Origin of the sequence: Reyranella sp. (assembly GCF_965279465.1) — a bacterium.
Classification (GTDB): domain Bacteria; phylum Pseudomonadota; class Alphaproteobacteria; order Reyranellales; family Reyranellaceae; genus Reyranella.
Genome location: NZ_OZ257242.1, coordinates 5,975,901 through 6,090,641, shown reverse-complemented (window position 1 = coordinate 6,090,641; position 114,741 = coordinate 5,975,901). Strand labels below are relative to the sequence as shown.

Sequence of the window (114,741 nt, the reverse complement as noted above, 5' to 3'; positions counted from 1 at the left end):
TACGGTGCGCTGTTCTCGGCGGTCGCGCTTTACGGCATGATTTCCAAGGTCGCGGCCGGTGGCGGCGCGATGGCGTTGACGGCCTTCGCGATCGGCATGTCGCTGCGGCACGGCATCCTGGTCGCCGCGCTGGCCTTCGTCGGCGGCTTCGCCAGCCCCGCCATCATCGGCAGCGACACGCCCAACACACCGGTGCTGTTCGGCTATCTGTTCGCGATCGCCGCTGGCACGCTGGCAGTGATCCGCCATCGCGGATGGTGGCCGCTCGGCTGGGGTGTGCTGGGCGGCAGCGCGTTGTGGACCATCGTCTGGATGGCCGCCGACGTCGAGGGCCTGCCCTGGGTATGCCTGTTCCTCGTCGCAGTCGCCGGCCTGTTCGTCTGGACGACCTGGCGGCGCCTCGGCGAGAGCGAGAATCCGCCGGTCGATGTCGCCGCGCTGGTCTGGACGGCGCTGGCGGCGACCGGCGCCCTGCTCGGGGCGGTCATTTTCCGCGACGACGGCCAGCAGAATGCGGGCTGGCTGGCGCTCGCCCTGCATGGCATCGGCCTCTATGCGCTCGGCCGCTGGACGCCGCGCTTCCAGTACGTCGCGGGGCTGGCGCCGGCCCTGTCGCTGGCGACGCTCGGCCTGTGGTGGTTCGACAATGCGGGCGAGGGGGTCGACACTGCGCGCTTCGCCTGGCTAGCGATCGCCTACGGCGGCCTCTATGCCGCTGGCGCCTTCGCGCTGATGTGGAACGCGGCGCGGCCTGGCTTCTGGGCGGCGCTGTCCGTCTCGTCCGCCCTCGCGCATTTCCTGCTCTGCTGGTGGGTCCTACGCAACGTCGCGCCCGGCACGCCGTGGGGCCTGATCAGCATCGGACTCGCCGCGCCGTTCCTGGTCGCGGCCGAGCGGCTGGCGCATTGGCGGACGCGCATGACCGGCGCCACCGAGGCGCTGGGGTTCCTCGCGGCGGGCGTGACGTTCTTCATCGCCGCGGCGATCCCGATGGAGTTGAGCCGCGAATGGATCACCGTGGCCTATGCGATCGAACTCGCGGCCGTCGCCTACATCGCCGCATCACTCGATCTCGTGGCGATGCGCCAGCTCTGTTGGCCGCTTCTCGCCGTCGTGCTCATCCGATTCGTGCTCAATCCGGAGGTGTTGCAGTACGGCCGCGTCTTCTGGGGTTACGCGATCTCAATCGCGGCTCTAGTCGTGGCGACGAGATTCCTTGCCGACGACCGGCTGCGGCGTGCCGTCCAGGCGGGCGCCGCGCTGCTCACCTTCGTGATGGTCACGCTCGAAGTGCGTGTCCTGTTCCGGCCCGGCGACATGGATGCGCCCGACGCCGCGTTCCTCGAGCGCTCGGTCTATGTCGCCGTGTGGGGGGCCTTCGCGCTGGCCGCTCTATGGATCGCGCGGCTGCGTCACGATCCCGTCGCCCTCTGGGCATGGCGGTTGAGCGGCGGCCTTGCCGTCGCGACGGTGCTGGTCATCCAGGTGCTGATCGCGAATCCGGTTTTCGAGCGGGCCGATGTCGGCGCCCTGCCGATCGCCAATGGCCTGCTGCTCGCCTACGCGTTGCCTGCCGTGCTGGCCTTCGCCGCGCGGCGCTGGACAGATATCGAGCGCAGCCAGGTCGTCAACTTGCTCGCGGAGGTCAGCGCCGCGGTGCTGGTCTTCGTTTACGTCTCGCTCGAGGTCCGGCATCTCTTCGATCCCTTCTTCGAGCGGCGCGGCCTCGGTGCCGAGGGGCTGGAACTGTACACCTATTCGATCGTCTGGCTGCTGTTCGGCGTGGCGTTGCTGGCGCTCGGCTTCTGGCACGACGTGGCGGCGTTGCGCCATGCCGGCATGGCGCTCGTGTGCCTGGTGGTGGCCAAGGTCTTCCTGATCGACATGGCGGGGCTGAAGGGACTGCTGCGCGTGTTCTCGTTCCTCGGCCTCGGTGCGGCGCTGCTCGGCCTCGGTTATGCCTACCGGCGCTTCGGATTAAGTCCAAATCAGCAGCAGAAGTAGGCCATGTTTCCCGAGTTCGATCTGTCGCTCGACGCCTTGCGCACCCTGCAGCTCATGCGCCTCAAGGAGGCGCTGCGCCACGCCTACGATCATCAGGCGCCGTATCGTGCCAAGTGCGAGGCGGCGGGCGTGCATCCCGGCGATCTCCTCGCGCTCGACGACTTGAAGCGTTTTCCCTTCACCGCCAAGAGCGACCTGCGCGACGCCTATCCGTTCGGCATGTTCGCCATCCCGCGCGAGCAATGCGTACGGGTCCATGCTTCGAGCGGCACGACCGGCCGGCCGACGGTGGTCGGTTATTCAGCGAAGGACATCGCCACCTGGGCCGAGCTGATGGCGCGCTCGCTCTTTGCCGGCGGTGCCCGGCCGGGCGACATCATCCACAATGCCTACGGCTACGGTCTGTTCACCGGCGGGCTGGGCGCGCACTACGGCGCCGAGCAGCTCGGCTGCACGGTGGTGCCGATGTCGGGCGGCTTCGGCGAGCGGCAGGTCCAGCTGATCCGCGAGTTCGGCGCGCGGGTCGTGCTGATGACGCCGTCCTACATGCTGGCGATCGCCGACGAGTTCGAGCGCCAGGGCATCGACCCGCGCGACACCGCGATGCGCATCGGCATCTTCGGCGCCGAGCCATGGACCGAGGGCATGCGGCTGGAGATCGAGCGGCGGCTCGGGATCGACGCGGCGGACATCTATGGCCTCAGCGAAGTCATGGGTCCCGGCGTGGCCTGCGAGTTCGTCGAGACCAAGGACGGGCCGACGGTGTGGGAGGACCACTTCTATCCCGAAATAGTCGATCCCGAGACCGGTGCGCCGGTGCCTGACGGCGCGCCGGGCGAGCTGGTCTTCACCTCGCTCACCAAGGAGGCGATGCCGGTCATCCGCTATCGCACGCGCGACCTGACGCGGCTGATGCCGGGCTCGCGCACCGTGATGCGCCGCATGGCCAAGATCACCGGCCGGAGCGACGACATGCTGATCGTGCGCGGCGTGAATCTGTTCCCCAGCCAGGTCGAGGAGCAGATCCTGCGCGACCCGGCGCTGAGCGGCCATTACGTGATCGAGCTGAGCCGCAGCGGCGCGCTCGACGACCTGCTTGTGCGCGTCGAGGCGAGGCTGGAGGCCGTGCATGAAGCGCGCACGACATCGGCAGGTGCGCTCGGCGAACGTTTGAAGGGGATGTGTGGCCTTTCGGCAACAGTCGAAGTGGTCGAGCCCGGCGGCATCGAACGCTCGATGGGCAAGGCGCGCCGTGTGATCGACAAGCGCCCGAAGGGCTGACGCCCAGCTCATGCGCGCCGCCCAAGCGGTACAGGTGCCGTTAGTCCAATAGTGCGTGGGGTGTGTCCCGAGAGCGTCAGTCCCGTGGTCGAGGGTAGTGCCGACGCATCACTGCGTCGAGCCGATCGACCGGGATATTGAGGACGGCGGCGAACCTATAGCGCGCCTTGTCGCGCTGTTCCGCCGAGGGACGCTCGCCGCGCGCCGGTGGGGGAACGGTCTCGGCGGCACGGCGAAGTCGATCGGCCGTGACGCCGAGTTCGTCGGCCATCTTCTGGATCGCCTGCTCGGTCGGCGGTCCCGGCGGCGGGCCGTGATGGCCATGAGAGACGAGAGCGGCGGTGAAGGTGAGGCCGCAGGCCGTGATCACCAGCAGATCGACCCAGTTGAGGCCGAAGAGGCTTTTCCGCACGACGTTGAATTACCGGCCGGTGAGCGCCAGCCCTATTCTCGCCTTGATCATGCCCGCCCGGTCGTCGATCTGGGCGTCCTGCGCGGGAAGCTCGGAGGCAGGAATGATGCTCGACGCACCTTGAGCGCGTGCGGCGTAGCTGCCGTTGAGCGCCAGAACGCCGACGAAAACCAGGGCGGTTGCCGCCATGACGAGATAGTCGACCCAATTCAGGGCCGCCCGACGGGGACGATAGGGGGCGGCGGTCTTGGTCTGGGGGCTGGTCACGATCGCCTCATAACGCTGCTACTGAGAATATTACGGGGGAACCTCGTGCCCCATCCCCCGATCTTCTCGGCTCAAACGTAGGCGATTCTAAGGATATTCGTGGCCCCTGGTGTGCCGAATGGCACGCCGGCGGTGATGACCAGCCGCTCGCCGGATTTGGCGAGTTTCTGTTGACGGGCGACGCGAACGGCCCGGGCGACCATGTCGGCGAAGTTGTGGGCGTCCTCGGTCCGCACCGGGTGGACGCCCCAGGCCAGCGTCATGCGCCGCGCCGTATCGAGGTTGGGCGTCAGGCAGAGGATGCGCACGTCCGGCCGCTCGCGCGCGGCGCGCAGCGTGGTCGAGCCGGTGTTGGTGTAGGTGACGATCGCCGCGGCGCTGAGCGTATGGGCGCATTGGCGGGCTGCGGCGCTGATCGCGTCGGCGGTGGTCGCCTCGGGCTCGCGGCGGCTGGCATCCATCAGGCGACGGTAGAGCGGGTCGGCCTCCACGCTCTTGATGATGCGATCCATGATAGTGACTGCCTCGATCGGATAATCGCCTGACGCCGACTCGGCCGAGAGCATCACGGCGTCGGTCCCATCGTAGACCGCGGTCGCCACGTCCGAGGCTTCGGCGCGAGTCGGCGTCGGCGAATGGACCATCGATTCCAGCATCTGCGTCGCGACGATCGCCGGGCGGCCCAGCACGCGGCAGGCGGCGAGAATGCGCTTCTGCAACGGTGGCACGGCCTCGGGCGGCATCTCGACGCCGAGATCGCCGCGCGCGACCATAATGCCGTCGCTCTGCTCGATGATCTCGTCGAGATGCTCGATCGCGGCGGGCTTTTCGAGCTTGGCCATCACCGCGGCGCGGCCGGCGACCAGCTTCTTGAGCTCGGCGATGTCGTGCGCATGCTGCACGAAAGAGAGCGCCACCCAGTCGACGCCGAGCGACAGGCCGTAGTCGAGATCCTTGCGGTCCTTCGCCGTCATCGGCGACAGCGGCAGCACAAGGTTGGGCAGGTTGACGCCCTTGCGGTCGCTGATCGTGCCGGCGACCTCGACCACGGTGTCGATCGTGTCGCGGGTGTGCGAGACGACGCGCAGCCGCACCTTGCCGTCGTCGATCAGCAGCAGGCCGTCGGGCTTGGCTGCTTGGAAGATCTCGGGATGGGGCAGCGGCACGCGCCTGATGGTGCCCGGCGCGTTGTCCATGTCGAGCGTGAGAGACTGGCCCTTCTTCAGCTCGATCGGGCCCTTCGCCATGGCACCCAGCCGCAGCTTGGGGCCCTGCAGGTCCATCAGGATGGCGATCGGGTGCTTGTACTGCTTCTCCAGCGCACGCAGCAGCTCGACCCGCTGCTTGTGATCGTCCGGCGTGCCGTGGCTGAAATTCAGGCGGAAGACATCGGCGCCCGCCTCGAACAGCTCTTTCAGCCGCTCCGGGCGGGAGGTGGCCGGTCCGAGCGTGGCCACGATCTTGGTGAAGCGCTGGCGGAACATGGCGCCAGTCTAGCCCAGACTAGCGCTTGGGGGATGATACTTTGAAGTCGCCCGCCTGTTCATAGACCTTGACGACAGCAGCATCGTCGAGCTTACCCCAACCGGCACCCGCCGCGGCGAGGAACAGCTGGTGCGCGGCGGCGGCGAGAGGGAGCGGCAGCCGCAGCTCGTGGCCGGTGTTCAGCACAAGCCCGAGATCCTTGACGAAGATCTCGACCGCCGACAGCGGCGAGTAGTCGTCGTCCAGCATGTGCGGTACGCGGTTGCCGAACATCCACGAATTGCCGGCGCTGGCCGAGATCACCTCGTAGACCACGCGCGTGTCGGCGCCGGCCTTGGCCGCGAGCGCGACCGCTTCCGCGGCCGTCGCGATATGCACGCCGGCGAGGAGCTGGTTCACCGTCTTGACCAGCGAGCCGATGCCGGGCGCATCGCCGAGGCGAAACACCTTGGCCGACGTGGCGGCGAGGATGCTCTCGGCCGCCGCGAAGCTCGCCGCTGCCCCCGAAGCCATGAAGGTGAGCTCGCCCGATTCGGCACGTGCGCGGCCGCCCGACATCGGCGCATCGAGCAGCGCATGGCCGGTTCTTCCCAGCCGCTCGGCCAGCGCCCGCGAGAAAGCGGCCGGTACGGTCGCGCATTGCATGACCACGCCGTCCTTGCGCAGCGCGGATACCGCACCGTTGTCGCCGAACAGCACCGCCTCGACCTGCTTGTCGTTGACGACGGCGACGATCACGACATCGGCCGTGCCCGCGGCTTCCGCCGGGTTCGCCGCAACCGTGCCGCCCGCCTCGGCGAAGGACTTGCGCGCCGCCTCGCTCGGATCGACTCCGACCACCTTGTGGCCATGCTTCAGTAGGTTCTTCGCCATGCCGAGGCCCATCGAGCCGAGGCCGATGAAGGCGACGGCGGGAGTGTTCTTGTCGCTCATGGATGGATCCCGTACCGCTTTGCCCAGCCGAGGCCGGCGACGGTCGTCGTCCTGGGCTTGTATTCCAGGCCGACATAGCCCTCGTAGCCGAGCCGGTCGAGCACATCGAGCAGGTAGAGGTGATTGGCCTCGCCGATGTCCGGCTCGTTGCGGTCCGGGTTGCCGGCGATCTGGACATGCGCGGTGATCGGGAACAGCCGCTCGGTGCGCTTCTGGAGGTCGCCCTCGGTGACCTGCAGGTGATAGAGGTCGAGCTGCAGCTTGAGATGCGGCGCGCCCACCTCCTCGATGACCTGCTTCACCTGGCTGGTCGTATTGGTGAAGTAGCCGGGAATGTCGCGATGGTTGATCGGCTCGAGCACGATCGTGAGGTCGCTCTTTGCCGTGCGGTCGCAGACCATCTTGAGGTTCGACACGAAGGTCTTATGCATCGCTTTCGTATCGGCACCTGGCGCGATCATGCCCGACATGACGTGCAAGGTGCGGCACTCGAGAACCTTGGCGTAATCGAGCGCCTTGTCGAGCGCCGCCGCAAACTCGGCCTCGCGGCCGGGGAGGGCAGCCAGCCCGCGCTCGCCCCTGCTCCAGTCGCCCGGCGGAAGGTTGAACAGCGCCTGCGTGAGCTTGTGCTTCTTGAGCTCGGCGGCGATCTCCGCCGCCGGCGCTTCGTAGGGGAACAGGATTTCGACGGCCTTGAACCCGTTGGCGGCGGCGGCGCCGAAGCGCTGCAGGAACGGCACCTCCTGATAGATCCAGGAGAGGTTGGCGGCGAGCTTTGGCATGGCTGATCCTAGGAGGGAAACGCTTCCTCGATCTCGCGGACCTGGAAGTCGGACAAGGTGCGGGTCTTGAGGCCTTGAAGGAGCAGGTGCAGCTTGGCAGTCTCCTCGAGTTCCTCGATCGACGCCGATGCAGCCGACAGCGACGTGCCGGCGACGACCGGGCCATGGTTCGCCAGCAGCACGGCGCGATGGCCCTTGGCGTATTCGCGAATCGCGTCGGCAAGCTTGGGATCGCCCGGCTTGAAGTAGGGCACCAGCGGCAGCTTGCCGACACGCATCACGAAGTAGGGCGTGATCGGCGGCAAGGTCGTCTCGGCATTGTGGTGGCAAGACGGGTCGAGGCAGGAGATCGCCACCGCGTGGGTAGAATGGAGATGCACGATCGCACCGTCCTTCGGCCGCACGTCGTAGACCGAGCGGTGCAGCAGCGCTTCCTTGGTCGGCGGATCGCCGCCGACATGCTTGCCTTTCGCATCGAGCTTGGAGAGTTGCGCCGGATCGAGCTCGCCCAGCGAGGAGTTGGTCGGCGTCATCAGCCAGCCCTCGGCGATGCGCATGCTGATGTTGCCCGAGGTGCCGGGGCAGAGGCCGCGCGCGGCGAGCTTGGCGCCGAGCGCACACATCGCCTCGCGCGATTTGGCTTCGGTGCTCATAGCCTGTCGAATGCCTTGGTGAAGAAGTCGGGGGCGCCAAAGTTGCCGGACTTCAGCGCCAGCAGCAGCGGCTTGGCGCCGACCGACGCAGTCCACGGCACGCCGGGATCGATCTCCGGCCCGATGCGCAGCGCCGTGACATCGAGCGCGCCGACCACGGCGCCCGAGGTCTCGCCGCCCGCGACGACGAGGCGGCCGACGCCCGCTGCGACCAGGCCCTTGGCCAGCGTCGCCATCGTGGTCTCGATCGCGTGGCTCGATTTCTCGATGCCATACCTGGTTTGCAGCGCCTTGACCGCTTCCGGCTTGTCGCTGGCCGAGATCAGGACCGGCCCGTTGCCGAGCTTGCCCTTGGCCCAGGCCAGTGCCTTTTCGCCGACCGGCTCACCGCGGCAGATCGCGTCGGTATCGAGGGCGAGGTGTGCGCCCTTGAAGTTGGCGATCTGGCCGAGCGTCGCGGCCGAGCAGGAACCCGCGAGGACGGCCGCCGCGCCGCCCACCTTCGGCAGGCTGTCGGCACCCGACTTGTGCTGCATCAGCCCGCGCCGGCGATAGGCGGCAGGCAGGCCGAGTGCCACGCCCGAGCCGCCGGTGACCAGCAGGTCGTCGCCGACCGCCTCGCCGATGATGCCGAGATCGGTGTCGGCCACGGCATCGACGATCACGTGTCGCACGCCGTCGGCTGCAAGCTTGTCGAGGGCGGCACGCAGGCTGGCCGAACCCGCCTGCACCTGCTTGAGGGGCACCAGCCCGACCTTGTGCCTGGTCTGCCGCGCGAGCACGCGCACCAGGCTCGAATCGGTCATCGGATTGAGCGGATGGTGGCGCATGTGGGTGTCGGACAGCAGGAGCTCGCCGACGAACAGATGGCCGAAGAAGATGGTGCGGCCGTTCTCGGGGAAGGCCGGGCAGTAGATCGCCTGTTTGCCACCCAGCGCATCGAGCAGCGCGTCGCCGACCGGGCCTATGTTGCCCTGGTCTGTCGAGTCGAAGGTCGAGCAGTACTTGAAGAAGAACCGGACGCAGCCCGCGGACTGCAAGGCCTTCAGCGCCTCTCGCGATTGCGCGATCGCATCCTGCGCCGCGATCGAGCGCGTCTTGAGCGCGACGACCACGGCATCGACGTCGTCGGGGATCGTGCCTTGCGCCGGCACGCCGATGGTCTGGATGGTGCGCATGCCGCCCTTGACCAGCATGCCCGCGATGTCGGTCGCACCGGTGAAGTCGTCGGCGATGATTCCGAGAATGGCCATGGCGGACGTTAGGCGATCAGCGTCGCCGGCATCCAGAACTTTCGCCGCCGGCTGCGGCGGTGCTGCTCGTCTTCGCCGTCATAGACATGCAGCGGCGGCGCCGGATCGAAGCTGTCGCGGATATCGAGCGCATTGACGTTGAGGGTGGCGATCAGGCGGCCGTCGTCCTCCATGACTGCGCCGACATAGGCGCCGCACCTGCTGCACACCAGGTAATCGGTGATGCCGAGGCCGAAGCGATACTTCGACAGTGCGCCGGGCGCGGCGCGGTATTCGACCGACCCTTCGGGGTCTCCCATGGTGCGCGCCCCGTGGCGCCGGCAGAAGGTGCAGGAGCAGCGCCCGGGCCGCATCGCGGCCGGCTCTTTCGGCGTCTGGTATTTGATCTGGATGGCGCCGCAATGGCAGGAGCCGGGATAGGTGGTCATGTCATCATTCTTCCGCTGGGAGCGCGGCTCTCCAGAGCCGCTCTTCTTCGGTTTGTCACACCCCGGCTCTGGAGAGCCGCGCTCCCAGCGGAAGACAGACGTGCGTCCATCACGGCACTACGAGCGTCGCACGGAAGTCGTTGACGTTGGTGCGCGTCGGGCCGGTGACGAGACTGTCGCCCAGCATCTCGAAGAAGCCGTGCCCGTCATTGTCGTCGAGCATCGCCTGCGGGTCGCGACCCTTGACGCGGGCGCGCACGAGCGTGTCCGGTGTGAAAATCGCACCGGCGATGTCCTCCGCGCCGTCAACGCCGTCGGTGTCGGCCGACAGGCCCCAGATGCCGGCGGCGCCGTTGGCAGCGATCGCCTCGGCCAGGAGGTATTCGACATTGCGTCCGCCGCGGCCGTTGCCGCGCACCGTCACCGTCGTCTCGCCGCCGGACAGTATGACCGTCGGCTTTCGGCTGCGTTGTGCCGTCTCGATCGCCATGCTCGCGTGCTCGGCTCCCAGGGCGCGGGCCTCTCCTTCGAGATTGTCGCCCAGCATGACGACCTCCAGCCCCTTGCTCCGCGCGACGGTCGCCGCCGCTTCGAGCGAGCGCCGCGGCGTCGCGACCATCACCGTCTCGACCTGCGCGAGACGAGGATCTCCGGGCTTCGGTGTCTCCTCGATCCTGCCGGCGGCACCGGCCTCGAGGTGGGCGCGCACCGCGGGCGGCGGATCGATCCTGAACTTGACCAGTACTGCGAGCGCATCGGCGAAGGTCGTCGCGTCGGCGACCGTCGGGCCCGAGCCGATCACGCCCGGATCGTCGTTGGGGACGTCCGAGATCAGCCACGACAGCACGCGCGCCGGCTGGGCGGCGATCGCGAGCCGGCCGCCCTTGATCGCAGAGAGGTGCTTGCGGACGGTGTTCATCTCGCCGATGTGCGCGCCCGACCTCAGCAAGGCCCGATTGACCTCCTGCTTGTCGGCGAGCGTCAAACCGGGCGCGGGCAGGGCGAGCAGGGCAGACGCGCCGCCGGAGATCAGGCAGAGCAACAGGTCGTCAGCCGACAACCCTTTGACCTTTTCGAGCATGCGGCCGGCGGCGGCGCGGCCCTTCTCGTCGGGCACGGGATGGGCGGCTTCGACGATCTCGATCTGCTTGCAGGTCTCGCCGTAGCCGTAGCGCGTGACGACCAGCCCTTCGACCGGATGCTGCCAGCGATCCTCCAGCGCGCACGCCATCGCGGCACTCGCCTTGCCGGCGCCGATCACGATCGTCCTGCCTTTCGGCGGCTGGAGCCTGTCGATATAGGGGGCTAGGCAGGTAGCGGGACGAGCGGCGGACAGGGCAGCGTCGAACAGGTCGCGCAGCAAGGCGCGGGCGGCGGCATCTTTCATTTGCACCATCTTCCCACTATAGGGGCGCGATGCAATCCCTCCTCGGGCCGGGTGACCCGCCGCCTTTCACCGTCCACAACGCGACGGGCAAGGCGCCGTTGCTGCTGCTCTGTGACCATGCGAGCAAGGCCATCCCGAAGGCGCTGGGCGATCTCGGCATCACCGAGGAGGAGCTGTCGCGCCATGTCGGCTGGGACATCGGCGGCCTCGACGCCGCGATTGAGCTGTCGAATATCCTCGACGCCCCCTTGGTCTCGTCCGGCTACTCGCGCCTGGTGATCGACTGCAATCGCTGGCCGGGCGGCGAGGGCTCGACGCCCGAGATCAGCGACACCGTCGTCGTGCCGGCCAACAAGGGCCTGTCCAAGGAGCAGGTCGACGCTCGCGCCCATGCCTGCTTCTGGCCCTATCATCACGAGGTCGATCGCCAGCTCGAGCGCATGACGGCCGGCGATCGCAAGGTCTGCCTGCTGGTGGTGCACAGCTTCACGCCGGAGATGAAAGGCTTCAAACGGCCGTGGCACGTCGGCGTTCTTTGGAGGGACGATCCGCGCCTGCCCGAGCCGCTGCTCGCCGAACTGCGCAGGGACGCGTCACTGGTGGTCGGGGATAACGAGCCGTACTCGGCGCGCGATCCCTACGAATACACCCTGGGTGCACACGCTGGCCCGAGGGCGTTGCCGCATTGCTCGCTGGAGGTCCGGCAGGACCTGATGGGCACGCCCGACGACGCCCGGAAGTGGGGCCGCAAGCTCGCCGACCCGATCCGGGCCGCCGTTGCGGCAGCGCTGGCCTGAGCCTATATCCGGCGAAAGGAGATCGTCCCATGGATGACAAGACCCGCACTGAACTCGAGGCCGCTGCCTTCCGCCGCCTGGTCGAGCATCTCCAGGAACGCACGGACGTCCAGAACATCGACCTGATGAACCTGGCCGGCTTTTGCCGCAACTGCCTGTCGCGCTGGTACCGCGAGGAGGCCGGCAAGCAGGGCATCGAGATCCCCGATCCCAAGGCGCGCGAGGTCGTCTACGGCATGCCGTATGACCAGTGGAAGGCCAAGTACCAGAAGGAAGCCTCGGGCGACCAGAAGAAGGCGTTCGACGCGGCCGGCCACAAGCACTGACCTTGCCCCCGGCACAAGAGCCGCAACACCAAGCTCGCTCCCCGTTATCCCCGTCATTCTTCGCCTCTCGTCATTGAGTGGACACACCGCTCGCTCCTATGGTCCGGACCAACGCGATCAAGGAGTGTTGGACATGCCGGACGGAAGCGCTGTTTCGAAGAAGGTCAAGGCGGGTCCTATCTCGGCCGACCGGCTGAAGAGCTTCGTGGAGCGCATCGAGAAGCTCGAGGAGGAGCGCAAGGCGATCGGCGGCGACATCCGCGACGTCTACAGCGAGGCCAAGGGCGTCGGCTACGACGTCAAGACGATGCGCAAGATCATCTCGATCCGCAAGCAGGACGCTGCCGAGCGCGACGAGCAGGAACAGCTCCTCGACGTCTACAAGCACGCGCTGGGCATGGTCTGAGCGGCGCGCTAGGTTTCTCCAAGCGGAGGAAATCAATGCGCAGAACGATCTTGGCAGGGCTTTTCGCACTCGCGGCCAGCATCACCGGCGCTGCGGCGCAGACCTATCCATCCCAGCCGGTCCACATCGTCGTGCCGTTCCCGCCGGGCGGCGGCACCGACGCGCTCGCACGCGCGATCCAGGAACCGTTCCAGAAGGCGATCGGCCAGACGGTGATCATCGACAACCGCGGCGGCGGGGGCGGCAGCATCGGCCACGAGATCGTCGCGAAGGCGGCACCCGACGGCTACACCGTCGGATTCAGCAGCAACAACCAGATGCTGCTGCCCTATCTCATCGCCCGGCTGAGCTTCGATCCCGCCACCTTCGCGCCGATCGGCTTCGTGGCCAAGCAGGAGTCGGTGTTCGTCGGCAGTGCCGATGCACCCTGGAAGGATCTCGCGGCGATCACCGAGGCGGCGCGCAAGGCGCCGGGCGACGTACAGTACGGCACCGCCGGCATCAGCACGCCGATGCATCTGTCGACCGAGCGTTACGCGATCCTGAACAAGATCAAGCTGACGCACGTGCCGTTCCGCGGCACCGGCCCGTTGGTCACCGACCTGCTGGGCGGTCATGTAAAGCTCGGGATGTCGAGCCTCACTTCCGTCGCGCAACACCTCCAGAACGGCAAGCTCAAGGCTTACGGCATGGCCTCACCCGAGCGCGCGCAATCGGCGCCCGACATCCCGACATTCAAGGAGCTGGGCTTCGGCGATGTCGACGGCACCATCGTCTACACCCTGATCGCCCCGCCCGGCACGCCGCCGGCCATAGTCGCCAAGCTCAATGCGGCGCTCAACGCTTCGGTGGCGACGACCGAGATGCGGGAGGAATTGCGCAAGCGCGGCTTCGTTGCGATGGGCGGCACACCCGAGGAACTCGGCAAGTGGACGGCGGTGCAGGCGCCGATCTGGGGGCCGGTGCTGCAGGCAGCCGGCGTGAAGCCCGAGTAGCGACTACTCCTGTCCGGCTCGCGCTCGATTTGGTGGCTGCGATCGGCTTGCTGGGAGCGCGGCTCTCCAGAGCCGCTCATGGGATGTCGCATCCGAAGAAGAGCGGCTCTGGAGAGCCGCGCTCCGAGCGGACGAGGATAGTGAGAGCCGTTCATGTGGTCAGAACCATATGTTCATCGGCAGGCCGTGGCGATCCCGTTCGTCAGCAGGTCCGAGTCGGGTCGCGGTGCCGTCGGCGATCAGCGTGGCCGTGCGGCAGACGGCGATTGCATCGAGGATGTCGTCGCGGGCTGCACCCGATAGGCGCTCGACCTTCGTCCTGAAGCCGTGCCTGGCCAGCAGCTTGCGCCGTTCCGTATAGCCGTCGGGCTGGTGCTTCTTGCTTAGCACCGGCTGGCCGCCATTCATACGCGCGAAAGCGAGCTCGGGATGGGCTTCGTAAACGATGCGGTGAAGCCGGCGATTGCCGCGCATCAGCGCATCGACCTCGCGCATCTTGGGGAAGAGATGGAAGGTCTGCCGGTTGATGCCGACGCCCATCGTCCTGCTGAGCGCATTGGCCTCGGCGTGCGTCGTGCAGGCGAGGGCCGGACGGCAGGGCGTCGGGAAGACCGAGCTTGCCTTGCCCGGCAGGAGCTTGCGCGCCTCGACCTCGCAGGCGCGTGGCGGACGAGGGTGGTCGACGAAGCCGATCGGCATGTCGACAGCCAAAATGGAAAGACCCTCGCAGGCTTCCTCGAGGGTCTTCACGACTCTGATATCGAGCGTGCCGGAGGGGTCGCGCCGGCAGACGACCCAGCCGGTGCGGCAGCCGTCGGCACCTCCGACGATCAAGCGGTAGCTACCACGTGGCCATCCTGGCCTTGAGGTTGGCGTCGAGCGTGTCGAGGAAGTCCTGGGTGTTCAGGTACGGCTGCGTCGGATCGATCAGGATCGCGAGATCCTTGGTCATCTTGCCGCTCTCCACCGTCTCGACGCAGACCTTCTCGAGCGCATCGGCGAACTTCACGACGTCGGGCGTGCCGTCGAACTGGCCGCGATATTTGAGACCCTGCGTCCAGGCGAAGATCGAGGCGATCGGGTTGGTCGAGGTCGGCTTGCCCTTCTGGTGCTCGCGATAGTGGCGCGTCACCGTGCCGTGTGCGGCTTCGGCTTCGACCGTCTTGCCGTCCGGCGTCATCAGCACCGAGGTCATCAGGCCCAGCGAGCCGAAGCCCTGCGCCACCGTGTCGGATTGCACGTCGCCGTCGTAGTTCTTGCAGGCCCACACGAATTCGCCGTGCCACTTCAGCGCCGAGGCGACCATGTCGTCGATCAGGCGGTGCTCGTAGACGATGCCCTTGGCCTTGAACTTGTCGGCGAACTCCTCGTCGAACACCTTCTGGAACAGGTCCTTGAAGCGGCCGTCATAGCGCTTGAGGATGGTGTTCTTGGTCGACAGGTAGACCGGCCAGCCGCGGTTGAGGCCGTAGAGGAACGAGCTGCGGGCGAAGCCGATGATCGAGTCGTCGAGGTTGTACATCGCCATCGCGATGCCGCTACCGGGGAAGTCGTAGACGTCGTGCTCGATCACCTTGCCGTCGACGCCTTCGAACTTGATGGTGAGCTTGCCCTTGCCGGGAACGACGAAGTCGGTGGCGCGATACTGGTCGCCGAAGGCATGGCGGCCCATGACGATCGGATGGGTCCAGCCCGGCACCAGCCGCGGGACGTTCCTGCACACAATCGGCTCGCGGAAGATGGTGCCGCCGATGATGTTGCGGATCGTGCCGTTGGGCGAACGCCACATCTCCTTGAGCTTGAACTCCTTCACGCGGGCCTCGTCCGGCGTGATGGTCGCGCACTTCACGGCGACGCCGTACTGCTGCGTCGCCTTGGCTGAATCGATCGTCACCTGGTCGTTGGTCCGGTCACGATATTCGATGCCGAGATCGTAGTACTTCAGGTCGATATCGAGATACGGAAGGATCAGCTTGTCCTTGATGAACTTCCAGATGATGCGGGTCATCTCGTCGCCGTCCATCTCGACGACGGGGTTCTTGACCTTGATCTTCGGCATCTCGATTCCTCATGAACCCCAGAATTCAACGCGCGCGGGGTTTCGGCGAGCCGCCCCGGGTAACCCGGGGCGGTTCCAGCCAATGCTGCGTCAAAGCGCGGCGAGCGCTGTGTTCAACGTCGCACTCGGCCGCATCCCTGCCGATGTCTTGGCCGGATCGGGCAGATAATAACCGCCCGTGTCCACCGGCTTGCCCTGCGCGGCGATCAGCTCGGCATTGATCTTGGCTTCATTGGCCTTCAAGGCTTCTGCCAGCGGCTTGAACCGGGCCGACAGAGGCGTGCTGTTGTCGCGCCGCGCCAGTGCTTCAGCCCAATACTTTGCCAGGTAGAAATGGCTGCCGCGATTATCCAGTTCGCCGACCTTGCGTGCAGGCGAACGGTTGTCCTCGAGGATCTTGCCGTTGGCCTCATCGAGCGTCTCGGCCAAGACCTTCACGTCCTCATTCCCGGTTGTCTGTGCCAGATGTTCCAGCGAAGCGCCGAGCGCCAGGAATTCGCCCAGCGAATCCCAGCGCAGGTACCCTTCGTGCTGGAACTGCTCGACATGCTTGGGTGCCGAACCGCCGGCCCCGGTCTCAAACAACCCGCCGCCTGCCAGCAACGGAACGATCGAGAGCATCTTGGCCGACGTGCCCAGCTCCATGATCGGGAAAAGATCGGTCAGGTAGTCGCGCAGCACATTGCCCGTGACGGAGATGGTGTCGAGCCCCTGGCGAATGCGATCGAGCGAGAATTTGATGGCCTCGACCGGCGCCAGGATGCGGATGTCCAGACCCGAGGTGTCCTCGTTCTTCAGATATTTCTCGACCTTGGCGATCAACTGCGCGTCGTGCGCGCGTTTGGCGTCGAGCCAGAACACCGCCGGGGCGCCGGTCAGGCGCGCGCGGCGCACCCCGAGTTTGACCCAGTCCTGGATCGGCTCGTCCTTGACCTGGCACATCCGGAAAACGTCACCGGCCTCGACCGGTTGTGACAGCAGAACAGTGCCGTCATCGGCGACCACGCGCACCGTTCCAGCCGTGGCGATCTCGAACGTCTTGTCGTGCGAGCCATACTCCTCGGCTTGCTGCGCCATCAACCCGACGTTCGGAACCGAGCCCATCGTCTTCGGGTCGAAGGCGCCATGCGCCTTGCAGTCGTCGATGACGGCCTGGAACAAGGTCGAGTAGCAACGATCGGGGATCGCCGCGATCACGTCGTGCAGCTTGCCGTCGGGCCCCCACATCTTCCCCGACTCGCGGATCATTGCCGGCATCGACGCGTCGATGATCACGTCGCTCGGCACGTGCAGGTTGGTGATTCCCTTGTCGGAATTGACCATGGCCAAGCCGGGCCGCTTCGCGTAGGTGGCCTGGATATCGGCCTTGATCGCCGCCTTCTCGGCCTCGGGTAGCGTCTCGATCCGGGTCAGCATGTCGCCCACACCGTTGTCTGGATCGACGCCCAGGCGCTTGAGCGTGGCGCCGTGCTTCTCGAACACATCGGCGAAGAACACGGACACGCAATGACCGAACAGGATGGGATCGGAGATCTTCATCATGGTCGTCTTGACGTGGAGCGAGAACAGGACCCCGTCCTTCTTCGCGGCGTCGATCTGCGCGGCAAAGAAGGCGCGCAATGCCTTGGCGCTCATTACCGACGCATCGATGATCTCGCCCGCCTTGAGCGGCGTCTTCGCCTTGAGCACCGTGACCGCGCCATCGCTGCCGGCCAACTCGATACGGACGTTGGTCGGCGCCGCAACGGTCGTCGCGACCTCCGAGCCGTAAAAATCGCTGCCCGACATGGTCGCCACGCGCGTTTTCGAGTCCTTGCTCCAGGCGCCCATCTTGTGCGGATGGCTGCGCGCGTATTGCTTCACGGCGCCGGCGGCGCGACGGTCGGAATTGCCCTCGCGAAGCACCGGATTGACGGCACTGCCCAGCACCTTGCCGTAGCGGGCGCGGATTTCCTTGTCGGCCGGCGTCGCGTCGCTGTCCGGATAGTTCGGCACGTCGTAACCCTTGCCCTGCAGCTCCTTGATCGCGGCCTTCAGCTGCGGGATCGACGCGGAGATGTTGGGCAGCTTGATGATGTTGGCCTCGGGGCGCAGCGTGAGCTTGCCGAGCTCGGCGAGCTCGTCGTTGATCTTCTGCTCGGGCTTCAGCTTGTCAGGGAAGTTGGCGATGATGCGGCCGGGCAGCGAAATGTCCTTCAGCTTCATCTTCACGCCGGCCGTCCCGACGAAGGCCTCGACGATCGGCAGCAGGGAAAACGTCGCAAGCCCGGGCGCTTCATCGACCTTCGTCCAGACGATTTCGAGATCTGACATACCTGCACCTCCGTGCGCCGCTTTGGCTTCGGCCGAGTTGATCTGTTGCTGATTATGGCCCGTCTTGTTGCACCGCCGCGAGGGAAAGGCAATCTCCGGCACGGCGACGCGACCAGGGCGCTCGCGCCATCCTTTTCCAAGCATCGAGCCTCGAACCGTTGTCGGTGGCAACAGGACTTTCGAGGACCGGCATGGTCCTGCCGCGGCACAGGCGGGGCTTTGCATATATCACGACGTTGCTGTGAGCACGCGATCGCGCTCGCCGGCCTGCCGGCCGCGCGCCCGTGACAGCGGCTCAGAGCCGATCCAGCTCCTTTTCCGCCATGGTGGCGTGCGGCATCGCCGCCAGCGTGGGCAGGAGCTGGTCGAGGTTATCGATGAAGGCCACGACGTCGAGGTGCGTGCGTTCTGCGAAGCCACCTTCCACGCAGGACCGCAACAGGGCTGCCAACGGCTGCCAATAGCCGCCGAGATCGACGATCACGATCGGCTTGGCATGCAGGCCGAGCGTGCGCCACGACAGGACCTCGAAGAACTCCTCGAGCGTGCCGAGGCCGCCGGGCAGCACCACGATCGCGTCGCACCGATCGAACATCTGGAGCTTGCGCTGGTGCATGTTCTCCACGATGACCGTTTCGGTCAGCGCGGGATGGCCGGCCTCGCGCTCGAGCAGGAACCGCGGAATCACGCCGACGGCTTTGCCGCCGGCCTTCAGGGTTGCATTGGCGAGCACGCCCATCAGGCCGACGCCGCCGCCGCCGTAGACTAGGGTCATTTTCTCGCGGGCCAGCAATTCACCCAAGCCCGCGGCCAGTTCCCGGCTACCGGGGGCGATACCGAACCGGGCGCCGCAGAAGACGCAGACCGAGGAGGGAAGGGGGGCGGAAACGGCTTCGGGCACGGGCACACGCTGATTTAAAGGCTGTTAAAGGTCGATCGACACCTTTCCGCAGCGGAAGGTCATGGTATCATTTCGCGGAGACGGAGCGCGACGCCAAGAGTGGTGGGTCGTCGCACCAGCGGGAGATTCATGTCACGTACGGTTCTGGTGTTGGTGGCAGTCGGCGCGGCGGTGATCGCCGGAGCCGTCGGCGTGGCCTGGCGCGTCAAGAAAGACGACCAGGCGGCGATTGCCGCTATTCCTGCAGCAGGCGCGACCCCGGCGACCGTGTCGGCAACACCCCATCCGGCCCAATCGGCAGAGCCGGCAAGGAAGCAGGCGGCTGCTTCGGCTCCGGCACTCACCGCGGCTCCTGCCATTCCGGCCGCACCCGCCGCTTCTGCCGCCGCCGCTCCGGCGGCGACACCGGCTCGGACTTCGCCCGCGCCGGCAGCGGCGGTGATGGCGCCGAGCTTCGATGTCGCGCGCATCGGGGCGGATGGCCGGGCCGTGATTGCGGGCCGCGCGGCGCCCAACGCCAGGGTCGTCCTGCTCGACGGTGGCAAGGAAATCGCGCGCGGCGAGGCCGATGCGCGCGGCGAATGGGTGATCCTGCTGCAGGATCCGCCGCTGGCGTCCGGCCAGCATGAGCTACGGGCCGTCCACCACATCGAAGGGCGCGCCCCGGTCACCTCCGAGCAGGTCGTCGTTGCCGTCGTGCCCGCGCCGGTCCCCGCAGGGCGCCCAAAGGATGCCACGACATCGGGAGCGCCCGCCGCGCCCGACACCAGGAGGGAGGACACGATGGTCCTGCTCGTGCCGCCGTCCGGCGCGGCGACCCTGATGCAGTCGCCCTCGCGGGCGGGCGTGCCGAGATCGTCCGATTTGCAGGTCTCGACGATGGGCTACGACCAGCACGGTCAGACCACGATCACCGGCCAGGCTACGCCCGGCGCCACCGTGCGAGCCTATCTCGACGACAAGGTGGTGGCCGAGGGCACGGCCGGCCCCGATGGCCGCTGGAAGATGGCGCCCGCTCAGCCGATCGGGCCGGGACAGCATACACTCAGACTCGATCGACTCGCCCCGGACGGCAAGCCGACCGCCCGCCTCGAGTTGCCGTTCGCGCGTCTCGACGTTGCCGCAGTCGCCGGCGATAACACCCGCCGGCTGTACGTGGTGCGCGGCGACAATCTCTGGAACATCGCGCGCGCCCATTACGGCGAGGGCTGGCGTCACACCATGATCTTCGAAGCCAACAAGGACCAGATCCGCAATCCGCACCTGATCTATCCGGGCCAAGTATTCAGCCTGCCCAAGGTCAACTGATGCTGGCGAATTTCTTGGTCCCCATCCTGCAGGATGGCTGGCGCTTTATCGCGATCTTTGCCGGCGTGACGTTCCTTGCCGCCCTGACCGGCGCGGCGTGGCTGTTCTGGCCGCTTTTCCTCCTGACCCTGTGGTCGATCTACTTCTTCCGCGATCCCTCGCGCGGCGTGCCGCAGGACGACGGCCTGCTGATCGCGCCGGCCGACGGGCTGGTCCAGATGGTGATCCAGGCAACCCCTCCGTCCGAGCTCGGGCTGGGCGAGCAGCCGTTGACCCGGGTGTCGATTTTCCTCAGCGTGTTCGACGTCCATATCAACCGGACGCCCTGCGCCGGGACCGTCGACATCGTGGCCTATCGGCCCGGCAAGTTCCTGAACGCCGCCGCCGACAAGGCGAGCGACGAGAACGAACGCATGGCGATCGCGCTGCGCCGCAATGACGGGGTGACGATCGGCTTCGTGCAGATCGCCGGCTGGGTAGCGCGCCGCATCGTCTGCTACGTCAAGCCGGGCCAGACAGTGGTGGCGGGTGAGCGCTTCGGTCATATCCGTTTCGGTAGCCGCACCGATCTCTATCTGCCGGCCGGCGCGCGTCTGTTGGTGGCGCCGGGCCAGCGGATGATCGGTGGCGAGACGGTCATCGCCGAACTCAATGCCCGGGACGCAACCGCGCGCGGGGCGGTCGAGTTCTAAAGCATTCTCGGGAAGAGGACATCTGTCATGGATGATGACTTCCGCAAGCGGCGCGGGTTGCGAGGCTTTTCGATCAACCGGTTGATCCCGAACGTGATCACCCTGGCGGCGCTCTGTTCAGGCCTGACCGCGATCCGTTTCGCTCTTCAGGGACAATTCCGCCTCGCGGTCATCGCCATCATCGTCGCCGCGATCTTCGATGCGCTCGACGGCCGCGTTGCCCGTCGGCTCGGAGTCACCAGCCAATTCGGCGCCGAGTTGGATTCGCTGTCGGATTTCCTCTGCTTCGGCGTCACGCCGGCCCTCGTCCTCTACCTTGCGTCCCTGAAGGACGGTGGTGCGCTGGGCTGGGTGGTCACGCTGATGTTCCCGATCTGCTCGGCGCTGCGCCTAGCCCGCTTCAATACAGCGCTTTTGTCCGACACGCCGCCACCCCCTTGGACGAGTTCCTATTTTACCGGCGTTCCGGCGCCGGCCGGAGCCCTCCTGGCGCTGATTCCCCTGGTCCTCAGCTTCGAGGCCGAGGCTGCTTGGCCGCGTCATCCCGTCGTGGTCGGGGCGGTGCTGGTGCTGGCCGGCGGTCTCATGGTGAGCCGTATCCCGACCTTCTCCTTCAAGAAGGGCCGCATCCCGCGCCATCTGGTGCTTCCGTCGCTGCTGGTGGCGGCGCTGATTATGGGGGTGATCGCGAGTTCGCCCTGGATCGGAGTGTCGCTGCTGGGGCTGATCTATCTAGCCCTGGTGCCCTACAGCTGGCTGACCTACCGCCGGCAGGCGGCGCGCGATCACCAGGCGCCAACAAGTGAGGTCGTGCCTTTGCGAACTGTACCGAACGGCCATTGACCTTAGTTTCGACATTAAGTACGCTCCTTAAGTCCCGGAAAAACAAGGAAAGTCGGATGTAGCCGACTGAACGTACTAATGGAGATACCCCATGCTGTCGATCTTCCGTCGCTTGGCCAAGGACGTACGTGGCGCCAGCGCCATTGAATATACTCTCGTCGCATCGTTGATCGCGGTGGCCGCCATCGCCTCAATGCGCAGCGTCGGCTCCAAGGTCAATAACGTACTGGCCAACGCGGCAGGCGCGCTGACCTGAACAATCTTCACGTCATCAAAATCCGGGCGGCCCAGCAATGGGCCGCCCGTTGCTTTGGGGAAATGAGTGAGAATTTGTTTTTGATATTAAGATATTAGAGTCGTATTCTGATGTTTCACTATAGCTATTATCAATAGTCTTCGTTTGATGTTCGGATGTCGCCAGTCGCGGTTCTCCAAGTCGCCTGCCTTGCGCTCCTGACCGTGCTGCTGGTGGCGGCAGCGGTGCAGGATGTGCGCACCCTGCAGATCGACAACGGTTTCCCGCTTGCCATCGTCGGCCTGTTCGCGGTCTCGGCGGCCGCCGGGCTGGTGTCAGGCCGGCTCCCGGCCTCCGCGATCGGCTTGGCTGTGGCGGGCGGAGCGCTTGTCTTTGCGGCTGGTGCGGCGGCCTTCGCGGTGGGGGCGCTGGGCGGAGGCGACGTCAAGTTGCTGGCGGCGGTCAGCCTGTTCGCCGGCTCGGGCCGGCTTCTCGATTTCCTGGCGATCACCGTCCTGGTGGGCGGAGGTCTCGGCATCGCAGTCGTGGCCGGTGTGCCGTCCGGCCGGTCGGCGGCCACCGGCACGGTCCCATTGAAGGCGCGTCTGCACGGCGACCTGCCCCTTGGGCCGGCGATCGCCGCGGGCGGCCTTTGGGTCGCCCTGTCGGCCGGATCGGGCTGAGCCTTCGCGGCCGCCCCGATCAGGCGAGCGAGGAGTACCCGCCGTCCACCGCGATCGCCGCGCCGGTGACGAAATCAGAGGCAGGCGCCGCCAGGAAAACCGCGATGCCCGCAAAGTCGTCGGGCACACCCCAGCGCGCGGCCGGCGTGCGCTTCAGTACAGATTCGTGCAGACCATCGACCTGCTCGCGCGCGCGCCGGGTCAGGGCGGTATCGATCCAGCCCGGCAGGATGGCGTTGACCTGGATGCCGTCCTTGGCCCAGGCGGTCGCCAGCGACTTGGTCATCTGCACCATGCCGCCCTTGCTCGCCGCATAGGCGGTCGCAAAGGGCGCACCGAAGATCGACATCATCGAGCCGATGTTGATGATCTTGCCGGCGCCGCCCTTCTTCATCGCGGGATAGGCGGCCTGGCTGCACAGGAAGGCGCTGGTCAGGTTGCTGTCGAGTACGGTGTGCCATTCGGCGAGCGTGTAGTCCTCGGGCTGTTTGCGGATGCTCATGCCCGCGTTGTTGACCAGAATGTCCAATCGTCCATGCGACTTCATCGTGTCGGCGACCAGGGCGCGGCAGGATTGCTCCTGGAGGACGTCGACGGGGATCGCGCTCGCCTTGCCGCCGCCTGAAAGGATCTCGTTGACGGCGGCTGTATTCTTCGCTGCATCGCGGCCGGCGACGACGATCGTCGCCCCGGCTGCGGCCATGCCCTTGGCCATGCCCAGGCCAATTCCGCCGTTGCCGCCGGTGATGACGGCGACCCGCCCGGAAAGATCAAAAAGCTGCATGTGCGTTCCCCTGATTTGCCGCCTGTATAGCGGAGGGGGAGGGAACCTCAAGCCGCATGGCCCGTTGGTTCCTCGAAGGCGCTGCAGGCCGGCCGGGCTGACTGGCAGGCGGCGAACCGGGAATGGCGGCAACCGCAAGGTTGCCGCCATTCTTTCGTGTGACTTCAGCCAAGAAGTAATTCGGGCCGCGCGCGGACGCACGCGAACATTGTATCGCGGCAACGCTGCTTCGGGAGCAGCGTCTCGAGAAACAGAGTTACTCTTCGCCGGGAGGCTTATCCTTCTTGCTGCCGGCGTCGTTTTCAATCAGGTTGATCAGATCGTCGGGCAGAGGTTCGGCCGCGATCTCGTCGTACATCGCATGCAACTGCTTATGCAGCCACATGTCGAACGGCCGTTCAGCCGGCGCCTTCATGTTTTTCTCCCGGGCCGGAGGGTCAGCCCGATCCTTTTGAGACTTGTTGTCATCAGCCATGGCGTACTGCCCGCGGAACGAGGAAGATCCCGCGGCACCCTGTCCGAGGCATTGGTCTCTCCCCGTGAGAATGCCTGTGTCCATTTTACTCATCCACGAGGATTGATCGAGACATATCAACGATCGTGCGCGGGGAGGGCCGACGGTGCAGCGTCGGCGCGGGCCGGGCGGTGATCGTTCCGCGTCGCACGTGCCTGGGTATCGCCTTTCACATCGCCTTCGAGCAACAGCCGCTCGAGCGTGTCGCGTGCGCGCGAGATACGGCTCTTGACCGTGCCGACTGAAACGCCGGTATGGGCGGCGATCACCTCGTAGGACTGGCCTTCCAGTACGGCGAGGAGCAGGGCCTCACGCTGGGTCGATGCCAGCTTTCCGAAGGCCGACATGAACTCGCGCATGACGAGCCGGCTCTCCTGGTGTGGCTGATGCGACAGGGACTCGGCGATCGCGGTATCGACCGGCACCGTAGGACGCAGGCGACGCAAACCTGAAATGAACTCATTGCGCTGGATGCGGAAGACCCAGGCTGAGAGATTGGTTCCGGGCTGGAAGCTCTCGCGGCCGGTCAGGGCTTTGATGACGGTGTCGTGCACCAGATCTTCCGCCGCATCGCGATCACGCGTCAAGGACAGCGCGTAGACGCGAAGGCGGGGCAATATTGCCTTGAGCTGCTCGTGGAAATCGTTGATCTCGTTGCGATCGGTCTTGGTCGTCGTCTTCTCGGCGGCGAGGGCCATGTTTGTCTCCGGCAGCGGGGTAAGCAAGTGTCTCGCACAACCAATGCCGGCAACTTCAAAAGGTTACATTCCGCGAATTAAATTTGTAACGCATTGGTGCATCGACGTTTTAGCGCAGCTGCTCGGACAGGAGCTTTCGTGCACGCGAAACGCGCGCCTTCAGCGTGCCGACCGAGCAGTCGCATAGCTGCGCTGCCTCTTCATACGAAAAGCCACCCGCGCCGACGAGGATCAGAGCCTCGCGCGACTGCGGGCTGAGTTTCCATAGAGCAGCTGAGAGCTCCTTGAGCTGGAGCGCCGCATCGGGATTGTCCACCGCTGCCACGGGCACTGTTTCGACATCCTCAAGCGTGGTCGGTCGCCGCCGCTGCGCGCGCAGATCCGAATAGAACCGGTTGCGCATGATCGTGAACAGCCAGCCCTTCAGGTTGGTGCCCGCTTCGAACTGGATCTGCTTGTCGAGTGCCGAAAGGACGGTGTTCTGCACGAGGTCGTCGGCTGCTTCGCGCTCGCGGCACATGAAGCGCGCAAAGGCGCGAAGATCCGGCAGCAACGCGACGATATCGTCCTTCAACATCGAAACGACTGCTCCGGAAACGCTAGCGGTGATGCGGTGAGGTTACGTTGTATGTGGGCGTTCGCTGCATGGCCGCAAAGGAAATTCGAATAGGCAACCGGCCCGACAGCTCCGCGTTGAACCCGACAGCTCCGCGTTGAAACGACTATTAGGTCTCATTACGCAGCATGAAAGGAGCGCACATGAATTGGGATCGCGTCGAAGGAAACTGGAAGCAGTTCACCGGCAAAGTGAAAGAGCAGTGGGGCAAGCTCACCGAGGACGACATCACCGTCATCGGCGGCAAGCAGGAACAGCTCGTCGGCCGGATCCAGGAACGCTACGGCATCGCCAAGGACGAGGCCGAGAAGCAGGTCAAGACCTGGGCCGGCGGTCTTTAGTCTCACGATACGGAGCTTCCTTCCCGTTTGACTGAGGACGAAGCTCCCCACGGGAACCGAATAGGGGCTTCAACGTTAGCTCGGGGGCTTGATAGGGAGTAAGCATATGGGGCGCGCCGCCGTCTTGTGGCTTCTAGGGGTTCCGATCCCCGTGCTTCTGCTGATGTGGGCGCTAGGTTGGCTGCACTAGGTTTGGCAAACAGGAGACGAGCAATGTCGTTCAAGAATTTCGCGCCTGTGGCGGCGCTGGTCGGTCTGGGCGTTCTGACGGCGGCCTGTGGAAACAATCCGACGGACAGAGCGCTAACCGGTGGCGCGATCGGCGCGGGTACTGGTGCGGTTGTCGGTTCCACCGTGGGAGCGCCGATTGGCGGCGCACTCGTTGGCGGCGCGGCGGGCGCAGTCATTGGCGCGGCGACGACGCCGGAGCGGCGCTACTAAGCGAGCGCAAGGCGAGACGTACAAAGAGAGTCTGTGAATCCTTCGGCTCCCGGCCCCGTGCGGGCCGGGAGTTCGATTCACAGATTGGCGTGATGTAGGGTCAGCCGCATTGGGCGGCGAGCGAGTAGAGAGGGGGCAGCTGTGTCAAACGGGCCGGCAACCAAGAAGCTTTCCGAGGCAATCACCAAGACGCTGCCGTTCCTGCGTCGCTATGCGCGTGCGGTCACCGGATCGCAGCAGCGTGGCGACGAGTGGGTCCGGCTGTGCGCCGAAGTCGCCGTGACCCAGCCCGACCTCATCGAGGATGTGGAAGACACCAAGCTGGGTATCTTCACGCTGTTTCATCGACTTCAGCAACCCTTTGGCAGCCTCGATCAGCAGCCGGAGAGCGCGGGCGTGAGCGGGCGCCTCAAGGAATCCCTGACCGAGATGGCGCCGCTGCAGCGTCAGGTCCTTCTGCTGACCGTGCTCGAAGGCTTTACGGTGTCGGACGCGGCGCAGATCCTGGGAATCGATGTCGAGAAGGCCGAGCGCAGCCTGCTCGAGGCGCGGCGCGAGCTGCAGCGTGTGGCGTCGGTGCGTGTACTGGTGATCGAGGACGAGGCGGTGATTGCGCTCGACGTCGCCGATATCGTGCGCAACGCGGGACATGAGGTCGTCGGCATCGCCGCGACCGAGAAGGCCGCGGTCGACCTGGCCAAGAAGCATTCTCCCCACCTCGTGCTGGCCGACATCCAGCTGCGCGGTTCCGATAGCGGCATTTCGGCGGTCAAGGCGATCATGCAGGCGATGGCCGTGCCGGTGATCTTCGTCACCGGCTATCCCGAACGGTTGCTGACCGGCACCCAGCTCGAGCCCGCCTTCGTCATCTCCAAGCCGTTCGATCCGGACCTGCTGCGTGCGGCGATCGCCCAGGCGCTGGATACGGTCTCGATCTAGCGGCGACGGCGTCTTCATCACCATGACGCGCTGGTCGCTGCGCACCAAGCTGGTCGCGGTCACGGCGCTGGCACTTCTACCGGTGGCAGCCATCTCCGGATGGCGCGCGTTTGACGACGCGCGCCAGGCGCAAATGCGCCATGCGGAGGCCGTCTCCGCCGTCTCCGGCCTCGCCGAGAGCCGGTACCGTGAGTTGATGGAAGGGTCGCGCCGGCTCCTGATCGCCGCCTGCGCGGATGAAGCCGTGCAACGCGCGCTCGCGCCGGCCGCCACGCCGGAGGATGTCCAGCGCTGCGAAACCTACCTGTCTCAGCTGTTGCATAAATTCCCGTCCGACTATTCGGCCGCGATCGCGGTCGACGATCGCGGCATCGCCCGCTGCGGCAGCATGCCCAGGGCGCGCGGCATGAATTTCTCGGATCGCGAGGTCTTCCGCCTCGTCCAGCAGTCGCGCACGCCTGTCGTGGGCGCCAACGTCGCGAGCCGACTGACACAGCAGACGGTGATCCCGATCGCTGTGCCGGTCGTTCGCGACGGCCAGTTTGGCGGCATGTGCGCGCTCGGCCTGTCGATGCGCAGCCTGGCCGAGCAGGTAGGGTCTCCGCAGTCGGCGGGTTCGGCAGGCGTCGCCCTGGTCGATAGTGCCGGCGGTCTGCTGGGCGGCGATACGCGGGCGACGGCGGCGTTGCCGGTCGCGTCGCGGATCGCTGCGATGATCGAGTCGCGGCAGTCCTCCTTTGCCGAATACGGCCAGAATGGTGCGACCTACGATTTTCACGTTCGCCCCCTGGTCGGCGAAACGCTCTACGCCATCGCCGCCATTCCGTCCGATCGCAGCTTCACGGCGCTGCTGCTCGACTGGGGCGAATTCGCGCTCATCCTCCTGGCCATGCTCGTCGTCATGACGGCAATCTGGCTGGGCGCGGACCGCTGGTGCGTGCGGCCTCTGCGTTACATCCAGGACTTCGCCGGCCGGGTCGCGCGGGGCGAAAGCGTAACACTCTCGCCATTGCAGCCCTGGACGCCGGAGATGGCCTCGGTCGGCGCCAGGGTCAGCGAGATGGCGGCCGCGATCGCCAGCCGGGAGCAGGAGCTGAAGGCAGGACTCGAGCAGCGCGACCACATGCTGCGCGAGATCCATCACCGAGTGAAGAACAACCTGCAGATGATCTCGAGCCTGCTCAACCTGCAGGCCGGCGAGATCCGCTCGCCGCGTATCCGGCGCTTCTTCGGCGACGCGCAGAATCGCGTGCTCACCTTGTCGATCCTGCATCGCCATCTGTACGAGCGGTCGAGCTGGTCGCTGGTCGACTTCCAGCAGTTCATCAGCGACCTGGTGCGCCAGATCTCGGTCGCGCGGCCCGGAATCGAGCGGCCGACGCCGCGCTACCAGATCCGCGCCCCGATCATGGCAGTCGGGCCGGACACCGCGATCCCCGTCGGCTTGATCGTGACGGAGGCGGTCGGCCGCGCCCTCAATCACGACTTCAGCGGCGTCGCTGTGCCCGAGATTCGCATCGAGGCCGTCGAGAAGGCGGACGGGGAGGCCGAGCTCGTGATCGAGGACAACGGCGCGGAGACGTCCCGTGCCGTGGTCGGCAACAGCGCGCGTGGCAGCTTCGGCCTGACGCTGATGAGCGGCCTGGCCATGCAGCTTGGCGGCGAGGCGAAGATTTCGCCGCGGGAGGGAGGCGGCACGCGGGTCGTCGTGACCTTCCCGTTGCCGCGCGACGAGGCGGGTCACGCGTAGGATGCGTGGCGCTCGTTCGATCGGCCTGGTCGTCGGATTGACTATTGCCGTGCTGGTTGCGACCGGCGCAGCACTGACGTTCGTGCACTACAATTCAGCCGCCAAGCAGCAGCGCCTGGTTTCCAACAACTACGAGACGATCTCGCTGATGCGCCAGGCGCTGATCGTGCTGCAGGACGCGGAGATCGGCCAGCGCGCCTACCTGCTCACTGGCGATATCGCCAATCTCGAGCCCTATGAGCGCGCCCGGCTGCGGTTCGACCCGATCGTGCGCCAGCTCGAAGCGGCGTCGGCCGACGATTCCGGCGCGTTGCGCCAGATCGCCGAGTTTCGCTCGGCCACCACGGAGAAGCTCGGCGAACTCAACGCCACCATCGTCGCCTATCAGCTCTACGGGCGCGACGCCACGCTGCCGCGCAACGCCGGACGGCCCACGAGCGACCATATCCGGCAGGTCGCCGACGCCTTCATCGAAGGGCAGACGTTGCTGCTGTCGAGCCGGCTTGCCGCGTTGCGGTCCGAGCAGGAGCAAGCCGACTTGGCCGGACTGCTGGTGCTGGGCGGCGCCTTCATATGCCTGATCGTCGGCATGTTCCTGATCGTGCGCGGCAGCTCGCGTCTCGAGACGGCGCAAGCCGAGCTTTCCGCGCGCACCCGGTTGCTGCAGACCACGCTGGAAACCCTGCACGACCCGATCTTCGTGCTCAATGCTACGGGCAGCGTGGTTGCCTGGAACGAGGCCTTTGCGAGCCTGGCGTCGTGGAATCCGGCGCGCGAGGCGCCGCCGACCCGGGATAAGCTGCTGTCGGAGCGCTTTCCGGCAATCCGGGCGCTGCTGCAGCCGTTGCAACTGGGCGAGCCGCAGAAGGAGAAGCAGGCCACGGCGCGCGTTTCCTACGAGGGCCGCGACTACGAAGTTTCGCGCGGCGAGATGTCGGGCGGCGGCGCCGTCGTACGCTGCGTCGACGTCACTGAAAAGCTGCGCGACGACGCGGCCCTGCGGCAGGGCCAGAAGATGGAAGCTGTCGGCCAGCTCACCGGCGGCATGGCGCACGACTTCAACAACATCCTGCAGGTCATCCAGGCCAACCTCGACCTGATCAAAACGGGCGTGGAAAACAGCCCCGAGACGCTCGGGCGCCTGCACAGCGCCTCGGCCGCGGCCGATCGCGGCGCTCGACTGACACAGCAGCTTCTCGCATTCGCCCGCCGCCAGCCGCTCGCGCCGCAGCCGATCAGCATCGCCCGCCTGGTAACGGACCTGGGCGAGCTGCTGCGCCACGCACTGGGCGAGCGTGTGGTGCTCGATTTCGCCATCGCGCACGATGCATGGAACGCCAAAATCGATCCCGGCCAGCTGGAGAACGCCATCCTGAACCTGGCGCTCAATGCGCGCGATGCGATGCCCGACGGCGGCTCGGTGCGGATCGAGGTGTCGAACGCCATCCTCGACCGGCGCTATGCCGCGCTGCACCCGGAAGTAACGCCCGGCCCCTATGTGCTGGTTGCGGTGGCCGATACCGGGACGGGCATGCCGGCGGACGTGGTCGCCCATGCCTTCGATCCTTTCTTCACGACCAAGCTCGAAGGTCGCGGGACGGGGCTGGGCCTCAGCATGGTCTACGGCTTCGTGCGCCAGTCCAACGGCCACATTCGCATCGACAGCGCGATCGGACAGGGCACCAGCGTGAAGCTCTATCTGCCGCGCACCCTCGATCCGGTGCCTGAGTCAGGAGCGGAGGCGCCGCATCCCGCTTCGGGCAACGAGCGGATACTGGTGGTGGAGGATAACGACGAGGTCCGCCGCGCGGTGGTCGACATGCTGGAGGGCTGGGGCTACCGCGTCGTCGCGGTGGATAATCCGGACATAGCGGCCGGTGTGCTCGAGAAGGATCCGGCCTTCGACCTGCTGTTCACCGACATCGTCATGCCGGGTGTGATCTCCGCCGTGCAACTGACGAAGATCGCCCAGGAGCGGCGGCCGGGGATCGGCGTGCTGCTGACCTCGGGCTACGCCCGCGACCTGATCCCCAAGCATGACGGGTCGGAATTCCCCTTGATCGTGAAGCCCTATCGCAGCGACGAGCTGGCGGGGCGGGTAAGGGCGGTCCTCGCGGGGCGGCGTCGGCCCGCCGCCGTCGCGACGGAGCGGACGCCGCCGCCACCGCCGCCGTCGAGGGCCGACAATCCACGGCGGGTGCTGTTCGTAGAAGACGAAGTGGTGTTGCGCATGTCGACGGTAGACATGCTGGAGCATCTCGGCTGCGTGGTCGTGGCCGTCGGCAGCGGCGAGCAGGCGCTGGAAATCCTCGACAAGGGCCGCGATTTCGATCTGCTCCTCACCGATCTCGGCCTTCCCGGAATGACCGGGGAGCAACTTGCGGCCGAGGTGCAACGGCGGTTTCCCAGCCTCGCGGTGATCATCGCCAGCGGTTACGGCAAGAGCAACGCCGAGCCGGGGGGCCTGCGCTCTATCGGCAAGCCCTATTCCTCGATCGACCTCCAGCAGGCCCTCGAAGAAGTTACCCGCAAGGCAGGAGCCTCCTAAACGCCACATTTCGTGCAACCGATTGTGTCGCTGCGGCGTTCCTTCTGCACCGGATCGAACACAGGGGCGCCATCATCATGATCAGCTCTCGCGCGATCGCTTCACCTCGGCAGGACGAGTCGCAGACCGTCGGCAGCGCCGGCACTATCCAGGCCCAGTCGGTGCGCCAGGATGACCAGGGCCCGCTCGACAGGGAATTGCTCGATCTCTATGTCGCGATCCTGATCGCCGTACCGCTCGGGTGCTTCCTCAAGTTCTTGTGGTCCTAGAGTGGACTTGCTTCTCCTGCCTGTCCGCCTCGTGACGATGAGCGGGGCGTGAAGGCCGGCGGGACGAGAAGTCGGCAACCTTGATGGTCTGCATCCGTTGATCCACAACGCCCGCTGTCGGGCCAAATAACGGAGGTTCGATGCGTTCCATCGCCATTCTGGCCGCTTGCGCGGCCGTATCCTTTGCCGCCCTGCCGCTCGCCGCGCACGCCCAGTCGAGCACCAGCACGACCACCGTGACGAGCGACGCTGCCCCGATCTGGGAAAAGATCAAGGGCAGCTGGACCCAGACGAAGGGCGCTGTGAAGGAGCAATGGGGCAAGCTTACTGACGACGATCTCATGGAGATCCAGGGGCGCCGCGACCAGCTCGTCGGCAAGATTCAGACGCGCTATGGCATCAGCCACGAGCAAGCCGAGGCGCAGGTGAGCGGCTGGGAGCACAAGTACAAGTCGATGTAGGCGGAGGCGGCGATGAAGTCCCTGCGCTTCACTGCCCATGCCATGTGAAGTGCCTACCCATGGCGCCCTTGTGAAACACGCTCGATCCGCACGAAAGGGCCGGTCCCCCGCGACCGGCCCTTTTCGTTTGGGCCCGAACAACGCTACGGTGGTCCTTTCCCGGGAGAGGATGGCGTAATGAGTAAACTGGGGCGGCGGACGACGTTGGCCGGCGGCGCGGCATTGGCGGCAGCGTCTCTCTTGAGGCCCCGCGAGGCGCGTGCGGCCAAGGGCTTGACGGTGGTGCTCGAATCGGAGGTCACGATCCTCGATCCGCACTACATCACGGCGACCATCACGCGCACCTTCGGACTGCATGTCTTCGACATGCTGTTCGCCATGAACGAGAAGGGCGAGATCAAGCCGCAGATGGTCGACAGCTTCCAGACCAGCGCCGACAAGCTGACCTGGACCTTCGTGCTGCGCGACGGCCTCAAGTTCCACGACGGCAGCCCGGTCACGGCAGCCGACTGCGTGGCCTCGCTGAAGCGCTGGTCGGTGCGCGACGTCCTGGGCAAGATGCTGATGGCCGACACCGCTTCGCTGGAAGCCAAGGACGCGCGGACGTTCGAGTTCGTAATGAAGCAGCCCTTCCCGCTGATGCTGGACGTGCTCGGCAAGCCCAACGCGCCCCTGCCCGTCATCATGCCGGCGCGCATCGCCGCCACGCCGGCCGATCAGCGTATCCCCGAGCCGATCGGCTCGGGCCCGTTCCGCTTCGTCAAGGACCAGTGGCGGCCGGGCAACACGATGCTGCTCGAGCGCAATCCCGACTACAAGCCGCGCGACGAGCCGCCCGACTTCCTGGCGGGTGGCAAGAAGGTTAAGATCGACCAGCTAACCCTGCGCGTCATGCCCGACCAGTCGACCGGCGCCAATGCGCTGATCGCGGGCGAGATCGATTACATGCAGTACCTGCCGTTCGACATGCTGCCGATCCTCGAGGCGGAGAAGAGCGTGAAGTTGATGGGGTTGGGCGGCATCCACCAGTTCCAGGGCAATTTCCGGCTCAACCACGCCTTTCCGCCATTCGACAACCCGGCCGTCCGCAAGGTTCTATGGAAGCTCGTCGACCAGGACGCCACGCTGACTGCGATCGGCGTGCCCGACCAGTATCGCACCAAGTCATGCGCCTCGTTCTGGATGTGCGGCACTCCGCTCACGACCGATGCTGGCGCCGCGGGCAACACGTTCGACATGGCGGCGGCCAAGGCCGAGCTCAAGGCATCAGGTTACAAGGGTGAGCCGGTGATCATCCTCGAGGTCGCGGGCTCGATCAGCCAGACGGCGTCGCGCGTCTTCGTGCAGAACATGCGCGATGCGGGATTCACCGTGGAGCAGCAGCCGCGCGACTGGCCGACCGTGCTGGCGCGCCGCGCCAAGAAGGATGGCTGGTCGATGTTTCCGGTCTATTCCAATGGCACCGACATGTACTCGCCGCTGACGCATTTCTATGTCGCGGCGACCTGCAACGATTTTCCCGGCTGGTCGTGCGACAACCGCATCCCGGCGTTGCTCAAGGCCTATGCTCAGGCGGCCACGCTGGAGGATCGCCGGCGTATAGCGGCGGAGATCCAGGTCGCGTCCTACGATCTCACGCCGGCGATCATGTGGGGCCAGTTCACCATCCCGTCAGGCTATCGCGCCGAGCTGAAGGGCCTGATCCAGTCGTCGTATCCGATGTTCTGGGAAGTCGACCGGTAGGAGGGCTCGATCATGTCCGTGACGCACAACGCGGCGCTCAGCCGCTACGAGATGAAGACCGATCATGGGCTTGCCCTCGCGGTCTACCGCCAGCAGGGCGACAGCCTGGTCTTCACCCATACCGAAGTTCCGCCGGCCGACGAGGGCAAGGGCCATGCGTCGGCCCTGGTGAAGGAAGCGCTCGACGACACGCGCCGGCGCGGTTTCAGGATCATGCCGGCCTGCAGCTTCGTGGTGGCCTATGTGCGGCGTCATCCCGAATATCGGGACTGATTACGCGGTCGCGCAACACCAGGAACGCGGCGGAGGTGACTATCGCCGTCGCCGCGGCCCGCGTGATATCGAGCACGGAAAGCATCAGTGAGGGCGCATCGCGCCGCCGCTGCCCTTCCTGAGCACGCGTTTTGCTCCGGACAGGCAGACCTGTCCGCGGCGCAGCAGCGACATCAGGGCTCGCCGCGTCTGCATGTCGGTGAAGCCTCGATCCTCGAGACGCAGCTCCAGATCTTTGATGGGTACCTCAGGGCCTTCGCTGCGGGCGAGAATCGCGATCTCGTCCAGCAACGCCCCCTCGGCGTCCGATAACTTGTGACCGGTTGAGCTCATGCCAACGCTACTCGCTGAATAAGAGACGGGGAGGGCCGCTCGCTACGGTTGAACGAACAAGGCCCACGCCAAGCCCAAGGCGATGACTGCGCCGGCGAACGACGAGATCAGGACGAGGAAGATCCGGCCGCTGACGACGCCGCTGCGTGACTCGGTAGGGGTAAGTTCGCGTTGCATTGGAGGAGCCTCCGTTGGTCGTTCAAGGGGGCCTTAGCAGTGGAGAACGCCGGACCATCTTTTCGGTTGCCGGGGGCCAGTACGCTTTTCGTGAGGGTCCGTCGTCCGTCCATCTGCTGGCGCAGGCCTAACGATCATTCGACACATCTAGTTGCCCCGGAACCGCGCGCCCGAAGCGCGCGTTAAGGGCGCGCAAAACGAACCCCCCCTCTCTGGAGGCCAAGATGTTGTACTGGGCGTTGATGTTCCTCGTCGTCGCGCTCGTCGCAGCGGTCTTCGGTTTCGGCGGTATCGCCTCGACCGCTACCGGTATCGCACAGGTGCTGTTCGTCATCGCCATCATCATGTTCGCCGTAAGCTTGTTTGCCGGTTTCATGCGGCGTAATCGCTGAACAGCGCGGCGGAATTCGTGACTTCCCCCGTCTGCGGAAGAAGTCGTGCACAAGACCAAGACTACGATTCGAAATGGCAGCGCAGACGCTCGCGCGCGGCGTTCCCTGCCGCACGATCCCAGCAGTTGACGATCGCGACCCGGAAGCCGCCTGGAGGCATGGCGTGTCGGTCGGGCGCCAGGTCTTCGTGAAAGGTGATCTGCAGGCTCGAGACGCCCGGCATCGCGGCGATTTCGTCCTGCAACGACCGCGGCGGATGCCGGTAGCGCTGCCCATGCGGCGAAAACAGCACCACGCTGTAGCCGGTTCGCCGCTCGCGGTCGTCGAACGACCACCCGCCCCCGGCATAAAGACGAACTAGCGCCTCGACCCAGGGATCGCCGCCATAGAGATCGGGCCATTGGTCGGCGAATCGCAGGTGACCTTCGATGATTCTGGCGCCGATCGTCTCCAGATTGACCATACCGGTGTAGCCGCGCAGGTGCTTGCGGCACCAGGTGCCGGTCCAGTCCTCGATCGCCGGCTCTGCTCGCGAACTGACCTCCCAGTAGTCGAAAGTGCCCTCGACGCCGGTTTTGCCGCGCGCGTGCCTGCACCATTTCGGCTCGCCGTCAATTACCGCCAGGTCACTGCTGACATGGTCGCCGTCGAGCAGGGTCGACCAGAAATGACCAGGTTGATATGCGGCACCGTAATCCGCCTCCGAGAGCAGTCGCCGGCTGCCCACGCCCATGCCCTTCAAATTGTAGATCGGCTTGGAGAAGACCGGATAGTGCGACGGGCTGACACCGTGCGGGGCGGCCTCCAGGCCCTGGCTCGCCGCGACGGCAAGCTTGTCGTAGATCCACCGGTGAGTGGGATTCCACAACCATGCGTCGCTGTCTTCAGTCGGTATGAAGACCTCGGCGGGGCAGGGGACACGGGCAAAATATTGCATGCGCCACGGATCGATTTCGCAAACCGGCACTTGTTTCTCTCCCGGACGAATTGGACGGTAACATACTTCCGGCAACCGGTTATCCTCGACCGGCGTTAGGAGCGATGCGGAGGTGTCGTGTCGAAACTGATAGCGCGTAACGTGCCGGTAGACGCCCTCCCGCTGGTCGACCGTTTCCTCACGGTCCGCCAATTGTCCGAGACGCTTGCCCGGCCGCTCTCGCCGGAAGACCAGACCGTGCAGTCGATGCCGGATGCCAGTCCGACGAAGTGGCATCTTGCGCATACCACGTGGTTCTTCGAAACCTTCGTACTGCGCCCGCATCTGCCGGATTATCGATCGTTCGATCCCGCCTACGAATATCTCTTCAATTCCTACTATGAAGCGGTCGGCCCACGTCATCCGCGGCCGCAGCGCGGGATGATCACGCGGCCGGGGGTCGAGGAGATCATGATCTATCGCCGGCACGTATCGAACGCGATGGCGGAGCTGATCGCAACCGGCAGCGGCGACTGGGCGGCGCTCGTCGAGCTGGGGCTGCATCACGAGCAGCAACATCAGGAGCTGATCCTGATGGACGCCAAGCACATGCTGTCGATGAACCCGCTATCGCCGGTCTATGCGCCGGAGAACGCGGCGCCCGGCAGCGGCGTCACGCCGCTCGGCTGGATCGATTTCGAGGGCGGCCTGGTCGAGATGGGGCATGCCGCCAACGGCTTTGCGTTCGACAACGAGGGCCCGCGTCATCGCACCTGGGTCGATCCCTTTGCGCTTGCGACGCGGCTGGTCACCTGCGGCGAGTATGCGGCCTTCATCGATGATGGCGGCTACCGCCGCCCGGAGTTCTGGCTGTCGGCAGGATGGGACTGCGTGAAGCAGCGCGACTGGCAGGCACCGCTGTACTGGCACCGCGACGGCGATCACTGGAACGTGTTCACGCTGTCGGGCCTGCATGCCATGCGCGCGGCCGAGCCGGTCTGTCATGTCAGCCTCTATGAAGCGGCGGCCTTCGCCAAATGGGCGGGCAAGCGCTTGCCGCGCGAAGCCGAGTGGGAACTCGCCTCGGCCGATGTCACGCTTGCCGGCAACATGCTGGAGGACGCCCGGCTTCATCCTGTCGCCGCGCCCCAAGGCGACGGGCTTGTGCAGATGATTGGCGATGTTTGGGAATGGACTGCCAGCCCCTACGTCGCCTATCCGGGCTATCGCGAGCCGCCGGGTGCGATCGGCGAATACAATGGCAAGTTCATGGCCAACCAGATGGTGCTGCGCGGCGGTTGCGCCGCGACGCCGCGTGACCATATCCGCACGACTTATCGCAACTTCTTTCCGCCCGATGCGCGCTGGATGTTCGGCGGCATTCGTCTCGCAGAGGATCTCCGATGAACGGCTCCGTGCTCACACTCGACTTCGCCGAGACTGCCGACCGCGAGGAATTCCGTCGTGCCGTGGTCGCAGGACTTTCCGGCTCTCCGCGCGCCATCCCCGCCAGGTTCCTCTACGACGCACGCGGCTCGGCGCTGTTCGACGAGATCTGCGAGCTGCCGGAATATTACCTGACGCGCACGGAGACGATGATCCTGCAGCAGCGCGCCGGCGAGATCGGTCGGCGCGCCGGACCGGGCTGCGCATTGGTCGAGTTCGGCAGCGGCTCGAGCGTAAAATCCCGCCTGCTGATCGACGCGTTGCCGGCCCTCGCGCTCTATGCACCGATCGATATCTCGCGCGAGCATCTCGATGCCACCGCCGCGCGGCTGCGGCGCGATTATCCTGGGCTTCGAGTCGAGCCGGTCTGTGCCGATTTCATGGGACCGGTGCCGCCGATCGATCATGCCGCACGTCGCCTGGGTTTCTTCCCCGGCTCCACCATCGGCAACCTCGAGCCCGCGGAAGCGACCGCCTTCCTGCGGAATGCCCGGCAGCTCCTGGGCGATGACGGCGCCTTGGTGCTCGGTGTCGATCTCAAGAAGAATCCGCAGCGGTTGCACGACGCCTACAACGATTCGGCGGGCGTGACCGCTGCCTTCACCCTGAATCTGTTGCGCCGCATGAACCGCGAGCTGCACGCCACGTTCGACCTCGCAGGGTTTGCGCACGAGGCGTTCTACAACCCGGTCGAGGGTCGGATCGAAATCTACTTCCGCAGCCTGCGCGATCAGTCGGTGATGGTGGCGGGACGGCGCTTCGATTTCGCCGAAGGCGAGAGGGTCCACACCGAATACTCCTACAAATACGATGCTGCCGGAATCGATGCGTTGGCCAGGAGCGGGGGCTTCTGCATCGCCCGTACCTGGACCGATCCGGCGCGGCTGTTCGCGGTCGTCTACCTCGAGGCCGACCGGCAGTTTTCCGAACCGGAATGATACCCATTCCTCCCTGGCGCAGCCGGGGAGGTGCGGCCCCATGCCTGGCTGCGGCCAGTACGAGCTTGGATCGAGCAGTCAGTGCCGGACTCTCGCCGGGTTCGCGCTCGCCGCAGTAGCGCTCAACTGGATCACCACCGGGGATCATCTCGCGCGCAGCCTTACCCATCGCCATTTGTGGGCGGTGGCAGGCATGGACCTGCTGTTGCTGACGGGGCCGGCGCTGGCGGCACTCGGCCTCCGGCGACGTCGAGCGAGGGAAATCGCCGTGGCTACGGTGTCATACCCGTCATCAGGCACCCGCCCTCGACTTTAGTCGAGGGCGGGTGAGATGACCAGGTGGGGAGGGAGGCGCCGCTGAGCGGGGGGCAGGGGCGACGCCAGATTGAACCCGGCCACGCCGAGACAACGAACCGCCCTCGGAAATAGTTGCGGGGATTCTTTGAAGTTCGGACGATTTGCTTTTCCTCTAGGTTCTTCAACCACTTAGATCGGATGCCACCACTTCCCGGCCAGCACTACGCCGGCCGATAGCAGGCGCCGGTCGCCCACCATGTGTTCGCCGATTGAGTCGGCATAGTCGAACTTGCCGCTCACCTGGTCGATCACCGTGGCCTCGCCGACGCTGCCAATCTTGAGGGTACCGAGATCGGGCCGCTTGATGGCGTCAGCGGCGTTCACGGTCGCGAGCTTCAGCACCGTCGGCAGGTCGACGCCGAGGCAGAGGAACTTCGACATGGTGGTCAGGAGATCGAACGCGGGCCCCTCGATCGAGATCACATGGACGTCGGACGAGATTACGTCGGGCAGGAAGCCCGCGGCCAGCATTGCGCGCGTCGTGCCGAAGCCAAACGACCCGCCGCCGTGACCGATGTCGAAGATCACGCCGCGCGCGCGGGCGGCGATGATCTCGTCGCGCACCTTGCCGTCGGCGCGCACCGGCGCGTTGGGGAAGGGGCGAAAGCAGTGGGTCAGGATGTCGCCCGGCCGCAGGCGGCTCACCACGTCGTGGCGCGACGGCGGCGGCATGTCGAGATGGGCCATCAGCGGCAGGCCGCATTCCTCGGCGACGTCCAGGGCGATCTCCATCGGCATGATGCCCGAATCGCCGCTCGCCGACTTGCCGACCCTGACCTTGATGCCGAGCACGAGGTCCTTGTGCTCACGCGCGATGCGCACCGCCTCGCGCGCGTCGATCAGGCGCATGTCGTCGTTCTCGCCGACCATCACCGTCTTCGAGAAGGCGAAGATGCCGGGGAAGGAGATGTTGAGGTATGGCAGGATACGCACCGGCGACGGCTCGATCACGTGCTTGCGGAAGCCGTGGAAATTGCCGGGCCCGGCGCTGCCGGCATCGATGAAGGTGGTAACGCCGCCGGTGCGAGCAAGGAGCTCGGCCTCGACGCCCAGCGAGGTGCCGCCCCAGTAGACGTGAGTGTGCAGGTCGATCAGGCCCGGCGAGACGATCTTGCCCGTCACATCGCGCGTGTCCACGCCCGACAACCCGTCGCCGATCGCCGCGACCTTGCCGCCGGCGAAGGCGATGTCGGCCACTCTGTCCAGTCCCTGTGACGGATCGACCACACGGCCATTCTTCAATACCAGATCGTTCATCGTCCTTTTCCTTTCACCACCGTCTCGAGCCCGAGCCAGTCGGCCATCAGGCGAAGTTCTTCGTCCAGGGCTGCCGCGACTTCCTGGCGGTCGACACCCTTCTCGAAATGAATGGCATGCGCCAGCAGCCTGCCGTTGGCGCGGTCCGACTTGAGGTCGACCCGGCCCACCAGCCTGTCCCCGAGCAGGAAGGGCAGGACGTAATAGCCGTACGTGCGCTTGGCGAGCGGCGTGTAGATCTCTATGCGATAGAAGAAGTCGAAGATGCGATGCGTGCGGTCGCGCTCCCAGATCAGCGGATCGAACGGCGCCAGCAGGGCGCGCGCCTCGAGGCTGCGCGGCTGGCGCGCGGCAGGATCGAGGTAGGCGGGCCTGTCCCAGCCCTCGACAGACACCGGCAGCAGGTCTCCCGCCTCGATCAGTTCGGCGAGCCGCGCCTTGGTGTCGGCGACGCCCAGCCGGAAATAGTCGCGCAGGTCGAACTCCGTGGCGACACCGAGGGCGCGCGCGGAGAGCCGCAGCAGCTCGCGCTGCGCCTCCTCGGCCGAGGGTGTCGGGATCGCCTGGATCGCCGCCGGCAGCACGCGCTCGGTGAGGTCGTAGACGCGCTCGAAGGTGCCGCGCCGCGCCGAGGTCGTAAGCTCACCCGCGAAAAACAACCATTCGAGTGCGAGCTTGCCGTCGCTCCAGCCCCACCATGCGCCACGGCCCGGTCCGCCGTTGCTGAGCTCGGAGGCGGCGAGCGGTCCGCGATCCTCGATCTCGCGCCGCACTTCGTCGATGTAGGTCTTCTTCGCGCGGCGGAACATCCGCAGCTTGCCCTTGCCATTCCCGTCATCCTCCGCGGCGCGCTGCATGCGCCAGCGCAGCAGCGGCTGCGTGCCGAGCGGCAGCAGCGATGCCTCGTGCGCCCAGAACTCGAACAGGCGACGCTGGCTCTGGCGGCCCCAGGCGGCGCGGTCGAGCAGGGCGCTGTCGTAGTTGCCGAGCCGCGAGAACAGCGGCAGATAGTGGGCGCGCGTCAGCACGTTCACTGAATCGATCTGTAGCAGGCCGAGCCGGTCGATCGCGCGCTGCACATGGCCGGCATTGGCGGCGTCGGGCCGCGCCACGCCGAAGCCCTGCGCGGCGAGCGCGATACGACGCACCGCCGCGGCGGAGATTTTTTCCCGGCGGGCGATCACCGTGGCGCTCCCTCATGCTCTTCCCGACCGCGAACCTCCGGCTCGCTCATGCGCATGAGCGAGCCGGAGGTTCGCGGTCGGGAAGAGCATGACAGATCAGTACGCATTTTCCCTCATGCCCAGTTACAGTGCCATGATAAAGTAACCCGGCATGTCGTTGGAAAGCGACCTCTATGCGCCGGTCAAGGCGCTGCTCGAAGGCCAAGGATACAGCGTCAAGGGCGAGGTCCGCGGCTGCGACGTGGTTGCCGTGCGCGGCAGTGAGCCGCCGGTGATCGTCGAACTGAAACGCACGTTCGGGATCGGGCTGGTGTTGCAGGCGGTCAACCGTTTGGCGCTCAGCGACGCGGTCTACCTCGCGGTCGGCGCCTGGCCCAAGAACCTGCGCGACGTGAAGAGACTTTGCCGCCGCCTGGGCGTCGGGCTGATGATCGTGATCGAGGAGCGGGTCGATATCCTGCTCGATCCCGCGCCCTACAGGCCGCACAAGAATGCGCGCCGCGTCGGGCGGTTGCTGGGCGAGCACGCTCGCCGGGTCGGCGATCCCAACCGCGGCGGCTCGTCCACCAGGGTGCCGCTGATGACCGCCTACCGCCAGGAGGCGCTGCGCTGCGCGGGCCTGCTGGCGAAGAACGGGCCGATGAAGGTGGCGGCGCTCAAATTGGCGGCCGAGGCGCCCAAGGCGGCGGCGATCCTGAGCCAGGATCACTACGGCTGGTTCGAGCGGGTCGAGCGCGGCATCTACGGACTGACGCCGAAGGGAAGGGCCGGGCTGGAGCAGCACGGCTGGAAAGAGGCCTGAATGCTGATCGCCCAGCTCTCCGATCCGCATGTCCGGCCCGACGGAGTCCTTTATCAGGACGTTGCGCCGTCCAACGCACAGTTCGCAGCGGCGATCGCGGCGCTGAACGCGCTCGATCCGCGGCCCGATCTCGTGCTGCTGAGCGGCGACCTGGTCGACAAGGGCATGCCGGCCGAATACGCAAGGCTGCGCGAGCTGCTGCGCGGGCTCGAGATCCCGCTGCTCGTCATCCCCGGCAATCACGACGATCGAGACGTCTTCCGACGCGCCTTCCGGGACCACGACTACCTCCCGGACAGCGGCCCGATGCACTATGCCGCCGGCACGCACGGGCCGGTGCGCATCGTGGCGCTCGATGTCACGCTGCCCGGCCTGCATCACGGCGTGGTCGACGAGGCGGGCGCGCGCTGGCTCGACGAGACGCTGGCCGAGGAACCCCAGCGGCCGACCATCGTCATGATGCACCAACCGCCGTTCGAGACGGGCGTGCCCTACCTCGACCTTTACGCATGTGGCGAGGACCAGCGGCTTGCCGCTGTGGTATCGCGCCACCGGCAGGTCGAGCGCATCGTCTGCGGACACGTCCATCGCTTCATGCTGCTGCGCTTCGGCGGCACGCTGCTCTGCACCGCGCCCAGCACGACGACGGCGATTGCGCTGCAGCTACGACCTGACGCCCGGCCCGCGTCGCATCTCGAGCCGCCGGCCTTCCTGCTGCACCACTGGCGGCCGGGCGTCGGCCTGATCACGCACTTCCTGCCGATCGGCACGTTTCCCGGGCCGTATCCGTTCGCGTGAGCTGCGGCAGCGGTCGCTGCCATGTGCGCTATCGACCGCGTCGCGCTGCCTTCCATCGCCAGGCCGCCACGACCGTCCAGATTGCTTCCACGACACCGAACGGCCATGCGCCTTGCAGAAAGCCGTAAGCCGACCCCATGGCGCATGCGCCGGCAAAGGCGAGGATGAACCACGGGCTGCGGTTCTCCAGGGCGTAGAAGATCAACATCAGGTTGACAGCCACCAGGCCGAAGATCGTGAGTACGTCCATGCCGTCTTGATGGTCGCATCCGGCGTAGCGACGTTCAATTCACAGTGGGCGCAGTCCGGAAGACCTTTGACATCGTGATGCGATGACGCTGGAGTGCGCCGCGTAAAGCGCGACTCCGGGGGGAAGTCTTTCTGTCTCTTCTTTTGAATTGGCTGATGCGCGGCCTGACGGTGATCGGCGGCATCATCGCCGTCGTGCAGGCCGGACCGATCGCGCGTGCCGCATGGCAGGCCCAATATGCCGATGGGGTCGTCTACAGGCTACGCACCGAGCAGAAGGTCGACACGCGCAGCGTCGTGAATGGCATCGATTCGCTCGGCCGCGCGATCGCCATCGATCCGGTGCCGACGCGCTACCTTGCTCGCTCCGAACTGCTCGGCGCTGCCGCGCTGACGCCCTCCGTCGGCGCCGATGCGGCCACGCGCACCGACTGGGAGAAGCGGGCCCGCGCCGACCTCGTCACCGGACTCGCCGGGGCGCCGGCGCACGGCGTCGACTGGCTGCGGCTCGCGACCTTGCAGTTCCAGCTGGAAGGGCCCTCGCGCTTGGTCGTTGCCATGATCTTCACCTCGATCGAGATGGCCGGCCGCCTGCCCCAGACCTGGCGGCCACGGCTGCGCATCATCCTCGATTGCTGGGCCCTGCTGACCGACCAGCAGAAGGAGCGCCTGCGGTCCCACATCACCATGGTCTGGCGTCAGTCGAGCGGCGATCGCCGGCTGTTCGGCTATGTCACGCATTCGGCCGCCGATCATGCGATCCTGACCTGGTTCCTGCGCGACGTGCCGGGGGCGCCGCAGGAACTCGCCGCCATCATCCAGAAAGTGAGCAAGGAATGAGCCCCCGGTCCACACGGCGGCGCTCCCGTTCGCAGGCGGAAGGGGCGGATGGCCTGCCGGGCAGAAGCTCCCTCGAGCTGGTGTCGCGGATCACGGGCTGGCTGGTGCTGTCGGCCTTCCTGCTGGTGATCTTCGGCTCGCCGCTGCCCTTGGGTTCGAACCGCGAATGGGCCTGGGCGCCGATCCTGATGGTGCTCGGCGTCATCGGCATCCTGTGCGCTCTCGGGCTGGGCGACACCGCGGGCTTCCGGGTCGAGTCGAACGAGCGCTGGCCGCTGCTCGCCCTGGTGATCTGCTTCGTGCTGTTCACCTTCGTCGGCCTGCTGCAGATGTCGACCTATGCACCCGTCACGGGCAGCGGCCCGTTTTATGCCCGCGCGGCGGCGCTGCTCGGTCAGGCACACGCCGTCGTGCCGAGCCTGTCGGTCGATGCGACGCGCAACACGCTGCTGCGCTGCCTCGCCTGCGTACTGGTCTTCGTGATCGCGCGCGCCCTGTTCCGCGAACCGGACCGGGCGCGGCTGCTGGTCTTCACCTTCCTGCTGAGCGCGATTGCGGTGATGGTCTACGCGCTGCTGCAACAGTCCTCGACCGGCGGCTGCTATGTCGGCAGCCTGCTGAAGAAGCAGGGCGAGTACACCAACGACCGCTGCCTGATGTCCGGCACCTTCGCCAACAGCAACTCCTTCGGCTGCTTCGCCGGCATGGCGCTGGCGGCTGCGCTGGCCTGTATGTTCAGGCAGAACCGCGGCAGTCGGGCCGTCGTGGACGATGACGACGGCAGCCACGCTAGCGACGGCGACCGCTTCTTCGGGCGGTTGGACGGCAGCACGATGATACTTGGGGCGATGGCGCTGCTGTTCGTAGGCACCCAGCTCTTCTCTTCGTCACGCGCGGCTTTCGCCGTGACGGTCGTGATGGTGATTGCGATGCTCTATCTGTCGATGCGGGGCCGCTGGCGCTCGCGCGGGCAGGTCGGGCAGGCGGTCGTCATCGGCACGGCGATCGGCGTGCTCGTTCTGGTGATCGCGGGCGGTGCGATGCTGCGCAAGGTGTCGCTGCTGTCGGACTCGAGCAACTTCAACCGGGCCTTCATCTGGGAGGCGTCGTTGCGGGCCGCCCAGGCGTCACCATGGCTGGGCTGGGGTCTCGGCACCTTTCCCGAAATCTATGCCGCCTACCAGCCCGACGAGATCAGCCAAGTCAACGACAAGGCCCATTCGACCCCGATCGAGCTCTATGTCGAGACCGGCGTCCTCGGGACCGTGCCGGGGCTGCTCATGGCCCTGATCCCCTGGGGCGTCTGCCTGTGGGGAGCGCTGCAACGCCGGCGCCAGCGCCACCTTCTGGTCGCGGCCTTTGCCGTGCCCGGTATCGCCATGCTGCATTCCGCGGTCGATTTCAGCCTGCAGATACCGGCCGTAGCCTTCATTTCGGCTGCCTTTCTCGGCATGGGCTGGGCACAGACATTTCATCACGGCCCGGTCCGGCGGCGCGCACGTAGGGAAGTCTTTACGGGTGACGAGGACTGAACTAACCTCATCAAGAGTGTAGTTAGTATGCCAAGGGCTCGGATAGGGGATAAATTGAGGCAAGAGGGCGTATAGCGAGCGGTTACCGTGCTTGACCGGGCGCCGTTGCCCGGCCCGTGCTTGCGTCCCCAACGAATAGGAGTGAACCTTGCGGAGAGCGATCCCGGTGAGGGCGGCAGGGCCTTCCTCCACCGGAGAACAATCGTCCCGCGGCAAGCCGGCCATCAGGTCGGCGCCCGAGCGGTTCTTCGAGACGTGGCTCGACGCCCTCGGCGGCTTCATGTTCTCCGTGCTGCTGCCGATTCCGATCTATGCGACCGGGGAGCCTTTCTCCCAAGGCATCGGTGCGACCGAGCAGACCATCCTGGCGACTGCCGTGGCCTATGTGATCGTGTGGTATTGCGGCCGCCGGCTCGATGCCTTTCCGCGCGCGACCCTGCAGGGCAATGTCCGCTACCTGACACCGATGGCGGCGATCTCCTATGCGGCAATCGCGGTGCTGCTGGTGCTGCTGCGTTCCGACTATTCGCGCGTCCAGCTGTTCGGCTCCGGCATGCTGACAATCTTGTGGATGGCGTTCGTGGCGCAACTGCGTGGCCGCTACCTGATCCGCAACTATGCCGTGGTGCCTTCGGCGCTTATCCCGGCGATGCCCGAGAGGGCGGCCTGCCGCTGGCTGACCTACGAGGATGTCGAGGAGATGGGCATCCGGGTCGATGCCATGGTTGCCGATCTCGGGCCGGACCTGACCGAGGGCCAGGTTACCGCCCTGGCGGGCGCGGCAATCGCCGGGGTTCCAGTGCTCGACCGGCGCTATCTGGTCGAGACCATGACCGGCCGCACGCCGCTCGGCGGCCTGACGCCCAACGAGTTCGGCGCTCTGCTGCCGTCGCGCCAGTACTTGGTGGTCCGTCGCGGGCTCGAGCTGCTGCTGACGCTGCTCGCCCTGCCGGTGCTCGTGCCGATCCTGGCGGCGGTCGCCCTGATGGTGCGGCTCGACAGTCCGGGGCCGATCTTCTTCCAGCAGGAACGGGTCGGGCGGCGTGGGCGCATCTTCCGCATGATCAAGTTCCGCACGATGTATCACGGTGCGAGCGGCCCGAGTTTCACTACGGAGGCCGATCCGCGCGTCACCCGCATCGGCCATATGCTGCGCCGCTTCCGACTGGACGAACTGCCGCAGCTCGTCAACGTGCTGCGCGGCGACATGAGCTGGGTGGGCCCGCGCCCGGAGGCGCTGACGCTCGAACGTCAATATCTGCAGGACATTCCGCACTTCGCGCTACGGGGCATCGTCCGACCAGGCGTCACGGGCTGGGCGCAGATCAACCAGGGCTACGCTCATGAAGCCGACGAAATGCGCTCTAAACTCGAATATGATCTCTATTACCTGAAGCACTGCTCGCTTTGGCTCGATGTCATGATCGTGCTGCGGACCTTCTCCGTGATGTTCGGCGGCACCGGCGCGCGTTAGCTCCTTCCCTTCGCGGAACTGTCACTCCACCATGTGCGGAATAGCCGGCATCTTCGCCTACCTCGACGTCGCCCCCGCGGTGGATCGGGACGAGCTCGCGCGCATGAATGCCCGCATGGCGCCGCGCGGGCCCGACGGTAGCGGCGACTGGTTTTCGGCCGACCGGCGTATCGGCTTCGCCCATCGGCGGCTCGCCATCATCGATCTGTCCGAGCGCGGCGCGCAGCCCATGCACAGCGCCGACGGCACGCTCACCATCACCTTCAACGGCGAGATCTACAATTACCGCAAGCTGAAGGCGGAGCTCGAAGCCAAGGGCCTCAGCTTCCGCTCCGACTCCGACACCGAGGTGTTGCTGCAGCTCTATGCCGACCGCGGCCCCGCGATGGTCGAGGCGCTGCGCGGCATGTTCGCTTTCGCGCTCTGGGATTCGCGCACGCGGAGACTGCTGCTAGTGCGCGATCCGCTGGGCATCAAGCCGCTTTATTATGCCGACGACGGCTGGACGATCCGCTTCGCCTCGCAGGCCAAGGCGCTGCTGGCCGGCGGTGCGGTGTCGCGCGATCCCGATCCGGCCGGCATTGTCGGCTTCCACCTGTTCGGCAGCGTGCCCGATCCCTTCACCGTGTGGCGCGGCATCCGCGCCGTGCCGGCGGGAAGCACCATCCTGGTCGATGCAGCCGGCCCTGAAGCGCCGCGCGTCTACTACAACGTCGCCCATTCCCTCGGGCAGCGGGCGCTCGTCCGCCGGGCCGGTGCCACCAGCATCGGCGCCGCGGACGCCCGCCGGCAGCTCAGCGCCGCGGTGCACGATTCGGTGCGCCATCACCTGGTGGCCGACGTGCCGGTCGCAGTTTTCCTGTCGGCCGGACTGGATTCCGGCACGCTGCTCGGCACCATGGCCGAGCTCGGCGCGCGCGAGACGCTGGCCGTCACCCTGTCATTCGCCGAATTCAAGGGCGACCGGCACGACGAAGCACCGTTGGCTGCGGAGATCGCGGCCCGCTACGGCGCGCGCCATGTCGTGCGCACCGTCGACCGCGCGGAGTTCGAGCGCGACCTGCCGGCGATCCTCGACGCGATGGACATGCCGACGATCGACGGCATCAACACCTGGTTCGTCGCCAAGGCGGCGCACGAGGCGGGGATAAAGGTCGCGCTGAGCGGGCTGGGCGCTGACGAATGTTTCGGCGGCTACCCGTCCTTCGCCGACGTCCCGCGCAGCGTTCATCTGATGCGGTCCTTCCGTTTCATTCCGGGCCTCGGTGCGCTGGTCCGCCGCGTGCTGTCGTCGGCCATTGCCTCCGGCGCGCGGCTGCATCCCAAGTCGGCGGGCGTGCTGCAGTATGGTGGGAACTGGGCGGGAGCCTATCTGCTGCGCCGCAGCGTCTTCATGCCGTGGGAACTCGACGGCCTGCTCGATCCGGTGCTGGTGGCCGAGGGCCTGCGGCGGCTGGCGCCGCTCAGCCACATCGCGGCGGTGCTCCAGTCCGGCCGGCCGCTCGGCGACTTCGATCGCGTGGCGGCGATGGAGACCTCGCTCTACATGCGCAACCAGCTTCTGCGCGACGCGGACTGGGCCGGCATGGCCCACTCGATCGAGATCCGCGTTCCCTACGTCGATCCGTTCTTCCTGGCCGCCTTGCCGCCGGGCGACGTGCTGGCCGCGATCAAGGCGAAGGAGGCGGTGGCCGACGTGCCGCAGCCGCCGCTGCCGGAAGCGAGTCGCAACCGGTCCAAGACCGGCTTCGTCACGCCGGTTGGGCGCTGGATGCGAGACGCCAGCGGCGCTGGCAATGGCGCGACCGGGGACGTCACCTTCTCCAATGCGTCGCGTGCCTGGGCGTTGCGGGTCTGGCAGGCCGGCTGGACCGGTTCGGCCGCAGCGTGATCAGGACATGACCGCACGCATGCTCGCGCTCGTCAGCGATTGCTATGGCATGGGCGGCGGCATCGCGCGCTACAATCAGGACCTCGTCGAGGGTCTGGCGGAGGGCGGCGCGCAGATCCTCGTCCTGCCGCGCCACGGCCGCACCGACGGCATCGTCCTGCCGGCCGGCATCCGCCAGGAGCCGCCGGTGTTCAACCGGCTCTGGTACTCGCTGAAATCGCTGTGGATCGGATGGCGGCAGGGACCGTTCGACGTCGTGTTCTGCGGTCATGTCTACATGGCGCCGATCGCCTGGGCCGTCGCCCGCCTGATCGGCGCGCATTACTGGCTGCAGACCCATGGCACGGACGTCTGGGAGCAGCGGCCCGCGCTTCGCCGTCGCGCGATCGAGGCGGCCGATTTGGTGACGGCGGTGAGTCGCGGCACTCGCCACATCCTGCTGGGCTGGGTCGACCTGCCGCCCGACCGGGTCCGCGTGATCCCCGACACGGTGCAGGACAGGTTCGTGCCGGGGTCGCCGCCCAAGGCGTTGCGCGACAGGCTGGCGTTCGGGCCTGGCCCGATTCTGCTGGCGGTCGGCCGGCTGTCGGCGAGCGAGCGCTACAAGGGCCACGAGCAGGTCTTCAGCGCCCTCCCGGTGCTCAGGGAGAAATTTCCGACACTCGTCTACGCGGTGGCCGGGGGCGGCGACGACCGGGCATATCTCGAGCAACGGGCGCGCGTGCTGGCGGGCGATTCCGCCGTTCGCTTCCTCGGCTTCGTGCCGGACGAGGACCTGCTCGGCCTCTATCACCTGGCCGACCTCTATGTGATGCCGAGCACCCAGGAGGGCTTCGGCATTGTCTACCTCGAGGCGGCCGCATGCGGGCTGCGGGTCGTGGGCGGCGTCGGGGGCGGCAGCGCCGATGCCGTGCCGGACGAGCGGGTCGGCGTGCTGGTCGATCCGTCCGACAGGGCGACGCTGGTGGCGGCCATCGCCGGTCAGCTCGCGCTCGGCAAGGCCGATCCTGCGGCCGTCGAACCCTACCGGCGAACGCATTTCGCCGCGGCTGCACGCAGACTGCTGGCTCGCCTAGTGGACCAACGGCGGCGTATGAGGGGCGCCGAATGACTACAATCGACCGCCACTCTCCCGCCCCCCCGAGGATGCTCGAGGCCGGCCGCACTGACCGCCAGCGACGTCTCAGTCCGCTACAGGCAGACCGTGCCGGGCGTCGCCTGGGCCTTCATGCGCACAGTGTTGGACATCGCGCCGACTGGGCGCTGGACTTCTTGGTCGACAGCTGCAGCCCTGCCGGCATTCTCTGCAACTTCAGGCATGGCCACGGCTGTGGCAGCCAGGCCATCCGGCTCACGGCGCGGATAGAGCTCGAGCCGCCGCCGGGCGGGCAGGGCGAGTAGACCCGCCATGCCGCGAAGCGTCTGCATCGTGAGTCCGGGCAATCTTTCGGCCAATCCTCGGCTCGTCAAGGAGGCCGATGCCCTGCAGGGCGCAGGATATGACGTCACGGTGGTGGTATCGGACTACTCGATCGGCCTGCGCGACTTTGACAATGGCATCGAGGCGGGCGCGCACTGGCGTGTGGTCCATGCGGCCCGCTCGCCGCGCGAACGTTACGTCCATGTGGCGGCGAGCATGGCCGCGAGGTTGATCGATGGCGCCGGCGCACGCGTGCCGGTGCCGGTGGCGGCGCGAGCCTACGGCGGGCCGGTGGCGGGACTGCATGCCGCCGCCTGCGCGGTGCCGGCGGATCTCTATATAGCGCACTATGTTGCCGCGTTGCCGGCGGCCGGCGCCGCCGCGCAGCGGCACGGTGCGTTGCTGGGCTTCGACGCGGAGGACTTCCACTCCGGCGAGGGGATGGACGACCCGGCGGAGGCGCAGCGCATGGCGATGGTGCGCATCGTCGAGGGGGCGTGGCTGCCTCGCTGCCGGCACCTGACTGCCGCCGCACCGTTGATCGGCAAGGCTTACGCCTCCCTCTACGAGCTGCGGCGCCCGGTGACCGTGCTGAACGTCTTTCCGCTCGACATGGCGCCGACGCAGGCGGCTCCGCCGCGTCAGCCTGGCGCGCCCCTGCGGGCCTACTGGTTCTCGCAGACCATCGGCCTCGACAGGGGCTTGCAACCCTTCCTGCAGGCGATGGCCCAAACGACAGCCCATGTCGAACTCGAGATCCGGGGCGACGATCCCTGGGGTCACGGCGAGACGTTGAAGACCATGGCCCGCGCGCTCGGCATCGCCGACCGCGTGCGGGTGCTGCCTTTGGCGCCACCGCGGGAGATGGTGCGGTTGGCCGCCGCCTACGACCTCGGCTTGTCGCTCGAGATGGATGTCTCCGAGAACCGTCGCTTCTGCCTGACCAACAAGATCTTCACCTATCTGCTGGCGGGCATACCCGTGCTGATGAGCGACACGCCGGCTCAACGCGCTCTGGCGCCCGAACTCGGCGTAGCGGCCGCCGTCGTCTCGCTCGCCGACCCGGTCGGGATGGCGGTGGCGCTCGACCGTCTTTCCGGCAACCTCGGTGTCGCCCGCGCGAAGGCGTTGCGGCTGGGATATGAACGCTACAATTGGGAGTTCGAGAAGGAGGGGCTGCTGGCGTCCGTCGCCGCGGCCTTCGAACGCCGAAGGCAGGGAACGGCATGCCGACACTGAAGCAGCAGCTCGGTGCCTGGCTGATCCCGCGCCTGCCCGTCAACCCATGGGTGCTCACGACGTTCCGCGTCGAACTGAATGCGATCGCCGTGCGCATGCTGAACCGCATCCTGCCGGGCAGGATCGCGCAGCGCCGCGCCCTCCGGCAGCGCTGCGACGTGCTGGTGAATATCGGTTGCGGGCCTTTCGGCAAGGACGGCTGGATCAATCTCGATCTTTTTCCGGGGCGCGGCGTCACGATGCGGGTCGATGCCCGTTGGGGCCTTCCGCTGGCGGACGGCGCGGCGCGCGGTATTCACGTCGAGCATTACTTCGAGCATCTCGAGCCGACGCTGGAGCGGCCGCGCTTCCTGGCCGACTGCCGGCGCTGCTTGGCGCCGGGCGGCATCCTGCGCATCGTCGTGCCCGACATGAGGAAGTACATCGAAGCGTATCTGGCTCCGGGCTGGGATGTGCTGAACACCGTGGGCTGTGGCGGCCATCGGCCGCAGGACAGTTTCGGCACCAAGATCGAGGCGCTGAATCACGTCTTCGTGCAGAACGGCGAGCACTATGGCGGCTTCGATGCGGAGTATCTGCGCCGCACTCTGGAGAAGGCGGGCTTCGACGATATCGAGGAAGTGGGCTGGCGCACGGGACGCTTTCCAGGCGGCGCGATCGACCGCGACCAGCACGCCTCGTATTCGCTCTACATGGAGGCACGCCGCTGATGCGCCTGCTGCTCACCGCCGACCCCGAGATCGAGGTGCCGCCGCGGCTCTATGGCGGCATCGAGCGCATCGTGGACGTGCTGGTGCGGCGCCTGCAGATGGTGGGCCATCAGGTCGGACTTGTCGCTAGGGCCGGTTCGAGCTGTCCAGCCGATGCCTTCTATCCCTGGCCGGGCGAGCGCTCGCAATCGAAGGCCGACACGCTGTCGAACAGCTGGACGTTGTGGAAGGCCAGGCGCGATTTCCGGCCCGACCTCGTGCACAGCTTCTCGCGCATCGCCTATCTGCTGCCGCACCTGCGCGGGCCGGTGCCGCTGGTGATGTCGTTCCAACGCGATCCGACGCCACGCACCGTCGGTCTCGCCTCGAAACTTGCCGCACCGGGCATGCTGACCTTCACTGGCTGCAGCGAGTACATCGCCCGGATCGGCCGGCCGAGCGGCGGCGAATGGCTCGGTATCCACAACTTCGCGGACACGGAGAATCTGCATTTCAGCCCGGCCGTGCCGGGCGACGCGCCGCTCGTCTTCCTGAGCCGCGTTGAGCACATCAAGGGCGCGCATTGGGCAATCGAGATCGCGCGCCGCACCGGCCAACGCCTGATCATCGCCGGCAATCACTCCGACACCGGGCCGGAAGGCGCATACTGGCGCGAGAAGATCGTGCCGGAGATCGGCCGCGACGGCGTGGAATATGTCGGCGCGGTGGACGATGCGCAGAAGGACAGGCTGCTGGGCGGCGCCAAGGCGATGGTCGTGCCGATCCGATGGAACGAGCCGTTCGGCATCGTCTTCGCTGAATCGCTGGCCTGCGGCACGCCGGTGATCTCCTGCCCGACCGGCGCGCTGCCCGAGATCGTGCGGTCGGGCATAGAAGGTTTCCTGATCGAATCGATCGAGCAAGGCTGCGAGGCCGTGGCGAAAGTCGGCACCCTCGATCGCGCCGCCTGCCGCCGGCGCGCGGTCGAGCATTTCTCCGCCGACGCGGTGGTGGCGCGCTACCTCGAGCTCTATATGCGCCTGGTCGCGGGCAGGGCCGGGGCTTGAGCGGGCGCGTCGCCCTCGTCAGCAGTCATTTCGCGCCCAGCAATCTCGTCGGTGGGCATCGCGCGCGCTTGTGGTCGCGCTACCTGCCCGAGTTCGGCTGGGAGCCGATCGTGATCACCGGAGATCCGGCGCACTACGAGGAGCGGCACGATCCCGATCTCGAGCGGCTGGTCGCGCCCGGCCTCGAGATCGTGCATGCCGCGACCTTGCCGACGCGGCCGATCCGGCTCGTGGGTGACGTCGGCGTGCGCGCCTTCTGGGGCTGCTATCGCGCCGTTGCCAGGCTCGCGCGCCAGCAGAGGATCGATTTCGTGCTGGTGACGATCCCGTCGAATTTCCTGGCGCCGCTCGGCCGCCTGATCCACTGGCGCTACGGCGTACCGTTCGGCATCGACTACCAGGATCCCTGGGTCAATGTATGGCCCGGCGTCGAGCGCAAAGGGTCGCGCGCCTGGTGGTCGCACAGGCTCGCGACGTTGCTCGAGCCGTGGTCGGTGCGAGGTGCCGCACTGATCACCGGCATGGCACCGGGCTACGTCGCCGGCATGCTCGAGCGCAACCCGGACGTGGCGCGGAACGCCGTCGTAGCATCGATGCCGATGGGCAGTGCGTCGGAGGATTTCGAGCTGGTGGCGACGCTGCGCCGCGCGCCGTTCCTGTTCGATCCGGCCGACGGCGGTTTCCACATGATCTACGCCGGCGCGCTCTTGCCGGCCGGAATCGTCGTGCTCGACGCCTTCCTTGCCGGACTGCGCGCCTTGCGGGAGCGGGCGCCGGCCGTCGCAGCGCGCCTGCGGGTGCATTTCGTGGGCACGGGTTCCTCGCCCGACGATCCGAGCGGGCATCGCGTGCTGCCGCGCGCCCGTGACGCCGGGGTCGGCGACATGGTCGACGAGCATCCGCACCGCATCGGCTACGTCGACACGCTGAACCATCTCGAACATTGCAGTGCCGTTCTCGTGCTTGGCTCGACCGAGCAGCACTACACGCCGTCCAAGGTCTTCCAGGCGATCCTCTCGAAGCGGCCGGTCTTCGCGATACTGCATGCCGGGAGCACCGCCGTCGGCATGATCGAGACGGCGCGGGCAGGGCGGGTGCTGCCGCTCACCGCGGATGCCATGCCTCGACCCGACGCGGTCGCTGCCGGCCTCGAAGCGCTGATCGATGATCCGCCGTATGATTCCGGCGCCGTTGACGGCGCTGCCTTCGAGTTCCTCTCGGCCCGCGCCTCGACCCGCGCTCTGGCCGAGGCGCTCGACCGGGCCTGTGCGAGAGCCGGCAAATGACCCTGCGCCTTGGCTTCCTGGTCAGCCATCCGATCCAGTACTATGCGCCGATCTTCCGCGAACTGGCCAAGCGCTGCGATCTGACGGTCTTTTTCGCCCATCGCCAGACCGCCGAGGGCCACGCCAGGGCGGGTTACGGCGTGGCGTTCGAATGGGATGTCGACCTGCTGTCGGGCTACGAGAGCCGCTTCCTGACCAACGTCTCGAAGCGACCGTCGACCGACGTCTTCGCCGGCTGCGACACACCGGGCGTCGCCGAGGAGATCACGCAGGGCCGGTTTGACGCCTTCGTCGTGCCCGGCTGGGGCCTGCGGTCCTATCTTCAGGCGGTGAGCGCCTGCCGCAAGGCAAGGGTGCCGGTGCTGGTGCGCGGCGATTCCCAGTTCGCCAGCGAGCGCGGTGGCCTCCTGCGGCTGGTCAAGGCGCTCGTTTTCCCGCGCTTCCTCGAGCGCTTCGACCGCTTCCTGTACGTCGGCCAGCGTAACCGCGAATATCTCGAGCACTACGGTGTCCGGTCCGACCAGCTCTTCTTTTCGCCGCATTGCGTCGACAACGACGCGTTCCGCCAGGGCAGCGAAGCGGCGCGCCGGGCGAGGCCGGCTGCATCCTCCGGCCGCCGGCGGATCCTGCTCGTGGGCAAGCTGGTCGAGTCCAAGCGGCCGTACGATGTGATACGCGCGGCAGCCGTTATCCAGGGTGGCGGCGGGCAGATCGAAGTGGCCTTCGCCGGCGCGGGCGAAGCGGAAGCAGCGCTCAAGCAGGCTGCGACAGACGCACGCGTCAGTGCTGTTTTCCATGGATTCGTCAACCAAAGCGAGCTGCCGGCCGTCTACGCCGCCGCCGACGTGGTCGTCTCGCCGTCGGTCGAAACCTGGGGGCTGGTCGTCAACGAAGCGATGGCTTGTGGCGTGCCTTCGGTCGTTTCCAGCGCTGTTGGCTGCGCTCCCGACCTGATCGAGGAGGGCAGGACCGGCGCCGTCTTTCCCCTCGGCGACATACCGGGGCTGGCTCGCGCCATCGGGACCGTCCTGACGTTCGATGCAGACCGCACCCGCGACGCAATTGCCATGCGGCTGGCGGTCTATTCGCCGAAACGCACGGTACAGGGTATCATCGACGCCGGGAGCGCGGCTCTACGCGGTACCAGTCAATCGAGCTCAGGGCTTTGACTCCGATGCGTGAACGCACCGCCGCGATGAGTGCCGCCGACGTTCCAAAGGCCATCCACATCACGCGCCTGGACTACGCGTTCCTGCGGCGAGTGCTTCTCGTTGTCGGCATCATGCTGGTCGTCGTCAGTCCCTTGTCGAAGGATCCCCTGGCCCTGGCCGTGGGCGGTTTGTTTCCCTGGATCCTGATGCGGCTGGTCGGTACGCCGACGATGCCGGTTGCCGTGGTCTACCTGGTGCTGTGGCAGTGGGCGCAAACCTACGCCCGGGTCCTGCAGACTCTTGCCGACGGCGAGGCGCTCGGCGGCGGCATATTCGGGCCCAATGTGGAGCGCGCCTATTGGTACATGCTTGCCAGCGTCTTCATGCTCGCATTGGCGCTGCGGCTCGTGCTCGGCAGCATACCGCCGCCGACGCAGGAATCCCGCATGGCGCATACGCTGTGGCGAACGGAAGATCTGGTGATCGTCTATGTCGGCACGCTCCTGCTGTCGGTCGCAGCGCGCTATGGCAGTGCGATGGCGGCCGCCCTCGAGCAGCCGCTGCAGGCCCTGCTCCATCTCAAGTCGTTGGTGCTGTTCCTGATCTTCACCTCGGTGATGATGACCGGGAAGGGGGCCAAGCTCGCGCTGCTCGTCTTCCTGTTCGAAGTGCTCACCGGCTTCACCGGCATCCTGTCCGACTTCAAGGCCGTGTTCATCCAGCTCGGGCTGGCAGCCTTGGCGGTGCGCATCCGCTGGACGGCGACGATGGGCCTGATGTCGCTGGCCTGGATCGCGGCGCTGGTCGTGCTTGCGCTGTTCTGGACCGGTGTCAAGGCGGAGTATCGCCAGATGGCGACGGGTTCGGATGAATCGCAGCAGGTCACGTCCTCCCTGTCCGACCGGCTGGGCTATCTAGGTACCCGCGCGCTCAACCCGGACAAGATCAACTGGGGCGAATCCTCCTATGCGCTGCTGGTTCGCTTCGCCTACGTCGACATCTTCGGCTCGGTCATCACCGTACAGGAAGCCGATCCCGGGCGGATCTTCATGCGGCAGTGGGGCGATGCGCTCAGTCACATCTTGCAACCGCGGTTTCTTTTTCCAGACAAGCCGCCGCTGTCGGATACGGAGGTTTACGCTCGCCTCGCCAAAGGCGATCCTACGGAAGAGATACGACGAGGCACGTCGATCAGCGTGGGCTACATGGCCGAGAACTTCGCCGACCTCGGATTCCCGGGCATGCTGGCCGGCATATTCGCGATCGGGCTGGTGACTGCTGCGATGTACCGGAACGTCATGCTCCGCCGGCTGCCATGGATGGTCCGGGAGGGGACGGTTCTGGTCCTGGTCTATTCGATCGGGCGCGACGGTGTTGAGATATCGCTGCCCAAGCTCGTCGGCGCCATCATCATGGTGATGGTGGTTTACCTGGCGCTTCTGAGATTCGCCTACCCCCCCGTGCTCGATTGGCTCAACCGTCCAAGGGCGCATGCAAAAGCGGGCGCCGCTTCTTCCCGGACATAACAGAAGTGAGCCCCTCGAGACGACATTTCACGCGTTGCGTCCAGGCCAGTGGATCCCATGAAGCAAGCTATCCTGAACCACTTTGGCCTGACCAAGCCTTACCGGTTCGAGCGGACGTCGGCGTTAGTGGCCGCCCTGGTCCTCGCGGCCGTGCTTGGCGCAGGGACGATTCTCATCTTGTCGCGCGGCGGGGATGAAGCGGGAGGGTCGAGAGGCCTGTCCTGGGGAACGCCCCGGGGGTGGTACTTTCTCTATCTCGGCATCCTCGTCGTCGCCGGTGCAGCCCTGGCCGCTTGGCCCAGGATCGCAACGTTCGTGCTCTCGTTGGCGGCTGTCGAGATGGGGTTGGGCTTCGGGGCGGCCTTTCTCTACCTCAGCAATCTGGCCGGCTCGTCAACACTCTTCCCGAACAACTACAACCGGCCCCTTTATGGCTGGCACCCGCTGTTGCAAGCCCAGCCGTTGCCCAGCACCCGTGACAGCGCAGGCCGGCCTCGTGTCTTCATCAATTCGGAGCGCATGCGTGGCCCCGAACGTAGCCCGGACCAGTTGAAGGACAAGATCGTCGTGGCACTGTTCGGCGGCTCCACGACTCTCGATTTTGCCTCGCCGGATGGAGAGAGCTGGGGCGATCGGCTGGAACAGAACCTGAAGGCGCGCAATTACGTCTTCATCAATCATGGTGCTCCGGGCTATACGACGGCAGAGCACGTGATACAGACGGCCTTCTACGAGCAGGCCTTTGAAACCCCGCCGCATTGTGCGGTCTACTATATCGGATGGAATGACATCACGAACGCCCACGTCGATGGCCTCGACAGCGGATACGCCGACTACCATATGCGGGGGCAGATCGACTTTCTCGCCGCAAGGCGCCTCCAGCATCCGCTTATTTCCGTCTCCCCGGTCCTGAGCCTGCTGGCACGTTTTGCCGTCCTGGCCTTCGATACCGCCCGGCCGGCGGAAGCGGCACAGGGACACCGCAGTGCCGCGCCGGATCCTCGGCTCGATCGGATCTTCGTCCGGAACGTCGGGACGATTTCTGCCATCAATCGGCAGCGTGGCATAACGACCATCTGGGCCGGCCAGGTCATGAACATTGCACAGCCGGTGAGCGTGTCGATGCGCGGCTGGGTGGCGCTGGTCCCTGACGCGGTGGTTTGGCCGCTGATCAAGCACCTGAACCTTCTTCTGGAGCAGCAAGCCGGACTGCTCGGCGACACATACGTGGATATTCCAGCCGATCGCTTCGCGCCCGAGGACTTCATCGACGAAGGGCACTTTTCGCCCGGCGGGTCGATGAAGTTCGCTGCTCTCCTGGCGCCTGGCGTGGCGAAGGCGTGCAAGTAGGTCTCGCGTCGCGGCATTTCTTCGGCGTAAGAAGGGCATCGAATGAGTCCCCTCGACCGGCCCGTGTCCAGACGTCTGATCCTCGAAGCGGGGCGTGCAGATCGCCAGTATTGGCCGGACCTCTGGCGCTATCGCGAACTGCTGCTCATCCTCGCCTGGAGGGATGTCTCGGTCCGCTACAAGCAGACCGCGGTCGGAATCGCCTGGGCGATCATCCGGCCTTTCCTCACCACCGTGGTCTTTACCGTGGTGTTCGGCCATATCGCCAAGGTCCAGACGAACGGCGCGGTCCCCTATGCGATCGTGGTGATCAGCGGGTTGCTGCCCTGGACGCTGTTCTCGTCGGTCCTCGGCGATGCATCGAATAGCGTCGTCTCGAACTCCAACCTCATCAGCAAAGTCTACTTTCCACGCCTGATCATTCCGCTCGCGACGGTGCTCGTCGTCGTCATCGACTTCGCCGTCAGTCTTCTGATTCTGGCCGGCCTTATGCTGTGGTATGGCGTGGTTCCCGGCTGGCAGATCCTGCTGCTGCCGGGGTTCGTGGCGCTCGCCCTGCTGACAAGCCTTGGCCCCGCGATCTGGGCGGCGGCGGTGGTCGTCAAATATCGTGACTTCCGCTTCGTCATTCCCTTCGTGCTGCAGTTCGGCCTCTATGTTTCGCCGGTCGGGTTCCCGAGCTCGGTCGTGCCGGAGCAATGGCGCCTGCTCTACAATCTCAATCCGATGGTCGGCATCATCGATGGCTTCCGCTGGTGCATCCTGGGCGGCGACAGTCCGATTTATTGGCCGGGCTTCATCCTCGGCCTGGCGGTGACCCTCGTGTTCGTGTGGCTGGGGATCGGCACTTTCCGGCGCATCGAACGCCGTTTTGCAGACCTCATCTGACATGGGCAACACGGTCATCCGCGCCGAAAATCTCGGCAAGAGCTACATCATCGGCCACAAGATCGAGCGCGACGGCTTGCTGCGGGAAGCCATAACCAGCGGCGCCCGCTCGCTCGTGCGCAAGGGGATCGACCTGGTCACCGGGCGTCCTTCCGTCGATCGCGGCCGGGCAGAGGAATTCTGGGCGCTTCGCGACAACAATTTCGAGATCAAGCGCGGCGAGCTGGTAAGCATCATCGGCCACAACGGCGCCGGCAAGTCGACGCTCCTTAAGATCCTGTCGCGGATTACCGAACCGACCGAGGGCCGGGTCGAGCTGGACGGCAGGGTCAACAGCCTGCTCGAGGTCGGCACCGGCTTCCATCCCGAGCTCAGCGGGCGGGAGAACATCTTCCTGAACGGCGCCATCCTGGGCATGAGCCGCGTCGAGATGCGGCGCCGCTTCGACGAGATCGTGGAGTTCTCCGGCGTCGGAAAGTTCATCGACACGCCCGTCAAGCGTTACTCGGTCGGCATGTACGTCCGCCTCGCGTTCGCGGTCGCGGCGCACCTCGAGGCGGAAATCCTTGTGGTCGACGAAGTCCTTTCGGTCGGTGATGCCGAGTTCCAGTCGCGCTGCATCAACCGCATGTCCGAAGTGGCCGGCAGCGGCCGAACCGTCCTGTTCGTCAGTCACAACTTCGCGGCGGTGCGCGCGCTCACGCGCCGAAGTATCGTGCTGCAGGGCGGCCGCCTTGCGTTCGACGGGCCGGTCGACGCCGGGCTCGCCTTCTACACCGCTGCGCTCAGCAGATCCGGCGACGTCCGCAATTGGGGTCGCGGCAACGATTCCGCGCTGATCTCCGCGAAGCTCCTCGACGTAGGTGGAGAGGTGACAGATCATTTCGTGCCTGGGACTTCGATGCAGTTCGAGGTTGTCGTCGAGACGACCGGCATGCCTGGTATGTCGCTCGAGGTCATCCTGCGCGATCAGCACAATTTGCCGGTTGGCTTCTATTCCTCGGCGACATTCAGCAACATGCCGCTACCGACCGCTGCGGGCCGGTATCAATGCACCATCGCGCTCGATGAGCTGTTCCTTGCCGCTGGCGAGTACAACATCGACCTGCGGACGACGAGCACGTCCATCGTAACCGATCATCGCGTCGACGGAGCGCTACAATTCCTTGTTGCCGCCTGCAATCCGGGCGACGTCGGCTACGATTTCCGGCAGGATCAGGGGCTCGGTCATCTCGCCCTGAGGTTGAGCGCTCCGATGCGCTTCGTGCCATTGTCGTCGGATGGCATCCCGAGTTTGCACTCGGACGAGCGTTTGCGCTAGACGCCGAGCGCCGTGTCTCGATGGTGGACATCTCGATCATCATTCCGACGTTCAACAGGCTCTGGGCGTTGCCGAGGGCGGTGGAGTCGTGCCGTTCGGACGGCTGCACCGTCGAGGTTATCGTCGTCGACGATGGCAGCACCGATGGGACCTGGGGCTGGTTGCAAGAGCGAAAGGACGTCGTAAGCATCCACCAGGCCAATTGGGGCAAGGACTGGGCGGTCGCTACGGGCATGGCTGCGGCGCGAGGAACCTACGTTCGATACCTGGATTCCGACGATTGGCTGAAGCCGGGGGCCAATGAAGAGCAGTTCGCGCAAGCCCGGCAAACGAACGCCGATATCGTGGTTGCAGGGTATGAAGACTACTTTGAAGGGTCGGATCGCACCGAGCTTCATCCGTGGATGGACTGCGACGACTTCATCGCCCAGCAACTCGGCGAAGTGAGCTTCTCCCACTATTCGGCGTTCATGTTTCGCCGGGAATTCGTCGCGGACATTCCCCACCGGCAGGAGTTCGCGCTGCGCGATGACCGCTTGTTCGTGCTGGAGGCGGCGATCAAGGGACCGCGGCTGGCGGTCTACGGCAAGCCTGCCTTCGTTCATCGCCACCACCGTCAGGAACGCCTGCAGCGGACGGCGGGCTTCAAGAAAGACCTGGCCGATTGGACGACGATCGAGGTCTATCGCAAGGTCGTGGGTCTGCTGGAGCTGGCGGGAGAGTTGTCGCCGCGTCGCAAGCGCGCCGCGGTCGCGCAGATCTGGCCGGTGGTGAGGACCCTGGCGAAGACCCAGCCCGAGGTAGCGGCGGCCGCGGCCGAATGGATTTTCAAGCTGGATCCGGCGTTCGTGCCTCCGGTTCGCAAGTCGATCCGGTGGGCATATGACAGGCTAGGCTTTCGGGTCACCGAACGGCTGATCGGGACATTGACTTTCTTCCGCAGACCGCCGCTCAGCGGGCCGCCGGCATGAGCAGCGCAATTCGCCATGCTGTCTCGAGGCGACCGCGTATTGCACACTGCGTCGGCTTTTATTTTCCGGAGCAGGTCGGGGGAACGGAGGTCTACGTCCAGGACCTCTGCGTGGAGCTCGCGCGCCGCTCGGTCGACGGCTACGTCATAGCCGCCACCGACGGCAGCCGGGACGAATATTTCCAAGAGGGTGTTCCGGTCCTGCGTTATCCTAGCCACTGGGCGGAGGTCGCGGACGATGCCCGGCTAGGGGCTAAGACGGGCCTGAGCAAGTTCCAGGCGCTGGTCCTCGAGAATCGTCCCGATATCTTTCACCTGCATTCTTGGACGACCGGAGCGGGTCTCACGCACTTGTCGCAGGTGGCGCAGCTGGGCATTCCCTGCCTCGTCACCATGCACGTCCCGTCACCGCTGTGCATGCGCGGCACGATGCTGCTGCACGGCCGGCAGGCTTGCGACGGGCGCATCGATGAAAAGCGCTGCGTCCAGTGCTGGGCGGAGGCGCGCGGCCTGCCCGCGACGCTGGCCTATGGTGTGTCGCTGCTTCCGCGCGCGCTCGGCGACAGGCTGGCGTCCAGGGGATCGTCGCGGGCGATGACCTTGCTGTCGGCGCGCTCGCTCGCGCGGACCAAGGCGCACGAGCTGCACCTGATGGCCGGCCTCTGCGAGAAGATCGTGGCGCCCAGCCAGTGGGTCGCCGACGCGCTGGCCGCCAACGGCATCGCCGCCGACAAGTTCACGATCTCGCGGCAGGCCGTTTCGCCGCTGCTCGCGAAAGCCGCCGCAGGGCGCTCCCGCCGCGAACCGACCAAGGAGCTGATGGTGGGCTTCGTCGGCCGGCTCGAGCCGTACAAGGGCGCCCACGTGCTGGTCGAAGCGATGGCTGGCATCCCGCGGGATGTGCCGATCCGCCTGCTGCTCGCGGGCAAGGGCCCGGACGCCGAGTATGTGCGCCGGCTCGCCGATGCCTCCGACAACGACCGCCGGATCGAGTTCTGCGGGCCGATCTCCCGCGAGGAACTGCCCGGCTTCCTGAGTCAGCTCGATATCCTGGCCGTGCCGTCGAAGTACATGGAGACCGGTCCGCTCGTGGTTCTGGAGGGTTATGCATTGGGCTTGCCCGTCATGGGCGCCGACCTGGGCGGCATCTCCGAAAGGATCCGCGATGGCGTGGACGGCTGGCTGCTGCCGTTCGACGACAGCGGCGCCTGGGCCGCGACAATGCACAGGCTGGCCCTCGATCGCAACGAGATCGACCGCATGACGGCGAATATCGAGCCGAGCCGGACAATGGAGGTCGTCGCCTCGGAAATGATCGATCTGTACAGCGGCATACTCCGGGCTCGCCTGCTTTCCGCGAAGGCATCGCAGCTCTCCTGATGCGAGGCATGCCTTTGTGCTGGCAAGGAAGGGGGCTGGTAGCCTTCGGGCGATAATGGGTCGAGAGCTCGGCCTGTCCGCGCCGCTGATCATGCAGGGAACGCCCTTCGTCAGATACCTATGCTATTGAACATGCCGTGACCGCAAGCCTCCGGGGCCCGTCTTTGCGCCTGCTGCATGTCGTTCCCACCTATCTGCCGGCGCTGAGATACGGCGGCCCGATCCGATCGGTTCATGCCCTTTGCCGTGCCCTTGCTGCGCAGGGCCACGAGACGGATGTCTTCACCACCAGTGTCGACGGCCCCGGAAACAGCGACGTTCCTCTTGGGCGGCCGGTCGAACTCGAGGGCGTCAAGGTCACCTACTTCCCGAGCCCGATCCTGCGCCGCCTCTACTGGTCGCCGGCGATGCGGCGCGCGCTGTTGGACCGGGTCGCCGACTACGATCTGGTCCATGTCCATGCCATTTACCTCTGGCCGACCTGGATGGCAGCCCGCGCGGCGCGGAGGCGCGGCGTGCCCTACGTCGTCTCGCCGCGAGGCATGCTCGTTCCGGAATTGATCCGGCGCAAGAACCGGTGGGTGAAGGAGGCCTGGATCAGGCTGATCGAGCGGCCGAACCTGGAGCACGCCGCAGCCGTCCACACGACGTCGGCGATCGAGGCGCGTCATCTCGCGAGCTTCGGCTGGCGGCTGCGGCGGGTCGTCACCATCCCGCACGGCGTCGACGACCCGCCCTTGCCCACGCGGCAGGCGCTATCGCCCGACATCTCGGCCGCGATCGCCGGCGCGCCGCCCATTCTGGCGTTCGGGCGCATCAGCTGGGAGAAGGGGCTGGACCGTCTCCTCGAGGCGCTGCCTCGTGTGCCGAACGCGCGGCTGGTCATTGCCGGCGACGATGGCGGCCATGCCGCGACGCTGGCCGAGAAGGCGCGGCTTTTCCGCGTCGACGAGCGTGTGACGATCATCGCCCGACAAGTCGGGGGCGCCGACAAGGAGGCGTTGTTTGCTGCCGCGGCGCTGTTTGCCATGACCTCCCTGTCGGAGAACTTCGGGCTGGCGGCGTTCGAAGCGATGCGGCGGCGCCTGCCGGTGCTCACGGTTCCGGACGTCGGCATGTCCGAAATAGTGCGCCACGCGAGGGCGGGTGCAGTCGTCGATCCGTCGCCGGAAGGCATCGCCGGCGGGCTGGACGCTTTGCTCGCCGACGGGCCGGCGAGCCGCGCGATGGGGCAGCGAGGGTATGAAAGTGTGGTGGCCGAATATGGCTGGGACGCAATAGCGACACGCATGAGCGCGCTCTATCGATCGGTGATCGGCGAGAACCGCCGGGCATGAGCGGGTTGTTCGAGCAAAGTCCGTTCGATCCGGCAACGGACCGGCGCGTCGTCATCCTTGCCGACTGGCTGCCGCCGGATTTCGGGGCGGTCGGGCAATACATGCAGATGCGTGCTCGACGCCTCGCCGAGAGCGGCCACGCGGTGACGCTTCTCGGACTTTCCAGCAAGGCGACGTCGACAGTGCGCGCGCCGTGCGGCGAGGGCAGCCTGATGGAGATCCGCCTGCAGACGCAGCCGGTGCCGCGCGGCTCGCTGGCTGCACGGCTCCTGTGGACGATCTGGACCGATCTGCGGCTGGTACGCGCGGCCCTGGGCCCGATGCGCGCCGCGGACGGCATCCTGTTCACGGGGTCGCCGCCCTTTCTCATCCATCTGCTGGTGCCGTTGAGGTTCCTGTGGCGAGGACGACTCGTGTACCGGATCACCGACTTTCACCCGGAGTGCCTGATCGCGGCCCAGGACCGGCCGTCGCGCGCGCTGGGCGCGCTGCAGGGCCTGACCAATTTCTGGCGCCGCCGGGTCGGTCGTTTCGAAGTCCTGGGGGAGGACCAGATGCGCCGGCTGCGCGACGAGGCCGGCATTCCGGCGGAGCGGATCGCCCTGGTGCGCGACAGCTCGCCGGTGGTCTTCACGGAGGGCGAGCCGACGGAGCCCCTGCCGGCCGACCTCGGCGACGCCTGCGTGCTGCTCTATTCGGGCAACTATGGAATCGCCCACGAAGTCGAGACGTTCGTCGAGGGCTACCGGCTGCACCATCAATCCGGCAGCGGACGGGTTCGCCTGTGGCTGAGTGCCACAGGGGCGGGGGCCGAAGAAATCGTGGCGCGCCTGTCGGCACTCGAACTGCCCTTTCACCGCTCCAGCCCCGTACCGCTGGAGCGCCTGGCCGGTCTGCTCAAAGCCCCAGATGCCCACTTGGTCGTGCTCAAGGATGCGTTCGTCGGATTCGTGATGCCATCGAAGATATATGCCTGCCTGGGCTCTCAAAAGCCAATTATATACATTGGAAGTGCAGATTCAGACGTCGACTTGCTCGCCCGTGTGTCCGGCCGTCCTTATTGGCGAATCTCTTGCGGCGATCCGGAGGGAGTGGCTGGGGCGCTCGAGGCGTTGGCTGACAGCACGCGCGGGACAGCGAACTTGCAAGGCGAGCAAAGACGTTAGGTCGGCACAACGCTATAGTGTCTTGGAATTCTGCAGAAGTTTCGGTATTTTGGCTGCAGATTCGGGTGGGATTGGACCGTGGAGGTCGGGGCCGAGTCCGCTGCAAGACTGCACACCGGTAGTCTTGCTTGAGGCTTCCGGCGACATGGGTGGCTCGAGTGCATAAAATTGCATTAAAGGCGCAGAGCTTGATTGCTGCCGTCGTTTTGGCGGGCAGTGGCATCGCGTTTGCGCAGGTGACCGGCCAGCAGCCGAACCAGGAGCCGCAGAAGCTGGAGGGCGGTGCTCCGATCGCAGGCACGCCGCCTCTAGACAGTGCACCAATGACGGCTACCGATCCTCAGGGCAACAATGTACTGGCCGGTGCCGGCTCGGGGAACTCGGGCCAGGACGTAAGTGGGACGTTGGATGGACCGCTCGCTGGGGATGACTTGGTGGTCATGGGGCCCTTGGCCGGATCCAATCCTCTGGACGGGTCCGTACTTCCAACCGAAGGGCCTCTTGGCGGATCGTTGACCGGTGGCACGCCGTTGCTTGGGCCCGGACCGCTCGCGGCTGGGGGAGCGTCCGACGTCTCCAGCACGGTTCCTAGTTCCGGACCGCTGCAGGGAGCCGCACCGCCTCTCGCGGGTGGACCGGCCGGCATGGAGGGGCCGACGATCACCTCCACCCCTGATTCGACGCCGACGTCGCCGCCGTTCATCCCGGTGCTGGAGCCGCCGCCGCCGACGCCGGAGCTTCCGCCCCAGCCCTACAATCCGCCGAGCAATCCGCCGAGCAATCCGACGCTGCCAACTCCGGACCCGCCGGAACCGGTCAGCCCGCTGCCGCCGGCGAATCCGCCACAACCGCCGCAACTGCCGTGCTGCATCGTTTCGCCGGTGGTGCCTCCGCCGCCTCCGCCACCCGTGAACCCGCCGTGCCAGGCTTACGCCAGCGGCTGCACCTGAACGACCCAAGTCCGTGCGGAACTTCTTCCAACCGACCATCGGACGGTTGCCTGGATGGCATGAAAGCCCCATGACGATTTGTGCGCATCGTACGCGACTGATTTGGTCGCCGCTGGTCGGCTGGGCTTTGCTGTCGTCCGCGGTGTCGGCAGCTCATGCACAGTCGCCGACACAACCGGGGGTCGATCCCATCACGGTGGCGCCCACCGATCCCTCGACAGGGGCTCCGACCGGTCCTTCGACGGTGGCACCCGCCGTGCCGCCCGGGGGCGCCGCTCCGCCGATCATCACCACGATCAATGCCGACGACTCCTTCCGACGTGACGCCGCCAGACGGGCGGGCGCGACCCTGCCTGATCCAACACTTACGGCGCCGACCGTTCCGTCTGCCGGCACCACGATCGTCAACTCGCCATTTGGAACGAGCGTGCCGTATTACGGCGGCATCACCACCCTGGGTAACCTTGTCGGAATCGGCGGTGGAGGCGGCATTCCGTCCGATGGTGGCGGCATCACGCTCGGGGCCTTCACACTTGTTCCCCAGATCGAGATCAATGTCGGCGTCGACAGCAACGTTTTCGCCCAGAACGCCTCGCTTGGCACGACCCAATCGCTTTACACGACCGTTTCGCCGGCGCTCGACCTGCGCTCGGAGTGGCTCAACCATTCTTTGCACGTCCTGGCGAGCGGCACGATCGGGTGGTACGGCGCCGCGCCGACGCAGAATTTTCAGAACTACGGTGTGCTCGTCGACGGCAAGATCGATATTCGCAACGACTTCTACGCCACGTACGTAACGGGTTTTCGCCGCTCGACGGAGGCGCTGGGGACACCCAACGTGGCCTCCGCCCAGGCGCCAACAGTGGCCGACACGTTGCCGATCGAGATCGGCCTCTATCAGCAGTTCAACCGCGTTTTCTATCAGTTGACCGCGAAGGCGGCGCGCTTTTGGTATCAAGATTACAGCGTGATCAGCAGCGCGGGCCTGCCGGCGGCCAGCCGCGACCGCTTCGAGTATGGCGAGTCGTTCAAGATCGGCTACCAGCTCTTCGAGGACCTCTCGGTCTTCGTCACCCCTTCGCTCAACCAGATCCGGTATATCGACGCGATCAATTCGGCGGGACAGGCGCGCAATTCGGATGGGATGAATCTCGCGATTGGCGCGGCGTGGCAGGTCAATGCGATCAGCGTGCTCGAAGGATCGATCGGTTACCAGAGCGCGGGCTTTGCGTCCGGCTTGGGCAATACGTCGGCCCTTTCGTACGGGTTGATCGGTACCTATACGGGCTACGCACCGCTCACCCTCAGGCCGTATATCTCGCGGGCGATCAATCAATCGGCGCTCAGTCAGTACAAGGACTATGTTTCGACCACATTCGCGGTCGATTTCACGTACCTCATCCACGATGCCTGGACGCTTTCGGGCGGGCTGCTGTTCTCGGTTGCCGACTACAGTCCGGTCGATGGCTCCGGCGTCAATCCGCGGACGGACTCGTTCTTCCGGGGGCAGATCGGCCTGCTCTACAGCATCCGGCCGGAAATCCAGATCGGACCGTTCTTCGAATATTCGCACGGCTCATCGACCGACAGCCTGGGCCCGTCCTATGATCGTCAAATCTATTCCATTCGATTGATCGCGAAGCGGTGAAGTGGTGCTGAGAAACCCGATCGATGAGCTCGCCCGTCGCCCGTCCGGCCGATTGGCCGGGGCGGCCATGACATTGGCCGCGGTGCTCGCCGTGGCGGCTTGCGATACGCGCACGACCGGAGTGTGGCAACTGCCCACCCCGCCGAACCGCGATGTCGTGGCCTTCACGCAGACCCCGCCGGTGAACGGGCCCACCCTTGCGCAGACCAACGACTGCAAGAAGGGCAGCCCCGGCTATCGACTCGGCGCGGGCGACAAGATCCGCGTCATCGTTCTGCAGGATACCGAGTTCTCGGGCGACTACGACGTAAATGCCGCCGGCGGGATCTCGGCGCGCATGCTGGGCCCGATCCAGGTTGTCGGCATGACCGTCGCCGAGCTCGAGGAGACGCTGCGTGAACGCTACCGCTCGCAGGGTTATCTCGTCTCGCCCCGGCTCAGCGTCGAGCTGATCGCCATGCGGCCTTTCTACGTCGTCGGCGAAGTCACCCGGGTGGGGCAGTTCCCCTACGTGAACTGCCTGCGCGTGATCCAGGCAGTGGCGATTGCCGGCGGGTATACGCGCCGGGCGGGTCGTACGCGGCTTACGATCAGGCGCTATTACGCCACGAGCGCGGAAGAAGAGTATGTCACCGAGGATACGCTGGTGGAACCCGGTGATGTGATCCGTGTTCCCGAGAGGTGGTTCTAGGAGAGGCAGGCGGATCGCCCGGACGGGCGTGTGGGACGCCGCTTCGCAGGAGGGACCAGGCGCGCTGCGCGCGTCGCGTGATCCCGAGACGTGTGGAGAAGGGCTTTTGCGGCCAAACAGGCCGCAGGATGGAAGACGATGTCTTTGTCGAAAGTCGATCAGATGGGTGAGGAGACGGGCCTGAACCGTCTCTCGGCGGCGGTTGATCCCGCCAACTCGCCGCCCATGCGCGCAATGGAGGCGCCGAACGAACTCTGGGAGTGGCTGCGGCTGCTGAACCGGCGCAAGGCGCTGATCATCGGTTCGGGCCTGCTCGCAGTCGCGTTGATGGCACTGATCATCGCGCAGGCGACACCGATGTACAAGGCGTCGTCGCGCATCATGCTCGATACGCGAACGTTCAAGGTGATGAGTACGGAAGCAGCGCTTTCCGGCGTCGACACGCTGAACCTGGGCGCGATCCAGAGCGAGCTCGAAGTCATCCAGTCCGAGTTCCTGATCGGTCGCGTAGTCGATCGCCTGGGACTGGCGACCAATCCGGAGTTCAACGGCACCAGGCCGCCGGGCTTCCTCGACAGCTCGCTGGCGCCGATCCGCGAACTCTGGCATTCGGGCATAGCCTCGCTCCTGGCGCCGCCCCAGCCCCGCGCGCCCCAGTCGGCGCCTGCGCCGCGCGCCGGTCGCGCCGACGACAGTGACCCCGGCCGTCGCGCCGCGATCGGCACGGTCGCCAGCCATCTCAGCGTCACCTTGCTCGGCCGCACCTTCGTCATCCTGATCACCGTCGAGAGCACCGACGGCACGATGTCGGCGCGCATCGCCAATGCGATCGCCGAGGTCTACCTGGCCGACCAGGTCGACAGCAAGAACGAGGCGAACCGCCGTGCCACCGAGTGGCTCGAGGAGCGCCTGGCCGAATTGCGCCGCAACCTGCAGGTCGCCGAAGAGGCGGTCTCCAACTTTCGTCGCGAGAAAGGCCTCGCAGGCAGCCCCGAGGGCGTCGTCTCGAGCCAGACCCTATCCGACCTCAACAGCCGCTACATCAACGCCAAGACGCGGCGCATCGAGAAGGAAAGCCGCCTCGTGGCGCTCAGCAAGGCGAGCCTCAATCCCAACGAGGTCGCCAACATCGCCGAGGTCGCGAGCAACGCTGGCCTCAGCACGCTGCGCCAGCAGGAGTCCGACCTCAGCCGCCGTATCGCCGAATATCAGACGATCTACGGCCCGCAACACCCGAAGCTCATCCAGGCACGGGCCGAGCTGGCTTCGGTCCGTGGCCGCTTCCTTGCGGCGACACAAAGCATCACGCTCGCCATCCGTGCCGAGCTCGATGCCGCCAAGTCGGAAGAGGAGGAACTGCGCGCCCAGGTCGAGCGCTCGTCGGTCATGGCCGGCGCCACCAGCCAGTATGAGGCGGAGCTCAAGCAGCTCGAGCGCGAGGCGCAGTCCAATCGCGCGCTTTACGAGAGCTTCCTGAACCGCTTCAAGGAGCTGCGCGAGCAGCAGGACATCCAGCGGGCTGATGCACGCATCCTGGCCTATGCCTGGCCGTCGGGTGCGCCGAGCTCGCCGCAGTACAAGACCGGCCTGTTCGCCGCCTTCCTGATCGGCTGCCTGCTCGGCATGGCGGGCGCGGTCGCGGCGGAGAAGCTCGACCGGGTGTTCCGCTCGGCCTCCCAGGTCGAAAAGGCGACCGGTGTCGCCGTGCTCGGGATGGTGCCGCTGGTCAAGGGCTCGGCCGGACTGCGTGCCAACATCGTCACGCAAGTGCTCGACCGCACGACGTCGTCGGCAGCCGAGGCCATGCGCGCGGTGTTCACCGCGATCAGCCTCAGCAACCTCGACCGGCCTGCGCGGGTGATCGCCGTCACCTCGTCGACGCCAGCCGAGGGCAAGACCACCTTCGCTGCCGCGATGGGCGGCCTGCTCACCAAGATGAACGCCTCGCGCCGCGTACTGCTGGTCGATCTCGACCTGCGGCAGGCCAAGCTGGCGGTCGCGCTCGGCCTCAAGGACCGGGGCGGTACGATCGACGAGTACCTGATGGGGACCAAGACGCTGGACGAGTGCATCCGGCGCCACGACGTATCCGGCGTCGACTATATCTGCGCCCGCGCCGAAACGCCGAACGCGCCGGAAATCCTCGAATCGCACGCCATGAAGGCCGCGCTCGCGACCTTCGCAGACCGCTACGACCTCGTGATCCTCGACAGCCCGCCGGTCATGGCGGTGTCCGACGCCCGCATCATCGCCCAGCTCGCCGACTACACGATCTTCATCGTGCATTGGGCCAAGACGCCGCGCGACGTGGTGAAGAGCGCCGTCTCTGCGTTGCTGAGCGTGACCGACCGCGTCGGCATCGTCATCAACAAGGTGAACCTGGCGAAGCATGCGCTGTACGAATACGGCGACTATGGCGATTACTACTCCCGCTACAACGCCTACTACGGCGCCAATGCCGGCCAGCGGGGAAACAACGCCGAGCGGCCCCGTCGCGAGCGCGAGCAAGATCAGGCCGCCGGCGGCGCGTCCTCCCGCCGTTCCGCTGCATCGGCTGACGAAAGTGGAATTGCGAAGCTGAAGCGCATCGTGCCGCGCGTGAAGTGAGTTGCACCCGCCGCGCCGCGGCGGTAACCGCTTGCGACGTTTCGGCCTTGGCTTGGGCTTGAGCCGTCGGCCCCTCCGGGAACGATCTGCAGAGCCGGATGCACCGGATCGACACAGATACCGGCGCCTTCGTCATAGGCCGGCTGACCAGCGTGGTCCGAGGTTTCCTGAAGGGGGCGGCTTCTGATCGGCTGGGAGAGCGGCTCTCACAACCGCGATCCTCATCTCATCTCACGTAAACGTAAGGAGTCCGGAGCGCGCCGGCGTGCGAAGGTTCCTGCGTTCACGGGGAGGAAAGTCATGCGATCTGTTCGCTTGGTTGCAGGTATTGCGCTCGTTGCCCTGATCTCAGCCGCCGCCGTGGCCCAAACGACACCGACGAGGCTGCGCGGCACGATCGCGGCGGTCGACGGAAATACCGTCACAGTCGCGACTCGGGAAGGCCAGTCGGTCAACGTCAAGCTGGCCGACAACTGGACTGTCGCGCTGGTAGCGCCGCTCACGATGGCGGATATCAAGCAAGGAAGCTTCGTGGGCATCGCTTCGCTGGGAACGGACGCCGATCGCACCGCGCTCGAGGTGCTGGTGTTTCCCGATGCGATGAAGGGGGCCAACGAAGGGCATTATCCCTGGGACCTGCAGCCGGAAAGCATGATGACCAACGCCACAGTCTCGACCGTGGCGAGCGCCGGCGACGGCCAGACCCTCAGGCTCGAATACAAGAACGGCGGCGTGCAAACCATCAAGGTGAAGCCGGGCACGCCCATCGTCACCTTCCTGCCGGGTGATCGCAGTGATGCCAAGGTGGGCGCCAAGGTCTTCGTGGGCGCTGCCAGGGCGGCCGACGGCACTTTGTCGGCCGGACGCCTCAATATCGGCAAGGACGGTTTGACGCCGCCGATGTAGCGATCGTCTCTCGAGCCTGGCCAGAATGTCGGCGGCAACTCGATGGGTATCTGTGCCGGATGCAGGACGAGGAAGGTGAGGAAGCGCAACCGCTCCTCAAGGAAGATCCACTGAAGAAGGATAAACCGATCTTTCCGATCCCGCTCTACGCGTACCCGATGCCTTTCTGCCGCAGTTGAATCGACGGAAACGAGAATAGCTACGCAGCGGTCTGGAGCGGGACGGGCGCTGCCTTCTTGGCGGGGGCCTTGGAACGCTTCGGCTTGGCTTTTGACTTTGCAGCGCCAACAAGAAACATCTCGCGCTTCTTGCCCGCTTTCTCTGCCGCAACCAACCATAGGGGTGTCCGACCGCGGCCTGTCCATGTGTTATCGTTGCCGTCCGAGTACTTGATTGCCACCTTCGAACGAGCAACCGAACGCTTGTTCTTCCCTCGGCTCAATGAGAACGCTTCCTTGAGATCCTTCATTGAAAGGCCGTGCTTGGCGATCACTTTGGCGGCTGCGCGTAGGCCCTTCGTCGCGCCCATTTCCAATTTCCGTGCCTGCTTCTCCAGCATACGGATCTGGGCATGGATTGCGGCTGCAGTTGAACGACGCGGCATTATTTCTCCGAAATGTTACATCCATACTATACACCAGGACAAAATAAAGTCGAGAGTTTGAAAGAATGTGGCGTCTGTTACGGATTTCAGCCTGTTTTCATGTCTCGATCCGCATCCATTACGACTCTGCCATGTCGAGAGGTTATTGACCCCGGTACAACCTTTCTATCTGAAATGTTTGTGTGATTCACGCTGCGGATTCAGTTCGGCAACCTCCATTGGTACCTATCTCGATTTCTCACCGGTAAACGGATAGCCTGTCGCGGCATGAGCAAGGAAAACTCGGCACTGCGCCATGGCAGCATTCCTGATGACTGGACGAAGCCGATCGTGGATCCTACGGCGTTTGCCGAGGAGCAGAGGCGGATGGCCTCCGTCTGGACTTTTCTGGGCATGACGAGCGACGTCGAAAAGGATGGCGATTGGTTCAGGGCCTCGATCGCGACCCGTTCGGTGTTCGTCCAACGCTTCGGCACGGATCTGCGTGGCTTCGAGAATGTCTGCGCGCATCGCTTCATGCCTCTTCGCAATGCCGAGCGCGGGAATGGTCCAATCGTTTGCGGCTTCCACCACTGGACGTACGACCGGCAGGGAAGCGCTGTCGGCATCCCGCGCTGCCGCGAGCTTTACGACGCGCTACCCCAGGAGCTTGGAGCGCGTCTCGCACGGATCGAGCTGGCAACCTGCGGCCGAATGATCTTCGGCCGTTTTCCTCACCCGAGTGCCAGCGAAAGCCTCGAGGACTTTCTGGGGATCGGGTTTGGGATCCTGGCAGCGGGATCGCAGGCGCAACTCAAGCCGCACTACCTGCGCATCGCGTTTCAGGCGAATTGGCGGCTCAGCGCCCAGATCGGCCTGGACGACTACCACTCGCCCGCCGTGCACCCACGGACCTTCGGACGCTATGGATACATCCGGCGCCAGGATATCAGCTACTATCGCTTCGGCCTGCACAGCGCCTACCTCTACACGTCAAAGCCGGAGGGTTTGGAGCAGGTTGCCCAAGCCTGCCGCGATGGCACCTACTATCCCAATTGCTACACGATTCTGCAGCTTGTCCCGACCGCGTCGATGGCATTCTTCAGGACCGACTTGGACAACTACCATTGTGTGGTCCTGGTGTACGAACCCGTACGGCACGACCGTACTATCGTGCGCGCGTGGGCCTATCCTGCGCCGTTTCCGGGCCGCCGCTCCTGGGCGCGCACGCTGAGCGATCCGGTGCGGGCGTCGATCGTAAAGCACTATGTCAAAATGGTGTTGGGCGAGGACAATCTCGCGTGCGAGCGCATTCAGGGAATCGCACACCAGATTGGCCGGCCCCCGATGCTCGGCAGGTTGGAAGAACGAATCGGCTGGTTCGAAGACTCCTACCGCAAGCTTATGGCCGCCCGGGAAGGCGACTAACCAGGCGATGACCCGGCCCAATGCCTCGGTTCGACGGCTTCGGCGGACCAAGCGACGCCTGCTGGGTTGTCTGTCCAGACGATGTCTTGAGCCGGGCTCGAGACCGTTGCCTGATCGCGGCCGCTCGGCTGGGCTGACGCACGAGCGCGAACGAGGAATGCAAGAGCTGTCGCGCTTGAAGCCAAATGCGAGAGCACGTCCTTCGGGGCGTTCCAGTTCAATTCGATGTTCGACGCGGCGATGCGGACGGGGTGCTCTCGAAGGTCGTTCAGGCGATACGTCGAATCGCGGGACTGCTGCCTAGAGGCGCCAGAGAGTGGCCTCCGCAGGCGTGGCTGTACGGTCGAGCAGCGCCGGCACATCGGCCACGAATGCCCCGGGCTTCATAAGACCCTTGACTAGGTCCCAGCCGCCGTCGCGATACTCGCGATGAGCGACGGCCAGAACAATCGCATCGGCAGGCTTCAGGGCGTCGAACGGCGTAAGCTTCAGGCCGTATTCCTCGCGGAGCAGGTCGCCATCGGCCTCGGGATCGTGGAGTTGCACGATGATGCCGAAGTCCTCCAGCTCACGCACGATGTCGACTACGCGGGTGTTGCGGATGTCGGGAACGTTCTCCTTGAAGGTTGCGCCCAATACAGTGACGACCGGCCTGCCATCGGAAGCACGGCGCATGATGCTGCGCGCCACACGGCTCGCGACATACACTCCCATGCCGTCATTGACCCGCCGGCCGGAATGGATGACATGCGGGTGATAGCCCACTTCCTCGGCCTTGTGTGCGATATAGAACGGATCGACGCCGATGCAGTGGCCTCCGACCAGGCCCGGGCGGAACGGGAGGAAGTTCCATTTGGTGCCCGCCGCTTTCAGGACATCCTGAGTGTCCAGGCCTAGCCGATCGCAGATCAGTGCGACTTCATTGATCAAGGCGATATTGACGTCGCGTTGTGTATTTTCCAGTACTTTGGCAAACTCCGCCACGCGGATCGATTCCGCGCGGTGAGTGCCTGCTGTCACGACGCTTTTGTAGACAGTGTCGATGATGTCCAGTGTTTCTGGCGTGTCACCCGAGACGATCTTCATGATGTTGTCGAAGCGCCGCTCCTTGTCGCCGGGATTGATGCGTTCGGGGGAGTAGCCAACGTTGAAATCGGATTTCCATTTCAATCCCGAGGCTTGCTCGAGGACCGGCACGCATACGTCCTCGGTGACCCCGGGATAGACAGTGGACTCGTAAACGACTATGTCGCCGCTCTTCAATGCGGCGCCGATGGTCGTCGAAGCGGTTCGCAGGGGGGAGAGATTGGGCTGCTTGCTGGCGTCGATCGGTGTAGGGACGGTGACGATGTGGAAATCGGCTTGCCGAAGATCGGCCGCGCGGGTCGTGAAGTTGAGCCCCTTGGCGGCCAATGCGGCCGCGGTTACCTCTCCAGTCCGATCATGGCCCTTGGTGAGTTCGGCGACTCGTCTCGCGTCGATATCGAAGGCCACCACCGTGGTCCCCATGCCGGCGAAGGTGGTTGCGACAGGGAGGCCGACATAGCCCAAGCCGATCACGGAAATGCGTCGATTCATTTTGCAGTCTCGCTGTGCATTGCTGTCGTCATTATCGAAGCGGGGCGTCCCCTACAAGCGCCGGCAAGAGCTGGGTGGAGAGGGGCGTGGAAGATGCACCTCTAGCCATGGCGTGAACAAGCATGGTGGCCTACTTTATGCTAGGTATCAGGGTGCTACCCGGCTACATCCCTTCGTGGGGCCGACCAAATCGCGACACGTGGTTCTTTGATTATGCGCATTTGAATAGTAATTCCTCGCCGAACGACTTATGCAGGAACATCCTGAGGAGTACGATCATGTCGCGATTGACGAAGTTTGGTCATTTTCGCTGCTTATTGTCGTACGATGGTGCTGAGTTCCGTGTATGTTCCTGATTCCGCGAGGGCTCGCCATAATATTCGAACAGGCGAGATGAAGCGGATGCTGGCTATTCTCCGAAAGTAGCAGCATTCGCGCTGCGATGCCTCAAACCATGGACAAACCGAATAAAAATGCCTGAAGATATTGCCGTGGTGGGCTGGGCCTGCCGTCTGCCTGGTGCAAACTCGATAGACGAGCTGTGGACGCTTCTACGGAGCGGCAAATGCTCCATTGGCCAGGTTCCGGCCGATCGTTTCCCGTTGCAGCGATTCGGTCATCCGCAGCGTCAGGAAAGAGGCCGCAGCTATAGCTGGGCAGCCGGAACCATTGATCACATTTGGGATTTTGACCCGAGCGTTTTTGGAATATCGCCGCGCGAGGCCGTCCAAATGGACCCTCAGCAGCGCATCCTCCTTCAGCTGACGTGGGAAGCGCTCGAGGATGCCGGCATTCCACCGTCGACCATTGCCGGAACCGAAGTCGGCGTCTACATTGGCGCCTGCCAAGTTGAATATGGCCACAGATTCGGGATCGACCACGCCGTGGCCGATTCACATTTCGCCACCGGGACAGCACTCTCCGTCGTCTCGAACCGCCTTTCCTACGTATTCGACCTCCAGGGGCCGAGCATGACGATCGACACGGCGTGTTCGTCGTCGCTTGTCGCACTCCATCAGGCCGTGGAGGCCCTGAGGAGCGGCCGTATCGACACAGCGATTGTCGGCGGCGTCAACATCATCGACAGCCCGAGTTCGTTCATAGCCTTTTCGCAAGCGTCGATGCTGTCCCCGAGCGGGCTTTGCCAGGCGTTTTCTGCGAAGGCCGACGGATTTGTGCGAGCAGAAGGCGCAGGTATTCTGATTCTCCGACACACCGGACGCGCCGATGTCAGCCGTTGTCCGATTCACGGTTATATCCTCGCGACCGAAGTCAACTCGGATGGGCGCACGAGCGGAATCTCGCTGCCGTCTCTCGACGGGCAGCAAGCGCTGCTTAGCAGGATATATGGCGCCGCCGGTATTGATCCTGCACGCTTGGCTTTTGTCGAAGCGCACGGTACGGGCACGCCGGTCGGTGACCCGATCGAGGCGACGGCGCTCGGAAGGGTCCTGGGCGTCGAACGCGATCGATCGACCCCACTATTGATCGGATCCATCAAAACAAACATCGGTCATCTCGAAGCGGCAGCCGGAATGGCGGGGCTATTCAAGGCTTTTCTCGCGCTCGAGCATCGGAAACTGCCGGCATCTCTCCAATTCGATGAACCGAATCCCCATATCGAATTCGACAAGCTGAATCTCGCAGTATGCAACAGGTTGCAGCCGTTGCCGGAAATGGCGGGGCAGGTCGCCGGCGTGAATTCGTTCGGCTTCGGTGGCACCAATGCGCATGCGATCATTGCGCCCGGCCGCAAGCCGTCTCCGAGCAAGATCGAGAAGGTGCGTCCGCACTCATTCTTCATGATATCGGCGGAAACCAAGCCGGCGCTTGCCGAACTGGCTACGGCATACTCGAAGCGCGTCGAGGGGTTGTCCGATCGCGATATTTCCGTGCTCGCGAATGCTGCAGTCCACCGGCGGGAGCATCTTGGAGAGCGTGCGGTCATTATCGGCCGGGGACGCGGCATCGTCATGCAGGCTCTCGAGGCATGCGCTTCCGGCGCTGCAGACCCTCATCTCGTTTCAGGACCCGCAATCGGACGAAATCTGCCGGTGGCATTCGTTTATTCCGGGAATGGAAGCCAATGGGCGGGCATGGCACGTGCCGCTTTTCAGGAAAGTTCGAGTTTTTCTGCCCATTTCAAGCTGCTGGACCGTTATTTTGTTCCGTTGGCGGGCTGGTCGCTATCCGATGCGCTATTCGCCGAGGACTTGGCAGAGAGGCTGTCTCTGACGAGCGTCGCGCAGCCTCTTCTGTTCGCCATTCAATCTTCGATCACGATGGAATTGCGCACCCGCGGACTTTCGCCCATGGCCGTGTTGGGTCACAGCGTTGGGGAAGTTGCCGCCGCGGAAGCTGCTGGAATCATCGACACCGAGACCGCTGTGAGGCTCGTTTTCATTCGCAGCTTGCACCAGCATCGGACACGCGGCATGGGCCGCATGATGGTCGTACGCGCCGCGGCCGAAGTGGTCGACGAAATGGTGGCGAATAGTCCGGGCGTTGAGATTGCGGCGGTGAATTCGCCCAGGACCGTTACCATAGCGGGGCCCGACGAGGCTCTGGCCGCTCTGGTCAAGGCCTATCCGAGGGTGGCGATAATCGACCTGAATCTCGATTATCCCTTTCACACTCGGTTGATGGAATCGATCAAGGACAAATTGATTGCCGATCTAGAGGGCATCGTCCCCGCGGAATCGTCCATCTCGTTCGTTTCGACGGTGACGGGCGAGGCAACGCCTGGCGTCGATCTCGACGGAGCTTACTGGTGGCGAAATATCCGGGAGCCTGTCAAATTTTCCGCGGGAGTTCGTGTCGCCGCCGAACTTGGCGCCCGAGTATTCGTCGAAATCGGTCCACGTTCGACCCTGCTCCAGCACATCGAGGACATTTTCGAGGCCGATCCCGCGACGGTAGTGGCCACCTTGCCGGTCTTCGAACAGAATAAGGAGGAGATTCTCCCCTTCGAACGGGCTGTCGCGAAAGCGATGGTGCAGGGCGCCCGGCTCGATTTGTCGAACACCTTCGGGCCGGATCCGGGGCCGGCCATTGGCCTCCCCCGATATCCATGGCAGCAAAAGACGTTTCGATTCCAGCACACGAGCGAGTCGTTCGGTGGAGATTCGACCCATCTGCCACTTGTCGGGATGCGTTACCGCTCCGATGCGACGGAGTGGTACTCGAATATAGATACTGCTCTTTATCCGGAACTTCGCGACCACCGCGTGGGCAGCAGAACCATATTCCCGGGCAGCGGCTTCATGGAGATAGCGGCTTCGGTCGCCCACCAGTGGCTGGACGTCGGCAGTTTCGTGCTCAACGACTTCCAGCTTCTTCAACCTCTCGATCTGACGCGGGCTGCAACAGTCGAGATTCGAACGCGCGTATCCCCCGCGTCGAATTCACTGGAGATCGCCAGTCGCCCCCGCCTGTCCCATGCGAATTGGATTACGCACGCGCGCTGCACCTTGGCGCACGGCCACGGCAGCCCTCCGGAGCTTCCGGCGATGGCAAACCCGGAACGCGTTCTTTCAGGGGCCGAGATTTATCGGCTGGGAGATGAAGCCGGCTTGCACTACGGACCACAGTTTCAACTCGTGGACAAGGTGACGGTCTTTGCGGGCGGACTGATCGACGTAAAACTGCCCGATGTCGAGGGCGAGGGCCCATTCGTGCTGGATCCCATGCGCGCAGATTGTTGCGGCCATGGCATCCTCACCCTGTTTCCGGAGCTCAAGGCGAAGGAACGCGGTGTAACCTATATTCCGGTCCGCAGCGATCGGATATCGGTCTATCATCCGCATTCTGTGCCGGTGCGCGCTGTCATCGAAGTGACCGAGAAAACCGGTCAGGCCATAATTGCCAACTACTACATGCTCGACGCGAAGAACCGCGTCATTGCGCATTTCCATCAAATTCGCGGCCAGGCAATTACGACGCATCATGAGGTCTCGCTCGCCAAGATGGCGTTCGTCGAGACGGCGTGGCTCCTGGACGGCGAGATTGCAAAGCACACCGGCGTTGCGGCGAGCGCTGGGCAGCTGTGCCGAGCGGCCGCCGCGTTGGAGCTCGGGGTGCCCGGCACGAAATTGCCGGTTCGTCCGACGGATGCCATGGCGAACTGGGCGCGTTCGGCTGCCTTCGAGATTGCGCGGGCGTTGGCGGAAGACGACTCGGTCGATCCCGACGAGCTCATCATGGAGGGGCGCGTGCCAGCGCAAAGCCGTGCTTGGCTTCGTGGGCTCCTGATCCATCTCGAGACCTTGGGGTTGGCATCACCCGAAGGTCGAGGCTGGCGGCTGCGCCACGGCCAGGATCTTCAATCGTCCCGGTCGCTTCTGAACGCGATCGAAGCGGGTTCGCTGGCACCGGCTGCTGACCTGACGCTCGCGGGCTGGGTCTCGGGATTGATCGACCGGGTTGGAAGCGATCGTGCTCTGTCGGTCGCGAAGGAAACATGCCCTCCGGAGTCCGCCTTCGATTTCTATGAGGTCACGAACGTCGTGACGGCAGCGGGCGCGAACGCCGTGATGAAGCTGATGGACGGCTTCACGGCGCTATGGCCGAATGACCGCGCTCTTCGGATATTGTTGATTGGTCATAGCCCGCTCACGCGGGCACTCCTGAACCCGATGGAGGGTCGGTCCGTCCGACTGACTGTGTTCGAGACCAATCGTCGATCCTATGATCGGGCCAGGGCGGCCCAGACACCTGCCGCTCGATTCGAGCTGCTGGACCAGGAAAGCCTGGAGAAATTGGGCTCCTACGATCTCATTGTATCCGCCCACGGACTGGCTCGGTTGCCGGAATCGACAGGTCTCGAAAAGTTTGCCGCTGCATTGGCTCCAGGCGGAATGCTGATCGCGGTCGAGGAGGGCCCTTCTCTTTTTGCCGATCTGGTGTTCGGTACCGTTCCAGAATGGTTCGAGCGAGGCGCGACCGATACCGCGCAAGGAAAATTGCGTGAGGCTGCTCAGTGGGCCGATCGTTTGTCGTCGGCAGGTTTCAAGCGCGTAACCTCCACTGCGCTGCCAGGTCTGCCGACGAATGTCTCGCTCCTTGTTGCCGAAGGTGGCGGTGCGGGTGATGTCGTCGTCGAGCAGGACGGAAATTCCGCGGTCGGGCGGCTGCCGCAGCGAGTCGCGCTTGTAGCAGGAGAGGCATCTGCCGGGCTCCCCGGAGCCGTGCTCGCCGAGCTGAGGAGCGACCAAGACGTCATCCCGGAGGTGAGCGGTGTTCTTTCCGCCAACTCGGCGAATGTCGTCATCGTCTTCGATACGGCGCAGCATTCTGATTCCGGGCCGATTCAGGATCTTCTTCACCGTTGCAACCAGCTCAAGGATTGGATCCAGAGCGCCGGTTCGACCAAAGCCACGATATGGCTGGTTTTCTCCGGCGCACTGTCGGTCGGGACGGCGGAGGCACGACCGGTGGAGACGGGTGCCTGGGCCTTTTCGCGTGTTCTGTCGAATGAATTCAGCAAGTTGGACCTGCGCCGACTGGACATTGCGCCGGGCACGCCTGCGGAGCTCGCGGCGCGCCACATTCACTCGATCATCCAGTCGGGGACCAACGAGACGGAGCTGCATTCGGACGGGCAGGCGATTCGCGCGGTGCGCGTGATGCCTGTCAATTCGCTCATTCGGGGCGCGCGGGAAACGACGGATGACGCTGTGCGGCTCCAACGGCGGGCCATGTCGAGTCAACGGGTTTCCTGGGAGCACGCCGGGCGCGTCAAGCCCAAGCGAGGAGAAGTCGAAATCGAGGTGGCTTACGCCGGTATCAATTTCCGGGACTTGATGTGGACGCTTTCTCTTTTGCCGGACGAGATGCTGGAGGACGGTTTCGCAGGCGCCGCGCTTGGGCTGGAATGCAGCGGCCATGTCGTCGGCGTGGGCCCAGGTGTCAAGGATCTGCGGGTCGGCGATCGGGTCATCGCCCTGGCCTCCAACTCACTCGCCTCGCATGTCACTACCCAGGTCAGTCAGGTGGCAAAGATACCGGGCGGAATGGACTTCGCTGCGGCGGCGACCATTCCCGTTGCCTACTCGACGGCTTACTATTCGCTGGTAAAGCTCGCGAAGCTCTCGGCGAAGGAAACGGTCCTGATCCATGGCGGAGCCGGCGCAGTCGGTCTTGCTGCCATCCAGCTCGCAAAGTGGCGCGGGGCAAAGATCATTGCGACAGCCGGCTCCACGGCAAAGCGCGAGCTGCTCTCTGCGCTGGGAGTCGATCACGTGCTGGATTCTCGCTCGACCAAGTTCGTCGAGGATGTCCTCAGGATCACGGGAACCGGCGTCGACGTGGTGCTCAACAGCCTTGCAGGAGAGGCAATGGCAGCGAGCATCGAATGCCTGCGCCCCTTCGGGCGCTTCGTCGAGCTCGGCAAGCGCGACTACATCGCCAACACGAACCTCGGGCTGCGTCCGTTCCGTCGAAATCTGAGCTACTTCGGCGTGGACCTTGACCAGCTCATGGTTGGTCGCCGCAAGCTTGGGAAGCAGGTCTTCAGCGAACTCATCAAGCTGTTCGAGCGGCGTATCCTGACTCCTCTTCCTTTCAGCACTTTCAAGGGAGAGGACATCGCCGAGGCCTTTCAGCTGATGCAGCAGTCGCATCATGTGGGAAAGATCGTCGTGCAGCCGCCCGACTCGCGCGGGGTTGCGGCTGGTGCTCAAGCGCGGTCATTGCGAACCTCCGGGACGCACGTCATTACGGGCGCCTTCGGCGGCTTCGGCATGGAAGTCGCGAAATGGTTGGTCGACCAGGGCGTCCGCAGCCTGGCTTTGTTCGGTCGCAGCGGCGCATCCACCCCCGCAGCCAGCAAGATGCTGGAGGAATTCAAGGAGCGCGGCGTGGAGGTCATGGCCGATCCGCTCGACGTTTCCGACAAGAGTGCGGTGGAAGCTGCGTTCGCCAGGATCGCAGAGACCATGCAGCCGATCGCCGGGATCATGCACGCGGCGATGGTTCTCGATGATGCCATCGTCGCCAATCTGGATGACGATCGCTTTCTCCGGGTGCTGGCGCCGAAGGTCCAGGGCGCGGAAAATCTCGATGCGGTGACGCGCGGCCTGGATCTCGACTATTTCGTGTTCTTCTCGTCGATCACGACGATCGCGGGGCATCACGGCCAGGGCAACTATGTTGCGGCCAATGCCTACATGGAAGGTCTTGCCCGCAATCGCCGCCTGCGCGGATTGCCTGCCCTTGCGATTGCGTGGGGAATAATCTCCGACGTCGGGGCGGCGGCGGTAAGCGAGAAGGCGCGCAAGCAGGTGATCAAGCTCACGGCCAAGAAGGGGATGACCGAAAGCGACGCCATGGCGTTGGTCGGCATGCCCGCTCGCGATGCGCTCGATCTGCTCGGACATGCGCTGGCTGAATCGAGCGGGGCGGCCGACCCGGCCGTACTGATCATTTCGTCTGCCGGCGGTCGCTTGCGCAAGGAGTTCGCGGCCGTCCTGCGGTCACCGACGTACAAGGAGTTCGTCAGCCAGGCCGAAGGGGACGAAGGGAGCGCGATCGATCTTCGTGCCCTGTTGAGCTCCGAAGATATCGACAGCGTGCGCCGCAAGGTGACGAAGATCGTCGTCGAGCACCTCGGCAGGGTTCTTCATGCGCGGCCGGAGGACATCAGCCGTGTGCGTCCCATGGCCGAGCTGGGGCTCGATTCCCTGATGACCCTGGAACTCGCGATGGACCTCGAAGGGGCGATCGGCATCAACTTTTCGATGGAGCGATCGGTTGGCTCTCTGACCATTCCCAATCTCGTCGATGAGATCATCGCGCAGGTCAGCTCCACCAGCGATCTGGAAGAGGAGGCGCTTCCTATCGATATCGTGCCGGAGCCGAAGGAGGCTCAGGTCCCTGCAAAAGCGAACGAGCAAACGGGAGCCCGCCTGGTAGCATGACGGGGTGACGGAAATGGAAGGGAATCCGCGCACCGTCGTCATCACCGGAGGGTCGAGTGGAATAGGACGATCCCTGGCGCTTGAATATGCCGCCCCGGGGGGCGTCATCGGGCTCCTGGGCCGGGATGCGGGGCGTCTCGAGGAGGTAGCCGTCGCCTGCCGCGCACGCGGCGCTGAAGCAGTGATCGGCGTGGTCGACGTACGCGATCGCGCGGCGCTTGCGGCTTGGCTCGGGGATTTCGATCGGCTTCATCCGGTCGATCTGGTGGTGGCCAACGCCGGCGTGTTGGTGCGGATGCCGGGCGGCGAGGTCGAGCCGGCGGACGACGCGTATGGTCTCATGCAGGTCAACGTGCTGGGCGTCCTCAACACGATTCAACCTATGATCCCCAGGATGAGGGAACGGCGTCGAGGGCAACTCGCACTGGTCGCCTCCGTTGCGGCCTTCACGCCCTTGCCGCATTCGCCCAGCTATTCCGCCAGCAAGGCGGCTGTCCTGAACTACGGCTTGTCGCTGCGGGCCGTCCTGGCGGTTCATGGTATCGGGGTGAGCGTCATCTGCTGCGGCTTCGTCGAAACGCCGATGATCTCCGACATCAAGGATCCGAAGCCTTTCAACATGACGCCGGAGAAGGCTGCCGAGCGCATACGCCGCGGCCTCGAGCAGGACCGCGCCGTCATCATGTTCCCGCTTTTCTTCGCCCTGATGTCACGCCTGGACGGGCTCTTGCCGGACCGCGTCAGACGCTATTTCTACGCCCACTCAGAGCGCGGCAGGGCGTCGGCCGTCAATCGATGATGGCCACCGCCCGGGTCCAGCCGGCGGAGGCACCCTCGATCTTCACGGGGAAGCAGGACACCTTGAAGCCCTTGCTTGGAAGAGCTTCGAGGTTGCCGAGCTTCTCGATGTGGCAATAGCCGATTTCCCGTCCGACCCGGTGACCCTCCCAGATCAGGGAGGCATCGCCTGTTTCACGAAATCTCTTGGCCGTGTGGACGAAGGGCGCATCCCAGCTCCATGCATCCGTGCCGGTCACGCGCACACCCTGCTGTAGCAGATACATCGTTGCCTCGCGGCCGATGCCGCATCCGCGATTGATATAGTCGACCTGACCCTGCGCAGCGCCGGCCGCGGTATTGACGAGAACGATTTCGAGCGGGGAAAGCCGATGCCCGATGCGATCCAGCTCGGCCTCGACGTCCTTTGCCGTCACGACGTAACCATCGGGGAGTGCCCGGAAATCCAATCGGACGCCCGGCTGGAAGCACCATTCGAGCGGGATTTCATCGATCGTTATGGCGCGCTTTCCCCCGTCCATGGTGGAGGCATAGTGATAGGGCGCGTCGAGATGGGTCCCATGATGGGTCGACAGGCGGATTCGCTCGTAGGCCCAACCTTCCCGGCCTGGGAGGTCGCGCGTGCGGAGGCCGCGAAAGAATCGGGTCATTCCCCACGCCGTGGCACGATGGGCGTAATACCTGATGCGCTCGCGTCCGCCCGGCTCGGGGGATCCTGCGTTTCGGAGAGGCACGGACAGGTCGACGTAGCTTGGACACATGTCGTCTTTCCGGTGATGGCTGCAACCGCCGCAGCTTGACGCATATGTAGAATTCTCGCATGAAGGTGGGACCTTCGGATACTGTTTTGCCTGAGACGGAGGCGCGCCGGTACAATGACAGGGGCATGGCCGTCGTAATGCAGATGCGTCTACCTGCCGGTTCCGAGCAGCAGGCTCCCGGCTACGCGGCGAACTCGTTTCGCCTCGGGCATCGTGTGCTCGCCCTGGCGCGCGTTGCTCAGATGTCATGCTACGTGGTGGCTGTCCGCGTTCGGCAATCGTTGCAAAGAGTCGATTGGCAGCGACGTGGATCGGATGCCTGCCTGGAAGCTCTCGAACGTGATGGGATTTTCGCCTCCCGGCTTTCCGTGGCCGTCAAGCAGGGGCTGGCGGATGAAGCGCGGCCGTGGTTCGGTCGCCTGGAGGCCGTGCGTGCCGCCGTCCCGCGCGGCGCTCGCGAATACTGCCACACGCAACTGGTGACTGCCCGGAACGATGCTCCTGGCCTCTACGCGGCGGTGGAAGGTGCGTTGGGCGAGGCCGGGATATTGTCGTCCGTGCGCAACTATCTCGGATGTCGGGCCGAGCTGCGCAGTGTCGCGCTCCAGATAAATGACGAACACGACAGGTTCTGGCGAGCGCACTTCGAAGATCGCGGCGTGCCGGTTCCGTCAACGGTATTCTTTCACATCGACAATACTTACGGCGTCGTTAAGGCGATGATTTATTTGTCGGAAGTCGGCGGGACCAACGGGCCTTTCAGCTATGTGCCGGGCACGCATCGCGTCGATGTGGGCTGGTTCGAGGCGCTGGTCCTGCGCGCCGTGGATATATGGATCGACGTATATCCGGAGGAGCGGCATCTGTTCGCCGCCCTGCCGCGACTCCTCAGGCGCAAGGCGAAGTTCGGTGACGATCTCGATCCCGCAGACGCGCAAGGAAAATGGCTTCTCGATCACGAACGCGTCATGACGTCGAAGGACGGCGACGTCTTCATTTTCGACGTAAAGGGCGTTCACCGTGGCGGCATGGTCAAAAATGGCGAGCGGCGTGTCATCCAGGTCATGATGAGCTGACCGCCCGTCGTGGATATTTCAGAGCACCTCGTCTCGGTCATCGTTCCGGCCTTGAATGCCGCGCGATTCATCGGGCGCACGCTTCAATCCATCGCGGCGCAGTCGCACCGCCGGATCGAGATCATCGTCGTCGATGACGGGTCGGTCGACGACACGCTGCACGTCGTCTCGAGTTTGGCTCAGAGCGATCCCCGCATTCGCCTGTTCCGCCGCAACCGCGGGGGTGCGCCGGCAACACGGAACTTCGGTGTTTCCCAAGCGCGCGGTGACTTCCTGGCGCCGTGCGACAGCGACGACCTCTGGCATCCCGACAAGATCGCTCTGCAGCTTGCCGCGCTGTGTTCGTCGCCCGCCGATGTCGGCGTGGCGTATTGCTGGTCGGTCGGCATCAATGAAGAAGACGCCGTGATCATTCACGACTGGGCGCATGGTACCGATGAGGGGAATGTCCTGTATGCGATGATCGTGAACAGCCTGCCCGGAAGCGGGAGCTCGCCGTTGATCCGTCGCTCCTGCTTCGACGATGCCGGCGGCTACCCCGAGGACGTTCCCAACGCGGATGAGTGGCAACTCTATATCGCATTGGCCGGCATTTGCGGGTTTGTGCTCGTCCCGAAACATCTGGTGGGATACCGCTTCAGGCGCGGCCAGATTTCGAGCAACGTTGAGGGTATGGCAAGCTCCCTGGCGCGGACCACGCGGTGGATCGCGGCGAGATGGGCCGATACGCCGCCCTGGGTGCTGCGGCGCCGGGACTATGTGGTGAATTGCTACCTGGCGTTTCTTTCGACGCGACAACGCCGCTTCCTCAGTGCATTGCGATATCGCATTGCCGCCTGGTCGGCGCAGCCGAACGAGCTGTTCAGCCGCTCGACGCTGGATTTTTTCCTGATGATGGTGGGTCAATTATTCGGAATAGATCGCTACTACTATTGCTTTTGGCGCACTCCGGTGACCTGGGAGCCGGCGCAGAAGCTACGGAACGACCACCTTCCGGCAGGTGTGGATGCGTCGGCTGGCTAGGTCGCTCCTGCGACGAAGGTTCGTGCTGTCGCCACTACGGTCGTCCGACGTTCAGATGGAGCCGCGGGCCGGTGCGTGGCGCGCCACGGGGGCGCTGCCGGCGATCGACCTGTCGTCGTCGCGCCCCGCCTTTCCGTCGGGCTGGGTGCGGCTTGCCATCGATATCGAGGTGACGGACGGCGACTCCGCTTTCGGCTGGATGCGTGCCGACGGTGGTGAAGGTTTCCGCGACGCCACCAGCGTGCGCATCCCGCGGACATCCGATGGCAAGGTGCGCCTCATCGTTCGTCTGCCGGAGGCGGTTCTGGCGCTGCGCTATGAACCGATCAAGGGCGCGGGAGCCTTCGTGCTCGGACCGATCGAGGCTCAGGAAGTCGGCTGGCTGGAAGTGTTTGTCTGCCAGATGGTACGCTATTGCCGCAGCGAAGGCCTTTCGCCTGTCAAGGCGCTGCGCGCGGCGGTCTTTCACGCCCGGGTTCATGGGGTCGGCGCGCTCTGGGCCTGGATGAAGCTCTATCTGGGCGGGGAGGTTGCCGACAAGGCCTATGCGCCCTGGGTCGCGCAGCACGATTCCTGGACGCCCGACGGCCTGCGCGCTCTGGCGCAGGTGGCAGGAGAGTTGTCGTCCCGGCCCAAGTTCTCGATCGTCATGCCCGTGCATGACACGCCGGAGCGCTGGCTGCGCAAGGCGATCGACTCAGTCATCGCGCAAGCATACGACAATTGGGAACTCTGTATCTGCGACGATAATTCGGCCGCACCGCATATCTCCATTGTGCTCGATGCCTACCGCCGCGCCGATCCCCGCATCAAGGTCGTGACGCGACAGACGAACGGCCATATCGCGCGGGCGACCAACGATGCCATGGCCCTCATGACCGGCGACTTCATGTGCCTGCTGGATCATGACGACGAGCTCGCGCCGAATGCTCTCTTCGAGTTCGCCAAGGCGCTCAACGAGGATGGCGGGATCGATTTCCTCTACTCGAACGAGGATCTCATCAGCATCGACGACGTCCGGTACGAGCCGATCCTCAAGCCGGCCTGGTCGCCGGAAAACCTGGAATCGTACATGTATCTCGGTCACCTGACCTGCTATCGTGCAGATCTCGCGCGACGCATTGGTGGTTTCCGGTCGGAGTATTCTGGAGCGCAAGACTACGATTTCGCTCTTCGCTATACGGAGCAGGCGCAGAATATCCGGCATGTGGCCAAGATCCTGTACCATTGGCGAGCGGTGCCGGGTTCCGTCGCTGTTTCGATCGACAAGAAGGACTATGTAATCGCGGCCGCGATGCGCGCGCTCGAGGATCGGCTGTCGCGAGGCGGCGACAAGGGGACGGTCGTCGAACGGCGAGTCAGGGGTTGGTTCGAGATGAGACGCGACGTGGACGGTGCTCCGCGGGTGTCTGTGGTCGTGTGGGATGCGAACGGGCCAGGGACCGCCGGCGACAGCTCTGGCGGTGAAGCGGAAGCGTGTATCGAGTCCATCCGATCGAAAACGACATATCGCAATTATGAAATCATCCTGGCGAGAGCGGCGGGCGAGGACGCCGACCGGCTCAATGAAGCAGCCGCGCGGGCTGGAGGCGATTATCTCGTTTTCGTCGATTGCACCGTTCGCCCAATCGCCGGCGACTGGCTCCAGAACATGTTGCGTTATGCGCAACGGCCGGGGATTGGAGCCGTCGGTGCTAAACTCCTGTTCGGGGACGACACGATTCGGCACGTCGGCATTGTCTTTTGCGCGGGTTTTCCACGTCACGTTCGGCAGGGCTATCCGATGTCCGACTGGGGTTATTGGGGAAGCTCCAGCATCGCGCGAAACTATTTGGCTGTATCCCCGGCCTGCATGATGGTTTCGAACCACGCCTTTTCCGCCGCGGGTGGTTTCGATCCGGCGATACCATCGCCATTCTGCCATTTCGATCTATGCCTGAAGATGGTGCAGCAAGGCCGCCGAAATGTTTACACGCCTTCAGTATCGCTTTACCACTTGGGATATCACGACTCCTCCGGTAACTCCGATGCCGCTCGGAATTTTGTCCTCAAATGGTGGCACTTGACGGTTCCTGATCGGTACTATGGGGCCAACCTCGCCCTGGATCCTCCGACCTTCGAATTCGATCCAAGTTCCTCGGCGAGCGAGCCGCCTTGCGGTCGAAGCAAGGATCGGAACATGTCCGGTCTACCAACCGTGTCGAACGAAGGGCCGGACGCGCATTCCCGTGACGCTCGTTGATGATGTTCGGTAGCAGGAGTGAAGCGGCTGTCCGAAAGGAAGCCGCCGGCCGGCGTCCTTTCTGGCGTCATCCGGTGCTCAATGACTGGTATTCGACGCCCTCGCGGTACGAGCCGACCGGCACGCCGTTGTCCAGAAGGACCAAGGTCGCCCGGGAAGCTGGCGTTCGTCTCGCCCTCCTGTTCGCTCTTGTCTTCATCGAGACGATCGTGTTCGCCCCGGTTTCGGGTGCCATCACAAGGTGGATGTTAAGGCTGGTGAAGCGATCGCATATTGCGGCAATACGGCCTGGATTCGACGGTTCGTTTTACCTCCGGCAGTTCGCCGGCACCTCTCGGGAACGCCAGGTTTCGTCGGATCCGCTGTTGCATTATGCGATACTGGGCTGGCGCGAGGGGAGGGCTCCCTCCGCGGGATTCGATCCCTCGTTTTTTGGCCGCCGAAATCCAGGCCTTCCCCGGAATGTGGATCCACTTCTGCTGCACGCAAGATCGAACCGTGCCGGCATGCCCTGCCACGAATTGGTCGAACGGCGCCGGAATCTGAAGTGGAATCCGGATCTGGAAGGAGTCCTGACGATTCACCACGCAAGAGGAGGAGGAAGTGGCACCTTCCTGGCTCTCTTCGAGGAGTATGAACGGGAGCTGAATTTCAATGTGTTTCGCCTGCGGGCGTTGCCGGGAGGGCAGGCTCTGGGCGCGCTGGATGAAATCGTCGAGAGTACCGGCTCGGTGCACCCGCACGTATTCGATCTTGCACGCGGCCTGACTGAGCTGGCGGAATATTGCCGAAGCAGGCGCATCGTGCGCCTGGTCGTCAATCACGTCATAGATCGTCCGCCAGAGGTGCTGAACTGGATCAAAAACCTCAGTCGCATGCTGGAATGCGAGTATGAGGTAATCCTGCATGATTATTATGCCCTCTGTCCGCGGGTGAACATGGTCACCGGCATGTCGGAATTCTGTGACACGGCCCCGCCCGAAGCGTGTGCCGTCTGCACGGCGAACTACGGCTCGGAGGTGAAGGGGTTCGATCCTCACAGTTGGCGGCGCGATTTCCTGGCCTTCCTGGAGGGGGCCAGCCAGCTGATTGTTCCCAGTGCCGACCTGGGCGCACGCCTGCAGTTGCACCTGCCGGCGAGCCGGATCTCGGTCTGGCGACCTGAAGGCGATGACAGGCTTCCCGCCGAACGCAAGCCCCGTCTTGCCGTGGATGAGCCGTTGAGAGTGCTTTCGATCGGTGCGTTGAGTGTCCCGAAAGGGGCGAATGTGCTCGCGAGCCTGGCGCATCAGGCAGCATCGAGTGACAAGCTGCTTACCTTCAAGCTGATCGGCGACGGGGCGGACGCAAGGCGCCTCCAGCTTGCAGGAGTACAGGTTACGGGTTTCTATAAGCAGGTGGATCTCGACGGCCTGATCAACATAGCGGACCCGCACATCGTGTTTTTTCCCTCGATATGGCCGGAGACGTGGTCCTTTGTCCTGACTTCTGCGCTGCGGCGCGGTCTTCCGATTGTCGCCTTCGATATCGGTGCACCGGCGGAGCGGCTGCGGGCGCTTGGACGCGGCCATCTCCTGCCGTTGGAATTGGCCAACCGCCCGATGGACTTGCTCAAGGCCTTCAGCGATATGCGGTCGCAGTGGGTCAATCGCTAGATGAAGGCCCCCTGGCCCTCACCTGGGGATGTCGGTGGTCGTGTGGCCGTCGCCACGATCGGGAGACTGCTTCCGGTCCTGGCCCAGCGCGCCTGTCATCGCGCCGGACTCGATGACACCACGTTTTCTGCGGCGGCCCGGAATTTTGACCTGGCACACTATGAGCGTTTTGCCGGGCGGCGGTTCAGCTCGAAGGATGCTGCCCTATTTCATTATCTGAGGGTTGGCTCCCCTCGAGGCTGGGAGCCGCGTGCCGACTTTTCTCCGGCACATTATCGGCAGAGCAATCCCGACATCGTGGCCGAGGGATACGAACCTTTTGCACACTATTGCCGCTTCGGGCGGCACGAGGGGCGGGGAGGTACGGCGGCGGCGGATCATCCCGAAGACGCCTCGATCTCTGCGCCGAGCTTGCGACAGATTCTCGAGCGGCCGCGGCCGCGCAGGCACGGGGCAAGGGTCGACGTGGTCATGCCGGTTTACGGCAATCGGCCCCTGACAATGCGCGCCATCGACAGCGTCCTGGCAGCAAACGTGACGGAGCCCTTCGAATTGATCGTCGTGGACGACGCCTCTCCGGATGCGGTGCTGGCCGCTGAACTGAGGCAGCTGGCCGAGCGGGGGCTGGTGTCCCTGCTCGTCAACGATTCGAACCTCGGCTTCGTGCGATCCGCCAATCGCGGCCTTCTGCTGCACGAGAATCGCGATGTGGTTCTCCTGAACTCGGATACCCAGGTTTTTGGCGATTGGCTCGGCAGGTTGCTGGCGGTCCTGCACGGAGCCCCGGCCATTGCGACGGCGACGCCGCTGTCAAACGCAGCGACCATTCTCAGCTACCCCGTCACGCTGCGCGAAAACGCGCGAACCGGCCTCGATTTCGCGGCGCTGGACGAAATCTGCGCCCGTGCGAATCAAAAGCCGGTGGAACTGCCGACCGGCATTGGATTCTGCATGGCCATCAAGCGTACGTGCATCGATGAGATAGGTGCCTTCAACGCCGCGCAATTCGGGCTCGGTTACGGCGAGGAGAACGACTTTTGCCGCCGCGCCGCTGAAAAGGGTTGGCGGAACGTCGCAGCCACCAATGTTTTCGTGTGGCACAGGGGAGGGGGATCATTCGGGGGGCAGCGCGAAAAGCTCGTCGCGGCGGCACAGCTGTCGTTGGAGCGGCTGCATCCGGGATATAGGGCTCTTGTGGGAGAATTCATTGCTCACGATCCGCTGAAAGCGGTGCGTGCAAAACTGGATGCCCGTCGTGTGGCGGCCGATACCAGAGCCAAAATCCTTCATTTGGGCGACGGAGATAAAGGCGAACAGTCAAATGGCCATGATCTGATGGTGCGACTCGTGCCGGACATCGCTCCCTTCTGGGGGGCGTACCGACCGACCATTTCGACTATTCCAAGCGTTCCCAACCTGGCCCGGATCACCAATCACACACAAGTTGGATGCTTGATGCAACTCATGGCGGATTTGCACATCGAGAAGCTATGTCTCGGCCCAAAAGCCTCCTGCTCGGTAGAGCTCGAACATAAGCTGATAAATGCAGCCAGAGAATCCGGCATTCTCATAGACAGAATAGCCTCCGGCAAACCAATAGAGTCATAGCAATATCGCCTTCGCCGGCGACGCCTCGCCGGTGGCATCCTGCTGCAATTGGAAGACCAGGGCCTGTCCTCAATTGAGCCAGGTGATAGCTCCGATTCCTTACGCGTTCCATCGCGAGGGACGATCAGGGGACCCCTCAGTACAGCGCTGCATGGAATTGCGGCCCATGCAGATCGCCGCCCATCCAAATGCTCGCGACGCCTTCAAAGGGCCTCAGCCCGTTTGTCACCTCCATATCAGTGGGCGCCGGCGGCGCTGTGCTGCACCAGCACTTCGCTCACGGGCAAACGTATTGATATCGGGGTCAGGACGGCCGGATCGTAGTGGCCAACGGCAACAAAGGAGATGAAAATTTCGGTTTCGGGAATCTTCAGGATTTCGCGGATTGCCTCTTCACGGTCGGGATTCATCGCCGTGTTGAGGCTGCAGGATCCGAGCCCCACCTGGCGCAGGCCCAGCAGCAGCGACATCATGAACAGACCACCATCAATGTAGCCTTGGTTGCGTTCATTCGGCGATAGAAAAGCGGTTAAATCGCAGGTGACCAACAGGAGCTTGGGAGGCATCTTGTACCCACGGAAGCCACGCTGCAGATCAACCGCAGCCCGTATGATCTTTGCATCCTCGAAAAGGTGCACACGCGGGGCTTGCCTGTTGCAGACCGAGGGCGCGAGCTGGGCGATCTGAACCGCACGCTCGATATCTTCGTTGAGGACCGGTTCAGACGTGAATTCGCGAACGCTTCGCCTGCTGTAGACGACCTCCAGGAAACTGCGATCCTGATTGGTTTCCACTCTTGTCGCCTCACGCACCGACGTCATAGGCAGGACGCCGCCCTGCTTGTCGTCAGCCTTGGCGATCAGGTCCAGGAGCGAAGGGGGAAAAAATCCCTCCTGCTCGGAAACCTCGACGCCCAACGCCTTGTGACGTTCGAAATAGACGTGCATCACCGATGCTGCTGCCTTGAAAAACTGATCCTCCGTCGGGTGCGCCGCTGCGAGCCAACTCTGCATCTCGTTAGCCAGCTTTTGAATCGCACCCTTGCCGAAACCCCCTCGGAAGTCAGCGTGACTCAGGCCCTTTTCAATTGCGTGCGTGTGATACATCAGACGGGCTCGGGCGCCGCTGATGGCGGAAGATTGCTCGTGCGCGTGGACGTATCGTTCATTGTCCTTCAAAGCCAGCTTCTCTGCATTCTTGGCATAGCTTGAAGGTTCTTTGGCAGGCTTTGCCGAGACAGTCGGCAGCTTCTGCACCGTGATGCCGGCGATCTCTGCGCCCGCGCGCTCCCCGGTGAAGTGTACGGCCCCCAGCATGAACTGAGTGAAGCCATCCTCCGGCACGCTGAAGTCGAACGAATCGGTGCGCAATGCATTTGACGCCCCTTTGATTGCAACGGTTCCGATGGGGTGGAATTTGCGGGTCGCCTTGTTCCTGACGTACAGAATGACCGCGCGCGCCGTGGTCCGCACCGTCCAATTGATCGTGAACCTGTAGGGAGCCGCCTTCAGAATGGGGCAGGGAAGATCGCACCAGACCAGATTCCCGCGGATCGAGCCGCCAGGCGCTACCGCAAGTTCGATGAAATCCTTGTGCGAGGCGACAGCCCAAGCCGCATTGCTGGCGGTAAAGGCAGGCCGATCGACAGCGGTGCTCTCGCCCAGGGCCGCATTCGGCGGCAAATACGGCTTGCGCGAACCGATAGCGCCAGACAGCGCCGACGACAGAAACCGCCTGGAATCGGCGCGGAGCCTTTCAAGGCGCTTGCCGACAGCATCCCAATCAATGGGCCGAAGCATCCTCTCGACATCGACCTCAGTTGGCTTGACCACGAGTCGATCCTCCAATCCAAACATCTTCAACAGCGAAGTAAAGCGAGCCAATCCTCGTTTAGGATTGCCGTACGCCATGAAAGGCTTGTTGAAGAGTATCGAGAACACCGTGCCGTGGAAAGAATCCGTCACGACGAAGGAGGCATCGTGGATTGCTGCCAACCAGCCTTCGACCGATTTGTCGCCCTCTCCACTGCCTGCGGGGTTCGCCGCGTGAAAAGGTTGCCCGTTCGTTGAAAAGGCGTTGACGGAAAGCCTTCTCGACAGGGCATCGATAATGCGAACCTTGTCCTCGTTGCGGTCCAGGACGTACGCCAGAAGTTGGCCCTTGTTGGAATGTCGCTCCTTGGACGAGAACAGGCGGACGTAGTGGTCAGTTGTCAGCAGCATGGTTGGGTCAAGGACGTGCTGAGAGTCGACACCAAGACGGTCCCTGCACAGCATGACGCCACTGTCCTCCCTGACCGATACCGCGTCGAAGCGCGCGATCAGGGGAGCAATCATACGGGTTTTCGCGTCATCGTATTCCCAGTCGGCAGTCCCGAACGACGCTGCATAGCTGATCCTTTTGACCTTATTGTCGTCCTCCGGAAGAAAGCTGAGAAAGAAATCGGGCAAGACGGATTTCGCATATTTCGGTCGCCAGACTTGGTCGCTTCCAACGACAATCGCATCGAAGCCGTACCGGCTGATATTCATGCTTAACTGGGACGTCGAATGAAATTCTCTCGATATGGGAGTAGCGTGCTCTTCGAGAAAAGCGCGATTCGGCGCGTGGCTTATCGGCATGATATCCGATATCAGAGGCACTTCGTCATCCGGCGCGATGGCAGCAGCATCGACACGGACATCTTTCGGGGCCTTTCGTCTATTTATCAGTACGGGTTGATGCCCCAGTTGCCTCAAAACCTCCATCAGCGCATATCCCTGCAGGTTGCCGCCGATATTTGCGTTGAACGGCAGGGTCAATACACCGATTTTCATCGAGCGGGTCTCCCGTTCTGTGCCGAGAGGCAGTGCATCCTTAGGCGGGACCTCAGCCTCCGGGACCGATTTGGCTGAAGCAGAGTGGCGATCGACTGCAGAAAAAACCTGGAGCGCCCTGGCAAGAAGCAGGTCAAGCGCTTCGCCCAACGGCAAATCCTGTGCAATTCGTTCCTTGCCGTTGCCGGCAGTGGTCACTCGGAAGTCTGATTTGTGTCGCTTTTCGACGATATCGACGGAAACCAGCCCCTTTTCTGATGGCGTAAAGTCAAAAGCAAACTTCACATCCTTGTGGACAAAGCTCGCCACGAGGCATTTGTCATTATACACCCAAATTTTTCCGAGATGGCCATCGAGGCCTTTCTCTCGCAGCAAAGGCACGAGTGTATCCGAAATATCTTGGAACATGGGAACGCTCAATTTTGCTGTTGACGCGGCAAGGGGAGCCGGCGGGCTCGGAAGGGAAAACTCTTCTACCAAGGCTGGGCTTAGCGGAATCTGGCGCGCTCTGATCTTGCGCGGGATCGCATCCTGGCGATTGTGCGCCAGCGAATAATGCAGATTGTTGTCGTGGTTGAGCACGTAGACAGCCGCGGGAAAGGGCAACGGTTTCAATGGTCGCCCGGCCTCACGCATCACGTGCTTCCAATGCGAGTGCTGGTTTAGATGCTTGGACAGGTAGTCCACGGTTCCGTCATCGTCTGGCAATGGCGGAAGATCATCCGGCCTAAAATTTATGACCGAACAACTGCCGCAGACATTGTCAAAGCCTTTCCCCCAGACCCCAGGAATTGGCGCGATCAAGTTGGCTTTCCAGTCGTAGGCATAGCCGGTCTCGACCAGGTAACCGTTTGGGTCTCGATCTTCTAGGACATAGCCAACCAGTTGGTTGCTCAGCAGATCGTCCGCGTCGAGCATCATGACGTACCCGCCGCCGCGCTCGCGGACGGCGCGGAGCAAGAGGGTTCGTTTCCTGCGCTTGTCCCTTAGCTTGGCGCTTGCAATATCTTCCACGGTCCAGCGCGACTCGAGATGGACAACGTCAAGTTTAAGGTCTGGGGCGAGCTCGGGCATATCCTGCGCCGCGAGCAATACCTGGAAAGACTTGTTCGTCTGATTGTCGAGCGAACGCAGGGTCTGATTGAAAACCCTGCTGACCTGTCCCCAATCCGACGCATTTGCTTTCGGCATCAGCGGAATGCAGAAGAAAAAATTCATTGTGCCGCAGTCTTGTCCCATAGAACTATCATCGCTCGCGAGCAGATTGCTGCAGTCCACCTGGGTATGGGAAAAGCTCATTACCCGATGATGCTTGCAGAATTTGCAACGTGCTCCCGGTCCCGCAAGATCTGCTGGTCCAAAATTCCTGGTCTGGCGGAAAGATAACGGGTGCCATCAACAGCACGAATTCGGAACCTGCCCAGGTTTCACGTAGGTCACGCCTCCTGAGATGGTCTCGCGCGAACGTCCATAATTCTATCAGCCCGGGTCGTCGCCGACAAGCTTGCCTGGGTTTGCAAACGGCGTGTTCGGCCTGTGGCCCAACGCTGATGAACCTGGGCTGAAACCCGATCGCCAACTGCCTTGCAATTGTGCACGACGTTGGGGCCGGGGGCGAAACCCTGGGTCGCCACGTGATGTCGGAGCCGCCCGACAGCTCCGAATCCGAGACCAGAACGTTCTGGCCGTCTATCGATATGGCGATCGGCAAGGCGCCATGACGTTCGATCTCGGGCGAGGCACCGATCTTCATCCGTTGCGCTGAAGTTCCGGATGCGGTCCTCCCAAAGCCGATGGTGGCGGTATAGCCCTCTATGGCGACGTCCCGAATCCAATCATTCTCGATAGCGTGGAAATCCACGAACGTGATTCGCGCGCGAACGTTTGGTCCGTTCGGCGGGTCGACAGGAGTGACGCTCCCGGGCACCGAATGGCCAAATATTCCATCGAATGCGGGCAGCGGGCGTATTGCGACGAGCCTGAAGCACGTCGATCTCGGGCTCGAGGTTTTTTCGCGTTAGGCCCCGTGACGAAGTGCCGGCCTCGCGCCCATGTTGAAGGAAGGCTTGGTCGACGTTTTCTTCTCCGGGGGCATACGCAATGCCGCCCGATCGATGGGCGCAACGCTGGAGACCTCGAATAGCAGGACGCTTGACCGAGTTGAGCCGTCAACTCGATGGCCGCGGAAGGGCAAACTCTTTTATCAAGGCTGGGGTCAGAGGAACCTTCCGCGCCTCGATCCTGCGCGGCAGAGAAGCCTGCCGATGCTGTGCGATCGAAAAATGCAGATTGTTGTCATGATTGAGCACGTAGATTGCTGCGGGAAAGGGCAGGGGTTTCAAAGGGCGTCCGAATTCACGCATCACGTGCTTCCACCCCGAATGCTCCTTGAGGTGCTTGGCCAAGTAGTCTGCCGCTTCGTCTCCTCCTCGCAAGGGCGGGAGATCGTTCAGCGTGAAGTTTATGACGGAGCAGCTACCGCAGACACCGTCGAACCCTTTTCCCCAGACTCCTGGAATTGGTGCGATCAGATTGGCCTTCCAATCGTACGCATAGCCAGTCTCGGCGATGTAACCATTGGGGTCCCCATCCTTCAGGACATAGTCCACCAGTCGGTTGCTCACCAAGTCGTCCGCGTCGAGCATCATGACGTACCCGCCTCCGCGCTCGCGGACAGCGCGGAGCAAGAGGGTTCGTTTCCAACGCTTGTCTCTCAGCTTGGCGTTTGTAAGATTTTCCACGGTCCAGTGTGGCGTGAGATGGACAACGTCGAGCTTCAGGTCCGGAGCAATCTCGGGCATATCCTGCGCCGCGAGCAATACCTGGAAAGACTTGTTCGTCTGATTATCGAGTGAACGCAGCGTCTGATTGAAAACCTTGCTGACCTGTTCCCAATCCGACGCATTTGCTTTCGGCATGAGCGGTATGCAGAAGAAGAAATTCATGACACTGGAATCGCGTTCCATCCGGCTAGGCCTCATTCTTGGCGAGGATCATCATCCATGCCGCGCTTTCACGGCTGAAGCTGATCGTAGGCCTCAGAACTAGCGCGCCGCCGATCCAAGGATCTGCTTTTGATGCCCACGCGTCGTTGGTGGTCAGGGCAGGTTTCTCCAGGCTATGGACTGTCCGCGATCAGCTTCAGATGCATTGTTAGCTGATCCGGGCCTTTCAAGCCAGCTTGGGCAGAAGCGGGGTGCCACGAAGCCGGTGCGCAAGATCCGTTCGAGGGATGCTTCGGACGGAGGAATTGTGTTGCCTAGGACGCAATCTGGGGAGGAATGCCGAAAGGGCGCGCCTCGGGCGCGATGTTCAGGTTCAACGCCCCTCGATCACGCGTAAGCACCTCGATATGCCACTTTACCCATGCCTCGGTGTATTCCAGCCTGACCGGAGAATATCGGTGCTCGTCAAAGGCGGTGGCCCCCGACTGGGTGAGGGACGCCTCGTGATGAAGGCCGATCGCCAGAACGTCGGACAGATGCGTGACGGCCGACTGCCCCAGCCGATGGCGGATACGGGTCAGGATTTCCGAATCGGCGCCGGTGCGCACACTGTCGAAGCTTCCGACCTGGTCAAGAACCGACCTCCGGAAAAACGTCGAGGCCGGATTCAGGTGGGTGTAGGGTCCGTCGCGACGAACGATGATCCGTCCCGTGCGATCCATGCGAATCCAGCTCGACGTGCTGCATGCGATGCCATGCTTCATGGCATTCAGATGGCTCTCGAGCCGCTGGCTGTGCATCCAATCGTCGGAATCGTGGAATGTGACGAAATCTCCGGAGCACTGACGGATCGCCTGATTCTTCGATGCGTAGGTGCCCATGTTGCGGTCGTTGAAAATGGGCTTGATCCGCGGATCCATGCTCGCAAGTGCCTGAATGATCTCACGGCTGTTGTCCTCGCTTCGATCGTCGACGATGAACAATTCGAGATTCGACACCGTTTGGTCGAGTACACTGCGAACCGCCAATTCCAATGTGTCGCTGGAATTGAACGACGTCATTATCACGGACACCTTCGGAGAGAGCGCACGCTTCTGCGACGCTCGCGGCACGATGCTGAAAGGGGCCGGCACCGTTTCGCTTCCAAATTGCACGGCCGGCAGACGGTGGAACTGGAGAAACCGCCGGAGCCATATCTGCCAGGTATCGGTTTGACCCTTGACCAAGGCCAGATTGGCCAGGCCGAGATACGCATCCGCGAAATCCACGCGCCGCTGGAGAATTCTATGGAAGGCAGATAGCGCCAGATCTTCTTCGGCATTGTGCGCCAGGAGATCGCCGATGAAAATGAGACTGATGTCGGATGCCGCGTATTGGTTGGACAGGATGAGTTTCGAATAGGTAATCGCTTCCCTCAGGTCTGTCGTATATACGGCAGCAATGTAGCTTGCCAGCGGACCCACTTCGTCGGGATGCCGAGCGATGATGTCGCGGTACTTTCCGAGGGCTTCTTGCGCACGTCCGCTACGTAGGGCGCATCTTGCGAGCAGATCGTGCAGCCGCCGTCGCTCTCCCTCCGGCAGCCCGTCGAACAGGGCCGGCGTCTCGATCAGTGAGCGACCGATGGCTTCAGCCGATTGAACTGCGTTCAGCAGTGCGTAGAGCCGCATCGCGAACATCTTCAGGATCGCGAGTGCTTTCGGGACGAACCTCACGTTGCCGCTGTCCGACAGCTCCACGAATTTGATCAGGAGAAACCGGAGGTCGGTTTGGAAAAGCCCGTTGAGAGCAGCCCGCACCTGCGCTGCCGATTCGTACGTTTCGAGAGCGCCAATCAGAGCCTCAACGCTCCAGCGGTGCTCCTCGGTGCCAACCTTGCAGGCAAATGTCTGGGAGAGATAGGATGAGAGCATGTCGCGCGCTGCGGTCGAAAGAGTCTGCGCTTGACCCTCATGGACGATGGACGGCTTTGCGGCCGTGCCCGTTTCGGGCTTTCTCTTGAGAGAAGCGGCAACAGGGGAAATTATCGACGTATTGACCTTCGACGCGATCGCGGACGAAGTCCTGGCGCGGGTGGCGTGGGATGATGATGTCAGTTCCTCGAGCAAGAGATTGAAGCGCTTGACCTTGAAGTCGGTCTGTAGCGAGGATCTGAGATAGGTCTTGATGCCTTTGTCGCAGAGAATGACGGTAATCGCTCGATCAAGGGATCGTGTATCGTGCACGAGTCTACGTGCCCCCTCCGTCAAGTGCTCGAAGTTGCCCAACGCTCGAGCGATCTCGACCTCTATCGTGACATCGACCGGTGTGGGTGACACGTGGGTGGGTTCGCTCAGCAACTTGTCGACACCCGCAAAGAGCGGCCCATCCAATGTGCCCGCCTGGGGGGAAGCGCTCATTCTCGTCAGCGGCAGCAGTTGCCGTGAGAACATGCTGCGCAGATCGGGGAGAGTCGGTATTGGTAGTGCGGCAATCATGTGTCCGAGCTATTCTCCACCGCGAGTGACCGGTTCACGATTGGCGTCGGCAGCGCCCGGTTTCTTGCGGTTGGACAGCGCGCGCGAGACGACATTGAATACGCGGCGGTCCCGGTCGAAGAGCCGTTCGGTGCCGGCGTGGTCCAGCGATTTCAGTTGACTCAGAATCTGCGAAAGCATCTCGCTGCCTTTTGGCAGGATGGCCACGCCATGCGGTCCGCGGTCTTCGCCAGACTGCGAAACTTCAATCAACCCGCGGTCGGCCAATTCGGCCATGGCTTTGGTGACGCGCCGGCGCGAAATCCGCAGCTTCCTCATGATCTGAGTAACAGTGCCCCCATCGGGCCCGATCTCACGAAGAATTACCCAACCCTCAAAGCTCACACCCCGCCGCTCCGAAAAAATTGCTGAATCGCTGACGGTGGAATATGTCCGGTGAAGGAGCAGCAACATTTCTTCCAGCTGAATCTTGTTCGTGCCTTCCGCAGGGGCTGTGGGGGCACCTTCTACAGCAGCTGCGTGGGCGCCCTCCGCAGTGGCTGCTCTTCCTGCGCTGGGTTCTTCGGCCGCGCCGGTTGGCCCCTTCAGGCTTCTCCACACTGAAGCGAGCGACCAGCTGGTACTGCTCTCGTGGCTTTTATCGCGACTCGCCCGCTTACTCATATCCACCGCCTTCCAAATCTCAGGCCAGATGCTCTCTTATGGAGCGATTGATCAGCAGAGCCATCATACAGGCAAGGACGAATGCGAAGGCGGGGACCGAATCAAGAGCAAACGCCCCGGACACGTCGGACTGCGAGTCATCATCGGACTGACAAACGCGGTGACGTGCACATGTTGCGAAAATCTGACCGCACGGTTTGAACAAGCGGCGCGTTGCCGGTCACCCCGCTCGACTGTGGGGCGAAGACCCGAGGGGTTGTGGCGCTCGTTGATGCGGCACACTGCGTCCCGAGACCTAGGATCGGACTTCAGGTCGAACATCGTAGTGAGCGGGCACCGCAGAGGGAAAAACCGGATGCACGGCGGGACGTTCCTTCGATTGCTTCCGGCGCTTCTTGGCTTCTTCGTTCTGCAGCACTCGGAACCTGCGCCGCAGCAGGCGAAGTGCGCGGTGGTTCAGCATATACGACGACATGCCTGACAACCGGTCCGCGCCGTATGTGGCATTGAGCACTTCCCGGCCCGCCGCCGACAGCACCGTCCGGCGCTCCTTGGTGAAGGACGCCGACTTGGAATGGAAAACATAGGTATTTGTTGCGATGCCGCATGCATAGCCAGCGTTGGCCGCCCTTATGCAGAGATCATCTTCCTCACCGTAGCCGATCGGGAACTTGTCCTCGTCGAAATATCCGATGTCCTCCAGCGCCGCGCGGCGAATGGCCATGCAGAAGCCGTTGACCAATGGGACGAAGGGAACAAAATCCAGGGCGATCTTCTCGCACAACCTGTCCATGTCTTCGGGGACAAGGTTGGCCGGAAGCTGGTTCACGAAGAACGTCCCGTCGGCCGCGGTCAAGCCAGGCACGGACTGCCAGCTTGCCGCGTTCGAGAGCGGACCGACAATGGCCAGGCGGGGGAAACGCTCGCCGGCAGCGACGAGCTTGCGCAAGGCATGGCGCGGCACCACGGTGTCACTGTTCAACAGCACTACCCAATCGGTGATGACCCGCTTCAGGGCGAGGTTCGCTGCACGCGTATAGCCAACGTTGTGGGGAGTGCGGATCAGCTCGACCCATGGATGTGCAGCGGCGAAGCGGGTCAGGAAGGCGGCTGTCGACGCATCGGAGGCGTCGTCCACGATGATGACGCAATCACCGTCCCGATGTGCACGGGCAACCGACGCCAGGCATTTTTTCACGTCGTCGAGGCCATTGTGGACGCAAATCGCTACTGTGATCGGACCTGATGCGGATTTCTCGAGAAGTGGACGTTCTCCTGGCCAAGCCGGCGCGTGCGGCTGCAACCTGCGATTCCGTCGGTGGGGCTTGAAGGTAAGCAGCGGATGTCGCCGCGCACAGACACCCGCCGTGTCCAGCGGCGCGAGCTGTTGCGAGCGCTGCCACAGAACGGTCGGCAGGCTCAGCTGGTCCCGCCGGCTGCCCGTCTCGATCTCACTCCACCAGTGGCTCATCAGGCTGATGCAGCTGGGTGCGTTATGCCGGCGAAGGAGGAAATTGGTTTCCCAGAGCCCCTGTGCCTCCGGCATCCCGATGTCCCTGTAGCGCGCAAGCTGCCGCAGGATCACGTCCTCCCGATCCTTGTAGCGTATGATGCATTCGGTTCCCTCGTCGTAGACGCAATTGCGAAGAGGATGAACGAAGGCACCCATCGGGATGTCGTCGCTCAGACAGTCGAAGAAGGCGCCGACGTCGCCGTTGACCCCGATGTTGGCGTCGATCCAGACGCTGTGGCTATATTCCGGAAAGTACAAATGAGGATGCAGTTTGACAAAGCGTGCCGCGCGCGTCGGGTCGTGGTGAAGGTAGTTGAGGGGCACCACCTTCCAGCCCGGGACCTCGAGCGAATGATCGCTGAACGCGACAAAATCGCAATTCGGCGGCCGAAAAGCCGGCGGCTCCAGATCGTCGTAGCCATCCACCACGGCAGTGTAGACAACGTAACGGCCAGGTAGCGGCGTCGTGCTGCGCGAGTCGGCAGTATAGCGCGAAGGTGGCCGAGGAAGGCGGTGGCGACGAACGTTCTGGCGCGCCACCTTGCGAATCGCATCGAGCGACTCGGCACGGCGGCGTTGGCGAAAGTAGTGGAGCAGGGGGTTGATCCCCGCATCGAGAGCGTCCGGATTTCTTGCAAGATAGTGCGTGGTGTCGAAGCATTCCGATGGATTGCGCTTTTCTTGCGCACCGAAATCCAGGAAATGCATAACCGGATCGACCTTGGCCGCTAACACGTCGGCGTTCATTTCCAGGTAGTAATCGCTATCGAAATATTCGCACTGGGCGATCAGCGCGAGCTTATGCGCGTCGCGCCACCGACCGCGCAAACAATAATGCGCGTAGAGCTTCAGGTAATTCACTGTTCCCTGCAATTCTAGCACCTCCAGGTCGCACCCGCGCCTTGGGCTCGCGGCCACCCTTGTTCGCTCTTACAGAAACTGGCACATTTTGACAGATGTCCGTCTCGACTTCGATTCATTTCGCAACTGCGAGATGGATGGAGATCGTAGCCCCCTCGCGTTCGAACTTCACGGTGCGCAACTCCAATGGTTTGGGGCCATTGGATGACCGGACGCCGTGCAATATGCCGTCCGGACGCAATTTCGCCACGATGCGGCCACAAACCGGCCGGGAATCTCTATGGGACGTGCCGCGACTCATCTTCGACCGGATCCGAGCTTCTGAGTTCTGCAGCTCTGCGCATGGCGCGATGAGCCATGCGCTCCCAGAGTTTCCGTTCGCCTTTGTCCAGGTCGGCCCACCGGCCGGGCGTCCCGGTCCTGTCGTTCATGTATCCCCAATATAGGCTACGCGCGATGGCGGTGTAAAATTCTCGTTCATCCATCGTGGCCTCGTTCGATGTCGCCTTCAGATCGACAAGCAAATACTCAGCCAATCATGTTACATCTGCGCGAACCACCATCGACAGGGCTGGTCGCGACGTTCGCGAACGACGTTGCATCCCGGCTCAGGGGGCAGTCGGCGATAGACGACCGGAATATCGCATTGCCACCGCGCCGGTCTAGGCTGGGAGAGCGTCGGCCGAGCACGGCCGGAAATCTGTCCTTCGGCAGCGTTTGTCGCTCGTGCACATGGGGTGATCTGGGATTTGTGGCTGCTTTCAGGTAGCCCCTCCAGCCGCCAAACATCAAAACGCTCAAGCTGAATAATCCATTTGGAGGGCTAACCTCAGCCCCAAGAATATGACCGACCGTCATCTGGACAAGAGCGGACGCCTTTAAGGATCTCCCTGTTCCGTGACCCTACGATATGGCCAGTGAGAAACGCAGCGCTTGTGCGCCCGGAGCTGTCAATCAGTCTTGGTGAAATTCAACAGGTTGACGCAGACCAGAATTGCCTATGTCCTTAGTATATACCCCTAGCAAACCGTTCATTACAATCCTCAAAGCCGGGCGATCGCGAGCTGTGATCAGGCTTGGCGGGTCGAGAGCCATCGACGAGCTGAAGCTCTCATGGGGCTCGAGTCCGGTCACACTATTTGGCCGCGTCGATGTTTCCACTGGCTTTGAGCGCTTGGGTGAGGGACAAGAATGTCTTGATGTCGCCTTTGTTCCATACCGTGCGACAGCCGGGGCGGCGCCAGCCAGGACCGTCCCCAGTTGCCATGAGTGCCTGACCACATGCCGTCATCCAAGCTTATTGTCATCTGCCTTCTCGCCCTTGCGCTGCCAGCATGCTCGTCTCTGCCCTCCGCCGGCCCGACGGCCTCACAAGTCGAGCGGACGGCCGATCCAAACCTCGACGTCTACTTGGTCAAAGTCACTCCACCAGTCGTCCGCGCTCTGTCGGATTACAAGTACGACGGATTCCCGCGGCCTTTCCAGCTCGACACCCACCGGCCGAGCGTCGCCCTGCAACCCGGCGACATGGTCGGCGTCAGCATCTACGAGGCGGGTGGTACGCCGCTCTTCGGCGGCGGTGGCAGTAGCAGCGGCGGTGGTGCGCCAGGTGCGGCGACGGCGCAGACTTCTGTGTCGGCCCAGGCCACAACCTTGCCGGGCCAGCTCATCGAGCCCAGCGGCCAGATACTTATTCCGTTCGCGGGGCGCGTTCGTGTAGCGGGTCGCACCCCGAGCGAAGCTGCCGACGAGATCGCACGTCGCTTGGCGCCTCAGACGGTGCAGCCTCAGGTCATCGTCACCCTGCTCAGCAACAACGCCAATGCCGTCTCGGTCGGCGGTGAAGTTAACAAGGCCGGCCTCGTCCTTCTCACTCTGCGCGGCGAGAAGCTGCTCGACGTCATCGCCCAGGCTGGCGGGCCGCGCTTCCCCGCGCTCGAAACGGATGTTCGCGTCATGCGCGGGAACGCCGTCGCCGCCATCCCGCTGCAGCAGGTGTTAGCGAATCCGCGAGACAACATCGTCGTTCGGCCCAACGACAATGTCGTCCTGGTCCGCAATCCCAAGACCTTCGTGGTGCTTGGCGCGGTCACCAAGGTCGCCCAGTACAACATGGAGTCCGAGCGCGTCACCTTGGCGGAGGGGATCGCCCGCGCCGGCGGCACCGTCGACAGCTACGGCAGCCTGGCGGGCATCTTCCTGTTGCGCAGCGAGCCGACACCGCTGGCGCGCGCCGTGTTGAAGGCGGACTCCGCTGCCATCGACGACACCTATGTGCGGACCGCCGAGACGCGCGGCCTCACCGGCCCGCAGACCCGGATGATCTATCGCATCGACCTGACCCAGTCTGGCGGCTACTTTTCCGCCCAGAACATCGCCTTGCGCGACAAGGACATCGTGCTGGTCGCCAATGCCGAAACCGCCCAGATCCAGAAGGCGATGGCCCTGCTGCGAGCCTTCACCGGCGCCTATTTCGATCTCAGCCGCGGTGCGGCCTTCTACGTGCCGTCGCAGTGATAATGTCGGCACTACGGGAGGGCGCGCCTTTGAGTGCCTTGCCGACACGCGCACCGTCAAGGTGCGGTCGCGTGAACATGCCGCGCGTGAGAGCATGGCGCCGACCTGTCGAACTCGGTGGCGAGGGCATCGAGCTCTTCAGTGGCTATGAATTGCCTGATGCAAGCGACTTGATTTCGGCATGCACAAGCTGAAGGCTGCTGCTAAGGGCCTGGTGCAAGATTACAGAATCGGAAGAAAAGAATCGGGACGCGGCGAATTACGCATCAATAGAATCGGGGAACTGCTATCGCAAGGCAAGGCGCGTTGTAGACTCTCGTCGTGATCGACACGATGGGCATTCGTCAGCGTTACGAGGCGGTTGCGCCGCACCTCGATGAAACGCGTTTTGCGTCTGTTTGCCGCCAGCGAGGCGCGAACGGCGGGCCGCGGCGGCATTGCGGTGGTCAGCCAGACGACCGGGATTGCGCGCAGCACGATCGGCCGCGGCCTTCGGGACCTCGACAGCGCGGCGTCGGCCTGGCCAAGCGGGCGGGTCCGGCGCGGCGGCGGCGGCAAGGCTGCCGTGGTCGAGCAGCCCCTGCTGGAAGACCCGCGAGCGCTGCCAGCATCCCGATCGCTATGCCCAGTTCGATCATATCAATGCACGTATCGCCCGCTTCCGGCGGAACGGCCAGCCGGCGATCTCGGTCGATACCAAGAAAGCCTCTTCCGGGGATCGAGTGGGTGACTCTGGAAGGGGAACACTGCGAGACGCTGGTAGATAGTGGATTCTGGATTTTGATCGGCGCCGATTCTTGTCACGCTAAGGGATGGGCAAGAAGAAGCGGCAGCGGCGCCTCGGGACTTTCTGGCCGACAATCCGCACTTCACCCAGCGCTGCGCCTGCGAGGTCGGGCGGCGCTGCCGGGAGGCATCGATCCGCGATGTCGCCAGAGACTTCCGGCTCGACTGGGACACGGTCAGCCGTTCCGCACTGTCGCCGGCCGACGTGCGCCGCAGGCGGCGATCCTGTTCGACAATGCAAGGCCGAATACGCCCGCGTCAGCGGCAAGGACCGGCGCATCATCAAGGGCCAGAAGTACACCCTGCTGTCGCGTCACGACAACCTCGCGCTGGAGGGCAGGCGCTCGCTCGCCTTGCTGCTGGCCGCCAACAAGCGGCTCAACACCGCCTACCTCCTGAAGGAGGAGTTCGGCCAACTCTGGGACTACAGGTGCGATGCAAGCTCACGTGGCAGCGGCTGGAGCCCTACAACGCTTCGCCGACATGATCGAGCGCCACTGGGACGGCATCGCCGCCTACTGCAAGCCCGAGAACAAGGTCTCGCTCGGCTTCGTCAAGGCCTCAGCAACAAGATCCGTGTCTTCCAGCGGCGCGCCTACGGCCTGCGGGACGAGGAGTATCTGCGCCTCAAGGTCGTCACCCGCATGCTGCCGCGGCATTGAGCCTCGCAGTGCGCCGGCAGCGCGCGCCGCGATCAGGGTCCTCTTCTCCCGCTTCCCAGCTCATCGGGGTTGCCGCAGGGCCGGCGGGTCTGTGGGCGAAGTCGAGCATTTCCCCGCGTTCCCAAGTTACCAGGCGTTCACGGCACGGAACGCGGGGGAAGGGCAGCCGCTCCGCGAAGCGGATCGTCCACAGATCCGCCGGCCTCATCACTTCATGATCAGCCAATCGCCCTGCCGGCAGACGCAACGACGAGCGCTCCGCGCCTTCTCAATCCAGCCCTTGGCCGGCAGACCGAATCCACCCAAAATCACCCACTCGATTTCCTGAAGACCCAATTATGAGACATTACCCTAGACTATCGAGAAGTCATTGGCGGTGAGCGCAAGGCCCGCAGAAAGCTGTGCGAACTGTGTCGCGCCGCCGGCGGCGTTGCCGTTGCTGTCGTAGAACAGCTTGCCGGTGTCGGTCTCGTAGATGACGCGGTCGCTGGCATCCTGCGCCGTGCCGCTGGCATTGGCGGCGAACTGGGCCAGGCTCAGCGTCCCGGTGCCCGCGATGGCCGTGAAGACCGCGTTGTCGAGCTGGATCGTGTCCGCGGCGACGTTGAAGTCGGTGATCGTGTCGATGTTGGACGCGCCGAGGGCACTTCTGAAGACGAATACATCGGCGCCGAGCCCGCCGGTCAGCACGTCCGAACCCGTTCCGCCATTGAGGAAGTTGCGGTCGGCGTTTCCGACGAGCGTGTTGTCGAGCGAGTTGCCGGTGCCGTTGATGGTGCCGCTGCCGGTAAGGGTCAGCCGTTCGATGTACTGGCCGGTCAGGTTGAAGCTGACGGAGCTGTTGACCCGGTCCGTCCCTCCGCCGTTTTTCTCGACCACGACGTCGCCGGCATTGTCGACTGTGTAGGTGTCGTTGCCGGCGCCGCCGGTCATCGTGTCTGCGCCCGTCTTGCCGTCGAGGACGTTGTTGCCGGCGTTGCCGGTGAGGGTATTGGCGAGCGAGTTGCCGGTGGCGTTGATGCTGCCGCTGCCGGTCAGGGTCAGGCGTTCGATGTATTGGCCGCTGAGGTCGAAGCTGACGGAGCTGTCGACCCGGTCCGTTCCTTCACCATTATTCTCGACCACGACGTCGCCGGCATTGTCGACCGTGTAGGTGTCGTTGCCGGCACCGCCCGCCATCGTGTCCGCGCCCGTCTTGCCATTGAGGACGTTGTTGCCGACGTTGCCGGTCAGGGTGTTGGCGAGCGAGTTGCCGGTGGCGTTGATATTGCCGCTGCCGGTCAAGGTCAGCCGCTCGATATACTGGCCGGTCAGGTTGAAGCTGACGGAGCTGTTGACCCGGTCCGTTCCGTCACCGCTTTTCTCGATCACCGTATCGCCGGCATTGTTGACAATGTAGGTGTCGTTGCCGGCGCCGCCTGCCATCGTGTCGGCCCCGGCGGTGCCGGCGAGCGTGTCGGGTCCGGAGGTGCCGAAGATGGTGGAAGTGTCGCCGAGCCAGGGCGAGCTGGTGTCGAGTGCCGGACGTGTGGAGAGGAAGGTCGTGCCGGAGACGCTCGCAGGACCAGAGGCGATCTGGGTCGACGTGAGACCGTAGATGTCGTTGCCCGACAAGCTCGCGGTGACCGTCGTGGCATTGCTTAGCAGGACCGCGCTGCTGGTCCGGTCGTTCACCACCACATTGTCGGTGACGGTGAGGCTGGAGCCGCCATAGGCCGCGCTTTCGCCGCCGTAGTGGATGATGGCGGGATTATCGGTATTCAGGCCCTGCTGAATCACATTGTCGCTGACGATGCCTACACCGCCATTGGGCAGGTCGATGCTGTAGCTGCCCGTGCCGGTGTTATCGTAGATGCGCGAATTGGTAATGGTGGTGGAGTGCGCACGGCTCTTGATCTGATGGCCGATGACGGCGTCGTGGAAGTAACTGTCGTCTATGACCAGGGACGCGATCTCGCCGACATAGAGGTTATGCGTATAGCCATCGCCGGTGCCGTTGTGGTCGAATTCCGAGCCGGTGATGCGGATCGTGCCGTTGGAAACAGGATTCGCCAGGAGGCCATTCTGGTTATCATGGAAATAGCTGTCGATAATGACCAGGTTGCCGCCCTCATAGCGAATTCCGGCGCCGTTGCCGTCGGCCACGGCGGTGCCGGAGAAGCTGAGATTCCGGACCGTCACGTCCGTCTCCGTGACGAGGATACCCTTGCCGTTAGGCGGTGCCTGGGTGGCGACGAAGTTCGCCATGCCGCCGACGCCCTCGATGGTGATCTTCGTGCGGACTATCGCGAAGTCGTTCACGTATGTGCCGGCCTGCACGGCGATGACGTCGCCATCGTGCGAGGCGGCGACCGCTGCGGCGAGCGTCGCATAAGCCTGTCCGGCCCCGACATTGAGTGTTGTCATGAAAATTTCCCCGAATGGTTCGGCCATACCATGCCGCAATGGCCGCCGTACCGGGTGGCAGACCTTTGCTTAGCCGGCTCTACCTTGCGAGGCGTCGACGTCGCCGCCTGAGCTCCCGCGTCATGGTAGACTGCCCTCGAAATCGCGACGCTTCAGAGAAATCGTTTCTCGCGTCGCTGCAGTGACCTACCAAATCACTTCCCTCCCGGCCTAGTGACCTATGTGTGTCACCCTGGGCTTCAGCGAGCAGTTCCAGCGTTCGATACAATCCACCCATCGCCGCGCAGGTGTGAACTGGTGTGCTCGAATGGTGATGGGACGGCGAAGCTGACTCGCGAGCCCAGCCACCAATCGAGCGGAAGGCTCAGCATCGGGGTGACTTGAAGGGCAGACCCATGGCCGGTCCATCGCACGGCGCTGGTTCCGTCCAGGGGAGCGACGGATATCGTTACAATTCGATGACAGCCAGTTAGAATTCTCTTGTGGCCTTGATAGCGGACCCGATACGTCTCGCAGAGCCTCGATCCGCCTCTTGCTTAATCGCGCCCCGAGCGGGACGACCATGAGCTTTCGGCGCACATGCTCCTTTGGAGCGCGAGCTTCCAGCTCGCTCATGTTCTGGAGCGAGCGCTCTCCCCAAACAAAAACCCCCGGCATCGCCGAGGGTCGTCGTCTCGCTTCGAAGCAGCGGCGCAGAGAAAGGGAACTAGTAGCCCTCGCGCTCCATGCGCTTGCGCATCAGCTTGCGGGTGCGGCGAATCGCTTCGGCACGCTCGCGGGCGCGGCGCTCGGACGGCTTCTCGTAATTGCGACGGAGCTTCATCTCGCGGAAGATGCCCTCACGTTGCATCTTCTTCTTCAGGACGCGCAGCGCCTGATCGACATTGTTTTCGCGGACGAGAACCTGCACTTCGATCGCTTCCTTCCAAGCTGGAAGGCCCCGGAGGAAATCTCCGAAGCCGAAATTCGAGGCCGGGGTGTTATCACAGGCCCCCCGCCTTGGGAAGCCCCGGCTGGAGGCTTATAGTCGCTTCATGGATGATCCCGATAGGCCCGATTTCGATCCCGACGCCTCCCTGCGTAGCCAACTGGCAGAGGCGGTCGCTTCCGAAGCGGCCTTCAGCGGCTGGAGCTTGGGCGCAATGCGGACTGCTGCCCGCCATATCGGCGCCCCGGAGGGCGAAGCGGAACGGCTGTTCCCCGGCGGGCCCGTGGCGGTGTTGGCCTGGTTGTCGGAACGGGCCGACCTCCTCACCGTCGAGGCGATGGAAGCGGCGGGCGCGTCCGGGCTCAAGATCCGCGAGCGCATCAAGACGGCGGTTCGTGCGCGGATCGAGCGGACAGTCGGCGGCCGGGAGTCCGTGCGACGCGGGCTTGCCATGCTCGCGTTGCCGCCCAACGCCCCTCTGGGGCTGAAGCTGCTCTACCGGACGGTCGACGCTCTCTGGTATGCCGCCGGCGACACCAGCACGGATTTCAACTTCTACACCAAGCGGGCGACCCTGGCGGGCGTCTACAGCGCGACGCTTTTCTACTGGCTGAACGATCGCTCCGAAGGCAGCGAAGCGACTTGGGGATTCCTCGACCGGCGCATCGACAACGTCATGCGCTTCGAGAAGTGGAAGGCCGACCTGGGCACGTGGCGCGGACCTAAGCGTTGGGCGGCAAGACGTCCCAATTCCCGACATAGGTGACGTGGCCCATCTTGCGGCCGGGCCGTGCCTTGGCCTTGCCGTAGAGATGCAGCCGCGCCGTCGGGTCGGCCACGAAGCGCGGCCAGTCGTTGGCCTCGGCGCCGATCAGGTTCTCCATGCGCGACGGCGCCAGTACGTCGACAGCGCCGAGCGGCAGGCCGCAGATCGCCCGCACCAGCTGCTCGAACTGGCTGGTCGCGCAGGCGTCGATCGTCCAGTGGCCGGAATTGTGGGGGCGCGGCGCCATCTCGTTGGCCAGCACGCGGCCGTCCCTGGTCACGAACATCTCGAGCGCCACCAGGCCCGCGAGGTCGAGGCTCCGGGCGAGTTGTATGCCCAGCCGCTCCGCCCGGGCGAGCACCGTTTCGGGCAAGCCCGAAGGCACCGTCGTGGTGCGCAGGATGCCGTCGCGATGGTCGTTCAGCCCGATCGGGAAGCAGCGTGTCGTGCCGTCCAGCCCGCGCGCCACGATGGCCGAGATCTCGCACTGGAAGTCGACCAGCGCCTCGAGGATGCACTCGCGCCGGCCAAGCTTCTCCCAAGCAGCCTTCAGCCCGTCCCTTGTCGAGACCCGGGCCTGGCCCTTGCCGTCATAGCCCTCGGTGCAGGTCTTCAAGATGCCGGGCAGGGAGGTCGCCGCGGCCAGATCGGCTTCGCTGCAGATCGGATGGTAGTCGGCGGTGCCGATGCCGGCCTGGCGGAAGAACGCCTTCTCGCGCAGCCGGTGCTGGGCGAAATGGATCGGGCGGGTGCCCGGCCGCACCGGTTTGCGCCGCTTGCATTCGGCGACGGTCCATTCCGGCACGTTCTCGAACTCATAGGTGATGACGTCGACCTGGGCGGCGAAGCGGGCGAGGGCGGCTTCGTCGTCGTACGCGCCCTCGACGTGCCCGGCGGCGACCTGGGCCGCTATCGAATCGGCCTCCGGCGAGTAGATGATCGAGCGATAGCCAAGCCGCGCCGCCGCCAGCGCGGTCATGCGTCCAAGCTGTCCACCGCCCAGGATTCCGATGGTAGAGCCAGGCGGGATGATCTCAGGAGCCGACATTTGCTAGCGGTGAGCCGGGGTGTCGTCCGAGGGGGCCAGGGCCACTGCATCGGTCTGCTTGGCGCGCCAGGCGCCGAGGGTCGCGGCAATCTTGGCATTGCCAAGGCCAACGATCGAGGCCGCTAGAAGGGCTGCATTTATGGCTCCCGACCGGCCGATGGCCAAGGTGCCGACAGGGACGCCGGCGGGCATCTGAACGATGGAAAGAAGACTGTCCATGCCCTTCAGCGCGGCACTCTCGACGGGTACGCCCAAGACCGGCAGGGCCGTCATGGCCGCCGTCATGCCCGGCAGGTGGGCCGCCCCGCCCGCACCGGCGATGATCACTTTCAGCCCGCGCTTCTGGGCGCCGCCGGCATAGGCCGCCATCCGTTGGGGTGTCCGGTGCGCCGACACGATGCGAGCCTCGAACGGCACGCCCAGCGCTTCCAGTGTGTCGGCGGCATGCTTCATGGTCGCCCAGTCCGACTGGCTGCCCATGATCAGGCCGACCAGGGGAAGGCTTTTCGCGCGCTTGGCCATGTGTCTCTCAGGCGATGATGTCGGGGATGAGCCGGCTTTCCAGCTTTGTAATCTGGTCCTTGAGCCCGAGCTTGCGCTTTTTCAGCCGCTGCAGCTGGAGCTGGTCGAACGGCGGCTTCTCGATCAGCCGGTCGATCACCTCGTCGAGGTCACGGTGCTCTATCCTCAAGGTCTCGAGCTTGGCCTTGATGACCTCGAGGTCCACGTCCAGGGGGTCTGTGTCATTGCTCATCAGCGTTGCGCCGTGTACCCCTTCGGCCGCCCGAAGGGAAGCATGTCGGATTTCCTCCCCCATCCGTTCTGGAACTTCTCGCTGGAGATCTACGCCGGTGAAGGCGTGGCCGAGGCCTGCCTGGATCTGCAGGACCGCCGTGGCTGCGACGTGAACGTACTGCTGTTCTGCTGCTGGCTCGGAGCCTCCGGCCGTCCGACCCTGACCGCCGACCGGCTGCGTTCCATCCTGAAGGTGAGCGACGTCTGGCAGGCCGAGATCGTCCGCCCCCTGCGCCAGGTCCGGCGGCTGCTTCGCGACAAGCCGTGGCACGAGGCGCTGCCCGAGACGGTCGACGCCGCCCGCCGCCGTGTCGCCGACGCCGAGCTGGCCGCCGAGCACGCCGAGCAGCTCAAGCTCGCGAGTCTCTACAGCCCGCCCGCCGACCGCGACCGGCCGGTCGAGAAGCGCCTGCGCGCCGCCGTCGGCAATCTCGGCGTCTATGCCGTTTGCCTGGGGGTGGTGCCTGACGCCAGGGATCGTGCCCGTGTGGTGGCGCTCATGGCGGCGACCTTCCCGGGCCTCGCGGCCGAAGAAATCGTGAGGGCAGTAGGAACTGCCCCCGCCCCATCATCCTGAACCTGCCGGGAGCGCGACTCTCCAGAGCCGCTCTTGGATGTGGAAAACCCGAAGGAAGAGCGGCCCTGGGGAGCTGCGCTCGCTCAATTCCAGCGCTTGACGCTGCCTGAATCGAGGTCGAACAGGTCGAGCACTCGTCCGACCGTATGATCAATGATGTCGTCCAAGCTCTTGGGGCGATTGTAGAAAGCTGGCACGGGTGGGGCGATGACAGCGCCCATGTCGGCAAGTGTTGCCATGTTGCGCAAATGAATCGCATGCAGTGGCGTTTCCCGGGCAACCAGGACCAGCTTGCGGCGTTCCTTCAGCACGACG

100 protein-coding genes (2 of these 100 running past the window's edge) are annotated in these 114,741 nt (G+C 64.4%); 61 read left to right on the top strand and 39 right to left on the bottom strand.

The genetic code is table 11. The annotated features are described in order from the left end of the window. A protein-coding gene (locus ACQY8M_RS29625) for a DUF2339 domain-containing protein (RefSeq protein ID WP_428663555.1) crosses the window boundary here: on the top strand, positions 1–2,004 show its 3' portion. The gene continues 576 nt to the left of window position 1, outside the view; 2,004 of the gene's 2,580 nt are visible here — the last part of the coding sequence; the start codon falls outside the window, past its left edge; it ends in the stop codon at positions 2,002–2,004. A gap of 3 nt (positions 2,005–2,007) precedes the next feature. Beyond that, a complete protein-coding gene (paaK, locus tag ACQY8M_RS29620; protein ID WP_428663552.1) occupies positions 2,008–3,285 on the top strand; it encodes a phenylacetate--CoA ligase PaaK in 1,278 nt (425 codons plus the stop codon). Between the two features lie 76 nt (positions 3,286–3,361). Here paaK and ACQY8M_RS29615 read toward each other — a convergent pair whose 3' ends face one another. From ACQY8M_RS29615 to ACQY8M_RS29575, 9 genes are all read right to left on the bottom strand, one after another. Continuing rightward, positions 3,362–3,697, bottom strand: coding sequence for a hypothetical protein (locus ACQY8M_RS29615; protein ID WP_428663549.1), 336 nt, complete (start codon positions 3,695–3,697; stop codon positions 3,362–3,364). Positions 3,698–3,706: 9 nt separating this feature from the next. After that, complete coding sequence (locus ACQY8M_RS29610) at positions 3,707–3,964, bottom strand: hypothetical protein (RefSeq protein ID WP_428663546.1); 258 nt, start codon at positions 3,962–3,964, stop codon at positions 3,707–3,709. A gap of 71 nt (positions 3,965–4,035) precedes the next feature. After that, a complete protein-coding gene (gene pyk / locus ACQY8M_RS29605; RefSeq protein WP_428663543.1) occupies positions 4,036–5,448 on the bottom strand; it encodes a pyruvate kinase in 1,413 nt (470 codons plus the stop codon). Between the two features lie 19 nt (positions 5,449–5,467). Then, complete coding sequence (ltnD, locus tag ACQY8M_RS29600) at positions 5,468–6,382, bottom strand: L-threonate dehydrogenase (protein ID WP_428663541.1); 915 nt, start codon at positions 6,380–6,382, stop codon at positions 5,468–5,470. Beyond that, positions 6,379–7,164: a 2-oxo-tetronate isomerase gene (otnI, locus tag ACQY8M_RS29595; RefSeq protein ID WP_428663538.1), complete on the bottom strand. Its 786-nt coding sequence runs from the start codon at positions 7,162–7,164 to the stop codon at positions 6,379–6,381. The genes ltnD and otnI overlap by 4 nt, the downstream gene beginning before the upstream one ends. An 8-nt stretch (positions 7,165–7,172) precedes the next feature. Beyond that, a complete protein-coding gene (gene otnC / locus ACQY8M_RS29590; protein ID WP_428663535.1) occupies positions 7,173–7,817 on the bottom strand; it encodes a 3-oxo-tetronate 4-phosphate decarboxylase in 645 nt (214 codons plus the stop codon). Beyond that, the gene (otnK, locus tag ACQY8M_RS29585) at positions 7,814–9,070 is read right to left on the bottom strand and encodes a 3-oxo-tetronate kinase (RefSeq protein WP_428663532.1); all 1,257 of its coding nucleotides are present in this window, start codon (positions 9,068–9,070) and stop codon (positions 7,814–7,816) included. Before otnK ends, otnC begins: the two co-directional genes overlap by 4 nt. An 8-nt stretch (positions 9,071–9,078) precedes the next feature. After that, a complete protein-coding gene (locus ACQY8M_RS29580) occupies positions 9,079–9,498 on the bottom strand; it encodes a GFA family protein (RefSeq protein WP_428663529.1) in 420 nt (139 codons plus the stop codon). Positions 9,499–9,607: 109 nt separating this feature from the next. Continuing rightward, positions 9,608–10,885: a glycerate kinase type-2 family protein gene (locus tag ACQY8M_RS29575; protein ID WP_428663526.1), complete on the bottom strand. Its 1,278-nt coding sequence runs from the start codon at positions 10,883–10,885 to the stop codon at positions 9,608–9,610. A gap of 29 nt (positions 10,886–10,914) precedes the next feature. Here ACQY8M_RS29575 and ACQY8M_RS29570 point away from each other — a divergent pair, with 29 nt between their 5' ends. From ACQY8M_RS29570 to ACQY8M_RS29555, 4 genes are all read left to right on the top strand, one after another. After that, positions 10,915–11,682 carry an N-formylglutamate amidohydrolase gene (locus tag ACQY8M_RS29570; RefSeq protein ID WP_428663523.1) on the top strand — a complete coding sequence of 256 codons (768 nt, stop codon included), beginning with the start codon at positions 10,915–10,917 and terminating at the stop codon, positions 11,680–11,682. Between the two features lie 29 nt (positions 11,683–11,711). Then, positions 11,712–12,008, top strand: a complete 297-nt coding sequence (locus ACQY8M_RS29565) for a DUF1244 domain-containing protein (RefSeq protein WP_428663521.1) — start codon at positions 11,712–11,714, stop codon at positions 12,006–12,008. 133 nt (positions 12,009–12,141) lie between these two features. Beyond that, positions 12,142–12,414, top strand: coding sequence for a DUF2312 domain-containing protein (locus ACQY8M_RS29560; RefSeq protein ID WP_428663519.1), 273 nt, complete (start codon positions 12,142–12,144; stop codon positions 12,412–12,414). Between the two features lie 35 nt (positions 12,415–12,449). Continuing rightward, positions 12,450–13,409 (top strand): Bug family tripartite tricarboxylate transporter substrate binding protein, encoded by a 960-nt coding sequence (locus ACQY8M_RS29555; RefSeq protein ID WP_428663517.1) that lies wholly within the window; start codon positions 12,450–12,452, stop codon positions 13,407–13,409. A 159-nt stretch (positions 13,410–13,568) separates the two neighbouring features. On the opposite strand, the gene ACQY8M_RS29550 is transcribed toward ACQY8M_RS29555, so the two are convergent. The 4 genes from ACQY8M_RS29550 to ACQY8M_RS29535 all read right to left on the bottom strand — a co-directional run bounded on the left by ACQY8M_RS29550 (position 13,569) and on the right by ACQY8M_RS29535 (position 18,682). Further along, positions 13,569–14,243, bottom strand: coding sequence for a DUF429 domain-containing protein (locus ACQY8M_RS29550; protein ID WP_428663515.1), 675 nt, complete (start codon positions 14,241–14,243; stop codon positions 13,569–13,571). 7 nt (positions 14,244–14,250) lie between these two features. After that, a complete protein-coding gene (locus ACQY8M_RS29545) occupies positions 14,251–15,468 on the bottom strand; it encodes an NADP-dependent isocitrate dehydrogenase (protein ID WP_428663512.1) in 1,218 nt (405 codons plus the stop codon). Between the two features lie 90 nt (positions 15,469–15,558). Further along, positions 15,559–17,781: an NADP-dependent isocitrate dehydrogenase gene (locus ACQY8M_RS29540; protein ID WP_428663509.1), complete on the bottom strand. Its 2,223-nt coding sequence runs from the start codon at positions 17,779–17,781 to the stop codon at positions 15,559–15,561. Positions 17,782–18,076: 295 nt separating this feature from the next. Beyond that, entirely contained in the window at positions 18,077–18,682 is a 606-nt protein-coding gene (locus ACQY8M_RS29535) for a TIGR00730 family Rossman fold protein (RefSeq protein WP_428663506.1), read from the bottom strand. Between the two features lie 129 nt (positions 18,683–18,811). Here ACQY8M_RS29535 and ACQY8M_RS29530 point away from each other — a divergent pair, with 129 nt between their 5' ends. The 5 genes from ACQY8M_RS29530 to ACQY8M_RS29510 all read left to right on the top strand — a co-directional run bounded on the left by ACQY8M_RS29530 (position 18,812) and on the right by ACQY8M_RS29510 (position 22,443). After that, complete coding sequence (locus ACQY8M_RS29530) at positions 18,812–19,990, top strand: LysM peptidoglycan-binding domain-containing protein (protein ID WP_428663503.1); 1,179 nt, start codon at positions 18,812–18,814, stop codon at positions 19,988–19,990. Then, entirely contained in the window at positions 19,990–20,682 is a 693-nt protein-coding gene (locus ACQY8M_RS29525; protein ID WP_428663500.1) for a phosphatidylserine decarboxylase, read from the top strand. Before ACQY8M_RS29530 ends, ACQY8M_RS29525 begins: the two co-directional genes overlap by 1 nt. A 27-nt stretch (positions 20,683–20,709) precedes the next feature. Next, entirely contained in the window at positions 20,710–21,525 is an 816-nt protein-coding gene (gene pssA / locus ACQY8M_RS29520; protein ID WP_428663497.1) for a CDP-diacylglycerol--serine O-phosphatidyltransferase, read from the top strand. 91 nt (positions 21,526–21,616) lie between these two features. Continuing rightward, on the top strand, positions 21,617–21,781 hold the full coding sequence (locus ACQY8M_RS29515; RefSeq protein WP_428663494.1) for a Flp family type IVb pilin: 165 nt from the start codon (positions 21,617–21,619) through the stop codon (positions 21,779–21,781). Positions 21,782–21,936: 155 nt separating this feature from the next. After that, the gene (locus ACQY8M_RS29510) at positions 21,937–22,443 is read left to right on the top strand and encodes a prepilin peptidase (RefSeq protein WP_428663491.1); all 507 of its coding nucleotides are present in this window, start codon (positions 21,937–21,939) and stop codon (positions 22,441–22,443) included. Positions 22,444–22,462: 19 nt separating this feature from the next. On the opposite strand, the gene ACQY8M_RS29505 is transcribed toward ACQY8M_RS29510, so the two are convergent. From ACQY8M_RS29505 to ACQY8M_RS29490, 4 genes are all read right to left on the bottom strand, one after another. Then, a complete protein-coding gene (locus ACQY8M_RS29505; protein ID WP_428663488.1) occupies positions 22,463–23,227 on the bottom strand; it encodes an SDR family NAD(P)-dependent oxidoreductase in 765 nt (254 codons plus the stop codon). Between the two features lie 256 nt (positions 23,228–23,483). Further along, positions 23,484–23,702, bottom strand: a complete 219-nt coding sequence (locus ACQY8M_RS29500) for a hypothetical protein (RefSeq protein WP_428663486.1) — start codon at positions 23,700–23,702, stop codon at positions 23,484–23,486. Between the two features lie 116 nt (positions 23,703–23,818). Beyond that, complete coding sequence (locus ACQY8M_RS29495) at positions 23,819–24,439, bottom strand: sigma-70 family RNA polymerase sigma factor (RefSeq protein ID WP_428663483.1); 621 nt, start codon at positions 24,437–24,439, stop codon at positions 23,819–23,821. Positions 24,440–24,548: 109 nt separating this feature from the next. Continuing rightward, positions 24,549–25,013 carry a sigma-70 family RNA polymerase sigma factor gene (locus tag ACQY8M_RS29490; protein ID WP_428663480.1) on the bottom strand — a complete coding sequence of 155 codons (465 nt, stop codon included), beginning with the start codon at positions 25,011–25,013 and terminating at the stop codon, positions 24,549–24,551. A 185-nt stretch (positions 25,014–25,198) separates the two neighbouring features. Between ACQY8M_RS29490 and ACQY8M_RS29485 the strand changes: the two genes are divergently transcribed. From ACQY8M_RS29485 to ACQY8M_RS29445, 9 genes are all read left to right on the top strand, one after another. Beyond that, positions 25,199–25,396 carry a CsbD family protein gene (locus ACQY8M_RS29485; RefSeq protein WP_428663477.1) on the top strand — a complete coding sequence of 66 codons (198 nt, stop codon included), beginning with the start codon at positions 25,199–25,201 and terminating at the stop codon, positions 25,394–25,396. Between the two features lie 213 nt (positions 25,397–25,609). Next, on the top strand, positions 25,610–25,837 hold the full coding sequence (locus ACQY8M_RS29480) for a bacteriocin (protein WP_428663474.1): 228 nt from the start codon (positions 25,610–25,612) through the stop codon (positions 25,835–25,837). Between the two features lie 141 nt (positions 25,838–25,978). Continuing rightward, the gene (locus ACQY8M_RS29475; protein ID WP_428663472.1) at positions 25,979–26,776 is read left to right on the top strand and encodes a response regulator; all 798 of its coding nucleotides are present in this window, start codon (positions 25,979–25,981) and stop codon (positions 26,774–26,776) included. Positions 26,777–26,798: 22 nt separating this feature from the next. Beyond that, positions 26,799–28,526: a sensor histidine kinase gene (locus ACQY8M_RS29470; protein WP_428663470.1), complete on the top strand. Its 1,728-nt coding sequence runs from the start codon at positions 26,799–26,801 to the stop codon at positions 28,524–28,526. A 1-nt stretch (position 28,527) separates the two neighbouring features. After that, positions 28,528–31,074, top strand: coding sequence for a response regulator (locus ACQY8M_RS29465; RefSeq protein WP_428663468.1), 2,547 nt, complete (start codon positions 28,528–28,530; stop codon positions 31,072–31,074). Between the two features lie 77 nt (positions 31,075–31,151). Next, positions 31,152–31,343, top strand: coding sequence for a hypothetical protein (locus ACQY8M_RS29460; protein ID WP_428663465.1), 192 nt, complete (start codon positions 31,152–31,154; stop codon positions 31,341–31,343). A gap of 257 nt (positions 31,344–31,600) precedes the next feature. Further along, complete coding sequence (locus ACQY8M_RS29455; RefSeq protein ID WP_428675537.1) at positions 31,601–31,804, top strand: CsbD family protein; 204 nt, start codon at positions 31,601–31,603, stop codon at positions 31,802–31,804. 177 nt (positions 31,805–31,981) lie between these two features. Further along, positions 31,982–33,547, top strand: a complete 1,566-nt coding sequence (locus ACQY8M_RS29450) for an ABC transporter substrate-binding protein (RefSeq protein WP_428663462.1) — start codon at positions 31,982–31,984, stop codon at positions 33,545–33,547. Between the two features lie 12 nt (positions 33,548–33,559). After that, positions 33,560–33,820: a GNAT family N-acetyltransferase gene (locus ACQY8M_RS29445; protein ID WP_428663459.1), complete on the top strand. Its 261-nt coding sequence runs from the start codon at positions 33,560–33,562 to the stop codon at positions 33,818–33,820. 84 nt (positions 33,821–33,904) lie between these two features. Here the strand turns inward: ACQY8M_RS29445 and ACQY8M_RS29440 are convergent, their stop codons facing one another. Together ACQY8M_RS29440 and ACQY8M_RS29435 are read right to left on the bottom strand one after the other, a co-directional pair. Further along, entirely contained in the window at positions 33,905–34,153 is a 249-nt protein-coding gene (locus ACQY8M_RS29440; protein WP_428663456.1) for a hypothetical protein, read from the bottom strand. Between the two features lie 42 nt (positions 34,154–34,195). Continuing rightward, on the bottom strand, positions 34,196–34,330 hold the full coding sequence (locus ACQY8M_RS29435; protein ID WP_428663453.1) for a hypothetical protein: 135 nt from the start codon (positions 34,328–34,330) through the stop codon (positions 34,196–34,198). Positions 34,331–34,554: 224 nt separating this feature from the next. On the opposite strand from ACQY8M_RS29435, the gene ACQY8M_RS29430 reads away from it, so the two are divergent. Further along, complete coding sequence (locus ACQY8M_RS29430; RefSeq protein WP_428663450.1) at positions 34,555–34,722, top strand: DUF1328 domain-containing protein; 168 nt, start codon at positions 34,555–34,557, stop codon at positions 34,720–34,722. A 61-nt stretch (positions 34,723–34,783) separates the two neighbouring features. On the opposite strand, the gene ACQY8M_RS29425 is transcribed toward ACQY8M_RS29430, so the two are convergent. Then, a complete protein-coding gene (locus ACQY8M_RS29425; RefSeq protein ID WP_428663447.1) occupies positions 34,784–35,659 on the bottom strand; it encodes a hypothetical protein in 876 nt (291 codons plus the stop codon). A 117-nt stretch (positions 35,660–35,776) separates the two neighbouring features. Here ACQY8M_RS29425 and egtB point away from each other — a divergent pair, with 117 nt between their 5' ends. Then, positions 35,777–37,045 carry an ergothioneine biosynthesis protein EgtB gene (gene egtB, locus ACQY8M_RS29420; protein ID WP_428663444.1) on the top strand — a complete coding sequence of 423 codons (1,269 nt, stop codon included), beginning with the start codon at positions 35,777–35,779 and terminating at the stop codon, positions 37,043–37,045. After that, positions 37,042–38,022, top strand: coding sequence for an L-histidine N(alpha)-methyltransferase (gene egtD, locus ACQY8M_RS29415; RefSeq protein WP_428663441.1), 981 nt, complete (start codon positions 37,042–37,044; stop codon positions 38,020–38,022). The genes egtB and egtD overlap by 4 nt, the downstream gene beginning before the upstream one ends. Before the next feature lie 486 nt (positions 38,023–38,508). Here egtD and ACQY8M_RS29410 read toward each other — a convergent pair whose 3' ends face one another. Both ACQY8M_RS29410 and ACQY8M_RS29405 read right to left on the bottom strand, forming a co-directional pair. Next, a complete protein-coding gene (locus ACQY8M_RS29410; protein ID WP_428663438.1) occupies positions 38,509–39,636 on the bottom strand; it encodes an amidohydrolase/deacetylase family metallohydrolase in 1,128 nt (375 codons plus the stop codon). Then, complete coding sequence (locus ACQY8M_RS29405; protein ID WP_428675536.1) at positions 39,633–40,817, bottom strand: winged helix-turn-helix domain-containing protein; 1,185 nt, start codon at positions 40,815–40,817, stop codon at positions 39,633–39,635. The genes ACQY8M_RS29410 and ACQY8M_RS29405 overlap by 4 nt, the downstream gene beginning before the upstream one ends. Positions 40,818–40,971: 154 nt before the next feature. On the opposite strand from ACQY8M_RS29405, the gene ACQY8M_RS29400 reads away from it, so the two are divergent. Together ACQY8M_RS29400 and ACQY8M_RS29395 are read left to right on the top strand one after the other, a co-directional pair. Next, positions 40,972–41,622: a DUF2161 domain-containing phosphodiesterase gene (locus tag ACQY8M_RS29400; RefSeq protein WP_428663435.1), complete on the top strand. Its 651-nt coding sequence runs from the start codon at positions 40,972–40,974 to the stop codon at positions 41,620–41,622. Further along, positions 41,623–42,420, top strand: a complete 798-nt coding sequence (locus ACQY8M_RS29395) for a phosphodiesterase (RefSeq protein ID WP_428663432.1) — start codon at positions 41,623–41,625, stop codon at positions 42,418–42,420. Positions 42,421–42,448: 28 nt separating this feature from the next. On the opposite strand, the gene ACQY8M_RS29390 is transcribed toward ACQY8M_RS29395, so the two are convergent. After that, complete coding sequence (locus ACQY8M_RS29390) at positions 42,449–42,670, bottom strand: hypothetical protein (protein WP_428663429.1); 222 nt, start codon at positions 42,668–42,670, stop codon at positions 42,449–42,451. A 155-nt stretch (positions 42,671–42,825) separates the two neighbouring features. Between ACQY8M_RS29390 and ACQY8M_RS29385 the strand changes: the two genes are divergently transcribed. From ACQY8M_RS29385 to ACQY8M_RS29365, 5 genes are all read left to right on the top strand, one after another. Beyond that, positions 42,826–43,509: a hypothetical protein gene (locus tag ACQY8M_RS29385; RefSeq protein ID WP_428663427.1), complete on the top strand. Its 684-nt coding sequence runs from the start codon at positions 42,826–42,828 to the stop codon at positions 43,507–43,509. Next, a complete protein-coding gene (locus ACQY8M_RS29380; protein ID WP_428663424.1) occupies positions 43,506–45,041 on the top strand; it encodes an O-antigen ligase family protein in 1,536 nt (511 codons plus the stop codon). The genes ACQY8M_RS29385 and ACQY8M_RS29380 overlap by 4 nt, the downstream gene beginning before the upstream one ends. Before the next feature lie 148 nt (positions 45,042–45,189). Beyond that, positions 45,190–46,515: a sugar transferase gene (locus tag ACQY8M_RS29375; protein ID WP_428663421.1), complete on the top strand. Its 1,326-nt coding sequence runs from the start codon at positions 45,190–45,192 to the stop codon at positions 46,513–46,515. A 31-nt stretch (positions 46,516–46,546) separates the two neighbouring features. Beyond that, a complete protein-coding gene (gene asnB, locus ACQY8M_RS29370) occupies positions 46,547–48,406 on the top strand; it encodes an asparagine synthase (glutamine-hydrolyzing) (RefSeq protein ID WP_428663418.1) in 1,860 nt (619 codons plus the stop codon). Positions 48,407–48,413: 7 nt separating this feature from the next. Further along, complete coding sequence (locus ACQY8M_RS29365) at positions 48,414–49,517, top strand: glycosyltransferase (RefSeq protein ID WP_428663416.1); 1,104 nt, start codon at positions 48,414–48,416, stop codon at positions 49,515–49,517. Positions 49,518–49,597: 80 nt separating this feature from the next. On the opposite strand, the gene ACQY8M_RS29360 is transcribed toward ACQY8M_RS29365, so the two are convergent. Next, a complete protein-coding gene (locus tag ACQY8M_RS29360; RefSeq protein ID WP_428663413.1) occupies positions 49,598–49,816 on the bottom strand; it encodes a hypothetical protein in 219 nt (72 codons plus the stop codon). Here ACQY8M_RS29360 and ACQY8M_RS29355 point away from each other — a divergent pair. The 18 genes from ACQY8M_RS29355 (at position 49,815) to ACQY8M_RS29270 (ending at position 71,998) form a co-directional block, all read left to right on the top strand. After that, on the top strand, positions 49,815–51,065 hold the full coding sequence (locus ACQY8M_RS29355; RefSeq protein WP_428663411.1) for a hypothetical protein: 1,251 nt from the start codon (positions 49,815–49,817) through the stop codon (positions 51,063–51,065). The genes ACQY8M_RS29360 and ACQY8M_RS29355 overlap by 2 nt on opposite strands. After that, the gene (locus ACQY8M_RS29350; protein ID WP_428663408.1) at positions 51,053–51,775 is read left to right on the top strand and encodes a class I SAM-dependent methyltransferase; all 723 of its coding nucleotides are present in this window, start codon (positions 51,053–51,055) and stop codon (positions 51,773–51,775) included. The genes ACQY8M_RS29355 and ACQY8M_RS29350 overlap by 13 nt, the downstream gene beginning before the upstream one ends. Then, positions 51,775–52,821 carry a glycosyltransferase gene (locus tag ACQY8M_RS29345; RefSeq protein WP_428663405.1) on the top strand — a complete coding sequence of 349 codons (1,047 nt, stop codon included), beginning with the start codon at positions 51,775–51,777 and terminating at the stop codon, positions 52,819–52,821. Before ACQY8M_RS29350 ends, ACQY8M_RS29345 begins: the two co-directional genes overlap by 1 nt. Then, entirely contained in the window at positions 52,818–54,107 is a 1,290-nt protein-coding gene (locus tag ACQY8M_RS29340) for a hypothetical protein (protein WP_428663403.1), read from the top strand. The genes ACQY8M_RS29345 and ACQY8M_RS29340 overlap by 4 nt, the downstream gene beginning before the upstream one ends. Further along, positions 54,104–55,276, top strand: coding sequence for a glycosyltransferase family 4 protein (locus ACQY8M_RS29335; RefSeq protein ID WP_428663400.1), 1,173 nt, complete (start codon positions 54,104–54,106; stop codon positions 55,274–55,276). Before ACQY8M_RS29340 ends, ACQY8M_RS29335 begins: the two co-directional genes overlap by 4 nt. 5 nt (positions 55,277–55,281) lie before the next feature. Next, a complete protein-coding gene (locus tag ACQY8M_RS29330; protein WP_428663397.1) occupies positions 55,282–56,784 on the top strand; it encodes a hypothetical protein in 1,503 nt (500 codons plus the stop codon). A 57-nt stretch (positions 56,785–56,841) separates the two neighbouring features. After that, positions 56,842–58,134 (top strand): SGNH/GDSL hydrolase family protein, encoded by a 1,293-nt coding sequence (locus tag ACQY8M_RS29325; RefSeq protein ID WP_428663394.1) that lies wholly within the window; start codon positions 56,842–56,844, stop codon positions 58,132–58,134. Positions 58,135–58,197: 63 nt separating this feature from the next. After that, a complete protein-coding gene (locus ACQY8M_RS29320) occupies positions 58,198–59,022 on the top strand; it encodes an ABC transporter permease (RefSeq protein ID WP_428663391.1) in 825 nt (274 codons plus the stop codon). Position 59,023: 1 nt separating this feature from the next. Continuing rightward, positions 59,024–60,343, top strand: coding sequence for an ABC transporter ATP-binding protein (locus tag ACQY8M_RS29315; RefSeq protein WP_428663389.1), 1,320 nt, complete (start codon positions 59,024–59,026; stop codon positions 60,341–60,343). 20 nt (positions 60,344–60,363) lie between these two features. Further along, positions 60,364–61,314 carry a glycosyltransferase family 2 protein gene (locus ACQY8M_RS29310; RefSeq protein ID WP_428663386.1) on the top strand — a complete coding sequence of 317 codons (951 nt, stop codon included), beginning with the start codon at positions 60,364–60,366 and terminating at the stop codon, positions 61,312–61,314. Further along, positions 61,311–62,693, top strand: a complete 1,383-nt coding sequence (locus ACQY8M_RS29305; RefSeq protein WP_428663383.1) for a glycosyltransferase — start codon at positions 61,311–61,313, stop codon at positions 62,691–62,693. The genes ACQY8M_RS29310 and ACQY8M_RS29305 overlap by 4 nt, the downstream gene beginning before the upstream one ends. A gap of 137 nt (positions 62,694–62,830) precedes the next feature. After that, positions 62,831–64,030, top strand: coding sequence for a glycosyltransferase (locus tag ACQY8M_RS29300; RefSeq protein WP_428663381.1), 1,200 nt, complete (start codon positions 62,831–62,833; stop codon positions 64,028–64,030). After that, a complete protein-coding gene (locus tag ACQY8M_RS29295) occupies positions 64,027–65,196 on the top strand; it encodes a hypothetical protein (RefSeq protein WP_428663379.1) in 1,170 nt (389 codons plus the stop codon). The genes ACQY8M_RS29300 and ACQY8M_RS29295 overlap by 4 nt, the downstream gene beginning before the upstream one ends. A 644-nt stretch (positions 65,197–65,840) precedes the next feature. Next, positions 65,841–66,146, top strand: coding sequence for a hypothetical protein (locus ACQY8M_RS29290; protein ID WP_428663377.1), 306 nt, complete (start codon positions 65,841–65,843; stop codon positions 66,144–66,146). 13 nt (positions 66,147–66,159) lie between these two features. After that, positions 66,160–67,794, top strand: a complete 1,635-nt coding sequence (locus ACQY8M_RS29285) for an outer membrane beta-barrel protein (RefSeq protein WP_428663374.1) — start codon at positions 66,160–66,162, stop codon at positions 67,792–67,794. A 67-nt stretch (positions 67,795–67,861) separates the two neighbouring features. After that, positions 67,862–68,485 carry a polysaccharide biosynthesis/export family protein gene (locus tag ACQY8M_RS29280; protein ID WP_428663371.1) on the top strand — a complete coding sequence of 208 codons (624 nt, stop codon included), beginning with the start codon at positions 67,862–67,864 and terminating at the stop codon, positions 68,483–68,485. Positions 68,486–68,623: 138 nt separating this feature from the next. Beyond that, positions 68,624–71,092: a GumC family protein gene (locus tag ACQY8M_RS29275; protein WP_428663368.1), complete on the top strand. Its 2,469-nt coding sequence runs from the start codon at positions 68,624–68,626 to the stop codon at positions 71,090–71,092. 300 nt (positions 71,093–71,392) lie between these two features. Next, positions 71,393–71,998: a hypothetical protein gene (locus tag ACQY8M_RS29270; protein ID WP_428663366.1), complete on the top strand. Its 606-nt coding sequence runs from the start codon at positions 71,393–71,395 to the stop codon at positions 71,996–71,998. Between the two features lie 199 nt (positions 71,999–72,197). On the opposite strand, the gene ACQY8M_RS29265 is transcribed toward ACQY8M_RS29270, so the two are convergent. Next, positions 72,198–72,602, bottom strand: a complete 405-nt coding sequence (locus ACQY8M_RS29265) for an H-NS family nucleoid-associated regulatory protein (RefSeq protein ID WP_428663363.1) — start codon at positions 72,600–72,602, stop codon at positions 72,198–72,200. A 267-nt stretch (positions 72,603–72,869) separates the two neighbouring features. Here ACQY8M_RS29265 and ACQY8M_RS29260 point away from each other — a divergent pair, with 267 nt between their 5' ends. Then, positions 72,870–74,009 carry an aromatic ring-hydroxylating oxygenase subunit alpha gene (locus ACQY8M_RS29260; protein WP_428663360.1) on the top strand — a complete coding sequence of 380 codons (1,140 nt, stop codon included), beginning with the start codon at positions 72,870–72,872 and terminating at the stop codon, positions 74,007–74,009. 300 nt (positions 74,010–74,309) lie between these two features. On the opposite strand, the gene ACQY8M_RS29255 is transcribed toward ACQY8M_RS29260, so the two are convergent. Continuing rightward, positions 74,310–75,587 carry a nucleotide sugar dehydrogenase gene (locus tag ACQY8M_RS29255; protein ID WP_428663357.1) on the bottom strand — a complete coding sequence of 426 codons (1,278 nt, stop codon included), beginning with the start codon at positions 75,585–75,587 and terminating at the stop codon, positions 74,310–74,312. Between the two features lie 473 nt (positions 75,588–76,060). On the opposite strand from ACQY8M_RS29255, the gene ACQY8M_RS29250 reads away from it, so the two are divergent. Next, complete coding sequence (locus ACQY8M_RS29250; RefSeq protein WP_428663355.1) at positions 76,061–83,503, top strand: SDR family NAD(P)-dependent oxidoreductase; 7,443 nt, start codon at positions 76,061–76,063, stop codon at positions 83,501–83,503. A gap of 13 nt (positions 83,504–83,516) precedes the next feature. Next, on the top strand, positions 83,517–84,302 hold the full coding sequence (locus ACQY8M_RS29245) for an SDR family NAD(P)-dependent oxidoreductase (RefSeq protein WP_428663352.1): 786 nt from the start codon (positions 83,517–83,519) through the stop codon (positions 84,300–84,302). Here ACQY8M_RS29245 and ACQY8M_RS29240 read toward each other — a convergent pair. Next, a complete protein-coding gene (locus ACQY8M_RS29240; RefSeq protein WP_428663349.1) occupies positions 84,292–85,062 on the bottom strand; it encodes a cyclase family protein in 771 nt (256 codons plus the stop codon). The two genes, ACQY8M_RS29245 and ACQY8M_RS29240, sit on opposite strands and share 11 nt — an antisense overlap. A 125-nt stretch (positions 85,063–85,187) precedes the next feature. Between ACQY8M_RS29240 and ACQY8M_RS29235 the strand changes: the two genes are divergently transcribed. Genes ACQY8M_RS29235 through ACQY8M_RS29215 form a run of 5 tightly spaced genes read left to right on the top strand, consistent with a single transcriptional unit; the run spans position 85,188 to position 92,666 of the window. Next, positions 85,188–86,138, top strand: a complete 951-nt coding sequence (locus ACQY8M_RS29235; RefSeq protein WP_428663347.1) for a phytanoyl-CoA dioxygenase family protein — start codon at positions 85,188–85,190, stop codon at positions 86,136–86,138. 9 nt (positions 86,139–86,147) lie between these two features. Next, positions 86,148–87,161 carry a glycosyltransferase family 2 protein gene (locus ACQY8M_RS29230; RefSeq protein ID WP_428663344.1) on the top strand — a complete coding sequence of 338 codons (1,014 nt, stop codon included), beginning with the start codon at positions 86,148–86,150 and terminating at the stop codon, positions 87,159–87,161. Between the two features lie 55 nt (positions 87,162–87,216). Beyond that, positions 87,217–89,403: a glycosyltransferase family 2 protein gene (locus tag ACQY8M_RS29225; protein WP_428663342.1), complete on the top strand. Its 2,187-nt coding sequence runs from the start codon at positions 87,217–87,219 to the stop codon at positions 89,401–89,403. Continuing rightward, complete coding sequence (locus ACQY8M_RS29220; protein WP_428663340.1) at positions 89,403–91,058, top strand: glycosyltransferase; 1,656 nt, start codon at positions 89,403–89,405, stop codon at positions 91,056–91,058. The genes ACQY8M_RS29225 and ACQY8M_RS29220 overlap by 1 nt, the downstream gene beginning before the upstream one ends. A gap of 42 nt (positions 91,059–91,100) precedes the next feature. Further along, positions 91,101–92,666, top strand: coding sequence for a glycosyltransferase family 2 protein (locus ACQY8M_RS29215; protein ID WP_428663337.1), 1,566 nt, complete (start codon positions 91,101–91,103; stop codon positions 92,664–92,666). Between the two features lie 236 nt (positions 92,667–92,902). On the opposite strand, the gene ACQY8M_RS29210 is transcribed toward ACQY8M_RS29215, so the two are convergent. The 5 genes from ACQY8M_RS29210 to ACQY8M_RS29190 form a co-directional block, all read right to left on the bottom strand. Further along, positions 92,903–96,700: a polysaccharide pyruvyl transferase family protein gene (locus ACQY8M_RS29210; protein ID WP_428663334.1), complete on the bottom strand. Its 3,798-nt coding sequence runs from the start codon at positions 96,698–96,700 to the stop codon at positions 92,903–92,905. A gap of 950 nt (positions 96,701–97,650) precedes the next feature. Then, on the bottom strand, positions 97,651–98,448 hold the full coding sequence (locus ACQY8M_RS29205; protein WP_428663331.1) for a glycosyltransferase family A protein: 798 nt from the start codon (positions 98,446–98,448) through the stop codon (positions 97,651–97,653). A 293-nt stretch (positions 98,449–98,741) separates the two neighbouring features. Next, positions 98,742–100,904 carry a glycosyltransferase gene (locus ACQY8M_RS29200; protein ID WP_428663328.1) on the bottom strand — a complete coding sequence of 721 codons (2,163 nt, stop codon included), beginning with the start codon at positions 100,902–100,904 and terminating at the stop codon, positions 98,742–98,744. Between the two features lie 9 nt (positions 100,905–100,913). Then, positions 100,914–101,567 carry a MarR family winged helix-turn-helix transcriptional regulator gene (locus ACQY8M_RS29195; protein ID WP_428663325.1) on the bottom strand — a complete coding sequence of 218 codons (654 nt, stop codon included), beginning with the start codon at positions 101,565–101,567 and terminating at the stop codon, positions 100,914–100,916. A 295-nt stretch (positions 101,568–101,862) separates the two neighbouring features. Next, positions 101,863–103,941: a glycosyltransferase gene (locus tag ACQY8M_RS29190; RefSeq protein ID WP_428663323.1), complete on the bottom strand. Its 2,079-nt coding sequence runs from the start codon at positions 103,939–103,941 to the stop codon at positions 101,863–101,865. Between the two features lie 1,410 nt (positions 103,942–105,351). On the opposite strand from ACQY8M_RS29190, the gene ACQY8M_RS29185 reads away from it, so the two are divergent. After that, positions 105,352–106,458 (top strand): polysaccharide biosynthesis/export family protein, encoded by a 1,107-nt coding sequence (locus ACQY8M_RS29185; RefSeq protein ID WP_428663320.1) that lies wholly within the window; start codon positions 105,352–105,354, stop codon positions 106,456–106,458. Between the two features lie 222 nt (positions 106,459–106,680). Here the strand turns inward: ACQY8M_RS29185 and ACQY8M_RS29180 are convergent, their stop codons facing one another. Continuing rightward, positions 106,681–106,935, bottom strand: coding sequence for a hypothetical protein (locus ACQY8M_RS29180; RefSeq protein ID WP_428675622.1), 255 nt, complete (start codon positions 106,933–106,935; stop codon positions 106,681–106,683). Here ACQY8M_RS29180 and ACQY8M_RS29175 point away from each other — a divergent pair. Then, positions 106,857–107,225 (top strand): ISAzo13-like element transposase-related protein, encoded by a 369-nt coding sequence (locus ACQY8M_RS29175; RefSeq protein WP_428663318.1) that lies wholly within the window; start codon positions 106,857–106,859, stop codon positions 107,223–107,225. The genes ACQY8M_RS29180 and ACQY8M_RS29175 overlap by 79 nt on opposite strands. Before the next feature lie 159 nt (positions 107,226–107,384). Then, complete coding sequence (locus ACQY8M_RS29170; RefSeq protein ID WP_428663315.1) at positions 107,385–107,906, top strand: transposase; 522 nt, start codon at positions 107,385–107,387, stop codon at positions 107,904–107,906. A gap of 351 nt (positions 107,907–108,257) precedes the next feature. On the opposite strand, the gene ACQY8M_RS29165 is transcribed toward ACQY8M_RS29170, so the two are convergent. Beyond that, the gene (locus ACQY8M_RS29165) at positions 108,258–110,312 is read right to left on the bottom strand and encodes a calcium-binding protein (protein WP_428663312.1); all 2,055 of its coding nucleotides are present in this window, start codon (positions 110,310–110,312) and stop codon (positions 108,258–108,260) included. A gap of 706 nt (positions 110,313–111,018) precedes the next feature. Next, on the bottom strand, positions 111,019–111,222 hold the full coding sequence (gene rpsU, locus ACQY8M_RS29160) for a 30S ribosomal protein S21 (protein WP_020696578.1): 204 nt from the start codon (positions 111,220–111,222) through the stop codon (positions 111,019–111,021). A 124-nt stretch (positions 111,223–111,346) separates the two neighbouring features. Between rpsU and ACQY8M_RS29155 the strand changes: the two genes are divergently transcribed. Further along, on the top strand, positions 111,347–112,006 hold the full coding sequence (locus ACQY8M_RS29155; RefSeq protein WP_428663309.1) for a COQ9 family protein: 660 nt from the start codon (positions 111,347–111,349) through the stop codon (positions 112,004–112,006). On the opposite strand, the gene ACQY8M_RS29150 is transcribed toward ACQY8M_RS29155, so the two are convergent. From ACQY8M_RS29150 to ACQY8M_RS29140, 3 genes are all read right to left on the bottom strand, one after another. Further along, positions 111,963–112,985 (bottom strand): 5-(carboxyamino)imidazole ribonucleotide synthase, encoded by a 1,023-nt coding sequence (locus ACQY8M_RS29150; protein WP_428663307.1) that lies wholly within the window; start codon positions 112,983–112,985, stop codon positions 111,963–111,965. The genes ACQY8M_RS29155 and ACQY8M_RS29150 overlap by 44 nt on opposite strands. A gap of 72 nt (positions 112,986–113,057) precedes the next feature. Continuing rightward, entirely contained in the window at positions 113,058–113,576 is a 519-nt protein-coding gene (gene purE, locus ACQY8M_RS29145) for a 5-(carboxyamino)imidazole ribonucleotide mutase (protein WP_428663305.1), read from the bottom strand. A 7-nt stretch (positions 113,577–113,583) separates the two neighbouring features. Further along, positions 113,584–113,808: a YdcH family protein gene (locus ACQY8M_RS29140; protein ID WP_428663303.1), complete on the bottom strand. Its 225-nt coding sequence runs from the start codon at positions 113,806–113,808 to the stop codon at positions 113,584–113,586. Positions 113,809–113,850: 42 nt separating this feature from the next. Here ACQY8M_RS29140 and ACQY8M_RS29135 point away from each other — a divergent pair, with 42 nt between their 5' ends. Then, positions 113,851–114,426 (top strand): TIGR02444 family protein, encoded by a 576-nt coding sequence (locus tag ACQY8M_RS29135; RefSeq protein WP_428663301.1) that lies wholly within the window; start codon positions 113,851–113,853, stop codon positions 114,424–114,426. 83 nt (positions 114,427–114,509) lie between these two features. Here the strand turns inward: ACQY8M_RS29135 and ACQY8M_RS29130 are convergent, their stop codons facing one another. Further along, a protein-coding gene (locus ACQY8M_RS29130; protein ID WP_428663298.1) for a UbiX family flavin prenyltransferase crosses the window boundary here: on the bottom strand, positions 114,510–114,741 show its 3' portion. Its footprint extends 332 nt past the window's final position; 232 of the gene's 564 nt are visible here — the last part of the coding sequence; the start codon falls outside the window, past its right edge — the gene reads right to left on this strand; its stop codon occupies positions 114,510–114,512.

What these genes read in the sequence shown, in the direction of transcription:
- ACQY8M_RS29540 (WP_428663509.1), bottom strand. Translation starts at nt 17,781, where the DNA reads ATGTCAGATCTCGAAATCGTCTGGACGAAGGTCGATGAAGCGCCCGGG.
- ACQY8M_RS29135 (WP_428663301.1), top strand. Translation starts at nt 113,851, where the DNA reads ATGTCGGATTTCCTCCCCCATCCGTTCTGGAACTTCTCGCTGGAGATC.
- ACQY8M_RS29265 (WP_428663363.1), bottom strand. Translation starts at nt 72,602, where the DNA reads ATGCCGCGTCGTTCAACTGCAGCCGCAATCCATGCCCAGATCCGTATG.
- ACQY8M_RS29270 (WP_428663366.1), top strand. Translation starts at nt 71,393, where the DNA reads ATGCGATCTGTTCGCTTGGTTGCAGGTATTGCGCTCGTTGCCCTGATC.
- ACQY8M_RS29470 (WP_428663470.1), top strand. Translation starts at nt 26,799, where the DNA reads ATGACGCGCTGGTCGCTGCGCACCAAGCTGGTCGCGGTCACGGCGCTG.
- asnB (WP_428663418.1), top strand. Translation starts at nt 46,547, where the DNA reads ATGTGCGGAATAGCCGGCATCTTCGCCTACCTCGACGTCGCCCCCGCG.
- ACQY8M_RS29240 (WP_428663349.1), bottom strand. Translation starts at nt 85,062, where the DNA reads ATGTGTCCAAGCTACGTCGACCTGTCCGTGCCTCTCCGAAACGCAGGA.
- ACQY8M_RS29435 (WP_428663453.1), bottom strand. Translation starts at nt 34,330, where the DNA reads ATGCAACGCGAACTTACCCCTACCGAGTCACGCAGCGGCGTCGTCAGC.
- ACQY8M_RS29395 (WP_428663432.1), top strand. Translation starts at nt 41,623, where the DNA reads ATGCTGATCGCCCAGCTCTCCGATCCGCATGTCCGGCCCGACGGAGTC.
- ACQY8M_RS29170 (WP_428663315.1), top strand. Translation starts at nt 107,385, where the DNA reads ATGTCGCCAGAGACTTCCGGCTCGACTGGGACACGGTCAGCCGTTCCG.
- ACQY8M_RS29260 (WP_428663360.1), top strand. Translation starts at nt 72,870, where the DNA reads ATGAGCAAGGAAAACTCGGCACTGCGCCATGGCAGCATTCCTGATGAC.
- ACQY8M_RS29280 (WP_428663371.1), top strand. Translation starts at nt 67,862, where the DNA reads ATGACATTGGCCGCGGTGCTCGCCGTGGCGGCTTGCGATACGCGCACG.
- ACQY8M_RS29305 (WP_428663383.1), top strand. Translation starts at nt 61,311, where the DNA reads ATGAGCAGCGCAATTCGCCATGCTGTCTCGAGGCGACCGCGTATTGCA.
- ACQY8M_RS29345 (WP_428663405.1), top strand. Translation starts at nt 51,775, where the DNA reads ATGCGCCTGCTGCTCACCGCCGACCCCGAGATCGAGGTGCCGCCGCGG.
- egtD (WP_428663441.1), top strand. Translation starts at nt 37,042, where the DNA reads ATGAACGGCTCCGTGCTCACACTCGACTTCGCCGAGACTGCCGACCGC.
- ACQY8M_RS29295 (WP_428663379.1), top strand. Translation starts at nt 64,027, where the DNA reads ATGAGCGGGTTGTTCGAGCAAAGTCCGTTCGATCCGGCAACGGACCGG.
- ACQY8M_RS29500 (WP_428663486.1), bottom strand. Translation starts at nt 23,702, where the DNA reads ATGGCTGATGACAACAAGTCTCAAAAGGATCGGGCTGACCCTCCGGCC.
- ACQY8M_RS29155 (WP_428663309.1), top strand. Translation starts at nt 111,347, where the DNA reads ATGGATGATCCCGATAGGCCCGATTTCGATCCCGACGCCTCCCTGCGT.
- ACQY8M_RS29235 (WP_428663347.1), top strand. Translation starts at nt 85,188, where the DNA reads ATGGCCGTCGTAATGCAGATGCGTCTACCTGCCGGTTCCGAGCAGCAG.
- otnK (WP_428663532.1), bottom strand. Translation starts at nt 9,070, where the DNA reads ATGGCCATTCTCGGAATCATCGCCGACGACTTCACCGGTGCGACCGAC.
- ACQY8M_RS29480 (WP_428663474.1), top strand. Translation starts at nt 25,610, where the DNA reads ATGTCGTTCAAGAATTTCGCGCCTGTGGCGGCGCTGGTCGGTCTGGGC.
- ACQY8M_RS29360 (WP_428663413.1), bottom strand. Translation starts at nt 49,816, where the DNA reads ATGGCGGGTCTACTCGCCCTGCCCGCCCGGCGGCGGCTCGAGCTCTAT.
- otnI (WP_428663538.1), bottom strand. Translation starts at nt 7,164, where the DNA reads ATGCCAAAGCTCGCCGCCAACCTCTCCTGGATCTATCAGGAGGTGCCG.
- ACQY8M_RS29275 (WP_428663368.1), top strand. Translation starts at nt 68,624, where the DNA reads ATGTCTTTGTCGAAAGTCGATCAGATGGGTGAGGAGACGGGCCTGAAC.
- ACQY8M_RS29150 (WP_428663307.1), bottom strand. Translation starts at nt 112,985, where the DNA reads ATGACCGCGCTGGCGGCGGCGCGGCTTGGCTATCGCTCGATCATCTAC.
- pyk (WP_428663543.1), bottom strand. Translation starts at nt 5,448, where the DNA reads ATGTTCCGCCAGCGCTTCACCAAGATCGTGGCCACGCTCGGACCGGCC.
- paaK (WP_428663552.1), top strand. Translation starts at nt 2,008, where the DNA reads ATGTTTCCCGAGTTCGATCTGTCGCTCGACGCCTTGCGCACCCTGCAG.
- ACQY8M_RS29205 (WP_428663331.1), bottom strand. Translation starts at nt 98,448, where the DNA reads ATGGAACGCGATTCCAGTGTCATGAATTTCTTCTTCTGCATACCGCTC.
- ACQY8M_RS29310 (WP_428663386.1), top strand. Translation starts at nt 60,364, where the DNA reads ATGGTGGACATCTCGATCATCATTCCGACGTTCAACAGGCTCTGGGCG.
- ACQY8M_RS29400 (WP_428663435.1), top strand. Translation starts at nt 40,972, where the DNA reads ATGTCGTTGGAAAGCGACCTCTATGCGCCGGTCAAGGCGCTGCTCGAA.
- ACQY8M_RS29505 (WP_428663488.1), bottom strand. Translation starts at nt 23,227, where the DNA reads ATGCAGCTTTTTGATCTTTCCGGGCGGGTCGCCGTCATCACCGGCGGC.
- ACQY8M_RS29220 (WP_428663340.1), top strand. Translation starts at nt 89,403, where the DNA reads ATGATGTTCGGTAGCAGGAGTGAAGCGGCTGTCCGAAAGGAAGCCGCC.
- ACQY8M_RS29485 (WP_428663477.1), top strand. Translation starts at nt 25,199, where the DNA reads ATGAATTGGGATCGCGTCGAAGGAAACTGGAAGCAGTTCACCGGCAAA.
- ACQY8M_RS29200 (WP_428663328.1), bottom strand. Translation starts at nt 100,904, where the DNA reads ATGATTGCCGCACTACCAATACCGACTCTCCCCGATCTGCGCAGCATG.
- ACQY8M_RS29430 (WP_428663450.1), top strand. Translation starts at nt 34,555, where the DNA reads ATGTTGTACTGGGCGTTGATGTTCCTCGTCGTCGCGCTCGTCGCAGCG.
- ACQY8M_RS29495 (WP_428663483.1), bottom strand. Translation starts at nt 24,439, where the DNA reads ATGGCCCTCGCCGCCGAGAAGACGACGACCAAGACCGATCGCAACGAG.
- ACQY8M_RS29510 (WP_428663491.1), top strand. Translation starts at nt 21,937, where the DNA reads ATGTCGCCAGTCGCGGTTCTCCAAGTCGCCTGCCTTGCGCTCCTGACC.
- ACQY8M_RS29255 (WP_428663357.1), bottom strand. Translation starts at nt 75,587, where the DNA reads ATGAATCGACGCATTTCCGTGATCGGCTTGGGCTATGTCGGCCTCCCT.
- ACQY8M_RS29290 (WP_428663377.1), top strand. Translation starts at nt 65,841, where the DNA reads ATGGAGGGGCCGACGATCACCTCCACCCCTGATTCGACGCCGACGTCG.
- ACQY8M_RS29450 (WP_428663462.1), top strand. Translation starts at nt 31,982, where the DNA reads ATGAGTAAACTGGGGCGGCGGACGACGTTGGCCGGCGGCGCGGCATTG.
- ACQY8M_RS29355 (WP_428663411.1), top strand. Translation starts at nt 49,815, where the DNA reads ATGCCGCGAAGCGTCTGCATCGTGAGTCCGGGCAATCTTTCGGCCAAT.
- ACQY8M_RS29555 (WP_428663517.1), top strand. Translation starts at nt 12,450, where the DNA reads ATGCGCAGAACGATCTTGGCAGGGCTTTTCGCACTCGCGGCCAGCATC.
- ACQY8M_RS29390 (WP_428663429.1), bottom strand. Translation starts at nt 42,670, where the DNA reads ATGGACGTACTCACGATCTTCGGCCTGGTGGCTGTCAACCTGATGTTG.
- ACQY8M_RS29410 (WP_428663438.1), bottom strand. Translation starts at nt 39,636, where the DNA reads ATGAACGATCTGGTATTGAAGAATGGCCGTGTGGTCGATCCGTCACAG.
- ACQY8M_RS29195 (WP_428663325.1), bottom strand. Translation starts at nt 101,567, where the DNA reads ATGAGTAAGCGGGCGAGTCGCGATAAAAGCCACGAGAGCAGTACCAGC.
- ACQY8M_RS29385 (WP_428663427.1), top strand. Translation starts at nt 42,826, where the DNA reads ATGCGCGGCCTGACGGTGATCGGCGGCATCATCGCCGTCGTGCAGGCC.
- ACQY8M_RS29365 (WP_428663416.1), top strand. Translation starts at nt 48,414, where the DNA reads ATGACCGCACGCATGCTCGCGCTCGTCAGCGATTGCTATGGCATGGGC.
- ACQY8M_RS29250 (WP_428663355.1), top strand. Translation starts at nt 76,061, where the DNA reads ATGCCTGAAGATATTGCCGTGGTGGGCTGGGCCTGCCGTCTGCCTGGT.
- pssA (WP_428663497.1), top strand. Translation starts at nt 20,710, where the DNA reads ATGGATGATGACTTCCGCAAGCGGCGCGGGTTGCGAGGCTTTTCGATC.
- ACQY8M_RS29465 (WP_428663468.1), top strand. Translation starts at nt 28,528, where the DNA reads ATGCGTGGCGCTCGTTCGATCGGCCTGGTCGTCGGATTGACTATTGCC.
- ACQY8M_RS29335 (WP_428663400.1), top strand. Translation starts at nt 54,104, where the DNA reads ATGACCCTGCGCCTTGGCTTCCTGGTCAGCCATCCGATCCAGTACTAT.
- ACQY8M_RS29460 (WP_428663465.1), top strand. Translation starts at nt 31,152, where the DNA reads ATGATCAGCTCTCGCGCGATCGCTTCACCTCGGCAGGACGAGTCGCAG.
- ltnD (WP_428663541.1), bottom strand. Translation starts at nt 6,382, where the DNA reads ATGAGCGACAAGAACACTCCCGCCGTCGCCTTCATCGGCCTCGGCTCG.
- ACQY8M_RS29380 (WP_428663424.1), top strand. Translation starts at nt 43,506, where the DNA reads ATGAGCCCCCGGTCCACACGGCGGCGCTCCCGTTCGCAGGCGGAAGGG.
- ACQY8M_RS29350 (WP_428663408.1), top strand. Translation starts at nt 51,053, where the DNA reads ATGCCGACACTGAAGCAGCAGCTCGGTGCCTGGCTGATCCCGCGCCTG.
- ACQY8M_RS29560 (WP_428663519.1), top strand. Translation starts at nt 12,142, where the DNA reads ATGCCGGACGGAAGCGCTGTTTCGAAGAAGGTCAAGGCGGGTCCTATC.
- ACQY8M_RS29330 (WP_428663397.1), top strand. Translation starts at nt 55,282, where the DNA reads ATGCGTGAACGCACCGCCGCGATGAGTGCCGCCGACGTTCCAAAGGCC.
- ACQY8M_RS29565 (WP_428663521.1), top strand. Translation starts at nt 11,712, where the DNA reads ATGGATGACAAGACCCGCACTGAACTCGAGGCCGCTGCCTTCCGCCGC.
- ACQY8M_RS29445 (WP_428663459.1), top strand. Translation starts at nt 33,560, where the DNA reads ATGTCCGTGACGCACAACGCGGCGCTCAGCCGCTACGAGATGAAGACC.
- ACQY8M_RS29545 (WP_428663512.1), bottom strand. Translation starts at nt 15,468, where the DNA reads ATGCCGAAGATCAAGGTCAAGAACCCCGTCGTCGAGATGGACGGCGAC.
- ACQY8M_RS29440 (WP_428663456.1), bottom strand. Translation starts at nt 34,153, where the DNA reads ATGAGCTCAACCGGTCACAAGTTATCGGACGCCGAGGGGGCGTTGCTG.
- ACQY8M_RS29580 (WP_428663529.1), bottom strand. Translation starts at nt 9,498, where the DNA reads ATGACCACCTATCCCGGCTCCTGCCATTGCGGCGCCATCCAGATCAAA.
- ACQY8M_RS29530 (WP_428663503.1), top strand. Translation starts at nt 18,812, where the DNA reads ATGTCACGTACGGTTCTGGTGTTGGTGGCAGTCGGCGCGGCGGTGATC.
- ACQY8M_RS29570 (WP_428663523.1), top strand. Translation starts at nt 10,915, where the DNA reads ATGCAATCCCTCCTCGGGCCGGGTGACCCGCCGCCTTTCACCGTCCAC.
- ACQY8M_RS29245 (WP_428663352.1), top strand. Translation starts at nt 83,517, where the DNA reads ATGGAAGGGAATCCGCGCACCGTCGTCATCACCGGAGGGTCGAGTGGA.
- ACQY8M_RS29165 (WP_428663312.1), bottom strand. Translation starts at nt 110,312, where the DNA reads ATGACAACACTCAATGTCGGGGCCGGACAGGCTTATGCGACGCTCGCC.
- ACQY8M_RS29425 (WP_428663447.1), bottom strand. Translation starts at nt 35,659, where the DNA reads ATGCAATATTTTGCCCGTGTCCCCTGCCCCGCCGAGGTCTTCATACCG.
- ACQY8M_RS29325 (WP_428663394.1), top strand. Translation starts at nt 56,842, where the DNA reads ATGAAGCAAGCTATCCTGAACCACTTTGGCCTGACCAAGCCTTACCGG.
- ACQY8M_RS29575 (WP_428663526.1), bottom strand. Translation starts at nt 10,885, where the DNA reads ATGAAAGATGCCGCCGCCCGCGCCTTGCTGCGCGACCTGTTCGACGCT.
- otnC (WP_428663535.1), bottom strand. Translation starts at nt 7,817, where the DNA reads ATGAGCACCGAAGCCAAATCGCGCGAGGCGATGTGTGCGCTCGGCGCC.
- ACQY8M_RS29515 (WP_428663494.1), top strand. Translation starts at nt 21,617, where the DNA reads ATGCTGTCGATCTTCCGTCGCTTGGCCAAGGACGTACGTGGCGCCAGC.
- purE (WP_428663305.1), bottom strand. Translation starts at nt 113,576, where the DNA reads ATGGCCAAGCGCGCGAAAAGCCTTCCCCTGGTCGGCCTGATCATGGGC.
- ACQY8M_RS29225 (WP_428663342.1), top strand. Translation starts at nt 87,217, where the DNA reads ATGGAGCCGCGGGCCGGTGCGTGGCGCGCCACGGGGGCGCTGCCGGCG.
- ACQY8M_RS29525 (WP_428663500.1), top strand. Translation starts at nt 19,990, where the DNA reads ATGCTGGCGAATTTCTTGGTCCCCATCCTGCAGGATGGCTGGCGCTTT.
- ACQY8M_RS29210 (WP_428663334.1), bottom strand. Translation starts at nt 96,700, where the DNA reads ATGAATTTTTTCTTCTGCATTCCGCTGATGCCGAAAGCAAATGCGTCG.
- ACQY8M_RS29140 (WP_428663303.1), bottom strand. Translation starts at nt 113,808, where the DNA reads ATGAGCAATGACACAGACCCCCTGGACGTGGACCTCGAGGTCATCAAG.
- ACQY8M_RS29315 (WP_428663389.1), top strand. Translation starts at nt 59,024, where the DNA reads ATGGGCAACACGGTCATCCGCGCCGAAAATCTCGGCAAGAGCTACATC.